Here is a 115,343-nt window from a genome sequence, read left to right on the forward strand (position 1 = left end):
AGATATCATGACAGGAGGATATTCATGGAACGATTTGATTGCAGAGGGCTGGCCTGCCCCCAGCCCGTCATGCGCACCCGCGATGCCCTGGCAGCAGGAGCAACTGCCCTTGAAGTGCTGGTAGACAACGAGCCTGCTCGGGAAAACGTGCGGCGTTTTCTGGAAGGCCGCGGCTTTACTGTTGCCGCCAGCCAGGAAGGCCCCGACTGCTGGCGTATCACGGCAAGTGCTGGGGAATCTGCGGCATCCGCCCCGCAGCAGGCCGAGGAAGCATCCCGCCCCCTGGGTGAAACCAACCGGACGCTGGTGCTCATCACCACTGAGACCATTGGCCGTGGCGATGACGGGCTGGGTGCAAAACTCATGGGCAATTTTGTGGCTACTCTGCCAGAACTTGGGCCTCGCCTTTGGCGCATTGTGCTGATCAACGGCGGCGTCAAACTGGCATCCCAGCCTGGCCCTGCGCTGGATGCCCTGAAAAAAATGGCAGCCGATGGCGTTTCTGTGCTTGTGTGCGGCACCTGCCTTGCGCACTTTGGCCTGCTGGAGGCCAAGGAAGTTGGCGACACCTCAAACATGCTTGATATTGTCACCAGCCTTGATCTGGCGGACAAAGTCATCCGTCCCTGAGCCACCGCCCCTCGGGCATGGGCTGCCTTAACACGCAAAAAGCGGCATGGATTCCATGCCGCTTTTTTTTGTTATGGAGCAAAGCCACGCAGTTTTTCATTTCATATTGCGGTCAGATACGTGGAGCTGAAACACGGCACTCGGAGCCGGGGCGGGGCGTAAACCACAACGCAAAAGCAAGAAAAACGGCGCGGAAAGCCCGCGCCGTTTTTCATACCGCGATGTCTGCCAAAGACCTGTCCCACCGGGGGCATCAGGCAAACGGCCTACATTCTGGAGGACACTGTATTACAGGGCCGTCTTGTAGATAGCCGCCACGGCCGCATCCGTCATGGAGCGGGGGTTGGTAAGACCGCAGGCGTCCTTCTGGGCGTTGGCGGTCATAGTGGGGATATCGGCTTCGCGTACTTCCTTGCCGTACTTTTTGCCAAGGGCGACCAGGCCATCAGGGATGCCCACGTCCTTAGACAGAATGTTGATGGCGGTGATGGCTTTGCGCGAGGCTTCGTCGGAGCTGATGCCCTGGGTGAGTTCACCCAGCAACTGGGCAATACGGCCAAAGCGGCGACGGCTGGAGATACGGTTGTATTCACACACATGGGGCAGCAGGATGGCGTTGCATTCACCATGGGGCAGATCATAGAAGCCGCCCAGCTGGTGAGCCATGGCGTGCACGTGACCGAGGCTGGCGTTGTTGAAGGCCATGCCAGCCAGATACTGGGCATAGCACATGCCTTCGCGGGCTTCCTTGTCCCGGCCGTTGGCAACGGCGCGGCGCAGGTAGCGGTTGATGTATTCCATGGCCTTTTCAGCGCAGGCATCAGTCATGGGCGTGGCGGCGGTGGAAACGTAGGCTTCCACAGCGTGGGTCAGGGCGTCCATGCCGGTGGCCGCGGTCAGGGCCGGGGGCATGCCCATCATCAGGACGGGATCGTCAATGGCCACGCTGGGGGTACAGCGCCAGTCAACAATGGCCATTTTCACCTTGCGCGAGGTGTCGGTGATAATGCAGAAACGCGTCATTTCAGAGGCGGTGCCAGCGGTGGTGTTCACTGCAACATACGGGGGGAAGGGCTTTTTGGACTTGTCCACGCCTTCGTAGTCATGAATCTTGCCACCGTTGCCTGCCAAAAAGCCTACGCCCTTGCCGCAGTCATGCGAGCTGCCGCCGCCAAGGGTAACGATGCTGTCGCACTTTTCTTTTTTGTACAGTTCAAAAGCTTCTGCAACGTTTTTGTCCGTGGGGTTCGGGATGGTCTTATCGTATATGGCATACTTCATCTTGGCAGCATCAAGAATGTCGGTGATCACTTTAAGGATACCTGCATTAACGATACCCTGGTCAGTTACAACCAGCGGCTTCGCACCATTGATGCTCTTCAATCGAGCAGGAATCTCTTTGGAACATCCCTCGCCCACCAGGGTGACGTTGGGGATAAAGAACGAGGTGATCTGACCCATATGCATGCTCTTAAGATCCGTACTCATTCGTAACTCCTTTTGTTATACAGAACGATATCAGTGCGAAATGCTCTGTCGTAAGTATGAAAGACTCCTGTGGAAAAAAATATACCATATAAAAAACCAATGCAAGCATAACACAGCATTTAGTTAGTTCTTTTTTTCCTTTTAGTTTCACATTCAAATGTTATTTTTTGCACAAGCAACTAGAGTGTAAAATTATTTTTTGCACAAGCGCACCTTTGATTGATTGACCACACAATACACTCGCTTAAAATAAAACCGTGAAAAAACAGATGACTAACCGTTTTGCATTGTACTTTTGCCACAACAACAAAAAACCACCGGAGCAGGCGAACCTGCAACGGTGGTTTGAAGACGGGAACCGCGTCGTTCCCATACTTCCGGTGTGTACTGGCGCTGCCTGTCAGGCAGGCGCGCCCTGTGCCCGGCGCAAAGGCAAATGCCCGCGCCCGCTGTATGATTATTCAGATGATGCCTGCGTAGCAGGCAAGACCTGTTCTCTTGCTATCCTTTGTCCTACGTCTGGCCTTCCGGCATCGGCTCCGATTGATTGTCAGAAGGTTCCCGGCTCCCGCATCTTTCCGGGGCGGCACAGGCGGCTTAGCCGCCTCAGATATTCTTTACGCTTATCCAGGTAAAAAGCCAGCGGCCGGGAAAAATTGCGCCCAAGCAATCCGTCCACCAGCATCTGACTGACCTCGCGTTCTCGCGTCAGCACCAGCTGCGCCCGCGCAAGCACGTTGCGGTCAGCTTCGGGCATGGCTCTGGCAATCTGCCGGAATGCATCCTGCGCACGTGGCTGGTAGAACCATATATACATGAGGTCAAGGGCGTTAATGATGAAAGCCCGTTCAAGCTCCTTGCCCATCACCCCGCCGCTGCCCTGCAAGCCGCCGGGTTTCGCCAGCTTGATAAGAGCGTCTTCGTCAGGAAACAACAGCTCCAGGCGCGTGTAGCAGTCAAAAACACTGGCAAGCTTACTGCGATAATCCCATCTGCGCATGCGCAGGTTCACTTGGCTGTCGGCATAACCTTCAATGAGAGCGGCAACCGAATCCGAGGCCATCTTGGAAATAACCGCAGCGCTCGGCACAAGATACATGGCCGGATTATCCACACCCAGCAGAAAGGCCACCTGATACAGCACCCAGTTGTACAGCGACGACACCGGGATGGCCAAAAGGCTGCGGAACAGATTGCCAATGGACGCTTCTTTGGGAAAACCGCGAAACACATTGTGCGCGCACAAATAAATGCCGTTAACAAGGCTGAGCACGCCAAACACCACCCAGGGGTTCTGCGCCGCAGTAATGCCGAGTGTTTTATCAAGCAGCAGCACGCGCACCAGCATTTCGAGCAGCAGCACCGAAAAACCCGTGAACATGAGCGAATCGCACAAGCGGCTCACGTTGACCTGATCTTTCCAGTGAATGAGCGTGGAACGCGTTGCCCCCTTGGCAGCCATGACCATCTGTACCACGTTGCGGAATCCCGTAATGCCAAACCAGATAAAGGTACCGCACCAGGCGAGGAACCACCAGTTCTGCGTATACATAAAGGAGAAAAACGCCGGGCAGAAGCCCATGAGCACCTTGAGACAGTTGCTCACAAAACTGTTTAAATAGGCTGGCCCCAGAGGTTCGCTGCTGCCCTTTTCGCAGGTTTTGCCCAGCAGGCCGTTGCCGCAGGCAAGGCTCAAGCCGCCAAGGTTGAGCACGTTGCCCTTGGTGCAGATGCGAAAGTCCACGCTGGCGGTCTTCCAGACAGACTGGCTTTCCATACCCATATGACGGCAACCGGGCAGATGGCGCAGCAGCCGCAAGGCCTTTTGCCAGGGCGAGGGATTGCGGGGTTTGCTGTAACGCACGCATTCTTCAACCGGCGAACAAACAGGAATATCCGGCTGTTTTTGATCCCTTGCATAAAATTTGCGGCTGCGTGCGGGCAGGGTTTCGCGCAGCACAAAACCCATGCCGTAGGAATCACGGCTCACCGAGCTTGTGCCAAGGCGTGAACCAAGGGGCTTGTTGCGATAGTGCTCCCACAATTTCGGCACGTTGTGCAGAATATGGCGGAACTTCGCCGCGCGCTCCTCGTCCTGGGTGCTCATGCGGCGCACCATCGTGCGGATCATCTGCTTCACACGCGGGCCAAGCCCTTCATTGAGAGCTTGCTGCAACTCGCTGATAGCCTTGAGGCAGGAGTGCTTGCCTTCCATCCAGCCGCGCATGTTGAAAATTTCCAGATGGCTGATGCTGCCCCGGCTGTCCCACAAAAGTTCCGCCACGTCTTCCACGCTCAGCCCCTTGGTGGTCAGCACAAGTCGGTAGCCGGGGTTCAGTTCGGAAAGTTCGCGGGTAATGTCGCCCACAGAAAGCTGCATGAGCGGCGGCAGGTCGCCGTGCGCGCAGGGCTTGTTGAGGTCGGGCATTTCCGGGTGTTCCAGGGGTGAAAGCCAGTGGTCGGCGATGTATTCAGCGCTCAGGTTATCCAGAAAAACCAGTTCGGCCATGGCCTCCTCGCTGTCGCTCTCGCGCAGCAGGGCTGCTCGTTCACGCAACGATGGCTGCACATGCGCATGCAGCGCCTCGGCAAGATGCAGGCCAGAGGCCTGCCCCCGGCCCACATGCCGCGAAAAACCCTCGCCGGTCAGTTCCGGCACAGTTACTCCCCACTGGGCTTCAAGCTGCGGACGCTGGATTTCGTTCCAGAGTGCAAGGCTTTCGAGCACGCGTTCACGACGCCAGCGCAGCACCTCGCGGCCCCGCTTCATAAGCTCGGCAACCTTGGGGCTGTGCAAAAACTCCAGAAAATCCTCGTTGGAGCTGAAGCCACGGGGAATCCAGAACAGGCTGATGAATCGCCCGTAAAAAGGCAGATGAAATTCCAGGCCGATACGCACGCCGATACCGGTGATTTCCGCTGCGCGCAGAATTTCGCGCGCAGCATCGGGCTGCACCCAGTATTCATAGGCCACAGTAAGGGAACGCATACCCTTGATCCATGCGTCCATGATCAGATGGGTGGGTGTTTTGCGGCCCTTGGTGTTGGCGTCATACACATGGTCGTCAAAGGCAAGCTGATTCCAGCTTTCGGGCATTTCAGGCAGGTGATAGCGCGCCAGCATACGGCGCACCACGCGCGGCGTACCCTGCACGGTGCGTCGAAAATCGTGAGCCAGCTTGAGCTGCTCAAGCTGGCTGCCGTGAGCGCGCACCATGCTCTTCATGATCTGCATGAGGGCGCGCGCAGTGTTGCGCCGCAGGGCCGAGTGGGCACTGTTGAGCACTTCATCATACAGGGTCTTGAGGGCAAGCAGCCGGTCGCGAGCCTGTGTGCGGCCCGCCTGAAGGTTGCGCAGCAGGTTTATGACGGCGTACGCCATGCGCGAAACAGGCGAGGCCACCAGTTCCTTGATGCCGTGCGGATGCAGGCTGGGATCAAAAAGAAATGTGTCCGACTGTTTGCCGTCGGATTCCAGAATACGGTTGACCAGAGCCAGGATGTCCCTGTCCTGCTTGTCAAAATAAATACCTTGCATCTTCGCGCACACGGCGGATCTCCTTTCTGCCGCTTCCCATTCAGCCAAATCCTTTGGGGGAATGATCGGCAAGGAACTGTTCTCGCATATTTTCACGGCCTTTTGCTGCAAAAGGCCGGAGCCAAGCACGGATGCGGCAGCGGTGACGCAACGCGCAAACTGCTTGTGACGGAGTGAACAGCCCTAGTATTTCTTATTACTTACCCTGTGACAATGGCTTCGTCAAACAGAGCTTTTTCCTTACCACTCAAAAAGTTAGGAGCGGGGCATCCTGCCCCGCTCCAGTTTGACGGCAAAACCCGCATGACGGGCTGTAACATATCGGCGGCGGCAAAACGGCCTTACCGAAAAGATCAAAAGCCAGAATGGCAAAACCGCGACTCAAAGCTTATCTGCTCAATATTTTTGGCAGTATTCGCCTTTGCACGGCAAACCCGCCCACAAAGCAAACCTGATGCTACAGTTGCCCGCTCCGCAGAAAGTTCAAAAAAGTACAACCACTGCGTCATGTGAGGGACGGCAACGGAATGCTCTACACCTAAAAGGCCTTTGTGCCAAACACCGTATCCCAGAACGACTTTTCCTTGGACGAAGGATCAACCCAGGCCAGCACTTCGCGGCCCATATCCCACGCCAGAGAGCGGGCGATAAAGCCCGAAGGGTCGCCAGGGTTGCGTTCCCTGATGGAGAAAAGATAAAAATCATGCACTTGTCGGGCTTCCATCAAGCCACCCTGCGCCATGGACCAGAGCAAGGTGCCGGAGCGCGCGTCGTACACCTCCATAGCCAGCGAAAGCGAGCTGGAGCCCGTGCTGCCGCCGTCCATGTAGTGATTGATGTACCCCCCGACCACCATTTCCGCACCGCGCTGGCGGGCCAGGGCTATGGCGCGGGAGGGTTCGTACGGCGCGCCCTGCGGCGCATACTCAAGGGCCTGAAAGGCATTGAGCGAAAGCCAGACCTGCCAGACCTGCCGCGAAAGCATCTCGCTGAAGCTCACGGCATTGGCTATCTGCTGCGTGGCACGCAAGGGCACGAACAGGGCGCGGGGGCGCCGCCCCAGAACCATCTGCGGCGCCACGTAAATGGCAGGAGGCTGGCGGCGCACAAAGTTGTTTATCTGAAACTGAAAAGGCGTGCCAAAATCGCCAGTGACGCTCACAGACCTGTGGCTGTCGTCTGGCGGCGAAGAGCAGCCGCCGAGGAGCGTAAACAAAAGCGTTGCCAGAATTGTAGCTGCGACCAGCGCCAGCGCAAGAGGCCCGCGCTGGCGCGACACTGCGCCGCCCAAGCCGCAAAACCGGGTATACAGATGGTTCATTGCGTTTTCTCCGAGGCCAGACATGCATTTTGCATGGAATCGAGCAGCTTTTCCCTGGCCTGCGCCAGGCTGTCGTGCAGATCGCGGCGTTTTTCTGCCGGGATGGTGCAAAACGAGGTCTGGCGGGTCATCTGCACAAGGCTGCGCATTTCCCGCTCCAGCTGAGCCAGATGGAGCGATTCCGCTTCCGTCAGCGCAATGCTTCTTCCGGCCAGTTCCGCCAGATGCCCAAGGTCTTCGGCCTTGGCGCGAATGGTGTCTGGCCTGATGCTTGCGCCATATTTACGACAACTGCGAAATTCATGCCAGAATAGCGCAATTCTTCGCCAAAAGCGGGCCATGGCAATCCTCAGAATTGGGCAGCCTTCATCACCTGCAACAACAGCGGCGCGAGCAGCAGCACAACAGGAGCAAAGCCCATGAAGGTCTGCGGCCACGTAAGATTAAGAACCGTGCGGCACCCCACAAGGACGCAGGCGATCATCCAGATGAAGCCCACTATGGAGCCCAGCAAGGGCACCACGCACAGCAGCGAGGGTGCTGCCGCATAGGCCGCCACCTGAAACACCAGCGAGAATTCGGGCTTTTTGCCCGTTATGAAGCCATAGGTAAAATGCATCAGCGCCGTCAGCACATAGAGCTGCACCACAGAAACGCCTGTTTTGATCAGGATGGTCATGGGCAGGCTGAGCTGGGGCGAAAGCAGAATGAGCATTTTTTCCAGCTCGGGGTCAGAAGCGGCGCTGGGCGCCATGAGCGAAAGAAAGATGCCCGACCACACCCTTTCGATAACAACCTGAATGACGCTGATTATCAGATAGAACACCAGCGGCCGCACCTGCGAGGATTCCGCCCGCATATGGGCAAAAAAGTTGTGCGCGCCAAACATGACCCGCATGCAGGTGTGATAAAAGGCGGGTATCCAGCCATCCGGCTCAGGCGCGGCATCCCAGGGATTGGCTGGGCCGTGCTGGCCATCGTCCTGATTGTCTTCGCGGTCGTTTTCAAACCGCGCGGATTCACGCGCATAGGCCGCGCTGGCCTTACGGCTGTCATCAGCATCATCGTCAGCCGGGCCAAAAAGTCCGCGCTGCGAATTACGATTCTGTTGATTGTCGTCATCCCGGTCGCCAGCGCGTTTTTCACTGCTCTTATCGTCACGCTGACCAAAAATATTTTTGCCGCCCAGCAGCCCCCACAAGTTACCGATATGCCTTTCTTCCCCAGTATCCGCCTGGGGAAATTTTCTGCCAGACTGCGGCCTTTGCGCGGGTTCGCGGCTCTCGCCCCGCTCGTCATCCGAACAGGAAGGTTTCTGCACGGAATGACCGGGAACAATGGCCCCAGGGGGCAATGGGTCATCATCGCCCGACTGCCAGGCTCCCCGCCCATGTGGTTCCGCACCCGAATTTTCAGGCCGCGCAGCGGCGACTTCGGAATCTCCACTGTGCGGAGGATTTTCAACGGGGTGTTCCGGTTCGGACAGCACATCCATCACGCCAACGCCGGGAACCAGACGGAACCGGCAGGCGCAGTGCGGGCATGTAGCTATAACTGCCTTGGAGGGCAGACGATCGGCGGGCAATTCGCGGCTGAAGCCGCAACGCGGGCAAGTAATATTCACAAAAAGCTCCTAGGCTGGCCGGTAACACCGACACATAATTCACCGTCACTTTAGCCGCAGGCACCCATGCTGGCAAGTGCCGCCTGCCCTCTTGCAACAATGCGGCGCAGGATTCGGCAGCAAGGCCTGTGCCCCGGATTTTGCAGCGCTGCAAGCCGCAGAATGCCGGGTGGAATTATTGACAGCGCCGTGAACAACGTCTATTTTGGCGGCTCAAGGGGAGTAACTGGGTTCTTGAAACCCGGGCGACATCAACAGCATGGCCTCATGGCCTGGTGTAGCCGTCGGTATAGCCGATTAGTGAGACCTTGGCGTTACATCGCCAAGGTCTTTTTTATTTTTTAAGGAGAACAGCATGACCATTCGCGCACTGCGCCCCTACCTCATTGCCGTGGGCATGACCCTGCCCGGCATTGGGCTGCGTTTTCTGCACCCTGACGTTTCACCGCTGTTGGTGGCCCTGCTCTCGGGCATGGCCATTCTGGGCGCGTCATTTCTGCTCACCTGGGCGTGTGAAGTCGCCCAGATGGACATTCCGCAGGCTGTGGCCGTGGCTGTGGTGGCTTTTATCGCCGTTCTGCCCGAATACGCCGTGGACATGTACTTTACCTGGATGGCGGGCCAGCACCCCGAGAGCGCATACTCCCACTACGCCATTGCCAATATGACCGGGGCCAACAGGCTGCTCATCGGCGTGGGCTGGTCGGCCATTGTGCTTGTTTTTGCCAGACGTTTCCATTCGGGCGTTTCCCTGCCGGACGACAAACGCACGGACGTGCTCTTTCTTGGCCTGGCGACCATTTACGCCCTGTTTATTCCGCTCAAGGGGTCGTTGACCTGGGTTGACGGCGTAGTGCTGCTGAGCATCTACATCTGGTACATCTGCATTATCGCCCGCAGACCCGTGGAAGAGGAAGAACCCGAAGGCCCCGCAGCCCTGCTGGCCCATTTTGCCAAAAAGGTACGCCTGCGCAGCGTTATTCTTATTTTCCTTTTTTCGGCGCTGGTCATTTTGTGCAATGCCGAACCCTTCAGTGAAAGTCTGGTTGCCAGCGGAAAACTGTTGGGCATCAACGAATTTTTGCTGGTGCAGTGGCTTGCGCCTCTTGCCTCGGAGTCTCCCGAATTCATCATTGCCCTCATGTTTGCCGCACGGGGCAATGCTTCGCTGGCTCTGGGCAGCCTGCTTTCGTCCAAACTCAACCAGTGGACCCTGCTTGTGGGCATGATCCCCGGTGTCTACGCCGCGTCATCCGGCTCGCTTTCGCCCTCCATAAACCTTGACACTCACCAGTTTCAGGAAATACTACTGACAGCCGGGCAGTCCCTTTTTGCCGTGGCCCTGCTGGTGGATCTGCGCCTGCATGTACGCGAGGCTCTGTGGCTGTTCATCCTGTTTGCAGCCCAGTTGCTCTCGCCACTCTACGACACTCAGGTTGAAGCCCTGCTGGGGCTTGCGCACGATCCTTTACGCCTGCACTATTTCTTTGCGCAGGTGTATCTGGTGCTGGCGGCGGTGCTGCTGCTCAGAAACTGGCGCGGCCTTCTGCGCCTGCGTGAAGGATTCAAGGTTTAAAGCTATTGTATTTACCGCCCGCATGTGTTCCTGTGCCAGGCACATGCGGGCTTTGCCGCAAAACCCCGTCGGCCAGACTTTTCTGACCGCTACAATGGATGAATATGCCCCGCTTAGTCTTTTTTCTGCTTCTGCTTTTGCCGCTGCTGGCATGCGCGCAGGCCGCCCTTGCCGCCCGTCTGCCTGAAGTGCAGGCAGCGGGATCACTTAAAGCTGAAACTCCTGTTCAGGGCATTAAAATAATACCGGCCCGCAAGGATTCCGCGGACGCGCCTCCCACTTCGCTGGCCGCTGCCGACCCCAATGCGGGTGCAGGCCAGCCCCCTCAGCCCGCAGCCACTGCGGACAATGCCTCCCCTGCCGCGACAGATGCCGCACCAGCGCCGAAAGCTGTGGAAAAAGCGGACGAAAAGACTGCGGCAGCCATTATTTCCGGTTCGCGCCGCCCTGGCATCATTGAACACCAGATCGTGCGCACCAACCGGGAAGACAAACCGGATATCAATCTCAGCTATCCCTCGGTCGGCATCCGCACTGTGGACGCCAATATCCGCGAATGGGCCACTGGCATAGCCGACGCCTTTGAAGAAACCTTCAATTCGCCCGGTCTGTACCCGGATGGCAACCGCCCGGTTCCTGAACTGTGGTGTTCCTATTCTCTAAGCCATCCTTCGGACAAGGCACTGAGCATCACCTTTGAAGTCTGGACGTACACGGGCGGCGCACAGGGCAATCTGGACATCATGACCCTGAACTACAGCCTGCTGACAGGCCAGCGCCTAGGGCTGGTGGATATTTTTGAAGATCCGGACGCGGCCCTTGCCATCATGTCCGCATGGTCGCGCAGGGAGCTTTTCCAGCGTCTGGGCGGCATGCGTCAGGAGCAGTACCTGCGCACAGGCCTTAATCCCGTGCCGGAAAACTTCGCCAGCCTGACCCTGACGCCCTCGGGCATACGCATCAACTTTCAGCCCTATCAGGTGGCCCCTGGCATGGCCGGCGCGCAGAAGGTGGAAATCCCCATTGAAGAACTCCAGCCTGCGCATCCCCTGATGCTGCTCTGGGGCAAATAACGCCCCTCGCCGTCGTGCGCTCATATATGCAAAAAGCCCCTTTCGGGGCTTTTTTTGTGAGCAGTCGTCAGCTTGCACGGCGGCCATCAATCCAGACCGCGCAACTTTTCCCGCAGCAGAGCGGCCTTGGCAGGCCCGATGCCAGGAATCTTGCACAAATCCTCCACTCCTGCGGCCCGCATGGCCTCAACACTGCCAAAGTTGTCCCAGAGCAAACGCGCCGTGGCAGGGCCGATGCCCGGCAGACGCATCAGCTCGCCAGACAGGGCTGCACCTTGACGCGCCCGGCGGTGTCGGCCAATGGCAAAACGGTGGGTATTGTCGCGCACGTTCTGCAAAAACAGCAGTTCCGGGCCGCCCTCGCGCAAGGGCAGCGGATTTGCGCGGTTGGGCACAAAAATTCTGTCAGCCACATTGCCCGCGCGGCGGTCGGCATGGCCTTCCTCATCCCTGGCCTTGGCAATGGCCGCGAGGGCGAACAGGTCTTCCTGCCCTGCCTCGCGCAGGGCGCGCTGCACGGAGCCGAGTTGCCCGCGCCCGCCGTCTATGAGCAGCAAATCCGGCCACGGCGGGCCGCTCTCAAGCCTGCGCGCCACCCATGCATACAGGGTTGCGTAGTCATCCCCGCTGTCAGGCATGGCATAGGCCCGGTACTGCGAACGTTCGGGCTTGCCGTCCTCAAAAACAACCATGCCGACGCGGGTCTGCTGCCCGCCGGTGTGGGACACGTCCACGCATTCAATGCGCATGGGCGGGCCGGGCAGGTGCAGAGCTTTTGCCAGACGCTCCAGAATGTTCTGATCCGTTTTCTGTTCCTGACGGCGGGCTTCCTCCCGCGCGTTGGACTGCGCAAGGTCTATGAGCTGGTTGTCCCCCGCATTTTGCGGCGGCACAATGCGCACGGCTCCGCCCCGGCGATCGGCAAGAGTCTGCTCCAGAGTCTCGCGGGTCGATGCGCCGCTTTCGCCTGTCTGCCCGTTTTCACCTGCCTGAATGTTTTCATCAGTTGCCTTGTCGCCCTCTGCTCCCTGCTCCTCTTCCTGATCGGCGGGAATCCAGGGCAGCAGGATACGCGGGGGCGGCGTGGCCTGACTGTAATACTGCCCCATGAACGACCACAAAAGCTCCGGCGCGTCTTCAAAGGTCAGGCCCGACCAGTAAAAAGCCCGACCGTCCGTCACCGCCCCGTTGCGCACAAAGATAAGCCCCAGCGCCAGCCCCTTATCCGCAGAGAACAGGCCCACCACGTCCATGTCCCCGCCGCCGGGCAGCACGGCGGCCTGCCGTTCAACAGTGCTTTCCACAGCGCGTATCTGATCGCGCAGGCTGGCGGCCCTTTCAAATTCCAGTTCTTCGGCGGCCTGTTCCATGGCGGCGCGCAGCCCGCCAAGCAACTCGGCGGAACGCCCCTGGAGCAGATCCGTCACCTTGCGCACGTTTTCGTTATATTCCTGCGATGTCACCATGCCCATGCAGGGCGCGGGGCATTGCCCCATAAAATGATACAGGCAGGGGCGCACACGGTTTTTCATGGCCTTGTCGGTGCAGCGCCGTAGGGCAAAGGCCCGGTGGATGAGTTTCCACGTTTCGCGCGCCGCCAGAGCGGACGTGAACGGGCCAAAGTAACGCGCGCCGTCCCGCCGCGCCTGCCGCACGATTTCCAGCCGGGGAAAGGGATGCTTTGGATTGATGCGAAAAAGCACGTACTGCTTGTCGTCGCGCAGCACGATATTGTAGTGCGGCCTGTGCTTTTTGATGCAACTGGCTTCCAGCAGCAGGGCCTCTTTTTCCGTGGTGGTGGTCAGATACTCAATGCTCTCGGCATGCGAAAGCATGGCCCGCGTCTTGGCTGGCAGGCCTTCTGGCCGAAAATAGGAGAGCACCCGGCGGCGCAGTACGCGCGCTTTGCCCACATAGATAATGCGGCCCTTGGCGTCCTTGTACAGGTAAACGCCGGGAGTAAGGGGAATGCTGGATGATTCGGGCTTCTGCATGACAAAAGAATGGGGAGTTAAAGAAAAAAAGCAAGTGCGGGGGAAAAAGCCAAAAGGCTTCCATCCCCCGCGCTCCTCCTGCAAAACTGGCGGGCGTCTGCTCCCGCAGCCGCCAGAGCAATTTTAAGAGTTGCCCTAAATCAGGCCCTTCTGCATCATTTCGGCAACCTGGGCCACGTCCTTGTCGCCACGGCCAGAGAGGTTCACCAGCAAAATGCTGTCCACAGGCATGCCGGGGGCCATCTTCATGGCGTGGGCCAGCGCGTGGGAAGATTCCAGCGCCGGGATGATGCCTTCATGCCGCGAAAGGGCAAAGAATGCGTCCAGGGCTTCCTTGTCTGTCACGCTGACGTATTCGGCGCGGCCCATATCCTTGAGCAGTGCGTGTTCCGGCCCCACTGAGGGATAATCAAGCCCGGCGGAAATGGAATACACTTCGCCCGCCTCGCCCGCAGGGTCCTTGATCATGTAGGAATTGAAACCGTGCATGACGCCGGGTTCGCCCAGGCAGAGGGATGCGGCATGCTCGCCGTAGCTGTTGCCGCGACCGCCGGGTTCCACGCCCAAAAGGCGCACGTCCGTATCGTCAAGAAAACCCGCAAACAGGCCAATGGCGTTGGAACCGCCGCCTACGCAGCCAAGGCAGGCGTCGGGCAGGCGGCCAGTTTCGGCCAGCATCTGGGCGCGGGCCTCGCGCCCCACCACCGACTGAAAAACGCGCACCATATAGGGGTACGGATGGGGGCCAACGGCAGAGCCGAGCACATAGAACATTTCCGGATCTTCAATCCACATGCCCAAGGCTTCGTCCACGGCTTCCTTGAGGGTGCGCTGACCGCTCTTGGCCGCCACAACGCGCGAGCCGAGCATCTCCATGCGGATAACATTGAGGTGCTGGCGCTCAATATCCACTTCACCCATGCAGATGGTGCATTCCAGCCCCATCAGAGCCGCTGTGGCCGCAGTGGCAACACCGTGCTGGCCTGCACCGGTTTCTGCAATAACGCGTTTCTTGCCCATGCGTTTTGCCAGCAGGCACTGCCCAAGGGTATTGTTGATCTTGTGCGCGCCCAGATGGTTGAGGTCTTCGCGCTTGAGCCATATCTGCGCACCGCCAAGGTGACGGCTCAGATTGGCGCAGTGGAATACAGGATTGGGCCGCCCCGTGTAGTGGGAGCAAAGATAATCCAGCTCTTTCTGGAAGGACGGATCCGCCTCGGCGGCCTTCATGGCTTCGGCCACTTCGTCCAGACGGGCCTTGAGAGGCTCGGGTACGAACTGCCCGCCGTAGGCCCCAAAAAAGCCCTTGCTGTCAGGAATGCCGTAGGGGGCGGAATGCTGGCTCATGCGATCTCCTTCTTCATGCTGAGTTTCTGCAAATATCTGCGGCCTGCGCGGTTTTCAGCCTATGAAAGGTCATCCGGCGGCGGCATTTCAAAAAACTCCGTCACTCTGGCGTGTTGCCCGCGCCATGTCAAGATGCCGCCCCAAATACCCGCGCAGGGCGGGACTTTTTCGGTTTATCCGCGCTTTGCGCGGCGTAGCCCGCAACCTTGCCCGCAGAGGCGCTTTGCCCTATAGTCTGCCTCTCTTTTACAGACCTGAGAGCAGTTAACGCATGAAATGCGTTAACTGCTCTGGCAAGGATTTTCAGGAAAATCCTTGCCACGAAATGAGCGCGGGCAGGCTTTGCCTGTCGTAAGCGGGCATTTCAAGTGTTAAATGCTCTAGATGTGAGGCGGAGGATCCATGCTTGACGAAAAATACACTGGCAACGGCAAGGTTGTGCTGCTGGCAGGCGGCGGAAAAATCTATACGGATATCGCCGCCCGATTTGTGCGCAGCGAGCGCGAGCTGGAAGAAATTGTGGCCTCGCCCTACTCGCGCCAGATAGTGCAGAATATTCTCGATTCCGGCCACAGGGCCGCGCTTGAGTTCGACTTTTTTCTCTTTGGCGTTGAAGGCTATTCGCGCGTTACCGAAACCCAGCTTGTGCGCAAGCGGCTGGCCTCGTACCTCATCAAATCCGGGCGGGCGGAACTGGGCGGCAAGCGCCGCTATTCCGTGGTGTATCCGCGCAGCGTGGCCGAATTTTCCGCGCAGGTGACCCTGCCCGACGGGCATACGGCAACCCTCAGTGGGCACGATCTGGCTGACATTTCACGTCAGTGGTATGATGCAGGCCTTGACGCGGGTCTGCCAGAAGAAGATTTGCGCTACCTGAAGCCACAGGCCACGGAATTCAAGGCCATCATCGGCATGAACGCCCACGCCCTGCTCGACTGGTTTGCCATCCGCTGCTGCCGCAACGCACAGCACGAAATACGCCATCTGGCGTGGCAGATGCTGCGCCTCAGCCGCAAGGCCGCGCCCGACCTCTTTGCAGGGGCTGGCCCAAGCTGCGTGCAGATGGGCTATTGCCCTGAAAACAAGCGCCAGCACGCCCGATGCGTGGGCCGAGTGCTCACCAAGGAGCAGGCGCTTGAAATGCTGCGCTCCCATGGCGGGCAGCAGACCAGCGCGGAAGACTTTACCGATCAGTAAGACTCGCCCAAAAAGCGTGTAGAAAAGTTTTGCGGTTACGCGCACATTGTACGCGTAACCGCATTCTCTTTTGCTCGTATGGGGCTCTTTAAAAAAAAGTTTTGCCCACCGCTGCGGCCTCATCCTGACGCGCCTGATCGGCCAGATCTTCGGGGGCGGCATCCAGACCGTTGACCACAGCCCCGATCATGACCCCAAGGTGGCTCATGGCAAGCCCCAACCACCAGATGCGATAAAAGTCATGCCCAAAGATGCCGTTGACCAGCCAGCCGCCAAAACCGATCCAGAACCAGGCGGTCATGCGCCAGTAGATGCTGGGGCTTTTGCTTTCAAGCTCTGCCAGCAGGCGCGGGCGTATACGCTTGTAGCCCCACCAGATGAAGCCCAGCAAAAAAATCATGCCCAGCGCAAAGCCAACAATACCGTGCGCGTACAGCATGTCCAGATAAAGGTTGTGCGGATGGCTGATGGTGATAACGTCTTTTTCAGGCGCAAGGCCGAGCGCGCGGAAGGCCTCGTTATAACGGCCCGCTCCGGCTCCCAGCCAGGGATGTTCGCAAAACACCTGCCACGCCAGATGCCACAGGCTCCAGCGGCCATCGCTCTCCACCGCGCCCAGCCCGGCCCGGCCCTGTAATACGAGCACAGCCAGCAGAATGCCCAACGAGCCCACGGCAAGCTTGAAGCGTCCACGGCCCCCGCGCAGCAGCACCCACAACCCAAAAGAAACAGCCACAGCCAGCGCACCGCTACGGCTGCTTGCGCCAATCAGCAGGAAAAACGCGGGCCAGAGCGTTGCAAACCACAGCAGGGCCGAAGCCGCAGGCGAGAGGGCACGGCGCAGGATGAACCAGAGGGAAAAGGCAGGAATGAGCGCCAGGGCTATGTAGTTGCCCACAGTATAATCGCCGAGGCTCCCCGTGAGCCTGCCCGCATTAAGGGCGTAGCCCATGATGAAATCCGTGCCGGTCAGCGCCTGGTGCAGGCCGTCCAGCCCTTCCCAGAAGCAGGCCAGCACGCAGGCCCACACAAGGCGGCGCAGGTCTTTTTCGCTCCGTACGCATTCCATGCCGATAAACGGCAAAATAAAACCCTTGTTGATGCCTGTGCCCGCGTGGAGAAGCGAAGTCCATATGTGCTCTGAAAAAAACACGCCAATGCAGATCATGGCCCACAGGCAATAAAAAAGCGGACGCGCATCAAGCCTGTGCAAAACGCTTTCTGTCCAGTTGTAGCGATAATAGAGCAACAGAAAAATAAAGCAGATTACTGGCAAAACCTCACGCGCGCCGTACCCAATGGGAAAGGAGGCCAGCGAAATCCAGAACGACCAGAAAAGACAACGGCTCCACTGCACATCAGACGGATTGCGCAGTGCGCAAAGCAGGCGCTCCCGCACGTGCAATCCCCGGTTTTTTGCTTCATTAAATATATTCAGCACAGCTCATGCGCCCTTTGTTTGGATACAGATTATGGCGCAAGATGTATCCGTTGACGGGCGTAAATTCAAGTAGCAGTAAAGTCCTTGCATTAGGGAAACAGGCAAAATATACTTTTGCGATAAATTATTTCACCATTGAGGTACAATATGGCCAGATTTACCGGTTTTGACGAAGTATTCAGTGCACTTTACGTTGACTTCGACAATATTTACACCCGCTTTCTTGAAATTGACCCCGAGGCGGCCAGGGCCTTTGGCTCTGTTCCATACCGGTGGGTGCGCTGGATTGAAAACCATGCGCTGCGCATTCTGTACGGCGAAGGCGTACGCCGCCGCATCCTCAAGCGCATGTGCTACCTGAACCCCCAGCGCTATCAGGAATACCGCAATCCCTTCATCCGCAGCGCATTCCAGGTGGTGGACTGCCCGCCGCTGACCACCCGCGGCAAGACCAGCACCGATATCCATCTGGTGATGGACTGCATGGACGACCTCTCGCACTCCACCCACTTTGACGAATTCATCATTCTTTCCGGCGATGCGGACTTTACCCCCCTGCTCATCCGCTTGCAGGAACACGCACGCCGCACCCTGGTGCTTTCTGTGGGCTATTCTTCGCCCGCATACACGGCTGCGGCATCCTGGCGCATCCGCGAAGACTGGTTTTTGCAGCAGGCCCTGCGCGACGAGCGCGCCGATGAGGTGGACGACCAGCCCATCCCTGTAGCGCCCACACCACCCATTGCCCGCACCGCGCATGCCGCGCCGCCCGCCCCTGAAAAAACCCCTGACGATGAAGACGAAGGACCAGCCCCCGGAAATGCGTGGTAACTACCCGCAATCTGTCAGACCAACGGCCCGAAGCGCTTGACGCCGGGAGCCGCCAACGCTAAAAAGTGAGACGCTCTTTTCTGGTTGGTAGCCCGCCCTACTGGTGCACCCCGCGCTTACCGGCGAACCACGGACCGCCGCAGCCTGTTGCCGTTTTCAGTGATTACGGCCACTTGTTTACGGCGCAGGCGTCCCCCATGACGCATACAGCGGCGGGCCTGAATCATAAAACCTGGTTAGGAGGTCCTATGTTTCGCCGTGTTATTCTTGCCCTGATTACCCTTGCCCTGCTCTGCGGGCCGGCGGCTGCCGCCGAAAAATTCATTGTTGCCAGCGACTGCACATGGCCCCCCATGGAAATGCTGGACGCCAACAAACAGCCTGAAGGCTTCTCCACCGACTACCTCCGCGCCATGGCCAAGGCCGCTGGCTTTGAGGTTGAAGTGCGCAACATCGCGTGGGACGGCATTTTTGGCGGTGTGGCCACCGGACAGTACGACATCGTGGCTTCCTCGGTGACTATCACCCCCGAGCGTGAAAAGCAGTTTGACTTCTCCGCTCCTTACTATGAAGTGGTTCAGGCCGTGGTGCTGCCCGCTGGCAAGAGCATCAAGACTCTGGCTGACCTCAAGGGCAAGAAGGTCGGCGGCCAGATCGGCACCACCGGCATCTTTGTCATGCGCAAGGCCAATGCCAGCGCGGACATCAAGGAATATGACGATGTGGGCCTGGCTATTCAGGACCTCGTGGGCGGCCGTCTTGACGCCGTTATCTGCGATGATCCGGTTGCCATGTACTATGTGAACAAAAAGCCTGACACCGCTGGCAAGCTGAACATTTCGTTCAAGGCCGACGAAAAGGAATACTATGGCTTCACCGTCCGCAAGGGCCGCAAGGACCTCGTGGAAAAGCTGAACAAGGGCATTGCCGCTGTGAAGGCTTCTGGCGAAGACCGCAAAATTGCTGAAAAGTGGCTTGGTAAATCCAACTAACGTTCCGTTTTCGCGGGGCGTTCGGGCTTGTCCTGGGCGCCCCGCCGTATTTTAAGGAGTGGACATGATCCGTCGTCTGTTGCTGGCCCTGGTTGCCGTTTCCCTTTTGTGCGGCCAAGCCATGGCTGCTGAAAAATTCATTGTGGCCACTGACTGCACCTGGCCCCCCATGGAAATGCTGGACGCCAACAAGCAGCCCATTGGCTTTGATGTGGACTTCATCACTGCCGTTGGCAAGGCCGCCGGTTTTGAGGTTGATGTGCGCAACATCGCCTGGGACGGCATTTTCGGTGGCGTAGCCACAGGACAGTACGACATCGTGGCTGCCGCCACCACTATCACTGAAGAACGTCAGAAGCAGTTTGACTTCTCTGATCCCTATTATGAAGTTGCACAGGCCGTGGTGCTGCCCGCTGGCAAGAGCATCAAGAGCCTGGCTGACCTCAAGGGCAAGAAGGTCGGCGGCCAGATCGGCACCACCGGCGTGTTTGTTATCCGCAAGGCTGGCGTGACTGTTGACCTCAAGGAATACGACGACGTGGGCCTGGCCATTCAGGACATGCTGGGCGGTCGCCTTGACGCCGTGATCTGCGATGATCCGGTTGCGCTCTACTACGTCAACAAAAAGGCCGACACCGCTGGCAAGCTGAACATTTCTTTCAAGACCGAAGAAAAGGAATACTACGGCTTTACCGTGCGCAAGGGCCGCAAGGACCTGGTGGAAAAGCTGAACAAGGGCATCAAGGATGTGAAAGCTTCCGGCGTGGAAGCCCAGTTGCTCCAGAAGTGGATGGGCGCTTCCAAGTAGTTTGCTTTTTTTCGTGATATTTTGATGGCTTCCGGGCTTTTGCCCGGAAGCCATTGCATAAACCAGGGCAATGCCTTACACCACAGGGCCAGCCCGTTATAACCCACGGCACCCCGGCACGGCCCAGCCGTTGCCTGCTGCCAGCCTCAAACGCCTTGTCATGAAGGACTGCGATGCACGATAAAAAAGATGGAAGCAAAGGCAACATCATTATGGTCACGGATGGCGCATCCATCCCCGACCCGCGTGAATGGCGCCTGATAAACGCATGGTCTATCGCCCTGGTGGGCGCGCTCGGCACCCTGTTTACCCTCTGCACTCTCTGGCCCGAGCCATACCTGCGCATTCTGCTTTACCTGCCGGACGGCGTACTGATCACATTCAGGATCACCATGCTTTCCATCTGTTGCGCAGTGCCGCTGGGGCTGCTCACGGGGCTTGGCCGCATTTCAGACAACCGCCTCATAAATCTCATTGCCTCCACCTATGTGGAAGTGATACGCGGCATCCCTCTGCTGGTGCAGATATTTTACATCTACTACGCCCTCTCGCGCTTTGTGCAGGTGAGCGGCGTTACCTCTGCAGTGGTTGCCATCAGCTTTTGCTACGGCGCCTACATGGGCGAAGTGTTCCGCGCGGGCATCACGGCCATCAACAAGGGCCAGACGGAAGCCGCGCGCTCGCTGGGCTTCAACCGCTACCAGACCATGCGCCTTGTGGTGCTGCCCCAGGCCATGCGCACCATTTTGCCCCCCGTTGGTAACGAATGCATTGCCATGCTCAAGGATACCTCGCTTGTATCCATCATGGCCGTGCCGGACATCATGCAGCGCGCGCGCAGCTTTGTGGGCACCACCTATCTGTATTTTGAAACCTACACCATGGTGGCAATCATTTATCTCATTATCACCCTTGTGCTCTCCAAGGCTGTGAGCATCATGGAATCCAGGCTGAACTACTATGACGGAAAATAGCGCCGCCCCCATTATCTCCATCAATCACGTCTGGAAGTACTTTGGCTCGCTGCCTGCCTTGCAGGATGTCAGCCTGGATATTGCTCCCGGCGAACGTGTGGTCATTATCGGCCCTTCCGGCTCCGGCAAGTCCACTCTGCTGCGCTCCATCAACAGGCTGGAACAGATCGACCAGGGCAGCATTATTGTTCAGGGGCAGGATATCCAGAGTGATGAGAACAACATCAACGAAATGCGCCAGAACCTGGGCATGGTTTTCCAGCAGTTCAATCTTTTTCCGCACAAGACGGTACTGGAAAACCTCACTCTTGCCCCGCGCCACCTGCGTAAGCTGTCTCGCGAAGAAGCCGATGCCCGCGCTCTGGGCCTGCTCAAAAAGGTAGGCATCAGCGACAAGGCCAATGTGTACCCTGCCATGCTTTCGGGCGGGCAGCAGCAGCGTGTTGCCATTGCGCGCGCTCTGGCCATGCAGCCCTCCATCATGCTCTTTGACGAACCCACCTCAGCCCTTGACCCCGAAATGGTGGGCGAAGTGCTGGACGTTATGGTGAAGCTGGCAGAAGAAGGCATGACCATGGTTTGCGTAACCCACGAAATGGGCTTTGCGCGCACTGTCGCCGACCGCCTCATCTTTATGGATCAGGGCCAGATTGTGGAAATGGGCAAGCCTGAAATGCTTTTCACTGCCCCCCGCCATCCGCGCCTGCGGCAGTTTCTGAATCAGATTCTGTAGTTCGCTTTTGCGCAGGAGGGGCCTTTGCCCGCAAAGGCTCCTCCTGCCATGCCTCCCTCCGCCCTCATTCCCTCCATCCCTTATGAGTTGCACCAGCAGCCTCGCCCTCAACGGCGACAACAGCAAGGGAGTGACCAAAACCCATGAACGCCCCACACCCACACAGCCCTACCGTGGCCGTTGCCGTAAGCGGCGGCGTAGACAGCCTGTGCGCAGTGGTTATGCTGCACAATGCGGGCTATCAAGTATTGGCCCTGCACGGTCTTTTTTTGCCAGACGGCCCAACCATTGCCCCCGCAGGACTGGCCGAAGCCTGCGCCACGCTTGGGGTTCCCCTGCATGTGGCAGACCTGCGCGCAGCCTTTCAGCGCGAAGTGCTGAGTCCCTTTGCCGCAGCCTACGCACAGGGCCGCACACCCAACCCCTGCGCCTACTGCAACCGGGCCATCAAGTTTGGCGTGCTGCTCGATACCGCACTTGCTCTCGGTGCGGACAAGCTTGCCACCGGGCATTACGCCCGTCTTGTTCCCGGCCCGGATGCGCCAACAGATGCGGGCGAAGGTGAAACGTCCGAAACCTATCCCCTGCTTGCCGCCGCTGCGGACGCCGCCAAGGATCAAAGCTATTTTCTCAGTCTCGTGCCGCGTCAACGGCTGAGCCGCGCCCTGTTTCCGCTTTACGGGCAGAACAAAGAGCAAACTCGCGCCATTGTGGCGGCAGCAGGGCTGGCTGTTCCCCTGCCGTCAGAGAGTCAGGATATCTGTTTTGCCCCGCCCATAGCGCAGGCTGGCATATCGGCTGCCGAGGCTTACCGCCCCTTTCTGGAACGGCACTGGCAGGCGGCGGGCACCATCGCGCCGGGGCCGGGGCCTGTTCTATTGCTGGACGCGGCGGGCAACAAGCGCGAAATTGCCCAACACAAAGGGCTGTGGCGCTATACGGAAGGCCAGCGCAAGGGCCTTGGCATTGCCCATACTGAGCCGCTTTTTGTGCTGACCAAGGATAGCGCGAGCAACACCCTTGTGGTTGGGCCGCGTGCTTTGCTGGGTATACGCACCTGTGTGACCGGGCCAGCCAATATTGCATTGCCGCCTCATCTTTGGCCTGACACGATGCTTGTACGGCTACGGCATCGGCAGCGGCCATGCCCGGCGAGTGTGCAGGTTGAGGATGCGTGTCTTCGTATAGTGCTGGCTGAGCCGCAGTTTCCCACGGCTCCCGGTCAGGTGGCAGCGGTTTATGACGAGGAAGGCCGCGTGCTGGCTGCCGGTATTGTGGAAAAGATGGCATAGGGAAGAAGAAGAAGAAGAAGAAGAAGAAGAAGAATTTCCCTATACGGGGGTGCGGGTGAGCCTGTCAGGCTGATTTACGCAAACCCGACTTTTCTGACCTGACTGCGTCAAAATCCAGTTTTTAATGCTCACGTACACAAGTACGCTGCGCTTAAAAACTGGATTTTTCCTTGTCAGGCCACAAAAACCGTATTTTGCAAATTCGCCCAACACCAACCATCGCCTCCGCTACGCTCTGGCGAGTCTAAGGAAGGCGACTTCACGACCAGCTCCTGATGGCGAGCCGAGTTCCAGTTACGCGCAATTCATCTGCCTTATCCTGGCCGAATAAAATTCAATACTGTCTCTACTCCCATACCTCACGAACTATTTCACCCCGCTTTTGTGATTTCAGCTATATGTCGGCGACGCTTGCCTTAGCCGGCTAAAAAAGACTTTGCACATCTGACTGTGGGCTAACCGAAACCTCCAATTGTCAATAATTGTCAAATTTAAAGGACGCACCGCAACGTCACAGTTATTCGTGGTGTCCGGCTGAAACGGAGTTCGACTCAACGCAAAAGCGTACTCTGGCATTTACGCGGCGCGGAGGGAGATCACCTGAACGAGCGCAGCGAGTGAAGGAAGCTCCCGCAGCTACAGCCGCGTTGCCCTCGCCACCTAACGACAATTGGAAACCTTTCCCAAAGGGGTGCTTCGGGGGGGGATGCAAGGGGGGCGAGAAGGGGGCGTAGCCCCATAACAGGCCCCACTTTGCCGCGCGCCGCGCAGGCGTCCCAGACTCCGCCAGACGGCGGAACCCCATGCCCGAAGGGCAGCGCCATCCAAAAGCCAACCGCACAGCCGCTTCTCATGAACAAGTAACTCTCCTGCCACGCAACGGCCATGGTCGTTCACTGAAAAGGCCGCTGCTCAACGCAAAAGCGTACTCTGGCATTAACGCGGCGCGGAGGGAGATCACCTGAACGTGCGCAGCGAGTGAAGGAAGCTCCCGCAGCTATGGCCGCGTTGCCCTCGCCACCTAACGACAATTGGAAACCTTTCCCAAAGGGGTGCTTCGGGGGGATGCAAGGGGGGCCGAGAAGGGGGCGTAGCCCCATAACCGGCCCCACCTTGCCGCGCGCCGCGCAGGCGTCACAAACTCCGCCGGGCGGCGGAATATCGTACCCAAAGGGCATTCAAACAAAAAAATTTTGCCTCAACCTGATAACAAAAAAACAGGCCTCAGCGTCAGCCAAAGCCCGTAATAAAAGTTTTTGCGGGATGGGGGTTTGGGGGCTTTTTACAAAAAGCCCCCTGTCCCCAATTATCTCTATCCCATATCTTCCGTCAGCACCATCTGGCGCGCGGCGGCTGTTTCGTCCAGACGGCGCACGGGCAGATTGGTGGGCAGTTCCTGAAGGGACTGCGGATCAGCCTTGCCTGTGAGGATAATCTCCTTCAGGGCTTCAACGTAACCGTCCAGGGTTTCTTTACTTTCCGTCTCCGTGGGTTCGGCCATGAGGCACTCGTGCACGATAAGCGGGAAGTAGATGGTGGGCGCATGAATGCCACGTTGCAGCAAGGCCTTGGCGATATCCAGAGCACGCAGGCCCTGCGGCGCGGACGCTACGAATTCGTGCGCGCAGAAGCGATCCTTGAAGGGAATCTCCAGCACGTGCTCAAGCTTTTTCTTGAGGTAGTTGGCGTTGAGCACAGCATATTCAGATGCGCGGGTGAGTCCTTCGCCCCCGAGGCGCAGCATGTAGGCCAGGGCTTTGATAACCACGCCAAAGCTGCCGTAGAAGGGGCCGATGGGGCCGATGGTCTGCGGCAGATTGTAATCAAGGAAGAAACGCCCGTCAGGGTGCTTTGCCACGCGCGGGGCGGGCATAAAGGGCAGCAGACGGTCGGTAACGCCCACGGGGCCAGCGCCGGGGCCGCCGCCGCCGTGCGGGGTGGCAAGAGTTTTGTGCACGTTGAGGTGCACCACGTCAAAGCCCACATCACCCATGCGCATTTTGCCCATGATGGCGTTCATGTTCGCGCCGTCATAGTACAGCAGGGCGTCGACCTTGCGCAACTCGGCCACGATGCGGGGCAGGTGCACTTCCATGAGGCCGAGGGTGTTGGGGCAGGTCATCATGAGACCCGCCACATCCTCGCCGTGTTCGGCAATGGCCGCCACGATGGCTTCGGGATCCACCATGCCGTCGCGCGATTCTATGTTGATGGTGTCAAATCCGGCAAGGGCGGCCGAGGCAGGGTTGGTGCCGTGGGCCGCATCGGGGATAAGCATCTTTTTGCGGTTGCGTCCCTTGGCCTTGTGATAGGCGGCAATGAGCTTTACGCCGGTGAATTCGCCGTTGGCCCCGGCCATGGGCTGAAAGGTAAAGGCCTTCATGCCCGTGAGTTCGCAGAGCAGATTTTCGGCTTCATACAGACATTCCAGCGCGCCCTGGGCGCAGTCGGCGCCGCCCTCAAGCTGGGCCATCATGGGGTGCAGGTGGGTAAAGCCCGGCAGCGCCGCCACGTATTCCATGAACTTGGGGTTGTACTTCATGGTGCAGGAGCCAAGGGGATAAAAATTGGCGTCCACGCTATAGTTGAGCTGCGAGAGCTGGGTGAAGTGGCGCACCACGTCCAGTTCCGAGCATTCGGGAAGACGGGGAGCCTTTTTGCGCAGCAGGTCAGCGGGCAACATGGCCTCAGCCTTGGGGGCAGAGCTGTTCAGGCAGTAGGCAGTACGCCCAGAAACGGATTTGGCGAAAATGGTTTTCACAGCAGACCTCCCATGATTTCGGCCAGCTTGTCTATCTGGGTGCGGTTGTTGGCCTCGGTGCACGAGAGCAGCAGCACGTTTTCCATGCCAGGATAATGATGGCCCAGCGGATAACCGGGCACAACACCCTTCTGCGTCATGGCCTTGACCACTTCAGCAGCGGGCATGGGCAGGCGCAGGGCCACTTCCGAGCCGTAGGGGGCGCTGTTGAGCAGTTCCACGCCCTTGAGGGCTGTGAGGCGCTCAACGGCGTAGCGGGCAAGTGCCATGTTGTTTTCGGCCACCCGGGTGAGGCCTTGCGGGCCAAGCAGGCTCATGTGGATGAGCGAGCGCAGGGCGCAGAGAGCCTGATTGGAGCAGATGTTGGAGGTGGCCTTGGCCCGGCGGATGTGCTGCTCGCGGGCTTGCAGGGTCAGCACGTAGCCGGTCTTGCCGTCCACATCTGTGGTGCGGCCCACAATGCGGCCAGGGAACTGGCGGATGTGTTCCTTGCGGCAGGCCATGAGCCCGAGGTAAGGGCCGCCGAACGAGAGGTTCATGCCAAGGCTCTGGCCTTCGGCCACGGCCACGTCAGCCCCCATTTCGCCGGGGGTTTTGAGCACGGACTGCATGACCGGATACACGGAGATAACGCCAAAGGCCTTGTTGGAACGGGCCTTGGCAAACAGGGCCGTGTAGTCCGCCACCGCGCCGAAAAAGTTGGGATTTTGCACAATAACGGCAGCGCACGTAGTGTCGGCGGCTGCCATGAGGGCGTCCATGTCGCTGCAACCATTCTGCTGGGGTACGGTCTTGATTTCCAGATCAAGGCTGGAAACATAGGCATCCAGCATGGAGCGCCAGATGGGGTTGACGGTTTCGTCCACCACCAGCACGCGGCGGCGCGTGGAGCGCACGGCCATCATGGCGGCTTCAAAAATGGCGGTGCCGCCGTCATACACGGAGGCATTGCCGCAATCCATTTCCATCAGGCGGCTGACGGCGGTCTGGAATTCAAAAATGGCCTGCAAGGTGCCTTGCGAGCATTCTGCCTGATAAGGCGTATAGGCGGTATAAAATTCGCTGCGGCCAGAAAGCGCGTCCACAGCCTTGGGAATGTCGTGGTTATAAAAGCCTGCGCCGAGAAAGGACACATGACCGGGACAGTTTTTGGCTGCCAGCTCTTCAAGGTGTCCGCAGACGGCGGCTTCGCTCTGCCCCTTGGGCAGATCAAAGCTCTGGGGGCGCATGCTGGAGGGGATGTCGGAAAAAAGCTCATCCAGACTGCGCACGCCAACTACGGAGAGCATTTCATGCAACTCTTCCGGCGTATGGGGAATGTATGGCATACTAGCTCCTTGCCGCCGGACACGTTATACCGCTTGTGCGACGGCAGCCTCTGTGAAAGGGACTCCGGCTGGAACCCGCCGTTGTACGACGCTGTTCCAGCCGGTGCGAAAGAAAAAATTTCAGGCTGTTACACACTCGGTGCAAAAGTTTGCCAGCGCGCAGGCAGCCCAAAATCATACAAGGGTAACGTGGAGTTGCGGGAATTTTTGTTTCCTGCCAAGGATGGCGCGTTTGGGCGGCGCGAAGTGTATACGAACATACATGAGCGCCGCGCCAAGCAAGCCAGACGCAGGCAGGGGGCAAAAAGGCCGCAAGTCCGCGTTACCCTGTTTAATGCTTTTCGGTGGCGCAATGGGCTTCGTAAGCCGCCGCGTCCAGCAGACCGCCGGGCTTGTGGGCCAGCTTGACGCGCACAATCCAGCCCTCGCCAAAGGGATCGCTGTTGCAAAGCTCGGGGGTGTTTTCCAGAGCTTCGTTCACGGCTATCACTTCGCCCGTAACGGGAGAAATCAGATCGCTGGCGGCCTTGACCGATTCCACAGAGCCGAATTCCTTGTCTTCAGAAAGCTGGTCGCCCACGGGGGGCAGTTCCACGTAGGTGATATCGCCAAGGGATTCCTGAGCAAAGCTGGTGATGCCGATGACGGCCTCGTCCCCTTCAATGCGGGTCCATTCGTGGCTGGTGCTGTACAGAATATCGGCGGGATTGGTAGCCATGTGCAAACTCCTGAAAAATTGGGTTCAATCGTTATAAAAATTACGCTGTCTTGCGGGGTATGCCGTGCGATGCGGCCCCCACAGATCAACGACCATATCAGGCCAGTTTTTTACGCGCGGTGCCTTCCGTGTAGAACGGCGCTTCAACCCGCGCGGCGGGCAGTTCCGTTCTGGCGGCGCGAACCACAAAATTCTCGGCCCCGGCATGCGCGGCCTTGACCCAGGCAAAAGCAATCACATAGCCCAGCGAGGGCGCAAACGAACCGCTGGTCACGTGGCCCACTTCCGTACCGTCAGCAAGGGCGACCACGTCGCCGTGACGGGCGGCGCGGCGGCCGTCAATACGCAGGGGCACCAGCACTTCGGCAATGCTCTGCGCGCCTTCGCGGCCCACATAGTCGGCGGTGCTGGTCATCATGCGGCCCATACCGGCTTCGGCGGGGCTGTGATTTTCGTCCAGATCGTGCCCGTACAAAGGCAGGCCAGCCTCAAGGCGCAGGGTATCGCGCGCGCCAAGGCCTATGGGCTTGACGCGTTCGTCAGCCAGCAGGGCGCTCCAGAAAGCCTCGGTCACGGAGCTCTCAATGTACAGTTCGTAGCCCAGCTCGCCAGTGTAGCCGGTGCGGCTCACCAGCAGGGGTGTGCCCTGCCAGGTGGTTTCGCGAAAGCCGAAGTAACCGAGATCATGAAAATTCTGACCCAGCAGCTTTTCGAGCACATCCAGGGATTCCGGCCCCTGGAGGTCGATCTTGCCGGTTTCTGCGGAAATGTCGGTCATCTTGACGCTTTGGGGCAGGCGGGCGCGCAGCACGGCGAAGTCGTTGGCGGCGCAAGCGGCGTTGACCACGGCCATGAAGGAATCAGGGCCGAAGCGGTAGATGATGCCGTCATCCAGCACGCCGCCCTTTTCGTTGAGCAAAAAGCCGTAGCGGCACTTGCCGGGGGCAAGGGTCTGGAGGTTGTGGCTCACGGCCTTGCTCAGGGCTTCGTCCGCGCCGGGGCCTTCAATAAGAAACTCGCCCATGTGGCAGATGTCAAAAAGACCTGCATGCTGGCGCGTGTGCTGATGCTCGACAATAATACCCTCATACTGGATGGGCATAACCCACCCGGCAAAGGGGGCCATTTTTGCGCCATGCGCCTCGTGCCAGGCAGTGAGGGGGGTACGCAGATCCGACATGGAATCTCCTTGAAGTTGGGCAAACAGCTTGCGCTGACGCTATAGAGGACGCGCCAAGGCTGCCCTGCCGCTGCAATGCGCTGCGGCAAGCCGGACCAAGCGCGAACAAACACCAAAAATATTTATCAAAAAACATTACCAAGCCACCGTTTCGAGCGGCTTTGGACATGGTATCACTTCTGCCATGTGGACACAAGAACATACCCGTGCAAGGGCATCCGCGCGGGCGGGGCTGGCAGGGGTTAACACAGCATCATTCCTGCGCTGGCAGGCCAAAAAACCGGCGGGCATTGTCGCCGCAGGTACGCCAGAGATCTTCGGGGTTTTCTCCCCGCGCTTCGGCCATGGCCCGCACGGTAAACACCGTATAGGAAGGCTCGTTGCGCTTGCCTCGCCACGGCAGCGGGGCAAGATAGGGGGCGTCGGTTTCCAGCAGCAGACGGTCGGCGGGAATAAGAGCCACAGCCTCGCGCAGGGCCTCGTTGGCCTTGTACGTGACCGGGCCGGGAATGGAAATGTGCCAGCCGTTGCGCAAGATGCGCCGCGCGGTTTCCGGCCCCTGACCAAAGCAGTGCCACAGGAGGGGATACCCGGCAAAGCCCTCGGCCTCCAGCGTCATGAGTGTTTCTTCCTCCGCATCGCGGCAGTGAATGACCACCGGACGTTCCACGGCGCGCGCCAGAGCAAGCTGATCGCGCAGGGCCTGATACTGGATTTCCCTCGGGCAATCCGGCCAGTAAAAATCCAGACCGATTTCGCCCACAGCCTTGAGCCGGGAGTCCGCGTCAAAGGCGGCGCGCATGGCGGCAAGGCGTTCCTGCGTGCAGTTCTGCCCGTCACACGGGTGCACGCCCATAAGAAAAAACACTTCGGGGTGGGCATCAAAATAAGCCCGGCGGGCATGGTATTCTTCCGGCCCCAAAAAAACGTTGCCCACCTGGGCTAAGCCTGCCGCGCGGGCGCGTTCAAGCACGGCATCGCGATCCGCATCAAATTCCTGACCATCAAGATGCGCGTGGCTGTCCACCCCGGCAAGGGGCAGGGCCAGAGTCAGGGGATCAATGCGGACGGCTGATTTTTTCGACATGGTTTACCTCGCGGCCGATACATAGCAACGGGCGCAGGCGAAAGGCAAGGGGCAAGACCCGGGCAGCAGACACCCCCGTACCCAACCGCCATTGCAAAGCCCGGACAATGGGGCTATGCTTTGGGGGATTTGCCAGTTTTTACTGGTTTCCTATACTTTTTTCGGGGGAATCATGCATCTCCGCAAACGCATTCTTGTCACCGGCGGTTCCGGCTTTTTGGGTTCGCAACTGTGCGAACGCCTGCTCAACGAAGGGCACGAAGTGCTCTGCGTGGACAATTTCTTTTCCAGCGCACGCGCCAACGTGGAAGCGCTCATGGATAACCGCAGGTTTGAGCTTATCCGCCACGACGTGACATTTCCCCTCTATGTAGAGGTGGATGAAATTTACAATCTGGCCTGCCCGGCCTCGCCCATCCATTATCAGCACGACCCGGTGCAGACCATCAAGACCTGCGTCCACGGCGCGATCAATATGCTGGGTCTGGCCAAGCGGCTTGGCGCGCGCATTTATCAGGCATCCACCAGCGAAGTATACGGCGACCCCGAGATACATCCGCAGCAGGAAAGCTACTGGGGCCATGTGAACCCCAACGGCATCCGCTCCTGCTACGATGAAGGCAAGCGCTGCGCCGAAGCCCTGTTCTTTGCCTATTGGCGTCAAGGCGGCCTGCCCATCAAGGTGGGACGCATCTTCAATACCTACGGGCCCAAGATGCACCCCAACGATGGCCGCGTGGTCTCCAACTTCATCATTCAGGCGCTCAAGGGCGAAGCCATCACTATTTACGGCGATGGCTCCCAGACCCGCTCTTTCTGCTATGTGGATGATCTTGTGGAATGCATGATCCGCTTCATGGCTTCGGCCGATGACTTTGTGGGCCCCATGAACATGGGCAACCCCGGCGAGTTCACCATCCGCGAACTGGCAGAAAAGGTTGTGGAAATGACCGGCAGCAAGTCCGTAATTTCTTACGAACCCCTCCCCGGCGATGACCCCAAGCAGCGCAAGCCTGATATCACTCTGGCCCGCGAAAAGCTTGGCTGGGAACCCAAGGTCGCCCTTGAAGAAGGCCTGGTAAAAACCATCGCCTACTTTGAAAAACAGCTGAAAGACGGCCTGGCGTAGGTATTCCGGCAGTCATGTTCCTTTTTATCACGGCCATCGGCATATTGGCGGCAACAGCCGCCCTGTGCGCACTCCTGGCCGTGCGCCCGCCCTCAAAGGCAACCGGACGCGCGGCCAATGCGGCTGGCGTTATCGGGGCCTTTGCGGGCTGTTTTGTTGGCTTGTGCGCTCTTGCTTCCGGCCCATGGGCCGGGCAGGAGAGCTTACGCCTGCCTCTGGCCTTGCCCGTGGGATCCTGCGCCCTGGGCATGGATGCCCTGAGCCGCCTTTTTTTACTGCCAGTGTTTGGTCTGGGTTTTGTTTGCGCCGCCTCGGGCGGCATTGCCCTGCGGCATGAAGAACCGGAACGCCACAATCTTGCGGCGCACTGGTTCTTCTTTCATATGCTGCTGATCGGCCTTGCCCTGGTGATGACCGCGCGCGATGCCGTACTGTTCATGCTGGCGTGGGAAATCATGTCGCTGGCGCCCTTCTTTCTTATTGATTTCAATGACGGCGACAGCAAGGTGCGCGATGCCTCATGGGTCTACCTTGTGGCTGCACATCTGGGCGCTGTGGCCCTCATGGCCTTCTTTACCCTGTTATGGCAGGTCACGGGCGACACTTCGCTTGACGCCCTCCAGGGGGGGGCTGTGCTTGCGCGGGTGCTTGAACAGGCGCAAGGCTATTCCGGCCCCGGCCTGCTCACGGCTCTGTTTGTGCTCGCTCTGGTCGGTTTTGGAGCCAAAGCGGGCCTTGCGCCCCTGCACGTATGGCTGCCCGAGGCGCACCCTGCCGCGCCAAGTCATGTTTCGGCCCTGCTTTCCGGGGCCATGATCAATGCAGGATTTTACGGCATAGTCCGTAGCGTGGGCATGCTGGCACCTGCGGGCGCGGCACCTGAATGGTGGGGCTGGACCTTGCTTCTGCTGGGCCTTGCCACGGGCCTCATGGGAATTTTAAAAGCCACGGCCCAAAGCAACCTCAAAAGGCTGCTCGCCTATTCCAGCGTGGAAAACATGGGCCTGATGGTCATGGGGCTGGGCGCGGGACTCATTGGTCAGAGCTGCGGCAACGCGTGGATTGCTGTTCTGGGCTTTTCCGGCGCGCTGCTGCACATGCTCAACCACTCTGCATTCAAGGGGCTGCTGTTCCTGTGCGCAGGCGAAGTGCTGCACGCCACAGGAACCGTGCGCATGCAGCATCTGGGCGGGCTGCAAAAACGCCTGCCCCTGCTTGGCGCGGCCTTTGCCATAGGCGCAGCGGCCATTGCCTGCCTGCCGCCTTTTAACGGATTTGCGGGCGAACTCGTGATGGGGCTTTCCCTGCTGGACGGCCCTGCGCTTTTTGGCGTGGAGCGTCAGGTAGGCCTGCTGCTGGCTCTGGCGGGTCTTGCCTGCATCAGCGGCCTTGCGGCAGCCCTGTACGCCAAGGCCTATGGCATCGCCTTTCTGGGCGAGCCGCGTTCCGGCTTTGCCGCCAGCGTGCATCCGCTTTCCTGGCGCACACTCTGGCCCCTTGCCCTGCCCGCCGCCGTGTGTCTGGCGGGCGGTCTGGCTGCCCCCTGTTTTTTTGATCTGGCAGCAGGGGCGGCGCAAAGCGCCCTGCCCTTGCCTCCGGCATTTCAGCAAGCTGGTCTGGCTGGCGTGGCGCAGGCGCATACAAGCCTTGCAGCCGTGGCAAAAATCGGCGGAGCCGGGCTTGGACTGGCCCTAATTATCCTTTTTGTTCGCCGCTGCCTGCTTAAAAAGCGCGCTGTGGAATCCATGCCCACATGGGGCTGTGGCTTTCAGGGCGGATCTGCCCGCATCCAGTATACGGACGCGGCTTTCTCCGAACCCACGGCAAAGATATTTGCTCCGGTCATGGGCCTCAAGACCCGCCTGCAGCTGGATGAAGGGCTGTTCCCCAAAGGCGGACAACTGAGCGTCACCGCGCCCGACCGCTTGCGCAGCGGCCTGTTTACACCGCTGTTTACGGCGGTGGAAAACCTGTGCAATGCCTGCAAGGTTATCCAGCACGGCAAAATCCACCTGTATATTCTGTATATTCTCGCCACTCTGGTGGCTCTGCTTGTGTGGGGGCTGCACTCATGAAAGCCGGGCTTGCAGTCTATTTTACGCAGTTTGCCCTGTCCCTGATTCTGGCCCCCCTGCTGCCCGGCATCATCAACCGGGTCAAGGCCAAATTTGCCGGTCGCCACGGCAAGCCAGTGCTGCAAACGTATTATGATATCGCCAAACTGCTGCGCAAGGGCGAGGTGATCAGCCGCACATCCACATGGATATTTGCCGCAGCCCCCTCCATATCCCTGGCAGGCGCAATCTGTGCGCTGGCCCTGTTGCCTCTTGGCGGCGCGGTTTCACCCCTGGCCTTTGCGGGCGACTTTGTGCTGGCAGCCTATCTGCTGGGCATGGGGCGCTTTGCCGTCATGCTTGGCGCGCTGGACACAGGCTCGGCATTTGAAGGCATGGGCGCAAGCCGCGAGGCCACATTTTCCGCCCTTGCGGAACCCGTATTTTTTCTTGCGCTCATGGTGCTTACAAGTCTGTGTCTCGGCCTTGGGCACAGCACGGAAACGGCCTTCAGCCTCTCCACCATGTTTGGCGGGCAGACCGCCGGGGCATGGCTGACAGGCAAGGGCGAACTGCTGCTCCTGCCCGTGATCTTTTTTGTGCTGCTGCTGGTGGAAAACTGCCGCATCCCGGTGGACGACCCCAACACGCACCTTGAACTGACCATGATCCATGAGGTCATGGTGCTTGACCATTCCGGCCCCAATCTGGCCCTGATACTCTACGGCGCGGCCCTCAAGCTGTGGTTTTTCGCCGCGCTGATCGCGGGCCTGATCACTCCAGCGCTGCCCCTGTGGGAGCAACTGGGCGTGAGTCTGGGCATTGTGCTGCTGCTGGCCGTGGTTGTGGGCATTGTGGAATCCATCATGGCCCGCCTGCGCATGGAGCGCGTGCCCTACCTGCTGGGCGCAGCAGCGGGCATGGGCATGCTCACGCTCATTCTGACCCAGGCGAGGTTGCCATGACCACGCTTTTGCAATCCTGTCTTTTCCTTCTGGTATTAAGCAACTTTCTGCTGCTCGGAACACGCCGCGTTGCGGGCATGACCCGGCTGACCGCCTTTCAGGGCGTACTGCTGGCTGCCCTGCTGCTGAGCCTTGACCACGCTCTGCTGGCCGGGGCCGTATTGCTGATCAAGGGTGCCTTGCTGCCCGGTTTGCTGTGGCGCACCCAAAAACGGCTGCCCGCCGATGCCCTGATCTGCCCGGCCCGCCGCGTGGGTTTTGGCGTACTGGCAGGCATGGCCGGTCTGGTATTTTCCATCTGGCTGGACGGCAAGCTGGTCATGCCGCTGGGGCTTTATCCCCCCTTGCTGCTGCCCACCGGGCTGGCAACGCTCTTCTGCGGATTTATCCTCATTGTGGGGCGCATCAAGGCCATCACCCAGGTCATCGGCTATCTGGTGGCGGAAAACGGTATCTTTCTGCTGGGCGTGCCGCTCATGACAGGCGGCACGGTATGGTTTGAACTGGCCCTCCTGCTGGACGTTTTTGTGGCCGTGTTTGTTATGGGCATAGCCATCAACCATATCAGCGATTCCTTCGCCTCCATTGACGTGGCGCGGTTCCGCAGCCTCAGGGATTAGGACGAGCGCATGCTGACAGCACTTCTTTTCATACCCCTGTGCGCAGGCTGCATTATGCTGCTCTGGGGCCGCGCCGTCATCTGCCGCCTTGGCCTGCCGCTCACGGCACTGGCGCACACTGCCCTTGCCGCCACAATTGCCGTCAGTGTCGCGCGCGGAGAATCCCCCTCAGAGCTTGGCGGGCTGCTGGCCCCGGACGCTCTGGGCGTACTGTTTCTGATGCTGGCGAGCCTGCTGTTTCTGGCCGCGTCATTCTATGCCGTGCATTACCTGCGGGAAGAAGAACGCATCGGCGAACACACCAACATTCTGGATCACGGGCGCTTCACCAATGCGCCGGAGCGCCGCTTCACAGCCTGCCTGTGCTTTTTTCTCGGGGCCATGACGCTTGTGACCATCACGCCGCACATGGGCGCGCAGTGGGTGGGCATTGAGGCGACCACACTTTCCAGCGCACAGCTCATTTATTTTCACCGTCACAAGAGTTCGCTGGAAGCCACCTGGAAGTACCTGATCATATGCTCCGTGGGGATTGCCCTGGCCCTGCTGGGCAACATATTACTCGCCGTGTCGTTTCACGGTGCGGAAGGGGCCGCTGGCGCGGCAGACGGTATGGATCAGGTGGGCTGGTTTGTGCGCAACGCGGCCCTTGCAGAACCCACGTGGCTCAAGACGGCTTTTATATTTCTGCTGGTGGGCTACGGCACAAAAATGGGCCTAGCGCCTCTGCACAACTGGCTGCCCGATGCGCACAGTCAGGCCCCTTCGCTGGTTTCGGCCCTGCTTTCGGGCGCTCTGCTCAACTGCGCCATGCTGGGCATGCTGCGCGGGCACCAGATCATGCTGGCCGCGGGACTTGGCGGGCTTTCGGGCGGCATGCTCATGTTTTTCGGCATTCTTTCGCTCATGACAGCCGCCATCTTTATTGTGGGGCAAGGCCATTACAAGCGCATGCTGGCCTATTCCAGCGTTGAGCACATGGGCATTCTGGCCCTGGGCATAGGCGTGGGCGGCGTGGCTGTGCCCGGCGCAATGCTGCATGCGGTCTGCCACTCGCTCACCAAGTGCATGCTCTTTCTGCTTTCTGGCAACATCCTTGCCCGTTACCACACCTATTCCAGCTACGACGTGCACGGCATGCGCTGGATCATGCCCGCCACGGCGGCGCTGTGGACAGCCGGATTTCTGGCTGTGGCCGGGTCGCCGCCATTTGGGCTTTTTGTCAGCGAGCTGCTCATCTTCAAGGGCATGCTGGCGGCAGACCTGCCCTGGCTTTCCGCCGGATATCTGGTGCTGCTGGCCATCATCTTTGTGGGGCTTTCCGTGTCGGTGCTGCGCATGGTGCAGGGCAACCGCCCTGTGGATATGCCGCCCGCTAACTCCGAGCCTGTGCTGAGCGTCCTGCCGCCTCTGGTGCTAGGGCTGACCGTGCTGACTCTGGGCCTGTGGATTCCCGACTGGCTGTGGGATTTTCTTAACCGCGCCGCGGCGCTCATAGGCGCGTAAGCGCCAAAGGCTGCTGCCATAACCCACCGGGTTTTGCGCTGCCAACGGTGAGAGGGCTGATGCTATTCGATTACCGCGATACCGTGCCGCTGTCGGGCATGCCCCCGGTTTCTGTTGAAGAACTGGGAGCATTTGTGCGCCGCAACATTGCCGAAGGCTGGCGTCTGCTGGCTCTGTTCGGCCTGCCGGAATCCTCGGACGAAAACGCCCCTGCGGGATTGTGCTGCGTGCTGGCTCAGGACAGTTCGCACTATCTTGCCGCCATGCGCACCGCCCCCTTGCAGTCTTATGCTTCCATGACGGCCGCCACGCCTCAGACGCATCTGTTTGAACGCGAAATATTTGAGCAATGGGGCATCCGACCCGAGGGGCATCCCTGGCTCAAGCCTGTGCGCCGCATCCCGGACGCCGCCGAAGCCAATGCCAGAACACAGGCCGAAGGCGGCTCGCTTGCCGCAGCGCCCGGCCAAGCAGCCCAGCCCTACCCCTTCTACAGGGTTGAAGGCGAAGAAATCCATGAGGTTGCCGTTGGCCCCGTACATGCCGGGGTTATTGAGCCAGGGCATTTCCGCTTTCAGTGCCACGGCGAAAACGTGTTGAACCTTGAGATTGCTCTGGGTTATCAGCACCGTGGGCTTGAACGCATGATTGTGCGCGGCCCCCTTGCCCGTTGTCTGCCCCTGCTGGAATGCGCCGCAGGCGATACAACCATAGGCCATGCCACCGCCCATTGCGTACTGATCGAACGCCTGGCGGGCTGCGTGGTCGGCCCCCGCGCTCACCGTTTGCGGAGGGTGGGCCTTGAACTTGAGCGCCTTGCCAACCACACGGGCGACCTTGGGGCCATTGCTGGGGATACGGGCTTTTTGCCCACTGCCTCGTGGAATGGCCGCATACGCGGTGATTTTCTCAACACCACGGCCTGCCTGTGCGGCAACCGGTTTGGCCGGGGGCTGCTGCGCCCCGGCGGCACGGCCTACGATCTTGACGCGGAAGGCTGCGCAGACATGCTTGCGCGCATCAAGGCGGCAGGGCGCGACGTGCGCGGCGCTGTGGATGTGATGCTGCATACCGAAAGCGTGCTCGAACGCCTCACTGGCACAGGCTACGTCAGCAGGGAAAGCGCCCAGAATCTGGGCTTGGTGGGCATGGCCGCGCGGGCCTGCGGACTCAAGGTTGACGCGCGTTTTCACTTTCCACTTGCCGATCTGCCCACCAGGGACTGCGCGCCGCGTGTTGAAACCACGGGCGACGTGCTGGCCCGCACACTTGTGCGCAGCAAGGAGATTGACGATTCCCTGCGCCTGCTCGAGGCGGATATTTCCACCCTCGCCAACCTGCCCCCCCTTGCGGAGCAGCCAGACGCCGAGGCCCTTGCGTCCCTCCCGCCCGATACCCTCGCCGTATCACAGGTTGAAGGCTGGCGCGGCGAAATCTGCCATGTGGCAGTTACCGGGCCTGAGGGCAAATTTTTGGCCTACAAGGTCATTGACCCTTCGTTCCACAACTGGTCCGGCCTTGCCATGGCCCTGCGCGGCAACCAGATTTCCGACTTCCCGCTCTGCAACAAGAGTTTCAACCTCTCGTACTGCGGACACGATCTGTGAGGCTTTGACATGCTGCGTATTATCAAGGAACGCCTGCACCAGAAATACCGCACGCTGGATTACCCCAAACGCCAGCCTGCGCTCTCGCCCCGGTATCTGGGCCGACCCGAGCTTGCACAGATTTCCTGCGGCTCGTGCCGCGCCTGCTACGCGGCCTGCCCCGCTGGCGCCCTGCTGCCCACCGCTGGTGCGGAAGACGGCACCCCCACACTGGACATGGGACGCTGCACCTTTTGCGGCGCATGCCGTGCCGCCTGCCCCAAGGGAGCCTTTACCTTTACCGGGCAGCACCGCATGGCGTCCTTTACCCGCGAGGGCCTGCTAGTGGTTCCCGGTCAGGCATTTGCAGAGCAGCCTACGCCGCCCAGGTTTTCCCTGTTCCGCCGCTCGCTCAAACTGCGGCAGGTCAGCGCCGCAGGCTGCAACGCCTGCGAGGCCGACAGCAACGTGCTCACCACACTGGTGTTTGACCTTGGCCGCTTTGGCATTGATTTTGTGGCCTCGCCCCGCCATGCCGACGGCATTGCCGTGACCGGCCCGGTTTCGGAAAACATGCGGCTGGCCCTGCTTGATACCTTCAAGGCAACTCCGCAGCCGCACATTGTTATTGCCGTGGGGGCCTGCGCCATTTCCGGCGGGCTGTTCCGCGAGAGTGATCAGTGCAACCGTGGCGTGAGCGAACTGCTGCCTGTGGATCTGTACATTCCCGGCTGCCCGCCCAATCCGTGGACAATTCTTGACGGTCTGACTTCGCTGCAAAAATAACGCCCAACCCGCCGGATTTGCTGAATTCAAACCTGCCATAATACTTTTCCGCCCACGCCGCAGGGAGCAAAAAGCTGCTCCCCTTGCCGCGTTTTACCCAGACTTGCCTTAATCTGCATAATGATTATAGTAGATAAGGCTTGTACAGAAAGTACTACCCGGTCAAATCGCCACTCATGGAGATGACCAACACCGCCCTTATGGGAGATGTTCATGCAAATAAAAGCTTTTTTGACGATCCTTGTTCTGCTTTGCTGTTCGCTCATGTTCACCCTGTCCGATGACGCACTTGCCGCTCGTCTTGGCGGCGGTGGTTCTTTTGGCAGCAAGCCCTTTATGAGCACGCCTGCGCCCCGTCCGCAGACCACTTTCCAGAATAAGCCCAGCGCCGCTCAGCCTCAGGCACAGGCGGCCCCCGCAGCGCGTCCTGGCGGTATGTTTGGCGGCATGGGTGGCCTCATGGGCGGCCTGCTTGCTGGCACGCTCATAGGCTCGCTCTTGGGCGGTCACGGTTTTGCTGGCGGCGGCTTTATGGATATCCTGCTCATCGGCCTGATGATTTTCCTCGGCCTCAAGCTTTTTGCAGCCTTTCGCGGTTCGCAAAGGCCCGCGCAAGCTTCCGCAGGCGCGCAAGGCGCACAGGCCACGCAGCCCGAAGCGGGCATGATGCGTAACGACAGCGCGAGCAATGGATGGGATGCCCTGCGTGGCCAGGGCGGCGCTGGCGAGGCTGAAGCCCCCGGCCCGCAGATTCCCATGCCTCCAGGTTTTGATGCCGATGAATTTCTGCGCGGGGCCAAGATGGCCTACACCCGTTTGCAGACGGCCTGGGACAAGCGCGACATGAACGATATTTCGCAGTTCACCACCGAGGCGGTTCAGAAATCGGTGCGCGAACAGATGGAAGCTGACCCCAAGCCGAGCAACACAGAAATTCTGCTGGTCAATGCCCAGCTTCTCGGTGTGACCGATGAAGGCCAGGAACAGTATGCTCAGGTGTTCTTTGACGTGCTCCTGCGTGAAAGCCCAGACCAGCAGACGCCGTCCTCTGCGCGCGAAGTGTGGCACTTTATGCGCCCTGCGACAGGTGGCAATTGGAAACTGGACGGCATCCAGCAGGTAGAATAAACTATACCTGCATTTGTACTAGACCAGATAACGTTGAAATGCTTCACATTTCAACGTTGTCATTCTGCCGAAAAATGCGATTTTCGGCAGAATCCACGCCACGTTGCGGCGCGCTGCACGCTTGTGCAGCGTTAGAGCATTTAACCTTTTTCAAAGTTAAAATGCTCTAGCAACGCGGGCTGAGAGCCAAGGCCTTCAGCCCGTTTTTTTCACAAGGAAAAAACAACCTTGAGAATGTGTATTCTCAAGGTTTTTTAAACGCCAACTTTGGCGCGGTAGTTTGGCAACAAGGCGTGGGCCTTGAGGCAAAGCCAACTCACGCAGCCGCCAGAGCAAGGGGTACGTGCGGAGATGGAAATGAAAAACTACGTGGAAAAGCACGACAAGCTGGTGCGCTATCTGGATATGACCATTGAAAGCGCCACACCGGAATACGCCAAGGTAACCATGCCGATCACCGAAAACCACAAAAACGGCATGGGCATGGCCCACGGCGGGGCCATCTTTGCCCTGGCCGATGTGGCCTTTGGCTCTGCCGCCAATGCGGGCAAGGATTACGGCGTGGTAAGCCTGAATACCACCATTGAATACCTGCGCCCCGGCAAGGTTTCGCCCCTCACGGCGGAGGCCTTTGTGGTGCGCAACGGCAAACATATCCTGAATTATGACGTAAAAATTTACGACGGTTCAGGCGATCTTATTGCCAAGTGCGTTGCCGCCGGTTTTCAGACCGACGTGCCGCTGCCTGATTAATTTATTTTTTAATCACGCAGAGTCCCCGCCCCACAATCCTGACCGGGCAAGGGCAATGCGCACAACGACATCAACACAAAGCCCCTGCCGCAGGTTGTCCTCCGGCAGGGGCTTTGTGTTGGCCTGCAATAAAAGAATTGCCCCTTGCCGAACCCTTGGCAAGGGGCTTCCACCGTAAACGCTTGGGGCGCATGGAGGTGATGAGTGGCGCAAACGTCAGATACAGAACCTTGCGCGCAATATGAAAAATTTCAAAGTCCTATGCTTGAGTCTTGGGCGTTGGGTGTTCTCCCAAAGACTCCGCCAAAGGCAGGCTGAGGCAGAATTCCGCCCCGCCATCAGCCGCGTTGACTGCCGTAAGTTCACCGCCTCTGGCGTGAGCCAGCGAGCGGGCTACAGCAAGCCCCAGCCCCACATAGCGGCCAAGTGTCTTGCCGCCTGATGCATGGGCGGCAACGGGGCTTTGCAGTGCGCGCGTGCTGAAAAAAGGCTCAAATATGTGCGGCATGATGTCGGGCGCAATGCCTGGGCCGTTGTCGCGCACCACAAGGTCATACCAATCCTGCCCCTGCGCATCGCGTCTGGTGCTGGCAGTCAGGGTGACCAGACCGCCGGGGCGCTCTGCCAATCCTGATGCCGATTCAGCATCACTGAGAGCATCCAGCGCGTTTTCCAGCAGGTGCAGGCATATCTGCTGCAATTCCGGAGCGGAACCCAAGGGGCGGGGCGCGCCCTCGCCCTGCGGCACAAGGACATTGCAGCGCACATGGGCGCTTTCCATGCGTTCGTGAAGCAGGCGCAGCACCTGGGCCACATCCGCAGCCACATCAAGCGCGCCCACGCGTGGGTCAAGCCCGTGCCCCACCATGAGCAGCTTGCGCGTTATCTCGCGCACCCGCAGGCTCTGCGTCCTGATGGTGTCCACAGCTTCGCGTACTTCATCGATATCTGGCAAAGCTTTGGCTTCCGGCTCTTCCAGACAGTCACGGATCAGGCCAGCGGCCTGCACCATGATATTCAGCGGGTTGTTGACCTCATGGGCCACACCTTCCGCTACCCGGCCAAGGCTGCGCCAGCGGGCTGCCTCGGCCAGACGTGCGGCTTCCTGCCGTGCGCCTGCGCGTTCCGCCGCTTTGCGGCATTCCGCAAGGATACCGTCCATGCCCACGGGCTTTGACAGCCAGTTCAGCGCGCCGCGCCGCATGGCCTGCACGGCCTTGCCCATGTCTCCAGCGCCGGAAAGCATCACCACATCGGTCTGCGGGTAGTGCTCGCGCAGAATTTTCAGCAGGTCCACGCCGTCCATACCCGGCAGCCCCACATCAAGAAATATGAGGTCGCGGGGGCCGCGCGCCAGTTCGGCCAGGGCCGCATCGGCATCCTGAGCGGTTGCAGTTTCGTAACCGCGCAATGCCAGACGCTCGGCCAAAGGCTCCGAAAAGGCAGGTTCGTCATCCACAACAAGCACACGCATGGCGAACTCCTATGACGAACCGCTGCCGCCCTGGCAGTTTCAAAAAACCGCTTCAGGACAATTAACGCCTGAACAAGCCGCCTTGCGGCGGGCAAGACCAGCCAACGCCTTTTTTATGGCAGGGGTTAGGGCGAATTCCTGCAAGAGCATTTCGTGCAGAAACACCCTTGCCGCAGGCCGGATGCGCTCCATCCGGCCCTCCCCGGCCAAAGCTGCACCAGCGCTTATTTACCGTGCTCTTCCAGCACGTCCCTTTCGTTCATAACATCGCGGGCCGAATCAAAGTCCCCGCCTTCGGCCAGGGAAACTGCCACCATGGCGTTCTCAAGCTTGTCGCGGTAGGCCATGCGAATGCTGTTGAGCAATTCGTCAATGTCCATGGGCTTTCTGAGGAAGTTGTACGCACCCATGCGATAGGCGGTCTGTTCTTCAGCGTCGCCGCCGTGGCCCGTAAGAATGATGACCTGAACCTGCGGATTGCTCTTTTTGACGTTGCGCAGCACTTCAAAGCCGTCCATGCCGGGCATGCGCAGGTCAAGCACGATAACGTCGGTGGGCTGATCCACAGCCTTGAGGGCCTCGGGGCCGTCATAGGCCACCCGCGCCTCAAAGCCGCGCATGGCAAGGCGCTCCGACAGCGTGTCCACAAACTGCTTTTCGTCGTCCACCAGCAGGATTTTGATGTCTTCCTTGGTCATGGAATACTCCTTGAAGGCCCGGCAACATGCCGGCGCCAGTTATTCGCCTTCGCTATCGCAGGCCGAAATGGAAAGGAAAAATCTTGGCCCGGCGTCTCGCCAGGGCATAAGCACGGCGCGCCAGCCTGGGCGCATGCCGTCAAGCATGGGGCTGCCCGTCATGGCCGCCAGGGCCATCTCACGGTTGGCCCCTTCCAGTGCCTCAACTATAATGCCTTCTTCCTTCTGCCGCCGTCCGGCGGTGAGGCGCAGGTTCACCTGCCCGCCCACCGAGGCGCAGAGGTCAAACACTTCAAGCAGCGACCGCAGGACGGCCAAAGGCGGCACATTGGCCCACACAGGTTCTTCAGTTTCGCCGCTGGTCAGGTGTATCTGCGCCGCGCGCGCCTGACGCGCCGCCAGCAGGCAGAAACTGCGGCTTACCCGCGCAAGATCGCAGGGGCCAGCACCGCCGGGTTCCATCCCCCCAGCCTGCGCCATGAAGTCCATGGCTTCGGAAAGGGCCGCCCCCTGAATGATGGAACGCTGCACTTCACTCAATGCCGATGAAAGCCGCTCTGCCCCCGGCGCGGCAACAGTCTTGCCGCCAGCCAGAGTTGCCAGATCCTGCGCCAGCCCGGCAGATTCACGTATCACTGCCAGCACGTTGCGCATGTCGTGAACGGCGGAAGCCAGCAAGCGGGCCATGCACTGACTCTCATTCATGACTTGCCTCCGGTGGCTGAGCATTCCTTGCCTTCACGCACGGCAGCTTGCAGTGTTTCCAGAAAAACATTGAAGCTCAACGGCTTGGTGAGGCAGGCAAAGGCCTGCGCCACGGGGTTTGTGCCGTTGTCGTCCACGGCCTCGTGCCCTGTGAGCAGGATAACCGGCAAATCAGGGTATAGAACCTTGAGGCGGCGCAGCACTTCATCGCCCGACAAACCGGGCATAAAGAGATCAAGCACCACAACATCGGGTTTTTCCGGCGTGGCGGCCTGGAGTGCGCTGATGCCGTCATAAACCACATAGGGCGCAAATCCGCGAAGCGAAAGACGCTCTGCCAGGGTATCGACAAATTCCTTTTCATCGTCAGCCAGAAGGATGCGTAATGACATTCTACACCTCCACCGCGACATCTGGCGGAGTAAGCGGCAGGGTGATGCTTATGGTGCTGCCCCGCCCTTCTTCGCTTTGCACGTGAATTTCGCCGCCAAGCTTGCGCACGATGCCGTAGGTGATGAACATGCCGAGCCCGGTTCCCTTGTCTTTTTTGGTGGAGTAAAACGGCTCAAAAATATGCCGGAGCACTTCGGGCGACATGCCCTTGCCGTTGTCCTGCACACTCACCAGCATCTGCCCGTTCTGGCTTTGACAGCGTATTTTAACAAAACGCTCTTCGCCCTGCGGTGTCTGCGTGCTCCCCTCGCCACCGGCCAGCGCGTCCAGCGCGTTGCCCACGATGTTGAGGAACACCTGCTGCAACTGGCCTCTGTCCGACACAATTTCCGGCAGGTTGGGCGGCAGTTCCGCTTCAAGTTTGACGCCCCGGTTTTTGGCTTCGCGCTCAAGAAAACCAAGGGTTTCTGAAATAACTTCTTCTATGTGCAGGGCCTGGCGGTTGGCTTCCATACGGCGGGCAAAGCCCAGTAGCCTGTGGGTAATGCCGCGCGCGCGTTCCACTGTGCTTTCAATGCCTTCCAGCAGGGCGCAGAGCCTTTCCTTGTCCTTGCCCTCGCCGCACACCTTGCCCATGCTCAAAAGATCCTGGGCAAGCCCCGCCTTTTCGTAAATGACGGCCAGCGGATTATTGACCTCGTGGGCCACGCCCGCAGCCAGCCGCCCGATGGACGAAAGCTTCTGGTTGTGCTCCATCTGGGCAAAAACAGCGACCCGGCGTTCATCGCTGGCCTGCAACCGATTGATAAGCTGCTGCATGAGCAGATTCGACACCATAAATATCAGGGCAATGCCGCCACACAAGACCAGCAGCAATTCCGTGCGCAGGGCCAGCCAGGGGCGGATGGCGTCTTCTGTGGGCTTGACGGCCAGCAGCATGAAATCCGTGCCCGCCAGTGTGCACGAGGCCACCATGAGCTGCCTGCCCTTGGGGTCTGTAATGCGGCGCACCACTGTTTCGTGCGAGGCCGGGGGCAGATCCATGGGCAGTTTTTCCAGCGCCTTGCCGAAAAGATTGGAATCCGTTTGCAGTACGCCTTCCGTGTCCACAAGAAACACGTCAGTATCATGCTCCGGCCCAACGGTGGACACAACCTGCTGGATGCGCAGGGTATCTGTGGCCACGCGCAACGTCCATGAAACGCCGTTTTCTTCAAGCCTGTGCACTGCCACGACAAGGTGCGGATACCCGCGATACCCCAGAATTGCGTTGCTGAGGTAGCGCCCCTTTATCTCGGTATCGCGCAGCCATGGCTTGCCCGCGTAATCCACGCCCTTGAGCTTGTACGGCCCCACATAGCCAACCTGCTGGCCGTCCGAGTCAACCAGCCCCATATCCACAAAGCCCTGATATTCACTCTTGAGGGCCAGAAACACGCGGTTGAGAGTTCGCTCGTCCAGCAAATCCTTGAAGGTATACGCGTGGGCCAGAAAACTCACCGTGGAAACACGCTCGCCGAGGTACAGTTCCAGTGCCGCCTGCGACTTGCGGGCCAGGGCGTATACCGGGCTTTCCAGTTCGCGCTCAAGGGTACGCATGTACTGCACATGGCTGATGGCCGAAAGCAGTAGTAGCGGTGTAACCGAAACGGCCACCATGAGCACTGTCATCAGCCGCCGCAGTGAGCGGTACCGGGCCGGAGACACAGCCTCCGGAACTTCCAGCAGATGCGCGAAGTAGTTTTTTATCGTGGCAAACATGTGCCCTCCAAGGTCTGCGCCGCCGTCAAGCCCGCTGGTGCGGTTCAGCTCCACGGCGGCACGTTCCCCGGCCCCGTAAGGCAAAACCCCGACTAATGGCCGCCAGCCACCAGAACGCCCGAAGCCGCAAGGCTGAGCACCAACACTTCAAGCACGGCAATAATCGTCAGAATCCACTGCTTCTGGCGCACAAGACTGATCGCAAGCTGCACAAAGCAGATGATAGTAAGCGCCGCAAGAAAAGCGATACCAATGAAATTGCATATATCGCCCTTACCCACAAGGGCAAGCCAGCCCCAACCCTGAGGAATATTGCCCGCAGCGCGGTAGGCGGCTGCGTTCTGCGTCCACAGGTGCGGCATTTGATCCAGAGGAATCTGCGGTGTCAGCACACCAAAAACATAGAGCGCGTAGGTAACAAGCATTACCACAAAACCCAGCAGCGCGCCGTAGAACAGGGTGTCTGCATAGCGCAGTTGCGCGGGGGAGGCCTTTATGTCGTTCTTCAGATCAGTGGTCATTGTTTTCTCCCTTCAGTTCAAGCGTATCCGATGCGGATTACCAGCCGAGGCCCTTCATGAGGGCCTTGGCCCCGGAGAAGAAGAGCACGCCAATAACCATGTAGCGGATGAACTTGGGCTTGGCTTTGGCAAGCAGCCGCACACCCACCACAGAACCCAGCATGAGGCCAACGATGGAAGGAACAGCCATCAGCGGGATAACGCAGCCCTGGTTCAGATACACCCAGGCGGCAGAAGTGTCGGTAATGGAAAGCAGGAATTTGGAGGTGCCCACAGCGACCTTGAGGGGCGCGCCCATGAGCAGGTTGAGCACAGGCACGTTGGCCCAGCCAGCGCCAAGGCCGAACATGCCGGCCATAATGCCGATGGCGATGAACAGCAGCAGGCCAGCCAGGGTGCGGTGGGTTTTCCACTGGACCACTTCGCCGGTGCTGGGTTCAAGAAAAACACCGTCCATGCCGAGTGCAAGGCCTATGGCATCCTGCTTGGTCACCACCGGGCGCACGGAATTTTTGGAAAGCAGCAGCAGCACGGCAATGCCAAGGATGGTCGCGCCAAGGCAGGTCTGAATAACATTGGTAGGCAACGCCAGACCGAGCATGGCGCCAACGATGGCGCAAGCCGAGGCAATCAGCGCCACAGGCAGGGCCAGGCGCAGGTTGGCGAAGTTACGCCGCAAAAGACCGGGGCCAGCGGCCAGTGCGCCCGCAAGGGCCACCAGCAGGCCCGCGCCTCGCACAAAGTCGAGGTGGAAGGGGAAGAACCCGCTCACCAGCGGCACAAACAGAACACCGCCGCCCACACCGGCCATGACGGCGATGACGCCAAGAATGAAACAGAAAAACAGCAGGGCAACAGGCCAGTACCACCACGGATGGTTGTCTATAGCCACCGCTTCAGGTGCTTGCGAAGCAGCGGGAGCGGCTTCGGCGGGCGCGGCCTGAACCGCCGTGTCGGCGGCAGCCACGGCCACAAAAGACTGGGGCTGGGTTTGAGCGACATTTTCAGCCTGCGCTGTTACGGCGGCCTGAGCAGCCGGAAGGGCCTCAGCGGCCTGCGCCGACATCGGGCAGGCAAGCCACAGACACAGTGCCACGGGCAGCAGAATGAACTTCACCACAGATTTCTCAGCCCCGCTCTTCAAGGTTCTTTGGAAATCAAAAGCCATTGTTTCCCCCTTGCGGCCTTTTGCCGACGCAAGTTTATTTACGGTCAGCCCAAGGTAGGTTGGAAAGGGGTTGGGTGCTATCAGGAGAATCCTGAATTGTGAAAAAATGACTAAGGGATTTCCCCAGAGGAGAGGGGGAGGGATTTGGCCTATGCGGCGAGGGGGGGATTTGCGACCCTTCGGGCACGATATTCCGCCGCCCGGCGGAGTTTGGACGCCTGCGCGGCGCGCGGGTTCGCCTCCCCGGCGTGGGGCTTAAGCAGTTTACTGCCCTTCGGGCACGGAATTCCGCCATCCGGCGGAGTTTGGACGCCTGCGCGGCGCGCGGCAAGGTGAGGCCGGTTATGGGGCTATGCCCCCTTCTCGGCCCCCCTTGCATCCCCCCCGAAGCACCCCCTAAGACGGGCTTTCCAAATTTCATCGTGTGGCGAGGGCAACGCGGCTATAGCTTCGGGAGCTTCCCTCCCTCGCTACGCTCGCTCAGGTGATCTCCCTCCGCGCCGCGTTAATGCCAGAATCCGCTTTCGCTTCGGTCAAACTTCGTTTCAGCCACCTACTCTCTGTACTTTGACTAACCACAGAGCATACTTCGTTCACCCAATGGGCATGCTTACAGACATCAAGCTTGGAAAGGTCAATCAACACAATAAAAACAACATAAAATCAGCATGTTATTTGTTGTAATGCCAATCATCTATCAGCCATGACCAAACGGATATCTTGCGAGTCAGAAAAATCTATCCACCATCAGCGTTGGTCGTGGAGTTGCCTTCCTTAAACTCGCCGGAGCAACGCGAAGGCGATGGTTGGTGTTGAGTGAATTTGCAAAATACGCATTTTTGTGGCCGGACAAGGAAAAATCCTGTTTTTGAGCGCAGCGTACTCGTGTACGTGAGCATCAAAAACAGGATTTTAACGCAGTCAGGCCCAAAAAGTCGGGTTTGCGTAAATGCGCTCGACAGGCTCTCCCGGCCACCAAGCTCCCACACACCTCTTCCCTATACCTTCACAAGACCATGCCGGATGGCAATCTTGACCAAATCCCCCACAGACCCGGCCTGCAACTTGGTAAGCAGATTGTACTTGTGGGTTTCCACAGTCTTGGGGCTTATATACAGCTCCGCAGCTATGCTCTTGACGCTCATGCCGTCAGCCAGCAAACGAAAAATCTCTTTCTCGCGGGGCGAAAGCGCCCCCAGATCAGCCCCAGCATCGGCATTCGCCGTATCGGCAGCCTCGCGCCGCTGACGCAGCATGGCCGCCACACGCCCGCCGGGATCGGAAAAACTCAGATAAATCTCGCCCGCGCGCACACTTTCAATGGCGCGCAGCAGCACACCGGGCGATTCAGACTTGCGCACATGCCCCATGATGCCCAGATCAATAAGCTCCGGCAGCCAGCGCTGATCTTCATGCCCTGTATAGACCAGTATACGAGTCTGGGGCCGCACCTCAAGCACGGCGCGCCCTGTTTCAAGGCCGTTCATGCCGGGCATGCCAAGGTCAAGCACCAGCAGATGCGGTTGCAGGGATGCCGCCAGCGCCACAGCCTCGCCTCCATTCTGGGCCATGCCCACAACGCGCAGATGCCCGTAAGGCGCAAGCAAACTGCGCACGCCTTCCATAAGCAGCTTGTGATCGTCCACCAGCAAAATGCGGCAGACCTCGCCCGGAATATCACCCATTGGCACGACTTTGCGGCTCTCGCAGTTGATGTTTCGGCCCGCTTCCCCTGTGGCGGCTGTTGGCGTTGACTCCGGCAATGGGGGACAAAGCCGGAAGGCCTCCATGCCCAGGTCGCGCGGCAAGAAAGCCGCAGCGGCTATGATGCAGCACACAGGGCAACGCAAGGTTGCCCTGTAACAGCCGCGCCGTTGCAGGGGCATGATCCCTCAAACAGACCAAGGGTGACAAATTTTTTATAAAATGAACAGAGAGGCCAGGCCCAAAAAGATAAAAAAGCCTGCGCCATCGGTGATGGTAGTGAGAAAAATGCTTGAAGCCTGCGCGGGGTCACGCCCCAGCGCCCGAAAAATAAGCGGAATGGAGCCGCCAGCCACAGCACCCAAAAGCATGTCGCACAAGAGAGCCCCGCCCATGACAGCGCCCACCATGGGCAGGCCCGTGAACCACCATGCAGCGAAAAAGGCCACCACAGCCATGGCCATACCGGTGACAATGCCGATCTTGCCCTCGCGCACCACGGCCATCCAGGCTTTTTTCTGGTCAAAACGGTCTGTGGCCAACTGGCGGATCATCACCGCCAGAGCCTGCTGCCCCGTATTGCCCGCCTGATTGGCCACCATGGGCATGAGCACGGCCAGCACGGCCATCTGGGCGATGGACCCCTCAAACATGTAGACCACGGAGGCCGACAGGGCGGAATTTATCATGTTCACAAACAGCCAGGGCAGGCGCTTGCGCACACTCTCAAGCCAGGGGGTATCCACGCTTTCTTCCGGGTCGGCGCCCACCATGCCCAGCATGTCGGCGCTGGCTTCTTCGTGCATGATGTCCATGATGTCGTCATAGGTAACTACGCCGAGGATATGCCCCTCGTTGTCCACAACGGGCATGGCCATAAAATTGTAGTGCGAAAGCAGGCTTGCCACTTCGCGCTCGTCCGTATCGTAGGTGACGCTGACAACGCTCTGGCCCGAAACCGCGTCGCCCACGATGGTGCCGGGCCGCGCCAGCATGAGGTCACGCAGAGAAAGCACGCCCACAAGCACCTGATGTTCGTCCACCACATAGGCGTAGTAGGGGCTTTCCTTGTCTTCCATTTCACTGCGGATATGGGCGATAGCTTCGTCTGCCGTGAAATTCTTTTCCAGCAGAATAAGCTCGGTGTTCATGACACCGCCCGCAGAATCCGGATCAAAATTGAGCAGGTTGCGCAATTCTTCCGAATCTTCGCGGTCGAGCTTTTCCAGCAGGGCGTCGCGGTGATCCTCGTCCAGTTCGTCCAGCACGTCGGCGGCGTCGTCAGGCGACATCTCGGCGATAATCTGGGCGGCTACGTCGTCGTCCAGATTTTCCAGCACATCCACGGCCATATTCTCGTCCAGTTCGGCCAACGCCTCGGCGGCGTCCTCCTTGGACATGCGGCTCAGGGTACTGACCTGCTTTTCGAGACTCAGATTCTCAAGATGGTCGGCCATGTCAGCCGGATGCACAAACTCGGCATCGGCGTATTCCGCGGCAAAATCTTCATCATGGGCATCGGGGCGCTCCGCAGTCAGCAGAGAGGCCGCGTCCGGGGGCAGGGTGTCTTTTTCAGACGAAGGGTGGGGAGGTACTACAGGAGGCTGCGCGCTGCCGGGCTGTTCCGCAGGATCGGTACGGAATTTGTCGTTGTGCTGATCTGCCATGGCGCGCCTCTAATCCAGTCTGTAGCCAAAGTGGAATGGTCGCGCCCAAGGCGCAACCCTGCAACAAGGAGCGGCAAAGCCCCACCACGGCCAACAGCCGGGGCAGCCGCAAAACACTGCCGACTGTTAAGCAAAAAATGCCTGATTGTCACCAGCACGTCATGCTTGTGAAAAAACTCATGAAGTCCCGGCAGCTTGACGCGAAACACGGGGCATTCTATCTATTACACCACACCCGTATTGGGCAACCGCCGCAATCGGGCCATATTTACAGTCTTGCAGCGTGTGCAGAACGCGCCCTGACGGGCGAGTTTCCACTTAGCACGTGCAAGAAATGGGGACAAGCGCAATGTTCACGCCCTGGGCCGCATTTTTCTCTCCCGAAGGTCAGCGGCTACTCCAAAAATCCATCGATCTCGCTCTTGAGGAAGACGGCCCTGAAATGACCGCTCTGGGGCTTTTTGCCGCAGAATCCTCCATGAACGCCGTTATCCGCGCCAAGGAAGACACCCTGGTTGTGGGCCTGCCAGTTATCGGTGCTGTTTTCAAAAGCCTCGGCGCGCCTTTTACGTGGCGCGCGCTGGTCAGGGAAGCCGCCTCCGTGCCCTCAATGACAGAGGTTGCGCACATCACGGCCCCGGCCACGGCCATGCTCAAGGCCGAACGCGTCATTCTGAACTTCATCACCCATCTTTCGGGCATCGCCAACCTCACAGCCCGCTATGCGCGAGAACTGGAAGGCACAGGTGTGCGTCTGCTCGATACCCGCAAAACCACTCCCGGTCTGCGCTGGGTCGAGAAATACGCCGTTCAGGCGGGCGGTGGGCACAACCACCGCAAAAACCTGACCGAAATGCTCATGCTCAAAGACAACCACATCGACGCCGCAGGTTCCATCTCCGCGGCGGTTGCCAAGCTGCGCGCGCATTACGCGCCCTGCCCGCCCATCGAGGTGGAGTGCCGAACCCTTGACCATGTGCGCGAAGCGGTAGCCGCCAAGGCTGACCGCATCATGATGGACAACATGGACGGCCAGCGCCTTTCCGAGGCTCTCGCCCTTGTGCCCCGCTCCATCGAAACGGAAGTGAGCGGCGGCGTGCGGCTGGATACCATCCGCGCCCTTGCGCTCACCGAGCCGCGCAGGCCCGATTTTATTTCTGTGGGGCGTCTGACCCATTCCGCAGTGTCGGCAGATTTCAGCATGACCCTGCTGGCAGTGTAGCCGCAGCAACAGCCATGCCCGCGTTCTGCTGCCATACTTCCGCACACCGCAAACCGCCAGCCGTGGAAACAACACGCTGACCCACGGCGGCAACCATACGGCGACATTGCGACAACACAGTGACATCACCGGAACAAATTTCCGCATTTGCCACTTCTTTTTTCATACTGCCTGCTGAGGAACCTGACATGCAAGATACAAGCGCTGCAATCGCATCCCTGAAAAAACAGCTTGGCGCGAATCTGTGTATAATGGGGCACCACTACCAGAACGATAACGTGGTGCGCCACTGCGACATCACCGGCGATTCGCTGGAGCTTGCCCGCCGCGTTCCCGGCATTGACGCGGCCCACATTGTTTTTTGCGGCGTCTATTTTATGGGTGAATCCGCCGCCCTGCTGGCAAAGCCCGGCCAGAGCGTGCATCTGCCCAGCCTGGACGCAGACTGCCTCATGTCGCGCATGACCCCGGCCCCCCTGGCCCGCAAGGTACTGAAGCAGCTCGCAGCCACAGGCCGCAAGATCACTCCGCTGGCTTATGTCAACACAGATCTGGCCCTCAAGGCCGTGGTGGGCGAATTTGGCGGCGCGGTCTGCACATCGGCCAATGCCAAAATCATGCTGCGCTGGGCGCTGGATCAGGGCGACGGCGTGCTCTTTCTGCCCGACAGACATCTGGGCAACAATACCGCCGAAGCTTTGGGCATCAGCCAGGACGAACGCCATGTGCTGCGCGTGGGCGCTGCGGGGCTGGTACAGCCAGAAACCCAGCCCCTTGACCGCAAGCTGCTGCTCTGGCCCGGCTGTTGCGCCATCCACGCGCGTTTTGAACCCGATGATGTGGAGGCCATCCGCGCCGAATACCCCGGCTGCCGCGTCATCGCCCACCCCGAATGCAGGCAGGAAGTCATTGAAGCCTGCGATGGCGCTGGTTCCACGTCATATCTCATCCAGGAGGCGGCCCGCGTAGCCGCCGAAGAACCGGGCACGACCCTTATTGTCGGCACGGAAAACAACCTTGTGTACCGTCTGGCCGAGCGCCATGCGGGCCAGTGCCGCATTCTGCCGCTAGGGCATGCCATTTGCGGCAACATGGCCAAGGTTACGGAAAAGAAGCTTCTGGCCACGCTGCAAAGCGTAGCCGCCGGAGCAGCCTCGCCTCTGCACATTGAGGAGAACCTCTGCCCCCCCGCCCGTCTCTCCCTAACCCGCATGCTTGAAGCTTGCGGTAACTGAGGTTTGCGCCGTGAATTCTATTCGCCGTCATGTGCCCGTGCTGATCATCGGCTCGGGCGTTGCCGGATGCACCGCTGCACTGACCCTTGCCGATTCCGGCTGTGACGTCCTCCTGCTCAACGCCGGAGACAGGCTGGCTGACGGCAACTCCGAGCTTGCCCAGGGCGGCATCATCTATCAAGCAAATCCCACGCAAGAGCATCCCTCGGACGCGCCAGCTCTGGAAAAGGACATTCTGGTTGCAGGGCACAATTATAATTACAACAAAGCCGTCAGTTTTCTGTGCGCGCAAGGCCCGCAGTGCGTGGATGAGGTGCTCATCAAGCGCGCCCAGGTACCCTTTGACCGCAATGAGGACGGCACGTTCAACCTCACGCGCGAGGGGGGGCACTCCACCCAGCGCATTCTGCACTGCGCCGATTTTTCGGGCCGGGCCATCATGGAAGGCCTCACCGCCCAGGTGCTGGCCCACCCGCGCATCACGCGGCTGCACCGTCGCGCCGCCATCGACCTTCTAAGCAGCCACCACCACGCCAAGGCCTCGCAGTACCGCTACGAGGTACGCAACCGCTGCCTCGGCGCGTACGTGCTCAATGAAGAAACCGGCGAAACGGAAACCATCCTCGCGGACTGGACAGTGCTTGCCACCGGCGGCGTGGGGCAGGTATTTCTGCACTCCACCAACGCGCCCGGCTGCGTGGGTACGGGCATGTCCATGGCCTTTCGCGCTGGCGTTGACCTTGCCAACCTCGAGTTCATGCAGTTTCACCCAACCGCGCTGTACGAAGAACGCAGCAACCGCCGCTCGCTCATTACCGAGGCCATGCGCGGCGAAGGCGCGCGCCTGCTTGACAGCAAGGGCCGCGCCTTCATGCTTGATCACGACCCCAGGGGCGATCTGGCCCCGCGTGATGTGGTGGCCCAGGCCATGATGGACGAGATGCTGCACACCGGTGCACCCTGCCTGTATCTGGACGTGAGCGGCGTGGAGCAGGATGTGCCCACGCGCTTTCCTACCGTATACGAAAAGTGCCGCGAGGCCGGCATCGACATCCTCAAGGAACCCATTCCCGTGGTGCCTGCGGCCCACTACTTCTGCGGCGGCGTACTCACTGACGTGCATGGCCGCACCTCGCTGCACGGGCTCTACGCCATCGGCGAATGCGCCTGCACCGGCCTGCACGGGGCCAACCGTCTTGCCAGCACCTCCCTGCTTGAGGCATTGGTATGGGGCGTGAGCAGCGGCAAGGATCTGGCCCACCGCGTTGTAGCCGAAAGCGGCCTGCCCAAGGCTCTGGCCGCCGCCATCCCCGACTGGAAACACGAAGGCGATGAACGCAGGGACGATCCCGCCCTTGTGGCTCAGGACTGGACAAACATCCGCAACACCATGTGGAACTATGTGGGCATTGCCCGCACTGAAGCGCGCCTGCGCCGGGCCTTTGAAGACATGCGCGACCTTGTGCGGCATATCCACGACTTTTACAAGCGCACGCGCATATCGCGGCGGCTGGTGGATCTTTTCCACGGCTCGCAGACCTCGTACATCATCACGCAGGCCGCGTTGCGTAACAAGGTAAGTATTGGCTGCCATCACCGGGTGGATTAAAGTGCATGTGGGCCACAGCCCTTGCCTGGACACATTTTAGCAAAATCGGCTGAATACCTGCGGTGCGCGGCGCATGCCTGCAACTGCGATTTGGCCGCTGAAGTTTTGAAGCTGGAGAAACCTGAATGAAAAAAGCATATTTGCCAGCCGCCGTGGTTATTCTGATCGCGGCGGGTTTTCTGGGTCTGTTTTTCGGCCTGAGCCCTCTGGTGGAGGGGCAGGTGCAGAGGGGCATCCAGAGCATCGGCATCTCCGGCGACGGCATATCCACGCAGGCTGCGGTGGATAGGGTGGAATTTTCGCCCCTGTCGCGTACCCTGACCCTGTACGGCCTGCGCCTGCGCGGCGAAACGCCCCAAGGGCCACTTGCGTATGAAGTGGCGGAGGTTTCGCTCCGCATTCCCATGCGCATGCTGCTGGCCTACACTCCCTTGCGGCCCATGGTGCTGAAGGATGTGGGCATGATGCCCGTGGCCGAAAACATCGTGCTGCGCAATCTGGCCCTGCGCACGCCCGAGGCCCGTGGCTCGGTGCAGCGCGAAGAAATTGACGAACTGCGCTGCCAGAGTGAGCTGGTGGCCCGCTTTCTTGACGGAGCACCCATTGACGCGCTGGCCGCCACATACCTCATGGGTGCGGACAAGGCGCACAGCTTTTTTCTGAGCGTGAGCCTTCCCGGCAAGGAAGGCCTGGCCCAACTGACCATTAAAGAATCGCTGATCAAGGGATGGGACGGCGCTTCCGTTGAGCATATGCGCATCGAAGACATGCAGAGCCGCCTCGATGGGCACGAGAGCATGCGCATGGCGAGCTTTGAAGCCAACGGCCTCACCCTGCCGGAGCTGGGCCTGCTGCACCGCCTTATGGACACAGCTGCCATGAGCGAAAACGACATGGACGCAGCCGTTAAGGCCCTTGCCCCGGTTGTGGAAGAAATTCTGGCTGCCGACCCGCCCCTTGTGCGGCAGGTTCGCGCCTCAGGCATGACCTTTGCCGTGGAAAACGGCAGCGTGACTGTTGGCAGCGTGGGTTTTGACTGGCTTTCCAACTCGCCGCGCCACACAACCAGCTTTATCCGCGATCTTGCGGCCTCCAAAAGCCTGCTTGAGGAGGCTTCCGGCCTTGCCATGCCCGCGCTCAAGGCCAGCATGACCTTTGAAAGCCTTGGCCTGAGCACTGCCTCGCACAAAAAAACAATGTCCATCAAGGCCGAAGGCCTCGCGGACGTGGACTGTTCGTTCACCCTGTACGATGCCGGAATCATCAGCACCAGCGAGCAGGCCCTGCTGATGCAAAGCTTCAGCGATCTGCACCTCGCCGTGAAGGATCACGGCGCGCTGGCCTGGGTTGGCCTCAATCTTTCCCACGATGGGCGCGCAGCGGCCACGGCCCTGCACCAGACCCTGGACAAGGGGCTGGATCTCGCCCCCACCCCGCAGAACAACGCCATCCGTCAGGCCCTGCTGACCTTTGTGCAACGCCCCGGCCAGCTTGAAGCCGCCAGCGCCAAAGGCCAGCGCATAGGCATTCTGCAAATACTGGCCGCCCTGAACGACCCCGGCGCGCTCTTTACCTGCTCCGCCGTTCCCGGCCAGAAAACCCTGGAAGAACAGATCAACGCCCTTGCGGCGCAAACCGCCACAACATCCACCCCCGCCGAAGCAGCGGGAAAGTAACATATGCGCAAACTCTGTCTCAAAAAAAATGAAGATCGGCGTCTGCGCGCCGGGCACCTCTGGATTTTCGCCAATGAGGTGGACGTAAAACAAAGCCCGCTTACCGACTTTGCCCCCGGCGAAGCCGCAACTCTGTGCGACTGGCGCGGCGCGCCTCTTGGCAGCGTGTACGTCAATCCGGCTTCGCTTATCTGCGCCCGCCTGCACAGCCGCAAGCCCGATGTGGAACTGGACGAAGCCCTGCTGGCCCAAAGGTTGGAATCGGCACTGGCCCTGCGCCAGCGTCTCTACCCCGGCCCCTGGTATCGGCTTTGCCACGGCGAGGGCGATTTTTTGCCCGGTCTGGTCATTGACCGCTACGGCGACCACCTGACCGTGCAGATCACCACTGCGGGCATGGAGCATAGGCGTGAAGCGCTCACAGCCGCCCTGCATACGCTGCTGCATCCCACGTCCATTCTCTGGGCCAATGACCTTGCCGCGCGCGGGCTTGAAAATCTCTCCCGCGAGCAACAGAGCGAAGGGCAATTGCCCGAAAGGCTGGAAGTACCGGAAAACGGCTGCCGCTTTTTCGCGCCCTGCGCCACAGGCCAGAAAACCGGCTGGTTTTACGACCAGCGCCCCAACAGGGCGGAACTGGCGCGCTATGCCAAGGATGCCGATGTGCTGGATATTTTCAGCTATGTTGGCGGGTTCGGCGTTACCGCTGCGGCTGCGGGCGCGCGCTCCGTCACCTTTGTGGACGCCTCGGCCCAGGCACTCGCCTTCGCGGAAGAAAACGCCAAGGCCAACGCTCCCGGCTGCGAAGCCCAGACCCTGTGCGGCGACGCCTTTGACCTGCTGCGCCAGATGCGCGACGAGGGCCGACGCTTTCAGGCCATCAGCCTTGATCCCCCGGCCTTCATCAAGCGCCGCAAGGACGCGGCCCTCGGGCTGGCGGCCTACAAGCAGGCCAATGATCTGGCAGTGCAATTGCTCGCTCCGGGGGGTATACTTGCCACCTCGTCCTGTTCACACCATCTTGAAACGCAGTCTCTGCGCGCTTGCTTGACGCAGGCCGCCGCCAAGCGCAAACTGCATGCCCGTATTCTTTTCGCCGGGGGCCAGGGGCCGGATCATCCCATCCACGCCGCCATGCCCGAGACGGCCTATCTGAAGTGCTTTATCGCCCAAGTGGGCGCGTAACTAGAAGGATTTGACATGCTGAACAAAGTCCGCCTGCTCACCCCTGGCCCCACGCCTCTGCCGGAGCGCGTACGTCTTGTGCTTGCCAAAGACATGATCCACCACCGCAAAAGCGAATTCAAGGCCGTGATGGGCCGGGTTCAGGAGCGCCTGCGCGTGCTGTTCGGCACGGACGATGTGGTTCTGCCCCTTTCCTGTTCCGGCACGGGCGCCATGACGGCGGCGGTGTACAGTCTGTTTACCCCCGGCCAGCGGGTACTGGTGGTCGAGGGCGGCAAGTTTGGTCAGCGCTGGCGCGAAATCGCGGTTTCACGCGGGCTTGAAGTCACCACTCTTGAAGTGCCGTGGGGCGAAGCCGTTGACCCGCAGGCCGTGGCAACGGCCCTCAAGGCCGATCCGGGCATCGCGGCTGTGCTTATCCAGCACTCCGAAACCTCCACCGGCGTCCTGCACCCTGTGGAAGAAGTGGCCCGCATCACGCGCGATACCGACACCCTGCTGTTGGTGGACGGCATCTCTGCCGTGAGCCTCGCGCCCTGCCCCATGGACCAGTGGGGTATCGACTGCCTTGTCACCGGCTCGCAAAAAGGCCTCATGCTACCCCCCGGCCTAGCGCTGCTGGCGCTCTCGCCCCGCGCATGGAAAAGGGCCGAAAGCGTCACGCCCGGCTGCTTCTATTTCAACCTGCCCAAGGAAAGGGCCAAGATCGCCCAGGGGCAGACATTGTTCACCTCCGCGGTTAACCTTGTGGTCGGCCTGGACGAAAGCCTTGAAATGCTGCTGGAAAACGGGCTTGAAGCCATTTACGCCAAGCAGTGGGCGCTGACCATGCTGGCCCGCGCGGGCGTTGCCGCCATGGGCCTTGAGCTTTACGCCAAAACCCACTTTGCCTGGGGCATCACCAGTGTCATGCTGCCTGCGGGCGTTGACGGCACCGAGGTGCTGCGCATCGCCATGGACAACTACGGCGTGTGCATGGCTGGCGGTCAGGATCACATGAAGGGCCGCATGGTGCGCATAGGACATATGGGCTGGGTGGACTGGGCCGATCTGGTGGCCGGGCTGCATGCCCTTAACCGGGGCATCATTGAAGCGGGTGGACACTGCGGCTCGCGTGACTATCTTGAAGAAGCGCTGGCCGCTTATCGCATGGCCCTGGCGGGCAAACCCGGCGAGCCGCTGCCGCTGATCCACAGCTAGGGCGCAAGCTCTTGCGCTGGCGGTAAAAGCTTGTATGTTGAACGCAAGCATTTGGCGCAAACTGCTGTTACCGTAACCGTTTACGTGCCACGAGGTCGCCATGAGTGACAATAACTGCGGCTGCAAGGCCGATGGCCCCATGCCGGAAGTGACGTTTTCGACCTTTATTATTTCCCTGGCGTCATCGGCTCTGGTGCATCTGGGCGAAGTGCCCAATCCCGAAACCGGCGGTACGGAAACAAGCCTGCCGCTGGCAAAGCACAGCATTGACGTGCTGGAAATGCTGCGCGCCAAGACCGAAAACGGACTGGAAGAACAGGAGCAAAAACTGCTGGAAAGCATCCTCTACGAGCTGCGCATGAAGTTCGTGATGAAGTGCGGCCCGGACTGCGCCTGTCAGTCAAAAAAAGCTTAGGGCACTGCGGTGCGGCACGGCCAGCGGCAATCTGCCGTCTGCGCGGCGCGGCTCCGTCACTACTATCGACCATAGTTTCCAAAGGATCGGCGGCATGAAGACAATCAATGTGGGTCTGGTGGGCATTACCGGCTACGCGGGCATGGAGCTGACGCGGCTTCTCGTGAGCCATCCTTCCATGCAGCTTACCATGGCCTGTTCGCGGGCGGAATCCGGCAAGCGGCTGGGGGATTTCTATCCTTTTCTGAACCACATGCCCGGCGCGGATGTGGTCATCAGCGTTTTTGACCCGCAGGAAGCCGCCCGCCAGTGCGATGTGGTCTTTCTTGCCGTGCCCGCAGGCACAGCCATGGACATGGCTGAAATGCTGCTGCGCGCCGGGGTGAAGGTTGTTGACCTCTCTGCGGATTTCCGCCTGCGCGACCCTGAAACCTATGCCGCATGGTACAAGCGCGAGCATGTGTGCACTGATCTGCTGCACAAGGCCGTGTACGGCCTGCCCGAACTGTATGCGGCTGAAATTGCAGGCGCCAAGCTTATCGCCAACCCCGGTTGTTACCCCACCTCGGTGATTCTGGGCCTGTACGCCGCCATCAAGAACGATCTCGTACATACCGACGACATCGTGGTGGACGCCAAATCCGGGGCCACGGGCGCTGGCCGCAAGGCAGCCGTGCCAACGCTGTTCTGCGAAATTTCCGACAATTTCCGCGCCTACGGCCTGCCCACGCACCGGCATACGCCGGAAATAGAGCAGGAACTCAGCCTGCTGGCGGGCCACGACTTGCGGGTTTCGTTCAACACGCACATTCTGCCCACCAACAGGGGCATTTTGTCCACCATCTACACCAAGCTCAAAAATCCCGGCATCAGCCTGGACGAAGTGCGCGAAGTCTTTACCCGCACGTGGGAACACAGCCCGTGGATTCGCATCCTGCCCAAGGGGGCGCTGCCGGAAACCCGTTTTGTGCGCGGCAGCATGTTCTGCGACCTTGGTCTTGTGGTAGACCCCCGGACAGGGCGGCTCATCATCGTTTCCGCCATCGACAATCTGTGCAGGGGCGCATCCGGTCAGGCCATGGCCAACGCCAACCTCATGTGCGGGCTGCCTGTTGCTACAGGGCTGGATATGCTGGCCCCGCTGGCCTAATGATATATTAACAATATTGCCCTGTTGCCCCCTGCCTGCGTCAGGAAGCCTTTTTATTCCGGTCGAGTACCGAAGCAGTACACTCTCTCCATAAAAAGGCTCACTTCCTTGGCAGGGAACAAAATTTCTCATATTGTTAACATATCATGGACCTGATACGAACAACCATTTTACATTCAAGGCTCGGCAGAAAGGCTTTTTATTCCTGCTGGATGCAGCACATGCGTTGCAGGTAAAAAGCCTTTCTCCTTGCCGGAACCGCCAGTAATGGCCGAGCCTTTGCCCCGGAGAATGCCGCCAGAGTTTTGCCCGCCGATCCCCTGCGGGCCGCAAAAAAGGAATGCCCATGCAACTGGAAACCGCCTTTCAGAATCCGCAACTGTGCCACAGCCTTCTTGATCGCCTTAACCGCGCCCTTGATGGTCGCACAATGCGCTTCATGGAAGTGTGCGGCACCCATACAGTTGCCATCTTCCAGAGCGGCCTGCGCTCGCTCCTGCCCAAATCGGTAACGCACCTTTCCGGCCCAGGCTGCCCCGTATGCGTCACGCACGATGCGGAAGTAGCCGCCTTTCTTGAGCTTGCGGGCCGCGACCGCGTCATCATAGCCACTTTTGGCGACCTGTTGCGCGTGCCCGGCCCCGGCGGCCTCAGCCTCAAACACGCTCAGGCCCAAGGGGCGCGGGTTGAGATTGTCTATTCGCCTCTGGACGCCCTGACCCTTGCGGCGGCCAACCCCGGCGATACGGTAGTTTTTCTGGGCATAGGTTTTGAAACCACCGCCCCCACCGTGGCCGCCACCCTGCTCACCGCCCAGCAGCGCGGGTTGAACAACTTTTGCGTACTCTCCCTGCACAAGCTTGTGCCCCCCGCCCTGCGCATCCTGCTTGAAGACAGCCAGTGCGGCGTGGAAGCCTTTTTGCTGCCGGGGCACGTTTCCACCATTCTTGGGCTGGAGCCTTACGCCTTTCTGGCGCGCGATTTTCATGTGCCCGGCATCGTGGGCGGCTTCCAGCCCGCCGACATTCTGCTGGCCCTCTGCCTCATGGCCGAGCAGATGCGCGATGGCAAGCCCGATGTGGTCAATGCCTACCCCCGCGCCGTGGACGACACGGGCAACCCCCGCGCCCGCGCCCTGCTGGAACAGTTTTTCCAACCGGCGGACGCCCTGTGGCGCGGCATAGGCTGCATACCCCAGAGCGGCCTGGCCCTGCGCCCGGAATATGAGAGCATGGACGCCATGAAGCGCCTTGATCTCACCCTGCCGGACGTCCCCCCCCTGCCCGGCTGTCGCTGCGGCGATGTGCTCAAGGGGCGCATTACCCCGCCGGACTGCCCGCTTTTCGGCAAGCGCTGCACCCCCGCCACCCCCGTTGGCCCCTGCATGGTTTCCACCGAGGGCAGCTGCGCGGCCTACTTTAAATATTCGGAGCGATAATGGACGATTGCCTTCTTCTTGATGCTGGCAGCGGCGGCAGAGCCTCGCAGCGCCTTATTGCCCAGTGTTTCATGCGCCATTTTGCCAATCCCTTGCTGGAACGCATGGACGATGCGGCGCTTTTGACCGACATTTCCGGCCCGCTGGCCATGAGCACAGATTCGTACACGGTGACGCCCCTGTTTTTCGCAGGCGGCAGCATCGGCAGCCTGGCAGTGCATGGCACCGTCAACGACGTTGCCATGCTGGGCGCGCGGCCCCGCTACCTGAGCTGCGGATTTATCCTTGAAGAAGGCCTGCCCCTCGAAACCCTTGAGCGCGTTGTGGCCGACATGGGCGCGGCAGCCCGCGAGGCCGGGGTGAGCATTGTGACGGGCGACACCAAGGTTGTGCCGCGCGGTGCTTGCGACAAAATTTTCATCAATACCACGGGCATCGGGCAGGTGTTTGCCTCGCCCTCGCCCTCGGGCCACAATGCCCGACCCGGCGATGCGGTACTGGTCAGCGGAGCCATGGGCGACCACGGCCTCACGGTCATGGGCAGCCGCGAAGGCCTGTCCTTCCTTACGGACGTGGCTTCGGACTCCGCCCCGCTCAACCACATGATTGAAGACATCATCAATACCGTGGGCGAGGTGCATGTGCTGCGCGACCCCACGCGCGGAGGGCTTGCCACCACGCTCAACGAAATCGCCGAACAGTCGCAGGTGTCCATCCTGCTTGACGAGGCCAGCGTCCCCGTTCACGAAGCCGTGCGCAACGGCTGTTCCTTCCTCGGCATGGATCCTCTGTACCTTGCCAATGAGGGCAAGTGCATCTGCATCGTGCCCGAAAACAGCGCCGAAGCAGCCCTTGAGGCCATGCGCCGTTCGCCCTATGGCAAGGAAGCGGCCCGCATCGGCACGGTAACGGAAGGCAAGGCCCAGGTGGCGCTGCAAACCCGCATCGGGGGCCGCCGCCTGCTGGGCATGCTTGAGGGCGCGCAGTTGCCCCGCATCTGTTAGGCCTGCTGCCACTATGGCTCTTTTGCCCCCTGCCCACGTCAGAAAGCCTTTTTATTCCGGCGAGTAGCATCAGAGCTACGCTCCCTCTATAAAAAGGCCTTCTTCCTTGGCAGGAAACAAAACCCCCTCGTAGTGCCAACAACCCAGAATAATTTATTAAAACAATTTGCCAAAACAATTTAAAGGCAGAGATAGTTACGGAGAAGCCCCTGAAACTGTTGTCTTTGTTTCAACCAAAAGCAGGAGCCTCCTGCCTGAAAGGAAAAAATATGGATTCCACCTACCAACGCGCCATGAACGCTACTGTGACACCGCAGATTTTTTCCACCATGGTGAGCAATGCGCAAAAGGTGGCCGAAGCCTTTGCCGGTTCCGGCTCCGCCACTGTGGATGCAGAGAGCATTGCCGCCGTGTTCAGCCGCATGGTGGTCGCCCAGATCGAAATGTTTGAAAAAAAATAACTTTCACCTCACAAGATATGCAAATGCAGAGGCCGTCCCTTGGGACGGCCTCTGCATTATACACATTGCACATTCTGCTCTTGTCCCTCTTTCAGATAAGGCCTGACAAAACTGCAAGTAAAACAACTGGCTATTGGTGTGGGGCGCTTCCAACGCGAAAAATACCAATTAAATACCCCAGGGCGACATATCCGCCCCTTTGCGCAGGGCCTCGCGCACGTCAGACCAGTGCCGTTCCATATCTTCCAGTCGGGCCAGCAGGGCATCTTCCGCCGGGGTACGCCCCAGCACAGCTGCCACGGCCCCTTGCTCGAACACCAGCCGCCTGTCTGCCGCCAGTGCCAGCACGGGATCGTGCGTTGCCATGACAATAATTTTGTCCGAGGCCAGCAGCAGATCAAGGGCCTTGCGCTTGTCCACTCCGGCGTTTTCAATTTCGTCAATGAGCAGCACGGGCGACCAGCTGAGCAGGGCAGTATCCGCAATCATCAGGGCGCGCGACTGCCCGCCGGAAAGCTGGGTTAGCTGCGTGCTCCCATGAAAGGATTCGCCAGCCAGTTCGTTGGCGGCGGCAAAAACTCTGGCCGCAGCGGCTTCGGGGTCTGCCACCTCGCGGCTCAGAGCGTGGGTGCGCAAAAAATCCATCACGCCCATGTCCAGCACAAAGTTCATGTTCTGGGTCAGCTGGGCCACCAGCCGCCCCTGTAGATCAAAGCGCGTGTCTTCATCGGGTTCTGCGCCGTTGAGCAGCACGGTACGGCCCGTTGGGGTATCGCCTGCGGCCAGTGATTCAATATCGCTCAAAAAGCGGCTCTTGCCAGCGCCCGTTGGCCCCAGCAGGGCCGTGATTTCACCGGGGCGGAAGTGAATCTCCGTCTTTTCCGGCTGGCCTGCCTTGTCGCGGCCTGGGGTCAGACTCAGACTGCGCAGGGCCAGCTCCATGTTTTCACGCTCCATGACCTTCTCCAAATTCCGCCTTTTTGACGTTGCCCTTCTGGTAACGCGCGCCAATGCGCATTTCGCTCAGGCAATAGGAGCAGATGGCAGCGGGCATGGCGAAGCGCAGCCGCATGTCGGTAACGGAGGCAATGTCCGGCGCGATGGCCATGATGGCGGCAAGCTCCGCGCAACCCTGCCCTGTCAGACCGTTCACGTGCCGGATAACGGCCCGTTGGTTCATCTGCCGGATGCGGTAGCGGTAGACCTCGCGTTCTGCCTGCGAAACAAGATCACCCTTGGTCACGGCCACCACATCGGCCAGCCGAAGCATGGGGCCGATTTTTTCCGGCGCGTCTATGCCCATGAGGTTGTCGATGACGCACAGGGCCAAAGCCCCGCGCAGATGCGGCGAACAGCGGTTGCACAGGCCTGCGGTTTCGATAATGCAGATGTCGGCCCCGGTTTTTGCGGCCCAGGCAAAGGCTTCTTCCAGATTGGTGGCAAAAAAGTGGTCGGGGCAGAGCCCGCCGGAAAGCGCAACGGAAACGGGAATGCCCGCCGCCGCGTAAAGTTCGTCATCGCGGGTTTGCAGGCAGTCAAACTTGATGACGGCGCAGGTCGCGCCCCGCGCCTTCAGGGCCGCACCAGCCCTGACCACAAGCGAGGTTTTGCCGCACGAGGGCGGCCCCGCCACGGTTATGAGACGCATGCCGTGCCCGCCTGCAACCGCCGGAACTTCAGGGCCAGAATATCGCGCAGGCTGTTCACGTCGTTGCTTTCCACAAAATCCCAGCCCACCCATTTGAGCTTTGCCCCTGCGGGCAGCTGCGAGGGGCGCGAACCGTCCACGGGGATGAACCAGGCGGCGCTGTCTATGCCGCCAAAGCCATTGGCAAAGAAATCCAACACCGGAGCCAGACGCGCCTTTTCTGATTTTTTTGCCAGCAGATAGAGAGGGCTTGCGGCTGCGCCGTCCTCGGGCCAGACAATTTCCACATGCTCCGGCAGCTTGGTGCTCTCGGCAAAAAACAGGGGGATGATAAAGATGCCCCCGGCATCGGGCGCGGCGGTGCCGCAGACCTTTGCCATGCGCGAGGAGTGCATGAAGCTTTTGATGTTGGCGGCAAGCCCGGTAACGCCCGGTTCGCCAAAATCCTTGTACTGGTTGAGCAGCACGGCGTCGGCCATGTCGTCGCCATCGCCGCACATGACAATCTGCCCGCGATAACGGGGGTTCATGAGGTCTGCCCAGTTTTTCGGCGCTGGCAGGCCGTTCAGCTTTTTGTGGTCTACCAGAAAAATGTACGGGGTCACACCGTAGATGGTATAGGCCCCGGCAGGGTCAATCAGCCCGGCATCGGCATACAGGGGGTTCAGCACGCGGGGCTGGACGCTTTCAAATATGCCCGTGCTGACAAAACGCCGCACAAATTCGCCGCGCCAGAAGTCGCCGTAGCCAATGGACGCTATAACGGCGGGCAATTTGTTTGCATCAGATTCCATATACAGCGGGTCGTAAGGATCAACCGAGGTGCAGCCCATGGGAATATGCACCGTCAGAGGCGGATTTGCCGCTGCGGCAATGGCCTCGATGCGCTCCTTGACCACAAGCTTTACCGGACAGGGGGCATAAAGCAGCAGGTCGGTTTTGCCCATGACGGGGATGTCCTCCTGCTGTTGCAATGCCTGCATGAGATGTTCAAGCCTTTTCATGGTGCCTCTTTCCGCAAAAAGTTTGGGAACCGCTCTGGGTAGAGCAAGGAACATGCCGATGAAAGGCCTTGCTCAACATACCGATATGTATCTTAATTTACAGTTCACCTCCAGTCGGAGTCCAAACAATATTGTACTATAGCCGCACGGCAATACAATATTGTGTCCGCTGTCCGGGACATATGGTGGGTGGTCTCCGAAGCGTCGCTAATCCAGCGCGCTGAAGAGCAGCATGATGTTCAGCACGGTCACGATGCCTGCGAGCGTGTAGAGCAGCAGCTTTGTGCCCTTGCCGTTGGCGTATTTGCCCATGACCTTGGGGGACGATGTCAGCGCCACCAGCGAAATCATGGTGATGGGCAACTGTACCGAAAGAGCCATCTGCGAAAGCAGCAAGCCCTTGAAGGGATCGCTGGTTAGCCAAATGAGCACAAGGCCGCATCCCAGCGAGCCAACAATGCCCATGACGCTGTGCTTGTCCTTGGTGTTGTAGGCTTCGCCCGCCATGCCCGAGGTCATGATGCCGCCCGCCATGCCCGATGTGACGGACGAGGCCACCCCGGCAAACAGCAGGGCCACGGCAAAAATCACGGAGGCGCTGTCGCCCAGCAGGGGCTTGAGCAGGTCGCGGGCCTGTTCAAGTTCCGTCACGTGCTCCCCCGCTGTCCAGAACACCGCAGCAGCCAGAATAATCATGGCGCTGTTGATGGCCCAACCCACCAGCATGGCAAAGAGCGTGTCAAAAAATTCATAGTCGAGCCTTTTTTTAATAAAGGCGTCGCCCTCAAGATTCCACTGGCGGCTCTGAATAATTTCGGAATGCAAAAAAAGATTGTGCGGCATCACCACCGCGCCGAGCACGCTCATGATCACCAGCATGGAACCTTCGGGAAAGGCTGGCATCACCCAGCCCACGGCAGCCTGGGGGAGCCACCCGGCGGGCACCAGCCACAGTTCATACAAAAAGGCGATGCCGATCAGCGACACAAAACCGATGATCCACTTTTCAACTTTATTGTACGAATTGAACAGCAAAAGGGCACCAGCAAGCAATGCCGTGAGAGTTGCGCCAATGGGCAGGGGGATGGAAAAGAGCATACGCAGGGCAATGGCCCCTCCGAGGATTTCTGCCATGCTGGTCATGACAGAAGCGCCAAAGGCGCTAAACAGCACAAGCCGACCAATGGTGCAGGGAAAATACTCCGTTATGGCCTCGGCCATGCATTTGCCCGTCACAATACCCAGATGGGCAGCATTGTGCTGCAATACAATGAGCATAAAGGTGGAAAGGCTCACCATCCACAGCAGGGAATAACCGTATTCCGCCCCGGCGGCCAGATTGGCGGCCCAGTTGCCAGGGTCGATAAAACCCACTGTCACCAGCAGCCCAGGCCCAACAAATTTAAGGAACTCTTCGCCCTTATGGGCAATGCCCGACACATTGCACTTGCTCCAAAAGCTTGTTGCACTCATGTAAACCTTCCCGATCTTTAATTTTGATTAACCGGCGGTGCGCAGCCTGACCGCGCAGCAACACCGGATGCTGCCGTATTGCAATCTGACGGTATACGCACTCATGGGCAGCAGGCAAGTGCGACCTGCCCCTCTTGCACGCACGGGGGATAGTACGTATGTGTCCCTTGCCCCCCATCGTTTTTTTCATGTTACATTTGTATTTCAGATATTAAGCTTCTGAAAAACAAACCGATAGTTTTATTAGCGTCAGATCCGCCAGGCTGGACGCATGTCCACTTCAGATTGAGCAGGAGCCTTGCTATGACTATCAGACTGCGCGTTATTCTTGGATTCCTTTTTACAATTATTGTGATGGCAGCAGGCACCCTGCCCTTCATGATCATGACCATGCGCAACAATGCCGAGGAAAGCTATATTTCCAATTCCTCAACCCAGTTGCGCCTCATGAACAACTATGTGGAAACATTCATCAGCGGGGCGGAACGCGATGTTGCCCTGCTCGCGCAGGAACCTTACATTGCTGAAGCTGTGGGTCTTTTCCCCAACTTCTCCAACAATAAAGAGGCGGACGTTTTTCTTCGGGCCGATCTTTCGGTAGATGCCTTCAAAACTGTTCAGCCGCTGGTGCGGCTTGACGAGGGCTCCGAAGATTACGTGGAAGCCTACGCAGGCTACACTGACGGCAGCTACGCGACCTCTGCCGACAATACCAAGGTGCCCGCTGGCTACAATACCAGCAAGCGCCCCTGGTACACGCAGCGCGCGGCTTCGTCGCAAAAGGTCGGCCTGGCCGACAGCTACCTTTCCATCACTGGTGAACTGGTGGTGGCCATCACGCACAAAATGTTTTCGCGCCGGGGCGACTTTACAGGCGTTCTGGGCATCGACGTTTCGCTCAACGGCCTGTCGCAGCGCTTTGCCGAACTCAATTTCGGCAAGACCGGCTACTTCATGCTGCTTGAAAACACGGGGCGCATCCTCTGCGACCCGCGCAACAAGGATCTGACGGGCAAGATCATTGGCAAGGACATACAGGATCCCGGCCTTGTGAAGCTGTTTGGCACCAAGGACGGCATGCTGCAAACCGTTATAAACGGGCACGAAGTACGCGCCAATGTGCTCACCACGCCGCACGGCTGGAAGATCCTCATGCTCCAGTCTGAGGAAGAAATTCTTGCGGCCACCAATACCGCCGTGCGCGCCAGCGTAATCATTACCCTCAGCGTGGCCCTGATCATGCTGCTGATCGCCTGGGTCATAGCGCGCTCCATCAATCGGCCCTTGAGCCTTATTGTTAAGGAGGCCGACAAGGTCGCCACCGGCGATCTCAACGTGAACCTTGACGCCCGGCAGTTTTACGGCGAACTGGCCGAGCTGCACGCTGCCCTGCTGAACATGGTGAGTAATCTGCAGGAAATGATCACCACCGCCCGCCAGAAAGGCGAGGAGGCCGAACAGCAGACCGCCCTGGCAAAAGCCGCCACAGAGCAGGCAGAGTCCGCCCGCAAGGAGGCGGAAAACGCCCGCCGCGAGGGCATGCTCTCTGCCGCCATGCAACTGGAAGAAGTGGTGAAGGTGATCTCGTCCGCTTCAAACGAGCTTGAAGCCCACATCGGTCAGGCCAACCACCTTTCGAGCGAGTCTGCCCTGCGTCTCGGCGATGCCGCCACCGCCATGAACCAGATGAACGCCACCGTACGCGAGGTGGCGAGCAATGCCTCGTCCGCTTCAGACATGTCTGACCAGACCAGAGCCAATGCCGAAAACGGTGAAAAAATCGTGCAGCAGGCCCTGCAAAGCATTGACCGGGTGCATTCGGTTTCCATGGCGCTTAAGGGCGACATGGGTACGCTCAACGAACATGCCCAAGCCATCAGCCGCATCATGAACGTTATTTCAGACATAGCCGACCAGACCAACCTGCTGGCCCTCAACGCCGCCATTGAAGCCGCCCGCGCTGGCGAGGCCGGACGTGGCTTTGCCGTGGTGGCCGATGAAGTGCGCAAACTGGCGGAAAAGACCATGGCTTCGACCAACGATGTGGGCAACGCCATTGCGGCCATCCAGCAAAGCACATCCAAGAGCGTGCAAAGCATGGACAACGCCCTTGAGCAGGTGCAAACCGCCACAACGTTTGCCAACAAGTCGGGCGAAGCCTTGCGCGAGATCGTCAACAACGCGCTTTCCACAGCCGATCAGGTACGCGCCATCGCAACTGCCAGCGAGGAACAGTCCGCAAGCAGCGATGAGATCAACAAGTCCATTCTTGAGGTCAATGAACGCTCCGAGCAGACAGCGCACGCCATGAACGCCGCTTCCGGCTCTGTGGCGGATCTGGCAACTCAGGCGAACACCCTGAGCAAGCTGGTGGCCGACATGAAGCGCGGCTAGCACTAGACTGACAGTGCAAGACCCATCGGGGCGTCCGCCATGCACAGGCGGACGCCCTTTTTATTTGGTGCGCGGCAAATGCGGCAAAGCCTTGCCCGCGCATCGGCAAATACGGGCTTGCGCCACGCAATTGTAACAAATCCATCATACATAACAGTCGTAAGCGCGGGTAGTTATTGCCCTGATGTTTACGTCAATGCCACGGGAGTACACGATGAAGCCTTCGGCTGTTATGAACAACAGGGAACTGAGCTGGCTCAGCTTTAACGAACGAATATTGCAGGAAGCCCGCGACCACTCCACGCCGCTCATGCAGCGGCTGCGCTTTCTGGGTATTTTTTCCAGCAATCAGGACGAGTTCATCAAGGTTCGCGTGGCTTCCCTTGTGCGGCTCACCCGCTCCAAGAGCAAGATAAAGCCCTTGCTCATGGGCGGCTTAACGCCGGATGAAGCCTTGCAGCGCGTTAACGACAAGGCCGCCACCGCGCAAATGGCCTTTCGCGAAACCTACGAGGAAGTGCTGGATGCCATGGAGCACGAGGGCATACGGGTGCGCGATGAAACAGAACTTAGCGAAGGCCAAGATGCCTTTTGCCGTGGCTATTTCGGCAACGTGGTCTATCCGCAGCTTGTTCCGCTTATTCTGAACAAATCCGCTAGGTTGCCCTTTCTGCAAGACAGCCAGATATACCATGCCGTCAAGATGGAATCAGACGCAGCGCCCGGCAAATGCCGCTATGCGGTATTGCGCATCCCCGTCAACGCGGCCTGCCCGCGCTTTGTGGAAATGCCCTCGTCGCCCGGCTGCCACGACATCATCTTTGTGGACGACATCATCAGGCTGTGCCTGAACAATATTTTCTTCATGTTCAACTACGACCGTATTTCCGCATACACCTTCAAGGTAATGCGCGATGCGGAGCTGAGCCTTGACGACGACGTGTCCAAAAGCCTCATTGAAAAAATGGAAGAAGGGCTGGAACACCGCCTGCGGGGCCGCCCGGTGCGCCTTATCTACGACAGCGCCATGCCCGAAGACCTGCTCTTTCTGCTGGCCTCAAAGCTCAACCTCAAAAAGAGCGAGCTTGACCCCGGCGCACGCTACCACATGATGCGCAGTCTCATGAGTTTTCCGCGTGTGCGCCCAGATCTGGAAAACGCCGTCATGCCCGCCCTCACCCATCCGGACATCAAACCCTTTTCCAGTATTCTCAAAGTGGTGCGCAGCAAGGACATTCTGCTGCACTTTCCCTACCATACATTCAATCATGTGGTGGAATTTCTTTGCGAGGCGGCCATCGACCCCAAGGTGACGGATATCTCCATCACCCTGTACCGCACTGCTGACCATTCACGCATCATCAACGCCCTTATAAACGCAGCGCAGAACGGCAAAAGGGTTACGGCATGCGTGGAGCTCATGGCCCGCTTTGACGAGGAGCGCAACGTCAAAAGCATCGACATGCTGCATCAGGGCGGGGTGCGCGTCATCCACGGCCTCAAAGACCTCAAGGTGCACAGCAAGGTCATTCTTGTGGAGCGCACCGAGGGCGGCAAAAAAACAGGCTATGTCTACATCGGCACCGGCAACTTCAACGAAGACACGGCGCGCCTGTACAGCGACATGGGCCTTCTGTCCGCCAATCCCGGATTTGCGGAAGACGCCCGCACCATCTTCAATTTTCTTAATGCCTCGCACAAGCCGGTTTCGTGTCGGGAGCTGGTGGCGGCCCCCCAGTGCATGCGCGCCTTTTTCACCAACGCCATCGAGCGAGAAATACGCAATGCCAAAGCCGGGAAAAAGGCGTACATCCACGTAAAACTAAACAGCCTTACCGATGAATCCATGATCCGGCTGCTTTACCGCGCCAGCAAGGCCGGGGTGGAAATACGCCTTATCGTGCGCAGCGCCTGCTGCCTCAAGCCGCAGGTTCAGGATCTGAGCGAAAACATCCGGGCCATCAGCATTGTGGACAAATTTCTCGAGCATGCGCGCATTGCGCTCTTTTGCAACAACGGCAATGAACTGGCCTATATTTCAAGCGCCGACTGGATGCCCCGCAATCTTGACCGCAGGCTGGAGGTTGCTGCCCCTGTCCACTGCCCGGCCCTGCGCCAGAACCTGCGGGATATTTTTGATATTCAGTGGGCGGATAACGTCAAAGCCCGCATTCTTGACGGCACCGGGGTCAACAAATACAGCAAGGGCGAATCCGTGGCCCCCTGCCGCTCGCAAACGGTACTGCACGAATATTACAGCCGTATGGCCGCCCGCCCTGCGGCAGATGCGCCTGCCGCTCAGAACGAAACCAGCCGAGCCAAAAAGTCGCGGGCACCCGCAGCCAGAAACCGAAAACCGATGCGCACGGCACCTGCTACCACGCGCGACGAAACGGCTGGCGCTATGGCCGAACCATAGAGCTGCTTGCCATTCAAAGGTCTGGCTGCTCAGCATGAGCGCTGAAAAAATCCGCGCCGACATGCAGGCAGTGTAAAGAAGCCCTGAAGGCGCAGGCTTTCCTGCACCCCTCGCCCTAAAAACCAGTGTATATTCCTGCGGTCTTGGTGTAGTCTTACCGAACCGCGCCTCAGGGCGTGTGGTAACTACCGCAAGGCATTTCACCCACTGCCGAAAGAGCAGTTTACGAATGAAGTGAGTTAACTGCTCTGCAAGGATTTTTCAGAAAATCCTTGCCGCGAAATGCGAGCAGACAGGCTTCGCCTGCCGTAAGCGAGTATTTCAAGTGTTAAATGCTCCAGAGGAGACAGAGTGAAACCCAGCATGCTTGCCGCCATTGACGTGGGCTCCAACGCCATACGCTTTCTCATCAGCAATGTTGAAGAGCTGAGTCCCGACAAGCCAGTCAAAAAAAATGCCTACCTTCGCATTCCCATTCGCCTTGGGACGGATGTTTTCCTTTACGGGGCCATCTCTGAACAAAAGCAGGCTGCCTTTGTGGACGCCATGATCGGCGTTGCCCACATCATGCGGGCCTACGGGGTTGACCACTACCGCATCTGCGCCACCAGCGCCATGCGCGATGCCGCCAACGGGCAGGACATCATAAATCTTGTGCGCGAAAAAACAGGCCTGCGCATCGATATCGTCAGCGGGCTGGAAGAAGCGCAGATTCTCTTTAACGCCAATGCCCTGGCCAGATACACCGATGTGGACAGCGCCCTGTATGTGGATGTGGGCGGCGGCAGCACAGAGGTGGTTGCCCTGCGCAATGGCAAGCTGCAAGAAGCTTTTTCCTTTCAACTCGGCACAGTGCGTATCCTCGCCAAAGCCGTGGACCCTCGTGAACGCGAACGCTTTGCCGCAGAAATGCGCAGGCTGGGCGAAACCTACGCGCCGGAATGCGTCATTGCCTCTGGCGGCAATATCAACAAGGTTTCAAAACTGCTCGAAAAACGGGACGGCAAGCCCGTTGGCGCGCCGGAACTGCGCGCCCTCTACAAGGATCTGCTGGCCCTGCCGCTGGAAGGGCGCATGGAAAAATACAGCCTCAACGCCTACCGGGCGGACGTTATTGTTCCGGCACTGGAAATATTCCTTGGCGTAGTCGACATGTCGGGCGCAAAGCAGCTTGTCATACCCAAGATAGGCCTCGTGGACGGCATCATCCGCCATATGTGGCTCAATGCGGACAGCCTTGAAGACCGGGCCTGCCCAGGGCTGGCGCACTAGGATGGCGGACTAAGGCGGCGCGATTATGCGCATTTTCCTGTACGTGCAGATTGCGCGGCCCAGCACATTCCTTCATCTTCTGCGGATTGCGCCTCCCCCCGGCGTGATCCGGCAGCACCCGTCCCCCTTTCATGACCGCCGTAGACAAATACTGCCGAATCCGGCATTCATAGCATAGCACCTGTTAACGCGTAGCGTTAGGGGGCGCTTCCTTCATAATTCCACCTGTTTTGCAGCGCTCCGGGCCATGTGGGCACCGGATTTTCGCTCCTGCCCTTTACCGCACTGCGGAGGAATCATGCCGACAACGCCACTGCGTTTCCTGCTCATAATTCTGGCTGTTTTTCTGCAAACCGCTCCCGCGCTGGCCGGGCCGGCCTATCGGGTGGCCGCGCCCAGCAATCCGCAGGAGGACAACTGGCTGCGCCGCGAAGGGTTTTCCATAACTTTTCAGGTGGATGAAGCCCGCTGCAAAAAAGAATACGGTGCGGACTGGTCGCGCCAGTGCGCCTCTTCCCCCGCAGGGGAGGAAGGCCGCGTTGTGGACGGCGTGCGCATGACTCCTCCCGTGGCTGGCGTGTGGCGCTGGGTTGACGACTCCACCATGGAGTTCACTCCCAAAGAACATCTGACGCCCGATACACGCTACACTATTTCTCTTGAAAAAATGTCCCTGCCGGGGCGGTTCTCTCTCAAGCGGCAAGCCGTGTACGCCACCCAGCCACAGGCCGTGCGCGTGGGCAAGGAAACGTTCTGGATTGATCCCTCGCCCAAGGGCGCGCATGCCGTTTCCGTCCCCTTGCGCTTTATCTGGCCCGTGGGCACGCAGGATATGGATGGCCGCATCACCATTGCCCCCAGCGATGCCAAAAGCGGCCTTGCCCTCGGCGCGCCCCGCCTTGTGTGGAACGAACGCCGCGACGAGGTGGTCGTCACCGCGCCCGTCACAGCCCTCCCGGAAAACAACGCCGCCGCCCGCATCAGCATCAAGGGTTTGCCCGCCTTTACCGAAGGTTCAGGCAAGTGCGTGGTTGTCGCCCCTAAAAAAGATGCCAAGGCTCCGCCGAGCGTGGAGGCCCTCTTCTCCATCACCGGACGCGCCCGCCTGATGGATGTGGCTAAAATTACTATTAATCCCGTCTATGACGACAAGCTGGACAAGAAATTTCAGCTCGAGGTCAAAACCACCCTGCGCGTTCTGCCCACAGAGCTGCTGCGCAAGCTTGAGCTTATCCAGTTGCCCCGCAAGCTCACCGCCGAGGCAGGGAAAGATGCTGACTGGACAAAAATGCCCGCCATCAGCCCTGAAGACGTTAAAAATGGCACTCGCCTCAAGCCGGAGCTGATGCAGGCAGCCGATGAACCGGCAGACCGCATCCTGCTGCGCATTCCCGCAGAGGCCGGGCGCGGCCTGCTGGCCGCAGTGGACAAGGGCCTGCCCTCCACCGCAGGGCCGGAAACCGCGCAGGTTCGCCGCTTTATCATGACTGTACCCTCCCTCGGCACCGAAGTGGGCTTTTTGCAGCCCGGCAACGTGCTGACCCTGAGCGGGCAGAAAAAACTGGATATTTACGCCACGGGCCTTACCTCCGTGGCCTGGCGCGCCGAGCGCGTCCGCGATCCTTTTCTGGCCCTTGCCGCAAAAGAATCGGGGTTTGAATACCCCACGGCAGATATGGACGTGATGAGCGATGTGGTGGAAGGCCGCATTGAAGTTCGCAAGGAACAGGCAGGCGTTTCATCCTTTCCCGTGCTTGATCTGGCTCCGTTGCTGCGCGGCGGCAAGGAGCCGGTGCACGGCCTCATGCGCATAGAGCTGACCGGGTACAACGGCGATAAATCCATTGCCTACGCTGCCCGCCTGCTGCTTGTCACAGATATGGGCCTGACCGTTAAAATGGCGGGGGACGGAGCGCGTACGGTCTTTGTGCAGCATCTGGGCACCGGCAAGCCCGTGCAAGGCGCGGAAGTGCGCCTGCTGGGCCTTAACGGTTTGCCGCTGCAAAGCGCCGTCACCAACGCGCAGGGCCGCGCCGACCTGCCGCCCGCCAATGGCCTTGAACGCGAAAAACGCCCCGTGGCCGTGGTGGCTCTGGCCCCCGCAGCCGGAAAGGCCGCTGATGCGGGCAAAGATACTGGCCCGCAGGATCTGGCATGGCTCTCGCTGGACGATGCCACCCGCATGGTGGATTACAGCAACTTTGCCATTTCTGGTCGCCACACCTCGGCGGATGGCCTGAGCGCCTCGGTTTTCAGCCAGCGCGGCATCTACCTGCCGGGCGAAACCCTGCATTTTGGCTGCATTGTGCGACGGTTTGACTGGCAGCCCATGCCCGCCGGTCTGCCGTTGGAGGCGGTGCTTGTCAGCCCCACCGGGGCGGAGGTCATGCGCCGCGCCTTTACCGTGGGCGATGACGGCCTGAACTCCTTTGACTGGGCCTGCCCCGAAGATGCAGCCGTGGGCTCGTACCAGCTGGATGTACGCCTGCCGGGCGACACCGCCAGATCCGGCGCTTCACCCGTGTTGGGCAGCACCCGTGTGCGTGTTGAAGAATTCCAGCCCGATACCCTGGCCCTTGCGGCCTCGTTTACGCCCGCAGCGCCCAAGGGCTGGATACGCACCGGGCAGGACGCCCCGGCTGTGGAGGCTCAGGCGCGGCTGGACAATCTGTATGGCGAACCTGCGGTCAATCACCGGGTTCAGGCCACCCTGCGCACGGAAAAAAGCCGCCTGCACTTTGCGGGATACGAAGACTATACATTCTATGAGCCTGCGGGCTTTGAGGGCGAAGGCCAGTCGCTGGAGCTGCCCGCCGCATTTACCGACAGCAAGGGCATAGCCGCCTTTGCCCTGCCTCTGGGCAGGTTGCAGGCCGGTACCCTGCGCGGGGCTGTGCAGATAGAAGGCTTTGAGCCAGCGGGCGGCAGGGCCGTTACCCGCCAGCTTGATGCGCTGTTCTCGCCTCTGGCGGTGGCCCTTGGCTACAAGCCTGAAGGCGAGGTCAACAACCTTGACTACATTCCGCAAAACGCCAAGGCATCCCTGCGCCTGCTGGTGCTGAACAACGACCTTGCGCCCGTAAACCTTGCCAAAGCCGAAGCCGTGTTTTCTGCCCGGCGCTACGTCAACAGTCTGGTGACGGATTCCAGAGGCGAATACCGCTATGACGCCACGCCCGTCGATACGGAACTGGCGCGCAAAACTCTTGATTTCGGAACGCAGGGCCTCTCCCTGCCCCTGCCCACCACTGATGCGGGTGATTTTCTGCTCACCGTGCGTCAGACAGACGGGGCCGTGCTGGCGGTCATTCCCTACACGGTGGCTGGCGACAGGCTTGCCCAGCCTTCGGCACTTTCCACCGAATCCCTTGCCAAGGGCGATCTGCGCCTCAAGCTCGACAAGCAGCAGTACGCCCCCGGCGACACCATCAAGATGCGCATTTCCACGCCCTACGCGGGCGCGGGCCTCATAACCATTGAACGCGAAAACGTGCTGGCTCAGGCATGGTTCACGGCCCAGGCTGGCGAAAGCGTGCAGGAGATCCGCATTCCCGATGACTTCCAGGGGCGGGGCTATGTAAACGTTTCCTACGCCCGTTCGCTGGATTCGGACGTGGTCTATATGAAACCGCACGTGGTCGCCGTGGCTCCCTTTATGGCGGGCATTGACCAGCGCGATCTGGGCCTTGCCCTCACCGCCCCGGCGCGCGCCTTGCCGGGCGATACTGTCACCGTGCGGCTTACCTCCCGGGTGCCGGGCCGCGCGCTGATCTTTGCCGTGGATGAAGGAGTGTTGCAACTCACGGGATTTACCACGCCAGACCCGTTGCGCGACCTTTTGGGCGACCGGGCGCTGGATGTGAGCACCGCCCAGATATTTGACCTGCTCATGCCCGACCATGCGCGCCTGCGTGGCCGTATTCCCGGTTTCGGCGGCGACATGTCCGGCCCCGGCGGGCGCTTCCTCAATCCTTTCAAACGCAGGGGCGAGCCGCCCTTTGCTCTGTGGCAGGAAATTGTGCCCGTGGACGCCAAGGGTACTGAGGTGCGCTTTACCGTGCCGCAGTACGCCAGCGGCAAAATCCGCATCATGGCCGTGGGCAGCGCCGCCCCCAAGCAGGGCATTGCCCTGGCGGGCAGAACAGAGGCTTCCATGGAAGTGCGCGGCACGCTTATTCTCAAACCCTTGCTGCCGCTGGCTGCCGCCCCCGGCGACGAGTTTGACGGCGCACTGGTTGTGGCCAACACAGTCGAAGGCAGCGGCCCCGGCGCTCGGGTACGCGTAAAGATGGAAAGCAGCTCCGGCGGTCTTGCCTTTGCTCAGGAACCCGCCCCCCAAACCGTGACCGTGGACGAAAACGGAGAGGCAACCATCAACTTCCGCATGCGGGCGCAGGATACCCTTGGCGAAGCCGCCGTGCGCTTTACGGCAAGCCTTGAAAATCCCAAGGCAGACAAAGCCGGAGCAGACAAGCCCGTTATCCGCACGCAGACTGTCTCCATACGCCCGCCCATGCCGCGTCTGCGTACAGAAAGCGTTACCCCGCTGCGCGGCCCCACAAGCGTTGACGTGCAGCGCAACCTGTATCCTTTTGAAGCTCAGGGGCAGGCCAACGTGGGCGCCATGCCCGTGCTTGCCCTGCGTTCCCTGCTCACAAGGTTGAACACCTACCCATACGGCTGCACGGAGCAGCTCATCAGCCGCGCCATGCCCTATGCGGCCCTGCTGGGTTCGCCCGAGGCACGGCACGAGGTGTTGCGCAGCCCCAACACCAGCCCAGAAACCATGCTCAAGCGCGGCAACAAGGTCATCAGCGCCGCATTGAGCGCGATTATGGGCAACTTTACCCAGTATGAAGGGGTAAGCCTGTGGCCCAGCGGTACGCCCAACGACTTTGTCACCGCCTACTCGGCGGACTTTCTGCTGACCCTGCGGGACAGCGGAACCGTCACGCCTGAAGGCCTTTCGCACAACCTGCTCGACACCCTTGAATCCATTGTGGGCCGCTCGCCCACAGACATGGCCGATGCCCGCGTCAAGCTCTATGGAGCCTGGATTCTGCAACGTGATGGCCGCATCATGACGCAGGATCTGGAGCGCATCGAGCAGTGGCTCAAGGACAACTTCAGAGGATGGGAAAACGACATAGCCGCCGCCTTCCTGGCGGACAGCTATGACATGCTGCGCTTACGGCGCAGGGCCGAACAGCGCATGCCTGCGGTACTCACCCGCTGCGATGACGAATTCATGAGCAACGGCGCTGTCCGGGCGCTGCACGCCCTCATGGTGGTGCGTCACTTCCCGGAAAAGAAAAAACAGCTCCGCATGGCCGACCTGCTGGACAGCGCCATCAGCACTTACGCCACCACTGTGGATATGGGCCTTGTGGCCAGAACCCTGCTGGCCATGGGTGACGCAACTGCTCTCAAAGCGGACAGCCTGAGCCTGACCTGCCAGCAGTACGCGCAGGGCTTTACCCCGGCGGAGGGCAAGGCATCGCCCCTTGGCGGAGCGCTTGTTCTTGATGCGCCGGGCTGCACCCGCTACCGCGTCGAAATGCCGCAGGGCGAACCTCTGCTCAGCCTGCTGGTAACCACAGAAGGTTTTGACCGCGCGGTCATGAGCGATGCCTCCAATGGCATCAGCCTGCAACGACGCTACCTTGACTCAAAAGGCGAGGCCATTACCACGGCCAAACTTGGCGATGTCATCACAGTTGAACTGGCGGTTCAGGCCAGCGGAGAAATCAACAACGTTGTGTTGCTGGATCTGCTGCCCGGCGGCTTTGAACCCGTGCTGGAAAAGAACGGCCAGAGTCAGCCGCAGGACGGGCTGGTGCGCTACGAACGGCGCGAGGACAGGGGCATCTTCTTTGTGGATCTGAACGGCGACCGACAGACCTTTACCTACAAGGTGCGGGCGGCCTCCAGAGGGCGCTTTGTACTGCCCGCAGCCACGGCGGAAGCCATGTACAACCCGGCTGTAAACGCCCGCACGGGCGGCGGTAATGTCACTGTCGAATAAACTTCTGGCCCGGTTCCGTATGGCTTTGCCGCTTGTGCGGAACCGGGCTGCCCATATGCCTGACGCCTTCTGTGCCCTGCTGCGGCGCAGAAGGCGTTTGGCAGTTGCGGCGGGCCTGCTGGCTCTGCCGCTGGCGGCCCTGCTGCTTTGGCTGGCCTTTGCCCCCTGCCCTCATCCACTGGCGGGAGTGGAGTTCTCGCGCATGGTGCTGGACAAACGCGGCGGCATCATGCGGGTCAGCCTTTCCGCCGATCAGAAATACCGCATCCGCACACGGCTGGCGGATATTCCCCCTGCTGCCGTGGACACCGTTCTTCGCTACGAGGACAGGTTCTTCTGGCACCACCCCGGCATCAATCCCCTTTCGCTCTTCCGCGCCGCCGCAGGCATAGTAACGGGGGGCCGCCGCATGGGCGGCTCCACCATCACCATGCAGGTGGCCCGCCTGGCATACGGGTTGGAAACCGGAAAAATGGGGGCAAAGCTGCGGCAGATGCTGCTGGCTCTGCAACTGGAATGGCATTACAGCAAGGAAGAAATCCTCGAGGCCTACTTCAACCTTGCACCCTACGGCGGCAACGTGGAAGGTTTGGGTGCGGCAGCGGTGTGCTACTTTCACAAAACAGCCGCTCAGCTTGCCCCTGCGGAAAGCGCCGCCCTCATGCTGGTGCCGCAAAACCCATCCCGCCGCAGGCCGGCCCGCGACAACAAGGCATTCAGCCAGGCCGTGCACAGGCTCAACGAAACGTGGTTCGGCAAAAAGGAATCCGCTCCTCTGCGCGTTTACAGCCCGCAGGACATGCCCTTTATCGCGCCGCATCTCAGCACCGAACTGTTGCAGCGCCCCGGCGCAGACATACTGCGCACAACGCTGGACACCACGGCCCAACGCCGCATAGAGCGCCAACTTGCCCGTTTTGCAGCGCGGCACAGCGCCTACGGGCTCACCAACTGCGCGGCCCTCCTGCTGCACTGGCCCAGTATGGAAGTCCGCGCGCTGGCTGGATCCGCCGACTTTTTCAACAAATCCATCGAAGGGCAGGTGGACGGCACTCGCGCGCGGCGCTCCCCCGGCTCCACCCTCAAGCCCATGATCTACGCTCTTGCACTGGAGCAGGGCCTTATCCATCCGCAAAGCCTGCTGGCAGACACGCCGCACAGCTTTGCAGGCTATGATCCGGAAAATTATGACGGCGCGTTCCGTGGCCCCCTTTCTGCGGCAGAAGCCCTGCGCGCCAGCCGCAACGTGCCAGCCATAACCCTCGCAGCCAAACTGACCCGCCCAAGCCTCTATGAATTTTTGCATCGCGCCGGGGTGGAGTTTGCCGATGGCGCAGACCACTACGGCCTGTCGCTGGTGCTTGGCGGAGCGGAAGTGAGCATGCGCGAACTGGCGGGCCTGTATGCCATGCTCGCCAACAAGGGCGTATGGCGGCCCCTGCGTTTTCTTACGGACGAAGCGCCGTCAGCACCCGCCCTGCCCCTGCTGACGCCGGAGGCGGCCTTTGTGACCCTCTCCATGCTGGAAGCGCCGGATCCGGACAAGATGGCCCGCTCGCAGGGCGGCGCTGTGCTGCCCGTGCGGCTCAAAACCGGCACGTCCAACGGCTTTCGCGATGCCTGGGCCGTGGGACAGTTCGGCCCCTATGTGCTGGCCGTGTGGGTGGGCAATTTCAACAATACCGCCAATCCGCTGCTGGTGGGCGGCATGGTGGCCGCGCCGCTGTTTATGGATATGGCCCGCGAGCTGACGGCAGCGGAACCCATGACAGATCCCTTCCGCGATCCGGCCCCCAGCCTCAATGTGGAAAAACTGCGCGTCTGCGTGGCAACTGGCGACCTTGATACGAGCCTCTGCCCGGAAACCACGCTCACATGGTTCATCCCCGGTGTGTCGCCCGTGGCGCCCTCGGGCGTTTTCCGCACCATCCTGATAGACAAGGCCAGCGGTCTGCGGGCCTGCGCCCCGCAGGATGGCCGCACAGAGCCGCGCGTGTGGGAATTCTGGCCCAGCGATCTGGCCCGCATGTTCGCCCGCGCGGGCATGCCCAAGCCGCCGCCACCGCCTTTTGAGGAGCAGTGCCGCCGCGAGCAAAAAATCTCCGGTCAGCCGCCCACCATCATTCAGCCCAAGAGCGGGCTTATCTACCGCCGCACAACAGACGCGCAAAACGGCAGCATGGTTTTTATGGCCCATGCCGAGGCTGGTGTGAACGAACTTTTCTGGTTTGCCAACGATAGTTATGTGGGCAGCACCGCACCGGGCGAGCCGCTGCTCTGGCAGGCCGCGACAGGTGATGTGAGCGTGAGGGTGGTGGACGATGCGGGCCGGGCGGCACGGCGCAATATTCGCGTGAGGCCTGCACCCTAGGGATGCTGCTCAATAATTCTTTTGTCCGATCCCTGCGTCAGCCAGCTTTTTTACTCCAGTCATGGACAGAAAGAGTCCACTTCTGTCGTAAAAAACACTGTTTTCCTTGTCCTCGGCACAAAATCATTTATTGAGAAACAGCTCCTAGAAGGGGTAGTAGTTTGACGGTCGGCAGTGTTGCAGGGGAAAGAAGCAACCGCGCGCAAACCGCTACTTCTGGCAATGAGGGCAGTACACGGTGGCGCGGCCAGCCACCTTGATTTTTTCAAGTGCGCGGCCACAGGCCTTGCAGGCCTGACCGTTGCGGCCATAGACGGTAAAGCTGTTCTGGAAAGCCCCCACATTGCCGTTGGCATCGCGGTAATCGCGTATGGAGCTGCCGCACTGCGATATGGAAAGCTCCAGCACATCCTTGAGACTGTGCAGCAAACGACTGCGCTGCGCCGCCGAGAGCGAGGCCGCCTTGCGGCGCGGGTCGATGCCTGCGGCAAACAGGCTTTCGTCCGCATAGATATTGCCCACTCCCGCAATGACCTTCTGATCCAGCAACGCTGCCTTGATGGCCGAATTTTTGCCGTCGAGCCGGGCGGAAAAGGCGGTGTCCGTCAATTCCAGCGGTTCAGGGCCAAGCTCCCGCCAGAAGCTCCACTGCTGCATGGTTTGCGGCGTTCCTGCCAGCAGCAGGCCAAAGGCCCGCACATCATCAAAAAAAAGGCGGCGTTCCCGCCCCTGCGCATCCGTGAGGTCAAACACGCAGCGCGTATGCGGGCCGGGCGCGGTATGGGCGGCATAGGTCATGAGGCGGCCCGTCATGCGCAGGTGCAGGGCAAGGCGCAGGCCGGTTGCGTCGCGCAGGTCAGCCCTGACGGCTTTTGCGGCGTCCAGCTCAAGCAGCAGCAGCTTGCCACGTCTGCCCACGCCAGTAATGACGCAACCCTGCAGATCCTCGGGCTTCAGGCTCAGGGGGTGCAGGCTTGAATCGCGCAACAGGGTTGCACCCGTGATGACGCAGCCTTCCACATGAGGACGCAAGGTGCGTGCCACTGTTTCAACTTCTGGCAATTCCGGCATGGTCATTCCTGTGTGTGGCTGGCGGTGCGTACAATGACTTCGGGGGAAGAACCTTCCGCCGAAAGTTCCTCCCCCGTTTCAGTGCGGCTCATGCCGCGCAATCAAATCTTGCCCGCCAGAACAGCAGAAAACCTTGCGCCGCACAGCCTGCGCCGTGTCTTAACTGTTTTCTGCCTTGTCCTCTGGCTTGCTTTCGGCCTTGCTTTCGGCCTTGCTCTTGGCCTTGCTCTCGGCCTTGCTCTCGGCAAGATAAATATCCAGCAGACCTTCGGGAGGGTCAATGACCACAGCGGGAATTTCCAAATCAAAACCCGCAATAAATTCAGGCCGCGCGGGGAAGAGCACTTCCTTGTCATCGTCGGTCATGATGACCCACATTTCAAGGCCCGCGGGGTACTCAAAATGGTCGAGCCTGCCTATGCGGGCACCGCCAGGCAGCACCACGTCGCAGCCGAGCAGATCTTCCAGATAGACTTCGTCGTCATCAGGCTCCGGCAGATCTTCGCGCCGCACAAACAGCTTGCAGCCGCGCAGGGCTTCTGCCGCCGTGCGGTCGGCCACGCCCTCAAGCAGGAGCAAAGGCCGCTCCTTGTGGCTGCGCACAGCCGCAATCTTGACACGGCGCGGCGCGTCCTTGCCCTTCTGCAGCCAGAGGGGGGTGTCCAAAAGCAAGGGGGAGTCCGCATGCCAGTCGATGCAGATCTCCCCTTTGATGCCGTGGGGCCGCGCCAGCGTGCCCATATGAATCCAGGTTTCCGTCATACTTCCAGTTCTGCCGGGTTTCCGGCGGGCTGAGGCGTAGCTGCAATGCCAGGCATTGCAGCAGGCGGAACCGGGTTTTTCCCATTCCCCGTTTCCGTCAGGAAACAAAGGACTGGAAAGAACGCGGCGCTACTCCAGAATTTCCAGCACTGTGCGTTTTTTGCACTTGATGGAAGCGGCGCCCAGAATGGTGCGCATGGCCCTGGCCGTGCGCCCCTGCTTGCCGATAACCTTGCCCAGGTCCTCTTTGGCGACCTTGAGCTCAAGAACCGTGGTCTGCTCGCCTTCTACTTCGCTGACTTGCACTTCTTCGGGATGATCCACCAGGGATTTGGCAATGTATTCTATCAGGGCCTTCATGTGTACCTCCAGTGGGGGTCAGCCAGTGGGCCTCGGGCGCGCCAAGCGCGCCCCCGGCTCAAACGGGGCCTGCTTGCAGACCACCGCCGGTTCTGATGAACCGGGACAGATATTGCCTGAGCTTTCCCAAAAAACAGCCAGCAGCAAAGTTCTCCTTCAGGGCATGCCTGAAAGAGATTTGCCGTAGGCTCTGCGCTGCCGCAAAGATAAGCCTAATAAACTAGCCCAGGTGCTCTTTGATAAGAGCGCGAACAGTGTTGGTGGGCTCAGCGCCACGACCCAGCCATTCCTTGATCTTGCCAGCGTCAAGCTTCACTTCAGCCGGATTGACCATGGGATTGTAGTAGCCCAGAAATTCCAGCGGACGGCCATCACGACGGGTTTCGTCATTCGCGGCCACCACACGGTAGAAGGGGTGCTTTTTGCTGCCGAGGCGGGTCAATTTCAACTTTACTGCCATGAGTCCAACTCCCTTTTGATTGATGTTATGTTAGCGTTGCGCCCGGGAAAGGGCAAGGGCGGGAAGCCCTGGCGCAAAGAGATTCATCGCCGCGCGTGGCGGCGCTCCTTGCCCCGTAAATATTGTTACTTTTTCTTGCGCTTGGGGCGCTCTTTTTTCTTGCGCTTTTTGGGCGCAGCCTTGGTTGCGCCAGCGCGAGCGCCGGGCATACCTTCCATGCCGGGCATTCCAGGCATTCCACCCATCCCCGGCATGCCGGGCATTCCGCCCATGCCGCCAAGATTGGGCATACCGCCAAGCCCCTTGGGCAGGTTCATACCGGGGGGCATACCACGCATGCGCGGCATTGCGGGCATTTTGGCGCCCTTGCCGCCCATCATTCCCTTCATCATCTGGCGCATCTGCTCAAACTGGCGCACAAGCTGGTTAACCTGGGCAACAGTAACACCTGCGCCCTTTGCTATGCGCGCCCTGCGGCTGCCGTTGAGGATGTCGGGATTGCGGCGTTCAGCCATGGTCATGGAACTGATGATAGCCTCTGTGCGCGCCATTTCCTTTTCAGGCATGGCCCCGCTGGCCTCGGCCAGCTTGTCGCGCAGGCCGCCCATGCCGGGGATCATTTTAAGGATGCTGTCGAGCGAGCCGAGCTTTTTGATACGGCGCATCTGAGTGCGGAAATCTTCAAGATCAAAGCTGGCCTTCTTCATCTTGAGGGCCAGTTCTTCAGCTTCTTCTGCGTTGATGGCGCTCTGCGCCTTTTCAACCAGGGTGAGCACGTCGCCCATGCCGAGGATGCGGCCAGCGATACGGTCGGGGTGGAAGACTTCCATCTCCGACAGTTTTTCGCCCATGCCCACAAACTTGACGGGCGCGCCCGTAACCGAGCGGATGGAGAGTGCAGCGCCACCGCGCGCATCGCCGTCCATCTTGGTGAGCACCACACCGGTAATGCCGAGGCGCTCGTTAAAGCTTTCGGCCACGGTCACGGCGTCCTGACCGGTCATGGCATCGGCAACAAACAGGATTTCCTGCGGCTGCACGGCCTGCTTGATGGCGGCCAGCTCCTGCATGAGCGGTTCGTCCACATGCAAACGGCCCGCAGTGTCGATCAGCAGCACGGTGGCCTGCTCTTCGCGGGCTTTTTCAAGCGCGGCCTTGGCAATGTCCACGGGGTTCATGTCCACCGTGGAGGGATAGCAAGGCATGTCGAGCTGCTTGGACAGCACTGTCAGCTGTTCAATAGCCGCCGGACGGTAGACGTCGGCTGGCACCAGATAGGGACGCAGCTTCTGTTTGCGCAGGATATTGGCGATCTTGCCCGCAGAGGTGGTTTTACCAGAGCCCTGCAAGCCCACAAGCATGATGACCGCAGGTTCGCGCCCTTGCAGATTCAGCCCGGCGGTTTCGCCGCCAAGCAGCTGCACAAGTTCATCGTTAACAATCTTAATGACTTGCTGGGCAGGGCTCACGCCCTTGAGCACATCTTGCCCCAGGCACTTTTCGCGCACGCTTTCCACAAAGTCTTTAACGACCTTGAAGTTGACGTCCGCCTCAAGCAGGGCAAGGCGCACCTCGCGCAGGCCAGCCTGCACATTTTCTTCGGTGAGCTGCCCGCGCCCGCTGAATGTGCGGAATACGCCTGAAAGTCTGTCGGAAAGGCTCTCGAACATGAAGTCCCCATTGCGCCGCAGCCTCTGCGGCGAAAAAATCGGCGCTCTCGCGCCCTCCCTACGGCAGCCGCTGTTCACACAGTGCAGCCGCGCATTGGTCGAAGTGCTGATTCATAGGCTGTTTGATGCACCACGTCAAGCCTTAGACGCAGAATGCCCGCGCGAAGCCCGGCTTTTCAGAAGGCCGCCTGCTGAGCCGCACCGTACAACACACTGCGGGCCTCTTGCAAATTTTCGCTAAAAGCTGTACGCCGCCAGCACCCCATTGAACTACAGCAGCGCGCCACGCCCTGCCGCAATTCAATGCTACCAGCCGCGCCACGCTGTGGCATACTGCGGCATACCCAAGCGGATTGACACAAAAACCAGTAGCCTAAGGGCGCAGACAGCCCTTACATGCCCCTGATTTCTGGTCGCGCTGACTTTACCTTCACCCGCGGCGCAAACACTATTGCCTGCTGACGCACCCCGCCTTGCGGGCCTTGCTCAGTCAGCACATGCACCGCCCGGACGTAAAGCACGCCTTCATGCTTTAGCGCTGAAACCGCCACCGGCAGGAATATCCCGCGTACCCGCTACCCCTTGAAACACAAGGGCTGGCGAGCGCTGCCATCATTGACATATGGGGCACAAGGGGATAGTCTTTTGGATTATAATTTGCATAATTATCACAGCCAATTACGAGGACGTCATGTTCACCAATCGCGGTAAGGCGCTGACCTTCGACGACATTTTGCTAGTCCCCGGCTTTTCGGACATCACCCCCGACGCCGTTGACATCTCCACCTGGCTCACCCCCGAAATTCCCCTGCGCATCCCCCTGCTCTCCGCCGCCATGGACACCGTGACTGAAGCGGCCATGGCCATTTCCATGGCCCGCATGGGCGGCATCGGCATCATCCATAAGAACATGCCTGTTGCGCGGCAGCGTCTTGAGGTGGAAAAGGTCAAGAAGAGCGAAAGCGGCATGATCCTTGACCCTGTGACTATTTCGCCCAACAACACCGTGCAGGAAGCCCTGGACCTCATGTCCGACTTCCGCGTGTCGGGCTTGCCCGTGGTTGAGAATGGCCGTCTGGTGGGCATTCTTACCAACCGCGACGTGCGCTTTGTGCAGGACGGCGCGGCAGTGCGCGTTTCTGAAGTGATGACCAGCACCAACCTCGTGACGGTGCCCATGGGCACCTCGCTTGAAGAATCCAAGCGCCACCTGCACGAACACCGCATCGAAAAGCTCCTGGTAGTGGATGAAGAAGGCCTCTTGCGCGGCCTCATCACCATGAAGGACATCGACAAAGTCCAGAAGTACCCCAACGCCTGCAAAGACTCCAATGGTCGTTTGCGCGTGGGCGCCGCCATCGGCATCGGGCGCGACTGCGAATCCCGTTCCGAACAGCTGATCGAGGCTGGCGCGGACGTGCTGGTGCTCGATTCTGCCCACGGGCATTCGGTCAACGTGCTCAACGCCATCCGCATGGTCAAGGGCGCGTTCCCCAACTGCCAGCTCGTGGCAGGCAACGTTGCCACCTACGAGGGCGCCAAGGCCATTCTTGAGGCAGGCGCTGATTCCGTCAAAATCGGCATCGGACCCGGCTCCATCTGCACCACCCGCATTGTTGCTGGCGTGGGCGTGCCGCAGGTTACCGCCGTTATGGACGGCAGCCGTGCCGCGCGCGAGATGGACCGCTGCTGCATTGCCGACGGCGGCATCAAGTTCTCCGGCGATATCGTCAAGGCCCTTGTGGTGGGCGCGCACTCGGTGATGATCGGCTCCCTCTTTGCCGGCACCGAGGAAAGCCCCGGCGAAACCATTCTGTATCAGGGCCGCACCTACAAGATTTATCGCGGCATGGGTTCCATTGACGCCATGAAGGATGGCAGCTCTGACCGCTACTTCCAGGAGAAGAGCAAGAAGCTCGTGCCTGAAGGCATTGTTGGCCGCGTGCCTTACCGCGGCCCGGTCATGGAAGCTGTGTACCAGCTCATGGGCGGCCTGCGCTCCGGCATGGGCTATGTGGGCGCGCACAATCTGAACGATCTTTTTGAAAACACCACCTTCTGTGAAATTTCACCTGCGGGCCTGCGCGAAAGCCATGTCCACGATGTTGTTATCACGAAGGAAGCGCCGAACTACCGCATCGAGAACTAGGCAAAACCGCTGCCAGCGGTCTTTTGCCCTCTGCGGTATCAGATTTCGCCTGCTTTTCCGGCAACGTGCCGCTAAAGCACCAACCGGGAAAGCAGGCGCGTCTTGTTTGGCGGAGAACAAAAATCCCGCGGCAACACAAGCGGCAAACGCAGCGGCTCCCAAAGCCGTAGATAGCCCACAGGCCCCGGCATCACGACCATCGGGCAAAAGATCAGAAAAAGATCAGGCGAACGATCAGGAGCAAGATCAACCGGGCGCGCAGTAGCGGCGCACAGCAACAGGCCACGGCCAGCACCAGGCGAGGACACATATGCCCAGCAAAGTCATAATTATTGACTACGGCTCACAGGTTACCCAGCTCATCGCGCGCCGCGTGCGCGAAGCCGGGGTTTACTCCGAAATACATTCCTGCATCACCACCGCCGCCCAGGTGGCGGCAATGAAGCCTTCCGCCATCATCCTTTCCGGTGGCCCGGCCAGCGTGGGCGAAGCCGATGCTCCGGTTCTTGACCCCGGTTTTCTTGAGCTTGGCGTGCCGGTGCTCGGCATATGCTACGGCATGCAGCTGCTGGCCCAGAACCTTGGCGGCCAGCTTGCCCAGTCGCTCACGCGCGAATACGGCCCCTCCGACCTTACCCTCACCGCGCCCTGCGCGCTGTGGGAAGGCATCGAATCCACCAGCCGCGTGTGGATGAGCCACGGCGACAAGGTGCTTGCGCCGCCGCCAGGCTTTACCGTGACGGGCCGCACGCCTACCCTGGATGTGGCCGCCATGGCTGACGACTCCCGCAAAATCTACGCCGTGCAGTTCCACCCCGAAGTGCACCACAGCGTGGACGGCGAGCGCATGCTGCGCAACTTTCTGTTCAAGGTTGCGGGCATCAAGCCCGACTGGACCATGTCTTCATTTGTGGAGCGCGTGGTTGCCGAAATGGCCGAGCAGGTGGGCGACAGCCACGTGGTCTGCGCCCTTTCTGGCGGCATCGATTCCACCGTGGTGGCCGTGCTACTCAACAAGGCCATCGGCAAGCGCCTGCACTGCATCTTTGTGGATAACGGCCTGCTGCGCCTTGGCGAAGGTGATGAAGTGGTCAGCTATCTGCGCGAACACTTTGACCTCAACCTCGACTTCGTGCAGGCACAGGAACGTTTTCTTTCCAAGCTTGCGGGCGTGGATGATCCCGAAAAGAAGCGCAAGATCATCGGCCACACCTTTATTGAAATTTTCGACGAAGAATCCAAAAAACTGCCCCAGGTGGACTTTCTGGCGCAGGGCACCCTGTACCCTGACGTTATCGAGTCCATCTCGCACAAGGGTCCCAGCGCCGTTATCAAAAGCCACCACAACGTGGGCGGCCTGCCCGACACAATGAAGCTCAAGCTCATCGAGCCCCTGCGCGAACTCTTCAAGGACGAAGTACGCAAGGTTGCCGCAGAGCTTGGCATGCCCGACTCCATCGTGTGGCGGCATCCCTTCCCCGGCCCCGGCCTCGCCATCCGCGTGCTTGGCGAAATCACCGAAGAACGCCTCCAGATTCTGCGCCTGGCCGACAAGATCGTGCAGCAGGAACTGCGCGAATCCGGCTGGTACCGCAAGGTATGGCAGGGCTTTGCCGTGCTGCTGCCGCTCAAGACCGTTGGCGTTATGGGCGATGGCCGCACCTACGAGCATGTTATCGCCCTGCGCGTGGTTGACAGCGTGGACGCCATGACCGCTGACTGGGCGCGCCTGCCTGCGGAACTGATCGAGCGCATGTCGAGCCGCATCATCAACGAGGTCAAGGGCGTCAACCGCGTGGTGTACGACGTTTCTTCCAAGCCGCCGAGCACAATTGAGTGGGAGTAGGGGGGCAGCATGTTCGGGATAGGAAGCACTGAACTTCTGGTCATCCTTGTGGTGGCCCTCATTGTACTTGGCCCCAAAAGCCTTGCCAACGTGTCGCGCACGCTGGGCAAGGCCATGGGTGAGTTCCGCCGCGTTTCCACAGATTTTCAGCGCACGCTGAATGCAGAGGCTGAGGAAGAGGAACAGCGTAAGCGCAAGCAGGAAGCCGCCAGAGCGGCAAAAGAAGCTGCTGCCGCCGCCAAGGAAGCCCACGCCGCCGAAATGGCCGCCGCTGCCTCAGCGGCAAGCGAGGCCCAGCCTGCCGCAACTACAACGGCTCAGGCTGACAATATTCCTGCCTCAGAGGCGGTTATTGACGCCACGGCTACCCGACCTGTCGCCGATGCGGGGCAGAATGCCGCCACGGCAATGACCGAAGCGGCTCAGCCCGAAGCCCCACAGTCTACTGTCTCTGACGCTCCGGTTGTCGAAGCAGCCCACACCGCAGAGACCAAGCCCGAGGCCCAGCCTGTTGCGGGCACGGCAGCATCCGCAGAAGGGGCTGCCCCGGTTGCTCCGCCAGCTGGCAGCCCTCTGGCTGAAGCCCTTGCCAAAACAAAGGCAGAGGCAGAAGCCGCGGAAGCCAAGGTGGCCTCTGCCCCCTTGGGCGCGCCCCAAGCCGCCGCTACCCTTGACAATGGCGGCAAGGCATGAGTGCGGATAAACCCTTGAGCCCCGAGGTGGCCGCATCCCCGTCTGCCCCTGAGACCGCAGGGGAACATTCCGACCTCAACAAGACAAATGAAACCGCAGCGGAGCCGTCCATCCAGGGGGCGGCCCCTGCGGATACGCCTGTAGACGCGGCAGAAGCGTCTGCCGCTCCTACACCCGAAGCCCCTGCTGCATCGGGCGCAGAAACTGCGCCTGAACATGTAGCAGAGCCTTCGGGCGAACCCGCTGCAGCACCTGCGCCCGCAACGACACCGGAAGCAACGCCGGAAACTCAGGCTGACGGGCAGCCTCCTCTCCCCCCGGTTCCCCCGGCTGGAGCGGTGCAAAGCCCTGCCGCAGAGCCCGAAAATCTGCCCATCCAGAGCGAAAGCACGCCTCCTGCCACGCCGGAAGACAAGGAGGAAGAAGAGGCTGACGACAGGCCCATGGGCCTCATGGATCACCTCTCGGAGCTGCGCGGCCGTCTGGTTCGCTGCTGCCTCGCTGTCATGGTGGGCTTTATAGCCTGCTGGGCCGTGGTTGATCCCATTTTTGACGCCCTTGTGGCCCCCCTGCTGAGCGTTCTGCCTGACGGCTCGCACGCCATCTACACGACCCTGCCCGAAGGCTTTTTCACCCGCATGCATATTGCCTTTGTGGCTGGTGTGTTTGTGAGCAGCCCTGCGATTTTTTATCAGGTATGGGCCTTCATCGCTCCCGGTCTGTATGAAGAGGAAAAACGGAGCATCATTCCCGTTGCCGTCATGTCGGCCTTCTTCTTTATCAGCGGCGGAGCCTTCTGCTATTTTGTGGTCTTTCCCAACGCCTTTGCCTTCTTTATGAGCTACGCCACCGACACCATTGTGGCCATGCCCAAGATCAGCGATTACCTGAGTTTTGTACTCAAGCTCATTCTTGCCTTTGGCATTGTGTTTGAAATGCCCCTGTTTGCCTTCTTTCTGGCGCGTATGGGCATTATCACGGCGGAGCTTATGCGCCGCGTGCGGCGCTACGCCATCTTGGGCATCTTTATTGTGGCGGCCATTCTTTCGCCGCCCGATGTGGTTTCGCAGTTGCTCATGGCCGCGCCCATGCTTGTTCTCTATGAAGTGAGCATCTTTGTAGCGGCTGGCTTTGGTAAAAAAACTGCGAAGGAAGAAGACGAATCTGAAGAAAAGCCCGAAGGCGAAGACGGCGAAGCGGCCGATGCCAAGACAAAACCGGGCAAGGATGAAAACACCTCGGAGAAGCCATGAGCGACACCGCCCCCAGAACCTCCACGCAAGAACGCAAAAGCGCTGAAACCGACATCCGGCTTGAACTGAACGTTGACGGTCAGGGCATTACGGACGTGAAAACAGGTTTTGGCCTGCTCGACCATATGTTGACGCTGACAGCTTTTTGGGCTGGTATGGATTTGCGGCTGGTGTGCGAAGGCGACATGGAAGTGGACGCCCACCACACCACAGAAGATGTGGGGCTGCTGCTCGGCAAGGCACTGCTTGAAGCCCTTGGCGACAGGGCAGGCATTGCCCGCGTGGGCTATGGGCGTGTTCCCATGGACGAGGCCCTGGCAGAAGCCACTGTTGATATCTCGGGCCGCCCCTGGCTTGAGTGGCGAGGCGGCGAATTGCTGCCCCCGGTTCTGGCCGGGGAAGAAAAAGACCTCTGGCGGGAATTTTACAAGGCATTTGCAAGCAGCGCGCGCTGCAATCTGCATGTGGAGTTCCGCTATGGCCAGAACGGCCATCATCTGCTGGAATCGGCGGCCAAGGGGCTGGGGCTTGCCCTGGCCCAGGCAGTGCGCCGAAACGGCACAACCATCAGAAGCACAAAGGGAGGTCTTGATTGATGCAATCCCGACTTCGTATGCTGTTGCTGCCCGCGCTCTGCCTCATGCTGATCGCCTGCGCCTGCAGCCGCCGTCCCACAAGCACGGCGGACGTTCCCCGCGTTATTTCGCCTTCATATGTCATATCGGTTGCGCCCTTTACCCAGCCGATCAACGCAAGCCAGCTTATTACCGGGCGTATCCCTGAAGATCAGGGCCGCATTGCCGATGAACAGCTGCCCTCGCTTGACCGTCGGCTCCGCAATGTGCTCACCGCCGATTCCAAACGTCAGTTCAAGTATATTGACGCCGTTGATCTGTCCAAGGATCTTACGCGCTTCCACAGTTCCGAGCAGCCGCAGGCCCTGCCGCTCTGGATTGCCTATGGCAAAAAGCAGGGCGCGCAATTGCTGCTGGTGCCGCAGATTCTTGACTGGCACGAGCGCCAGGGTTCCACTGCCGGTGTTACCGAGCCAGCCCATGTGCGCGTTGAGTTTTTTCTCATCAACATTGCCAACGGCTCCATCATGTCGCGCTCTGTCTTTGAAGAAAGACAGGAAGGCCTTGTGGACAATCTGATGAACGTCGGCACGTTCTTCAAGCGGCGCGGCCAGTGGGTTACAGCCGAAGAACTGACCGAAGACGGTATGCGCAAAGCAGTAAAGGATATGGGTTTATGATTCTGTTTCCCGCCGTGGACATTCAGGACGGCAAGGCCGTGCGCCTCAAGCAGGGCCGCGCTCATGAAAGCACCGTCTTTGCCGAAGACCCCACAGACGCCGCCAAAGCCTGGGAAGCGCGAGGCGCTCAATGGCTACACGTGGTTGATCTGGACGGAGCCTTTGACGGCGCGGCCAAAAGCCGCGAGATCGTGCGCCGCATATGCACCGAGCTGTCTATTCCCGTGCAGCTTGGCGGCGGTATCCGCGACATGGAAACAGCCCAGGCCTATTTTGACGCGGGTGTTTCACGCCTGATTATCGGCACCCTGGCTCTGGAACAGCCCGAGCTTTTTGCCGAGATGTGCCGCGCCTTTCCTGGCCGCATTGGCGTTTCGCTGGATGCGGAAGGCGGCAAACTCAAGACACGTGGATGGGTTGCCGACACAGGCCTGACCGTTGACGGGGTTCTGCCCCGCCTGCTGGCCGATGGAGCTGCATTCATCATCTATACCGATATCGAACGCGATGGCATGCAGTGCGGCGTCAACGTGGCTGCGCTTGAGCATCTTTCGCGCCTTTCCACGGCGCCTGTCATCGCGGCGGGCGGCGTTGCAACGCTGGCGGATGTGCAGAAGCTCTACCCCCTCACCCGCACTACCAGCCTTGCTGGCGCTGTGAGCGGCAGGGCGCTGTACGAGGGTACCCTCAACCTTGAGGAAGCCAACGCCTGGATCGCCGCCCAATAAGCGGCACATAATTGCAGATTCAAGGCGGGCCGCATGGCCCGCCTTTTTTTATGCTGAACTTTCGCTCGCTTACGCCTTCTAGGCGCAATCATAGGGCGGATTGAATGATCCTGCATCAGTGAGTATCGGGAATAGTCAGCGCATACTGCAACCTTGACTCCCCCATCCCTCGGCCTTATGATCTATCCATGTTATGCTTCAACTCTGCTTTTATGCCTCTTTTACGCCCATGCGTTTCAGGCTTTCCTGAAGAACGCTACTGGCGTTCGCTGCTCTAGCATCTCTCGCTACTTCCTCTGGTCATAGCCATTGTTGTCCTTCAATGCTGAAGGATTGTCTTTCTATTTTCCGCGAGAGATTTTTATGCTTAGATCAAAACCGTACCATTGGTGCTGCCTTCTTGCCTCCGTATTTCTGGAGGTGGGCGGAACACTTGTCATGAAGCTGGCGCAGGGCTGGGCTTTTCCTCACGCACACGTTTTGGGGCTGGTTGTCATGTGGCTGGCCATCGCCATGTCCTACTTTTTTTTGTCCAAGGCCGTTACGGGCATCCCCGTCGGCGTGACCTTTGCCTTCTGGGAAGGGTTGGGCCTGACCTGCATCACCCTGGGCAGCGTGCTTTTCCTGAACGAAGCCCTGACCTTGCGCCGCGCGTTGGGCCTGGCCTGCGTGCTGTCTGGCGCTTTACTGGTCAATTACGGGACCGGGCACGGAACTCCCAAACCCATCCGGGAGGAATCCCCCACGGCCAGCGGCAAGGCTGAAACCCGCAAGCCACGCGCAGAAGGGCCTGCCCTGAACAACGGCCTTGCCGCAGGAGGGAACAGATGATGGATATTTCAAGCCTGTTCCAGAACGCCGCATTGCCGCTGGTTTTGCTGGCCGCCGCGCTGGACGTGACCGCCAACATGCTGCTGGTGCGCTCCGACAGCTTCCGCCGCCGCGCCGTGGGCCTGCTGGCCCTTGCGCTGGTGGGGCTGGCTTTCTATTGCCTTTCACTGGCAGTTCATCATATGGATTTGGCCGTGGCTTACGCCATGTGGGGCGGTTTTGGCGTGCTTGGCACATCCGTGGGCGGATGGCTGTTGCTGCGCCAAAAGCTCTACCCCTGCGCATTTGCAGGCATTGCCCTGCTTGTCTGCGGCATGGTGCTGCTGCACACAAGCTGATGTAGGGCCGGATAGCTGCTTTCAGGAGAACGTATGAGCAAAGGTTTTTGGGACTACCTGTCGCACTGGCAGAAGGTCTTTCCCCGCCGCCGAGCCGTCAACTGGCGTGAAGGCTGGCTGCAAAACGGCTATTGCCGCGATTGCCGCTATTGCTGCGGGCCGCAGGATTCCAACGAGCTTTTTCCCATGGGCCTGCTGCCCGAGCAGTTGCGCCCCGGTCTTGCCAACGACTTTTATCTGCTCAACAAGGATACGGCCTTTATGGACGGGCGGGGTTGCCGCTCGTGCACAAATCAGGGTTGCCGCCTGCCCCGGCCAGAACGGCCTGTGGCCTGCGGGCTTTTTCCTTTTGTGCTGAACGCGGGAGAGATGTACCTTTATCAGATTTGCCCGGCGTCGCTCTTTACGCCCCAGGCGCGCATGGCGGAACTGGGACGCGAAGCGGCGGACTGGCTGGCAAAATTCAGCCAGCACGAGCAGGAGCATATCGCCCTGAATCTGCCCGCAGAGGTGCTCACAGACCGTTACATCAAGCTGCACATCCGTGTGTACAACCCCACGGCCTGGATCTGAGGCAAGGGGGAGTGCTGCCAGCGCGTACTGGTTGCGGCTAGCAGACTACCATTCCGGCACAAAGGCGCGGCACCCGTAGTATTGGGGTATGCGCAGCACATCCTTGAGCGGCAGGGCAAGGTAGTGGGCCAGCAAGCTGCCCAGAATACCCGCATGCGAAACCATGAGCAGGGTTGCACCGGGGTAAAACCTCCTCCAGCGCGCCACAGCCGCCAGAGCGCGGCGCTGGGCCTGCATGAAGCTTTCGCCATGCGGGGGGCAAAAGTGCGCCATATCCTGCCCGCGCGCTGCATGCGCTCCGGGCCATGCGAGCTCAATTTCCGCCTTGGTCATTCCCTGCCAGAGGCCAAGGTCAATCTCGCGCAGACCGGGCTCCACATGCAGGGGAGGCCGCCCCTGCGGCACTGCCTCCATCAGGATGGCGGCAGTCTCCCGGCAGCGGTCAAGATCCGAGCAGATGACCGCGCCAAGCGCGCCCTGCACCGCTGGCATGAACTGCCGCGCCAAGAGGCGTATCTGCTCCCGGCCCGCAGAGCTTAAGGGAATATTCCGCGCGCCGACCATGCGCCGCTCTGGATTGGGCGGCAACATGCCGTGCCGCACCAGCCAGATGCCGCTCATGCAACCTCACGCCGGGCGGCATTGCCGCGCGCAGCATTGCAATTACGCACAAGGGCGCGTTCCGCCACCAGGGCTGGTTCTTTGCCTATTTCGCGGGCAATGCGCTCTTCCAGCGCCTTGACGCGACCAAGCCGCCCCTGGATGGCCTCGCAGGCCGGGGCATCCTGAGCGTAAGCCTCCATTTTGAGGCCAAAACGCCGCTGCACGGGCACAAAGTTGCCGCCGTAGCAATATTTGTCCGCCAGATAGACCAATTCGCGCTCTGTGACCGGCTCGTCCTCCGGCAAGGACAGATCTCGGTGATCCTGCACCAGACGCGCCATCTCCGGCAATTCCAGCCGCCGCAAAAATTCCCCAGCAGCCGCCTCATGCCTGGGCTGGCCTTTGCAGATATCATGCAGCAACCCGCCAGACAGCGCCAGGCGGGGATCCACCCCGGCATCATAGCCTGCGGCCTCACGCGCATGCGCCAGAGCCTCGGCCAGGCAGCAGGCCACAGCCCCCACTGCCCGCGCGTGACGCAAGCCTTTTTCCGGCACATTGCACGTGTGCAGCAGGCATTCTGCCTCCACAGGCGAGAGTGTATGCCGCTCACTGGCCAGCACTCGCAGGCGCGCATAGTCATCAGGGGTGTCCATATCTTCCAGAATCAGGGCGTCAGCCACAGGTACATGCCGCAAGGGCGCGCCTTCCAGCGCCCCGCGCAGCCCGTTTTGCCCATGGTGCGCCAGAATATGCGGGGCCAAAGTCATGGGAATCAGGGGGGGATGCCCCTCCTGGCCGTCAAATGTCGGCACAAGCACCGGCATGGGCGCGGCCTTGCCGCTCACAGCCAGTGCTGCCGCTTGGTTGGCCTCTTCCTGCCCGACGGCGTCGAGCAAAGCCCTGATGGTCAGGGGCCGCACCAGCGGAACATCCACAGGCTGCACAAAAAACTGTCCCTCAAAACCGCCCTTCACCAGGGCCTCCACACCAGTCTGCACTGATGAAAACATGCCCCGCTGCGGGTCGGGATTCCGCACTGCGGTCAGCCCCTGCGCCAGTGCCTCTGCTTCCACAACTTCGGCGTGGAAGCCGCTGACGATCACCACATTTTCCACACCAAGGGAACGGTACAGACTGACCAGCCCCCTCAGGGCGGAGCAGCGCCCGCCTTCGGGCAGCGAGGGCAGGGAAAGCAGGGCCTTGGCTGCGCCCATGCGCGAGGCCATGCCTGCTGCAAGAATCAGAACGGCTGGTTTCATGTGCTTTCTTCTTCGCGTTTCTGCGCTGAAAACAATCAAAGTATGGAGCAGATACAATAAGCCCCATTGCCGAGCATGGCATCAGACGCTAAAGACCCCGCCCCTTGGCGGGACGCACGATGCGCGGCGGCTGCCCGTTTTTGCGTTCAATGCGGCCACGCACAGGGCCAAGCCTGCGCAAAGGGCTGCCGCAGGTGCAAGGGGCTGGCAGCAGACAAGCCACATCACAAGTTCGGTATCGCACCAAGGGCATTGCCTGCCGTTGGAGCGTGGTAATGACAACCTCGCCCTCTTCACCTGGGGCCAATACTTTACGCCCTGAAATATCTACTATTTCTATCAGAACGTCCAGTTCCCGCACATGAAAGCCCTGGTGGGCGGGGCATTCCACCGCGCAACCGTAGGCTGTTTCAGTAAGGCCGTAGTGATCCAGAATCTCGCATTGCCACGCCCGGCGCAGAGCCTGCCCAAGCGCATCGTCCAGCGGCTCGGCGCTGGTGAGTATACCCTCAAGCCCCTGCGGCCCCCGGTGGGGAAAGTGCTTCAGCAAAAGGGCGAGTTGCGCGGGCGCGGCCACAAGGCAATGGGGCTTTGCCTGCTCCAGCCACAGGGCAAGGGCTTTGCCCGGCTCCGCGCAAGAGTCTGTATCTGCCGCTGGAACCGCGTGAACTTCCGGCGGTGGGGCCAGCACATCCACACACGCCGCGCTCAAAGCCTGCCGCAGCAGGTCGGCCACGCCGTCAGGCCGCTCCGCACCGGGCAACAGCACTGCCAGCCGCTGCCCCGCGCCCACAAGCTGGCTCATGCCCACGGCAAAAAAATCGCGCGTGCGGGCCAAGTCCGCATCAGTAAAGGCAAGCCGCTTGGGTTGCCCCGTGGTGCCTGACGTGTGCAGCGTGACCATACGCTGCACATCCCCCTGAGAAACGCACAAAAAATCACCCCAGTGGCGCAGGTCTTCCGCAGTGGTGAAGGGCAGGCGCTCCAGATCATCCACACTGGTTATATCCAGATCGCACTCCCGCAAATGCCTGGCATAAAACGCCCCACGCAATGCCTGCCGCAAGGTGCTGCGCAGCAAGGCCGTTTGCGCAATCGCCAGCCTGCCGGGCAGCTCCCCGGAACTGCGCGCCCCACACTGACGGGCCAGCCAGAGATCAAGCGAGCAGGAGCCGAAACCTGTTCTGGAAGGATGATTTACGTCATCTGACACTATGCGTCACCATACAGGCGCGTGCCGTCGCTGGCAGTGAGGTTGTGCAGGCAGAACGGAATCATGCGCCCGTCAGGCCGCACCACATGGATGCAGCAGCCGCGCACGCGGTCAAGGTCGAGGCTCAGGGCATCCTGAAAAGCCATGGCCGAAAGCGTGAAGCGCTGCTCTGCCCCGGCCTGGGCAAGAAACCGGCTGAAGCCATCCGCATTGGCATTGTTGCCTGCGTTGCCTGAGTCAGGGCCAGATGCGCCCCCACAGGCGCAGGCAGATTCCCCGCCGCTGTCGCCCTTCCAGTGCAGGGCCACAAACTGCTTGGCCTTACGCGCCCCGTCCTCAGCGGGCGGAGGCACTTCCGCGCCAGCGGCCCTCGGTGCTGGCGAGCAACACGACTGCCCCGCATCGGCCAGCCATTCCAGCGAAGGTGCGCCGTTTTTCTGCACCCGCCGGTATACTGCACTGAAGGAACACAGCTCGTTCTCACATCCCGGCGGGTGCAGGTGACTGGGGCTGACCATTTCCGGCGCCTGCCGGGCAAGCGCGCCCATCACTTCGGGCAGGGTCAGGCGCGGGGCTTCCTCCAAACTCCAGGGGTAGCGCCCAAAAAAGGCGGCTGGTTGCATGTGCAGACCCCGCACCGCGGGGCCAAGTTCCAGCGCCATGCGCAGCAGATCGCCCAGTTCACCATCGTTGACGCCGCGCACAACGGTTGCCACCAGCACCACGCCAAGCCCGGCCTCTGCGCAGTTGCGCACGGCGCGGCGCTTGAAATCGAGGCATTCCCTGCCCCGCAGGCTTGTAAAGCTGCTTTCGCGCACGCCGTCCCATTGCAGGTAGACGGAATCAAGCCCGGCCTCGCGCAGCGCACGGGCATAACCCTGCTCGCGCGACAAGCGCAGCCCGTTGGTATTGATCTGCACCAGCCCAAAGCCGCGTTGCCGCGCAAGCGTGATGATCTGTGGCAGGTCATGGCGCATGGTCGGCTCTCCGCCGGATATCTGCACATTGCAGGGGCCGGACGCGCCCTTGAGGGTATCCATCTGCGCGGCAATCACGCTCAGCGGCACGTCTCCCGCCTCTTCAAAATTTTGATTCGATATGGAACCAGCAGATGCATAGCACACAGGGCAGGCCATGTCGCAACGCATGGTCACCTCAAACAGGCCTGTGCAGGTATGCTGGGCGTGGGCAGGGCAAAGGCCGCAGTCAAAGGGGCAGCCATCGCGGATGGGCGTGCGCGGATTGGCCGGGTAGGAGGGGCTTTTGGGCCGTGACCATGCTGTAAAGGGCGGCGTGGCAACTGCACCGGGCTTGGCCTCCCGCCATACGGGGACACTGAACGTGCCGTGATCCGGGCAGGTTTTGCGCAGTACGACAGTGAGTGCATCCTTGACCGATCTCTCATAGGTGGCCTCTACCCGGCGTAGGCACACGGGGCAAAGACTCTGAGTGCGGCGTAAGGTCATGCCTTTTCCGTCAGATCCAGCTCGTAACTCTGAACCAGTTCCATGATTTTTCCCCAGCATTCCGCCAGCAAGTCGCCGCAGGCCACAGGATTTGGCTGCTCGCCCGCAGCGCCGGAAGTCGCGCCAAGCCCAGCCGCAATCTGCCCGCAGCGCTGACCGCCGTAAGCTTCCGTGCGGTCATAAAACCATGTGGCGTAATCATTGAGCAGAGGCGTGAGCATGGGATGCGGAATTTCATCTTCCGCTCCTTTACCCGCAACCAGAGCCAGGGCGCAGGCCCCGCCGGTCAAGAGACCACAGGGACCGTCCGATTGACCGATGCCGTGGCACAGCCCCTGCGCGGCGCGCACCACGCCGGGATTCTGCCTGTCCTGAGCCTGCAACATGAGCAGGAGCAGCAGCTGGCTGCAACAATAGCCCTGATGCACCAGGGGCAGCAATTCCATCATCATGGGATTCATAGCGTCTCCTTTCGGGCAATCCAAAGACCGTATCCATAGGCTCGCCAAGCTTTGCCGGGAGCTGCGCCCCCGCACGCGCAACCATTGCTGCCGTGATTCGCCGCGGGCCGGGTTGCGTCATCACCGTACCAGATCATGCGGGCGGCCAGCTCCACCAAAGCGCGGCTGTTGTCTTCATAGTGCAGCAAGTGCAGGCCCGCCGCTTCCACAAGCCCGCGCCACACTGATTCAGGCCGCGCACCCGCAAGGCACGATGAACCCGGCGCAGCGTATTCCACCGGAAGGGCCTGAGCCGTCTCTGATTTCAGCGGGCTGGATTGGGGCGAGCTTGACTGCAATCCGCTTGCGTACCCGGAACAGGAACAACCGGAGCGGGAAGGGCCTGTACCAGAGCAGCCAGAGCTGACAGGGCGTTCATAGCCTGGCCGCAGCATGAGGTCGCTGACCACCATCGCCCCGCCGGGGCGCAGGGCGCGGCAGGCGGCGCGCAAAGCCGCAAGAGGATTGCACAACAAGGAAAGAACGCACTCGCAAACTATGCAGTCGCAGGAATCCGCAGCCAGCGGCGGGCGCTCAAGGTCGGCCCGCACAAGGCGGCAATCATCACTATGTGGCGCGTTGACTGAGGGGCTGGCACCGTCAGAAAATCCGGCCTCGGCGTATTTGTCCAGCCCCACGGCGCGGTAGCCCATCTGCGTGAGCAGGCGCAATGTCGCCCCTGCCCCGCTGCCAAGGTCAAGAACCAGCCCGCCGGGCGCAAGCAGGCCCCCAGAAGCGCACCACGCAAGGGCGCGGCGCGTCAGTTCCACGCCGCCGGGACGCCATGCGTCTCCAGCTGCGCGGCGAAAGTCGGGCCTTTCCCACAGTGCGTTCATTTATCTTCCAGCAGTGCTTCCACCTCAAGCATCTTGCCTTCGGCCAAAGATTTGGGCACCTGCGTCAGCCCGCACTTGGGGCAGCGCGGCAAAAACACGTCAAAGGCGCTGTTGAGATAAAAAACCGGAACCTTCACCTGCTCAAGGGCAACGTGGCAACGCCCGCACACCCACTGGCCGCCGTCCGGCCCGTAGTTTGGCCCCATGCTCATGACTGTTCACCTCTCTGCCCGCTATTTTGCGCACCCGACATGTTGGGGCGCTGCCCATCGGTGCAGCACTGGTGGCTGTTGATAACATCCGCAGCTTCCTGACCGCCGGAACCCGGCACCACCATACGGTGGCACCACGCATCGTGCAGGACAAAGGCCCCGCCCTGCGCTTCGTATTCCACCCAGAAAGTCACCTTTCTGGGCCGCCACGAACCAAGACGATGCCCGTCATCCAGATTTTCAAACCAGTGGCCGCTGGCCTCGGCCCCCACAACGGCCCCTTCCACGTCTGAGAGCAGAATATGCCGCTCTTCCAGCCGCGCCAGCACTTCCTCCGTCACCAGCACCCTGCCCTTTCCCGCCTGCTCGGGCGTGTTTGCAAGCAGGGCCTGCTGCCCAACGGCGCTGCCGTATTTCTCCAGCAGTTTGCGGCGCAAGGCAGCCCTGTTGGCGCGGCGCGCCGAAAGGCCGGGGCCTTGGGCCGCGCCGGACTGCGCCATGGTTGACGCTGGCAGCAGCAGATCAAGCAGATGCCAGCATTCCTTGCCGCTGGCCGCCATGCGGTCACGGCACATGATGCACGAGGCAAGGCCGGGGTGCTCAAGCTGGGCGGCCCGGTGATCGCTCATGGCGCGGGCGGTTTCCGGCTGGGCGCACCACACAAGACCGCCGTAGCCGCAACAGGCTGTGGAAGCGCCGGAAAGGCGCGGTTCTTCAATTTTTGCCCCGCATTTGCCTGCCAGACTGCGCACAGCGGCAAGCCATGCCGCATCGTGCCGGGCGGTACAGGGATCCTGAATGGAAAAAACCGAGGGCAGGGAATTACCTGCCGAAGGAGCCTCAAACGGCAAGCCGTCCAGCACTTCCCACACGGAAACGGTCTGCGCTTCCGGCAGGGCTTCCCTCAAGGCCGTAAGGCAGGAAGAACAGGCCGCCATGATGCGCGGCTTGCCCAGACCCTCCCAGGCCTTGCGCAGTTTGTCCGTATGTTCCCTGAACAGGGCCGTTCTTCCGGCCCAGCGCGCCGGGATGCCGCAGCAGGAAAGCATGATGCCCACGCCGGACTTCAGACCGCTGCCAAGTTTTTCGCGCAACAGATCATAAAGCGCCGCCGTTTGTTCCACGCGCGCCGCAGCCAACTGACAGCCGGGAAAAAACAGCCACGGCTCGCCTGCACCCAGATTCGCGCCAGCGTCCTGGGATTCTGCGGCTGGCAACAAGGGCGGCAGCACAAGGGCGCATTCCGGCCCGGAGGCGCTTTCCATATCCTCAAGCGCAAATTCGTGGGCCGTCGGCGGCATAAAGCCGCGTTCCACCATGTCTTCCCGTGCGGAGAGGCACAGTTCGGCCATGGAAAAATTCTCCGGGCACAGTTCCTCGCACTGACCGCACAGGGCGCAGCCGTTGATGAGGGTATTGGCCGTGTGCAGCCCCTTGACGATGGACGCGTTGTTATTGACCTGACGCGCGTAGAGGCGCGGATAGCCCTTGTATTTCTGCAAGTACACGCATTCGCGCACGCAGATCATGCACTGGCATTGCAGGCAACGCTCCGCCTCGCGCGCGGATTCCTCCGCCGAATAGAGAGGCTCGCCGCAAGCTGCCTGCGCGGCAGGTTCCACACGCGGCACGGGGCTTATGCCCGTCACATCGGTGTGCAGCGGACCCTGAAATTTGTCCCGCGCGGCTGTGAGTGAAACGCCGCTGGTCACACGCTCCATAGTCTGCGCCGCATGCCGCCCCTGCCCCGCCTGACGCGAAGGTGAGGCGAAAGTGTGGCCTGTGGGGGTGCGGCTGCGCCAGCCAGCGCAGCAGATATTGTCCCGCCAGAGCAGGGTTTCCGCATCCACCTGCGCTTCATCTGGTACAAGGTCGGGTGCAAGCTGCTGCAGGGCATCGGCGTCCACCAGCACGGCGTCGTACTCAGCCGCCAGCTTTTCCAGCAGCGCGGCATCAAGCGTTGCCTGCGTAAAACTGACCTTCTGGCGGCCAAGAGCTTCCATGTCTTCTGCCAAAAAATTCTTGGCAATGTCCGCCGCCTTGTCTGCCGTATTGTCTGCCGCCAGTGCGGGATGCGCTTTGAGCAAAAATTCGCCCGGCGCTCCCGAGTGAAAGACTGCAACAGGATAGGCCTTGCGCGACAGATCCCAGGCTGCCGCAAGCGCGGCAAGCCCGGCCCCCATCACAGCCATACGGTATTTTTTTGGCGGCAAGGGCAACATACGGCTCTGCGCGCCCACAGCAAGCATGCACGAGAGTTCAAGCCCATGCATGGCGAGGCTGCCGCCCAGATCCTGCCGCAGACAGGCGTTTTCACAGGGGTGATCGCAAATGCGGGCAATAATGCCGGGCAGGGGCAAGTGCCGCTCAAGCACCTTGCGGGCCTCGCCCTGCTTGCCTTCAGCCATGCGGGCCATGAAGGCGCGCACATCCAGATCAAAGGGACAGGCCACCCGACAACGGGGCGGGCTTTCCTGTGTACAGTGCGACTCTATTTCGTGCAGACGTTGTTGATCCATCATGGCGATTGTTCTCGCTGGCTTGGTGCAGACAGGCGCTGCGGCAAGGGCAGGCGGCACGGATTGCCGCCGAAAATACAAACAGGGCTTTCAGAGATACCCCCGAAAGCCCCGCTGCAAAAAACATTGCACACCGTAAAGGCGCTCATGGCCCGGCGCGCGGTAAACCTGACGAATAAACATGGGGCTGGGATATGGGGAGAATCCCTTTTCAAGCAGGATTCTCCCCAGTGTCTCCAGATGTTTACCGCAATCTTACGCTACTTGGGCATGGCCGCCAACACCTTTTCGGGGCGGGCGGGCAAGTGGCGCACACGCGCGCCGCAAGCATTGTAGATGGCGTTGATGATGGCAGGATGCGGCGCGGTAAGGGGCATTTCGCCCACGCCGGAAGCGCCGAAGGGGCCAGCCTTGCGGGGGGTCTGCACATAGACGATTTCCATGTCGTCAGGAATCATCTTGATGGTGGGCACGCCCGCGCCAGCAAGGGTGCTGTGCTTCTTCAGGTCTTCGTAGTCTTCGGTCAGGGCAAGGCCAACGCCCTGCGCCAAGCCGCCGTAGATCTGACCGTCAACCACCAGCTTGTTGCACAGGGCGCCGATGTCGGCCACGCACACAAGCTTTTCAACCGTGGTCTTGCCGGTTGCGACCTCAACGGCCACTTCGGCAAGGAACAGACCGTACATGTAGCAGGCAAAGGGTTCGCCCTGGCCCTTGGCGTCGCAGTCCTTGGCCGGAGCAGACCACTTGCCGTCATAGTGCACGGGGCGGCCTTCGGCCTTCATTTCCTCATAGGTAAAGAAGCCGCCGCTGGGCTTGCGCATACCTTCAATAAGCATTTCGCAGGCCACGCGGGTGGCGTTGCCCGTGACCACCTGGGAGCGCGAACCGCCAGCAGGACCGGAATTGGGGGTCTTGCTGGTATCGTTCATGACCAGATGGATGTTTTCGGGCTTGATGTTCAGAGGGCGCAGGGCTTCATGGGCGGTGCCCAGGGTGCCGGAATCAGCGCCCTGACCGTGATCTTCCCACGAGTTGCCCACAGTTACGCTGCCGTCGGGGTTCAGTTCGGCCCAGGCTTCGGAGGTGTCCGGCCCGTCAAGGCCAGCGCCGTACACGCCAAGGGCAATACCCACGCCGCGTTTGACTTCGGCGGTGGACTTGGCCTTGACGGTCTTTTTGGCGGCCTCGTAGTAGGGGCGCATTTTCTGGAACATTTCGGGCAGGCTCATGACTTCAGGCACCTGACCAGAGGGGTTGGTATCGCCTTCGCGGTAGCAGTTCAGCTCGCGGATGTCGAAGGGATCCATGCCCAGCTTTTCAGCCAGTTCGTCCATAAGCACTTCGGAGGGGAATTCGGATTCCGTCGAGCCGTAACCGCGGAAAGCCGCACCCCAGCAGTGGTTGGTGGCAACGGTGCGGCCCTTGCCGCGAATGTTGGCGATGCCGTAACCAGCGCCGATGTACTGCGCGCCGCGCAGGGTGAGCAGATCGCCAAATTCGGAATAAGGACCGTGGTCAACGCTCCAATCCGTTTCCATGGCAAGAATCTTGCCCTGCTTGTTGGCGGCAAAGCGCACGGTCGTCCAGAAGGGCGAACGCTTGCCGGTGTAGTTCTGCTGTTGTTCGTAGTTGTAACGCAGGTGGCAGGGACGGCCCGTGGCCATAACAGCCACGCCCACAAGGGCTTCCATGGTGGGGCTGAACTTGTAGCCAAAGGTGCCGCCCGTGGTGTTCTGCACCAGCACGAGATCCTTGGGGAATTCCAGGCCGAGGCCGGGGGCGATCATCAGCGCGTGCAAATGGATGGCAACGGACTTGGAGTGGAGAACCACCTGGCCCTTGTCGTTCACATAACCGTAGCCCACATCGGGTTCGATGGGCAGGTGGGGCTGGCGCTGAGTGTAGTAATCGCCTTCCGCAACAACGTTTGCCGGATCATTGAAGAAGGGAGCGGTATCCGCGCCTTTTTCCTCAATCTGGTCATAGTAGATGTTGGGGGTGCCGGGGTGGATTTCGATGGCGTCCGGGGCCATGGCCTCCGGAGCGCTCATGTATTCGGGCAGCAGCTCAAGGTCAAACTTGACCTTTTCAGCCGCGGCGCGGGCGTTGCATTCGGAGTCAGCGCAGACGATGGCAAGCGCATCGCCGTACTGGAAGATTTTGGTATCGTTAAGGATGGGACGTTCCCAGCCGTCGCCCTTGTTGGTGGGGAAGGTGATCAGGCCGGTGATGCGGTTCCTGCCCTTCACATCCTTGTGGGTCAGCACCTTGTACACGCCGGGCATTTTTTCGGCTTCAGAGGTGTCGATGCCCTTGATGTTGGCATGGGATACCTTGGCCTGGGCAATGGCGAGGTGCAGGGTGTTGGCGGGCAGGCGGTGTGCCGCGTCCGCGCCGAATTCGGCGGTGCCGGTCACCTTGGCGACGGCAGAAGGACGGGGCATGGTGGAACCCCAGATGCGGCCATCGGCAGGCATCTTGAAGGTAACGTCGTCCAGCGTTTTATCGCCGCGCATGAGGGCGGCAGCGTCCATGACCGCGTCCACCAGAGGCTTGTAGCCCGTACAGCGGCAGACGTTGTGATTTTTCTGGAACCAGTCGCGCACGTCTTCACGGCTGGGATTGGGATTGGAATCAAGCAGGGCCTTGGCCGAAACGATGAAACCAGGGGTACAGAAACCGCACTGGGCCGCGCCGTGGTAAATCCAGGAATGCTGGAGCGGATGCAGGTTGCTGGGGGTGCCCACGCCCTCAAGCGTGGTCACGGCGGCGTTTTCCGCCACGCGGCTCATTTTGACCACGCAGGCGCGTACAACTTTACCGTCAAGAATCACCGTGCAGGCACCGCACTGACCCTTGCCGCAGCCAACTTTGACACTGGTGAGCTGCAACTGATCGCGCAGCACGTCCACAAGCATATCGTCGGGGTTAGCCAGCAAGCGCCGGGGAATGCCGTTAATCACAAGGGTTTTTGTTTCCATGCGCGACTCCTTTTAATAATGAACAAAGGTATATGCCTGCGCGGTAAATCCGCGCCCGGGGTCAAATTGCCCGCCTCCTATTTCCCGAACGGACAGATCGGATAGCGGCATTCTTCACACTGGGAGCAAAAGCCCCCGTGCCCCAATGCCGCCACATCGGCAGCCGTCACCTCAATGCCGGCCAGCAGGCGCGGCACAACGAGATCAAAAATGCTGGCCTTGTGGTACATGACGCATCCGGGCAGCCCCAACACGGGCACCCGGCCTGCCGCCCCCTGGGCATAGGCCAGAAGGAACATGGCGCCCGGATACACCGGCGCGCCATAGCTGACCACCTCCGCTCCGGAAGCGCGGATGGCAGTTGGCGTACGGTCGTCAGGGTCAACAGACATACCGCCTGTTACCACAATAAAATCAGCACCTTGTTCGAGAAAATCCCTGATTGCTCCGGCAGTCATGGGCACTTCGTCGCTGGTAAGGGTCTGCCCCACCACCGTGCTGCCCAGAGCGGCAAACTTTTTGCGCAGCACAGGGCCAAAGGCATCCTGAATGCGCCCGTAAAACACTTCGCTGCCCGTTGTGACCACGCCAACTCTGGCGCGGCGCAGAGGCAGAACTTCAACGACCGGCCCATCGACGAACGATTCAAGCTGCCGCAGTTTTTCATCCTCAATCATCAACGGCACCACGCGGGCTCCCGCTACCGAGCGCCCCTTGGTTACGTGCTGCATGGTGTGGATGGTTGCGACAGAAATTTCGCCAAGGCTGTTTATGCGGTTGAGAACAGGCACATCCACCCGCAGCAGCCCATCACAGGCGGCCTTGAGGTCGATGCGCCCTTCCTTGGGTTCCGTGCATGTCAGGTTGCCGCCGGAAACGGCAGAAATAACGCGCGCGGCGGCATCATTTTCGTGAACCATGCCGGGCAGTGATTCAAAAACATAAAGATGCTCTTTGCCGACCTGCAACAGCACCTCAACGTCTTCTTCCCGCACGACATGGCCTTTACGAAAAACAGGCCCTTTGCTTTCGCCAGGAATAATCCTGGTGATGTCGTGACACAAAATACTGCCCACGGCGTCATGCACATGGATGGTTTTCATTGCCAGTTTGGACATGACCTCTCCCGAAGCTGACTTCTAGATTGTGCATAAAATACCACCCTTACAACAAATTGCAAAATAAAATTCCTTATTTATTAATTGTGCTTTTGCTAACCATCTGGCTTACCATGGTATCAACAGATAAATTCCTGTTTTTTGCAAAAAGCGTGACTATTGTCCCCCCAATGAGTACTCAACCAAGGTCACAAGCGCGTGCGGCATTGACAGCCGCGCGTTTCTTTGCGAGAGGGAAAGGAAAAAGCCGCTGTATTTACCAAAAAATACGGCAGCCATTAAAAGGAAATGCCATGCAAACGCGTTCAGCTCATTGGCCGATGGCTCTGCCCGGAAAAAGCCGCCTGGGCCTTTCCGGTCTGGCGGTTCTTACGGCCCTGCTGCTCGGCGGGTGCGGCTTCGGCGGGGCTCCGGCCCAGCCCGAAACGCCCCCCGGCCCTGTCACTGGCTTCATGATCGTCTCCGCAGTGGGAGAAACCGCTACTGTTGACGACCCTGATTTTGGCAAGGGGGTGCGCGTGAGCCTGGACGAGCTTTTCACCTCGGCCAAGGGCGAGGACTGCAAACGCGGCACCGTACTTTCAGGCCAGCGTGAAGCGGAAGTTATTGTCATCTGCAAAGACGACAAAGGCCGCTGGATCATGGCTCCGCGAGTGTGGGGACAGGGTCTTTCGCAGTAGCAAGACTGAGACTCCGGCTTAATGCCAGCAGGCCCTTTGGCAAAAAACGATCAAGGGTGCATTGCCTCTGGCTAAACCGGGCAAATGTGATTATTTATGGAAGCGCACGGCGAATACCACGCACGTGCGCTTTCCTAGTTGCAGTTGCAGCCTCGCAAGCCCTGTTGAACCGCCTTGCCCCGAGCAGCCCCAGCGCCTCCATCTACTGGAGATACAAGGCATTACGAGGACATTGACTACTAAACCCTAGGGTCATACAGCCTGTTTGCGGAACCACCTCTGGGGGCCATGCAAGCCCGAATCCATTGCATCAAAACTGCCATGTCGCACAGAACTATTTTCACTTTTCTGCTGATCTTTTTCGCCCTGTCCAGCGCGGTCAAGGCCGAAAATGCACCCCAGCCCTACGCTGCCAACCTGTTTCAGGGCAATTTTTCGCAGAGCAAGGACGCCGCCAAGGACGCCAAGGATGCCTCCATCATCGCACCGGGCGACCGGGTGGTGCTGCGCCTGTGGGGCGGCGACCTCAAGGTGGACAGCACCCTGACTGTGGCCGCCGACGGGCATCTGGACGTACCTGAGGTGGGGGCCATACCCGTGGCTGGCCTTGGCTACGACAAGCTGGCCGAAGCCTTGCGCAGCAAACTCGCCGCCAATGGGCACGCTGATGCGCAAATTTACGCTGCGCCTCTGGATGCCCGGCCTGTGGCCGTTTTTGTCACAGGCGGCGTTGCCAGACCTGGTCGGTACACCGGCACCCCCGGCGACCCGTTGCTGAGCTTTCTGGACAAGGCCGGAGGCCTTGACCCCATGCGCGGCAGTTATCGTGACATCCGCCTGATGCGTGACGGCAAGGCTGTTGCCAGCCTCGACCTCTACCCCTTTGCCCGCAAGGGCGTGTTGCCCGCAGTGCGCGTGCAGGAAGGCGACACGCTTGTGGTGGGCGACAAAGGCCCCACCATCACGGCCATCGGCGCGGTGCGCACCTCTGCAAAATTTGAATTCCCCAAGGGCAAATCCACGGGCACCGCTTTGATTGAACTGGCCGAACCGCAGAACAGCGCCTCGCACATCGCCCTTTCCGGCACCCGCAACGGCGCGCCTTACAGCACCTATCTGCCGCTCAAGGAACTGCGCAACCTGATGCTTGAAGACGGCGATCAGGTACAGTTTATTGCTGATGCGCCCGGCAATACCATGATGGTTGAGGTGCAGGGCGCAGTGCGCGGGGCTTCGCGCTTTCCCGTGCGGCGCGGCGCCCGCCTGCAGGAAGTGAAGAACTTCATTGCCGTTGAGCCTGGCCGCGCCAACCTTCAGGCCATGTACATCAAACGCAAGAGCGTTGCCGCCAGGCAGAAAAAGGCCATTGCCGATTCCCTGCGCAGACTGGAGGAAACAGCCCTCACGGCTTCCTCTGCCAGCGCGGATGAAGCCGCCATCCGCGCCAAGGAGGCGGAGATGGTCTCCAAGTTCGTGGAGCGGGCCAAGAGCGTGGAACCGGAAGGTGTGGTTGTGCTTGACGGCGGGCCGGACAAAGCCGACCTCTCGCTGGAAGACGGCGATATTATTGTGATCCCCGCCAAGAGCGACGTTGTGCTTGTGAGCGGCGAGGTCATGATGCCGCAGGCCATGCTGTGGGGCAAAAAGAAGGATGTGGACGACTACATCAAGGGTGCTGGCGGCTATACCAACCGTGCAGACCACGACAAGGTTCTGGTGCTGCACCAGAACGGATCGGTGTCGCAGAACGGCGATGATATTCTGCCCGGCGATCAGGTAATGGTGCTGCCCAAGGTGGAATCCAAAAACATGCAGGCAGTCAAGGACATAACCCAGGTTATCATGCAGGTGGTGGTTTCCGCCCGATTGCTGCTGGGCATGCCATCGCTGTAAGTTTTACATAATTCAGTAGAAAGGGGGCTTCGGCCCCCTTTTTCATTTTAGGCGTAAATCTTGTAAACGTGCGGTTGCGTCACAAGTACAATTTGCGGTATACTAAAACAAGGATTCATACTTCTGTCAGAGGAGCATATGGAACGCGCATTGGAAGCATCACCGCTGTTTTCGGGCATGACCGCGCACGAAGCCAGACTGTGTCTCGCATGCAGCGGCGCTTTTGAAGAGCAGCATGGCAAGGGCGCGTTGATTTTTGCAGAATCCGACCCGCCGGAGAGGCTGTATGTATTGCTTGAAGGTGCGGTGAATGTGTGCCGTGAATCCACCGAAGGCAGACGCGCCGTGATGGCACGCGTGGACGCCCCAGGTGACCTGTTTGGCGAGGTACACGTTTTTCTGGGCCGCCCAAACTATGGATGCAGTGTCTTGGCCGAAACGCCTGTGAGGATACTTGGCATTCCCGCCCGTTTTTTCTACGCCACCTGCGAAAAAGCCTGCTCAGTCCATTCACGCATGATCCGCAACATGCTCGGAATTTTTGCGCACAAGGCTTTTTTTCTTACACGCCGCATTTCACTGCTGTCATCCGGCAGCTTGCGGCGCAAGCTTGCAGCCCTGCTGCTGGAACACCGCCGCCCTGACGGCGCTGTTTCACTGGCAATGAACCGCGAACAAATGGCTGATTTTCTGGGTGTAACCCGCCCGTCACTTTCACGCGAGCTCGCCGCCATGCGCGACGAGGGCCTTCTGCAAATGGAGGGTAGAAGCATTCGCGTTCCTGACATCGCCTCACTGAATTTTTTATGCGAGTATTTCCCTGCCTGATTGAATTTATTATTTTTCATAATTAATTTCAGTCTATTGAACATCACCCCTTTTTTCTCCCCCGCCCAAAATATTTTCATTTTCTTGAGCATCCGTAACATTTGTTACAGAACCATTGTCCCAGCCTTGATAGAACGGAATCGTCAACACAAGGAGGGCCTCATGGACCGCATTCTCAAAAACCTTGAATTCGCCGTAGCGCTGCCCCTGGCCGCGCAGGTAGAGTGCCAGCCTGGCCAGATCGCCAGCAAGACCCTTATCCAAAACGCCTCTGTAAGCATTACCCTGTTTGCCTTTGACGCCAACGAAGAAATCAGCGCCCACACCTCCACGGGCGATGCCATGGTTCTCGTGCTTGAAGGCGCGGCACAAGTAACCATCAGCGGCCAGTTGCATACGGTTCAGGCGGGTGAAGTGATTGTCATGCCCGCCGGTCAGCCGCACGCAGTACGCGCGCAAGAGCGCTTCAAGATGCTGCTTACCGTTGTTTTTCCTACCCCCAAGACCCCCGCGTAGGCGGATCACCCCCCAGCCTCCGCTTTGCGGAGTATCAGGAGACATCCCATGAGTAACGCCATGTTCTGCTTTCAGTGCCAGGAAACCGTGGGCAACAAAGGCTGCACCCAAGTAGGAGTGTGCGGCAAAAAGCCCGAAACCGCCGCCCTCCAGGACGTGTTGGTATATGTGACCAAGGGCCTTGCGCAGGTTGCTACCAAACTGCGCGCCCAGGGCAAGACCGTGACCCACGAAATAGATCGCATGGTTGTGGGCAACCTTTTCTGCACCATTACCAACGCCAACTTTGACGACGACATGATCGCCGAGCGTGTGCGCAAGACCTGTGCCACCAAAAAATCCCTGATGGCCGAGCTTGGCTCGCGCGACGGGCTGGCCGATGCTGCCCTGTGGGAATCGGACGATAAGACCGCCATGCTTGCCAAGGCTGCCACTGTGGGCGTTCTTGCCACCAGCGACGACGATGTGCGCTCCCTGCGCTGGCTCGTGACATTTGGCCTCAAGGGCATGGCCGCCTATGCCAAGCATGCCGATGTGCTGGGCAAGCATGATCCCGCGGTGGACAACTTCATTCAGGAAGCTCTGGCAAAGACTCTGGACGACAGCCTTTCCGTGGCCGATCTCGTGACCCTGACCCTTGAAACCGGCAACAAGGGCGTGAGCGTTATGGCTCTGCTGGATGCCGCCAACACCGGCACCTACGGCAATCCCGAAATCACCAAGGTCAACATTGGCGTGGGCACCAACCCCGGCATCCTGATTTCCGGTCACGATCTGCGCGACCTGCAAATGCTGCTTGAGCAGACCGAAGGCACGGGCGTGGACGTGTACACTCACTCCGAAATGCTGCCCGCCCACTACTACCCCGCTTTCAAGAAATTCAGCCACTTCAAGGGCAACTACGGCAACGCATGGTGGAAACAGAAGGAAGAATTTGACAGCTTCAACGGCCCCCTCCTGCTGACCACCAACTGCCTTGTGCCGCCCAAGGACAGCTACAAAGATCGTGTGTACACCACGGGCGTGGTGGGCTTCCCCGGTTGCAAGCACATCCCCGGTGAAATCGGCGAACACAAGGACTTTTCGGCCATTATCGCTCACGCCAAGACCTGCCCCGCGCCCACGGAAATTGAGACCGGCGAGATTGTGGGCGGCTTTGCGCACAATCAGGTGCTGGCCTTGGCCGACAAGGTTGTTGACGCTGTGAAGTCTGGCGCTATCAAAAAGTTTGTGGTCATGGCTGGCTGCGATGGCCGCGCCAAGAGCCGCTCCTACTACACCGAGTTTGCTGAAGGCCTGCCCAAGGATACCGTCATCCTTACCGCTGGTTGCGCCAAATACCGCTACAACAAGCTTGATCTCGGTGATATCGGCGGTATCCCCCGCGTGCTGGACGCCGGTCAGTGCAACGACTCCTACTCCCTGGCCGTTGTGGCTCTGAAGCTCAAGGAAGTGTTTGGCCTGGCCGACATCAACGACCTGCCCATCGTGTACAACATCGCCTGGTACGAACAGAAGGCTGTTATCGTGCTGCTGGCCCTGCTTGCCCTCGGCGTGAAGAATATCCACCTTGGACCCACGCTGCCTGCCTTCCTTTCACCCAACGTGGCCAAGGTGCTGGTGGAACAGTTCGCCATCGGCGGCATCAGCACCCCGCAGGACGACCTTAAGGCTTTCTTCAGTTAATCCCGGTTCAAAGGGGCGGCAGATTGCTCTGCCGCTCCCCTCATGCAAAAGGCGGTGCACCCGTTACAGGTGCGCCGCCTTTTGGCGTTTATACGGATGGGCTATATGTGCAGCAGCTATTAATCGTGCCGCAGCAAATGCAGCAACCGGAGAGGGCACAGTATGATGACACGCAACCTAGATACCCCTAGTTAAGGCATATGACGCTCAAAAAACAGCGGGAATACCAAGGGGGATTGCCGGGGCCGCTGACGCTTCATACTACGCGCCATTATGGGTATCCCTCGCTGTACCATCCCTTCAAGCTGCATGTAGCCAGAATCTACAGGATGATGACAAGGAAAATCAGCACACGGCTAAGCATTGCGAACACCGTAGGAGGAGCAAGGACAAAACAAGTAGGGCCACAGCAGCTATCATGACTAATGCTGCGGGCTTGCAGAAGCGGCCTGCGTGCAGGGCAACAAAAAAGGGGAACCCGAAGGCTCCCCTTTTAATCGTAAGGCTAGGTACTCTTAGAAGGAGTACACGAAACGGACGTTCACGTTCCAGGGATCACGTTCCTGGTCGCTACGGCCATTCATCTTGCTATTGCCCCACACGCCGCGGGACTGGTCAAGCCAGGTGGCGATGTAGGCCGCGTCAAGGGACACGGTGAAGTTGTCATACATCTTGTAATCGTTGGACAGACCGAATTCCAACGCGGTGTCGTTGGTGGTCATGTACAAGGGGTTCATACCTGCGGCCTGAGAGTTGGGGCCGGTGGAATCCTTCAGGGTCTTGTACGCACCGTTGTGCCCAGCAAGGTAACGGGTCATGGTGGTGCTGTTGGTGCCGCCGATGAGGTTCAAGCGGAAGGTGTGCTTCAGGTTTTCGATGAAGCTCATATCCTTCAAGCGGGCGCCGATACCCCAGGTGCCGGACATGTCGTAGCCAAGGATGGCTTCGCGGCCGATCATGGGTCCGCCGTTGAAGGCGAAGTCAGAGAAGCCGTTGTTGTTGTTGTTCACGCTGAGGGAAGGCATGCGCTCGGAACCGTTGGCCGCGTTGCCGTCATCGCCGGAAGCGTACCAGCCGTACAAGCCGGGGATGGCCCAGTCAAGCTTGTATTCGAACAGCAAAGAACCCAGCCAGCCAGCGCGGTTGGCGCGGCTGTCTTCATAGGAGACGGAACCGTAGTTGAAATCCCACGCGATGCGGAAGGGATCAAACGCGGTCACTTCGCCGGTCAGGCCAGCCCACACGGCGTTGCCGTAGGTGCCCATGCCCTTGGTGCTGGTGGTGCC

92 protein-coding genes (1 of these 92 only partly in view) are annotated in these 115,343 nt (G+C 59.9%); 50 read left to right on the forward strand and 42 right to left on the reverse strand.

Annotated features, from left to right (window positions below):
- Positions 1 to 24: 24 nt before the first annotated feature.
- A complete protein-coding gene (yedF, locus tag ACUZ9P_RS01005; RefSeq protein ID WP_449248290.1) occupies positions 25 to 630 on the forward strand; it encodes a sulfurtransferase-like selenium metabolism protein YedF in 606 nt (201 codons plus the stop codon).
- A 288-nt stretch (positions 631 to 918) separates the two neighbouring features.
- On the opposite strand, the gene ACUZ9P_RS01010 is transcribed toward yedF, so the two are convergent.
- The 5 genes from ACUZ9P_RS01010 to ACUZ9P_RS01030 form a co-directional block, all read right to left on the reverse strand.
- On the reverse strand, positions 919 to 2,118 hold the full coding sequence (locus tag ACUZ9P_RS01010) for an iron-containing alcohol dehydrogenase (protein WP_449248291.1): 1,200 nt from the start codon (positions 2,116 to 2,118) through the stop codon (positions 919 to 921).
- Positions 2,119 to 2,668: 550 nt separating this feature from the next.
- Complete coding sequence (locus ACUZ9P_RS01015; RefSeq protein WP_449248292.1) at positions 2,669 to 5,668, reverse strand: hypothetical protein; 3,000 nt, start codon at positions 5,666 to 5,668, stop codon at positions 2,669 to 2,671.
- Between the two features lie 526 nt (positions 5,669 to 6,194).
- Positions 6,195 to 6,977: a hypothetical protein gene (locus tag ACUZ9P_RS01020; protein WP_449248293.1), complete on the reverse strand. Its 783-nt coding sequence runs from the start codon at positions 6,975 to 6,977 to the stop codon at positions 6,195 to 6,197.
- Entirely contained in the window at positions 6,974 to 7,318 is a 345-nt protein-coding gene (locus ACUZ9P_RS01025) for a hypothetical protein (protein WP_449248294.1), read from the reverse strand. Before ACUZ9P_RS01025 ends, ACUZ9P_RS01020 begins: the two co-directional genes overlap by 4 nt.
- A gap of 8 nt (positions 7,319 to 7,326) precedes the next feature.
- Complete coding sequence (locus ACUZ9P_RS01030) at positions 7,327 to 8,601, reverse strand: YIP1 family protein (RefSeq protein WP_449248295.1); 1,275 nt, start codon at positions 8,599 to 8,601, stop codon at positions 7,327 to 7,329.
- 355 nt (positions 8,602 to 8,956) lie between these two features.
- Here ACUZ9P_RS01030 and ACUZ9P_RS01035 point away from each other — a divergent pair, with 355 nt between their 5' ends.
- A complete protein-coding gene (locus ACUZ9P_RS01035; RefSeq protein WP_449248296.1) occupies positions 8,957 to 10,177 on the forward strand; it encodes a sodium:calcium antiporter in 1,221 nt (406 codons plus the stop codon).
- Positions 10,178 to 10,281: 104 nt separating this feature from the next.
- Entirely contained in the window at positions 10,282 to 11,250 is a 969-nt protein-coding gene (locus tag ACUZ9P_RS01040) for an RsiV family protein (protein WP_449248297.1), read from the forward strand.
- 86 nt (positions 11,251 to 11,336) lie between these two features.
- On the opposite strand, the gene uvrC is transcribed toward ACUZ9P_RS01040, so the two are convergent.
- Both uvrC and trpB read right to left on the reverse strand, forming a co-directional pair.
- Entirely contained in the window at positions 11,337 to 13,244 is a 1,908-nt protein-coding gene (gene uvrC, locus ACUZ9P_RS01045) for an excinuclease ABC subunit UvrC (RefSeq protein ID WP_449248298.1), read from the reverse strand.
- A 135-nt stretch (positions 13,245 to 13,379) separates the two neighbouring features.
- The gene (gene trpB, locus ACUZ9P_RS01050; RefSeq protein ID WP_449248299.1) at positions 13,380 to 14,591 is read right to left on the reverse strand and encodes a tryptophan synthase subunit beta; all 1,212 of its coding nucleotides are present in this window, start codon (positions 14,589 to 14,591) and stop codon (positions 13,380 to 13,382) included.
- A gap of 402 nt (positions 14,592 to 14,993) precedes the next feature.
- On the opposite strand from trpB, the gene ACUZ9P_RS01055 reads away from it, so the two are divergent.
- Positions 14,994 to 15,788: an FAD-dependent thymidylate synthase gene (locus tag ACUZ9P_RS01055; protein WP_298994816.1), complete on the forward strand. Its 795-nt coding sequence runs from the start codon at positions 14,994 to 14,996 to the stop codon at positions 15,786 to 15,788.
- 88 nt (positions 15,789 to 15,876) lie between these two features.
- Here ACUZ9P_RS01055 and ACUZ9P_RS01060 read toward each other — a convergent pair whose 3' ends face one another.
- The gene (locus tag ACUZ9P_RS01060) at positions 15,877 to 17,187 is read right to left on the reverse strand and encodes an O-antigen ligase family protein (protein WP_449248300.1); all 1,311 of its coding nucleotides are present in this window, start codon (positions 17,185 to 17,187) and stop codon (positions 15,877 to 15,879) included.
- Positions 17,188 to 17,376: 189 nt separating this feature from the next.
- Between ACUZ9P_RS01060 and ACUZ9P_RS01065 the strand changes: the two genes are divergently transcribed.
- From ACUZ9P_RS01065 to ACUZ9P_RS01090, 6 genes are all read left to right on the forward strand, one after another.
- Positions 17,377 to 18,060, forward strand: coding sequence for an NYN domain-containing protein (locus ACUZ9P_RS01065; RefSeq protein ID WP_298994813.1), 684 nt, complete (start codon positions 17,377 to 17,379; stop codon positions 18,058 to 18,060).
- A 248-nt stretch (positions 18,061 to 18,308) separates the two neighbouring features.
- Entirely contained in the window at positions 18,309 to 19,052 is a 744-nt protein-coding gene (locus ACUZ9P_RS01070) for a basic amino acid ABC transporter substrate-binding protein (protein WP_298994812.1), read from the forward strand.
- 64 nt (positions 19,053 to 19,116) lie between these two features.
- Positions 19,117 to 19,860 (forward strand): basic amino acid ABC transporter substrate-binding protein, encoded by a 744-nt coding sequence (locus tag ACUZ9P_RS01075; protein ID WP_227119241.1) that lies wholly within the window; start codon positions 19,117 to 19,119, stop codon positions 19,858 to 19,860.
- Between the two features lie 173 nt (positions 19,861 to 20,033).
- Entirely contained in the window at positions 20,034 to 20,834 is an 801-nt protein-coding gene (locus ACUZ9P_RS01080; RefSeq protein WP_449248301.1) for an amino acid ABC transporter permease, read from the forward strand.
- Complete coding sequence (locus ACUZ9P_RS01085; RefSeq protein WP_022659603.1) at positions 20,821 to 21,567, forward strand: amino acid ABC transporter ATP-binding protein; 747 nt, start codon at positions 20,821 to 20,823, stop codon at positions 21,565 to 21,567. The genes ACUZ9P_RS01080 and ACUZ9P_RS01085 overlap by 14 nt, the downstream gene beginning before the upstream one ends.
- 143 nt (positions 21,568 to 21,710) lie before the next feature.
- Positions 21,711 to 22,859 carry an MnmA/TRMU family protein gene (locus tag ACUZ9P_RS01090; protein ID WP_449248303.1) on the forward strand — a complete coding sequence of 383 codons (1,149 nt, stop codon included), beginning with the start codon at positions 21,711 to 21,713 and terminating at the stop codon, positions 22,857 to 22,859.
- A gap of 1,312 nt (positions 22,860 to 24,171) precedes the next feature.
- On the opposite strand, the gene gcvPB is transcribed toward ACUZ9P_RS01090, so the two are convergent.
- The 5 genes from gcvPB to ACUZ9P_RS01115 form a co-directional block, all read right to left on the reverse strand.
- On the reverse strand, positions 24,172 to 25,620 hold the full coding sequence (gene gcvPB, locus ACUZ9P_RS01095) for an aminomethyl-transferring glycine dehydrogenase subunit GcvPB (RefSeq protein ID WP_449248304.1): 1,449 nt from the start codon (positions 25,618 to 25,620) through the stop codon (positions 24,172 to 24,174).
- Positions 25,617 to 26,948: an aminomethyl-transferring glycine dehydrogenase subunit GcvPA gene (gcvPA, locus tag ACUZ9P_RS01100; RefSeq protein ID WP_449248305.1), complete on the reverse strand. Its 1,332-nt coding sequence runs from the start codon at positions 26,946 to 26,948 to the stop codon at positions 25,617 to 25,619. Before gcvPA ends, gcvPB begins: the two co-directional genes overlap by 4 nt.
- Positions 26,949 to 27,279: 331 nt before the next feature.
- Entirely contained in the window at positions 27,280 to 27,666 is a 387-nt protein-coding gene (gcvH, locus tag ACUZ9P_RS01105) for a glycine cleavage system protein GcvH (RefSeq protein WP_449248306.1), read from the reverse strand.
- Between the two features lie 97 nt (positions 27,667 to 27,763).
- Positions 27,764 to 28,846, reverse strand: coding sequence for a glycine cleavage system aminomethyltransferase GcvT (gcvT, locus tag ACUZ9P_RS01110; RefSeq protein ID WP_449248307.1), 1,083 nt, complete (start codon positions 28,844 to 28,846; stop codon positions 27,764 to 27,766).
- Positions 28,847 to 29,099: 253 nt separating this feature from the next.
- Complete coding sequence (locus ACUZ9P_RS01115; RefSeq protein ID WP_449248308.1) at positions 29,100 to 29,933, reverse strand: TatD family hydrolase; 834 nt, start codon at positions 29,931 to 29,933, stop codon at positions 29,100 to 29,102.
- A 172-nt stretch (positions 29,934 to 30,105) separates the two neighbouring features.
- On the opposite strand from ACUZ9P_RS01115, the gene ACUZ9P_RS01120 reads away from it, so the two are divergent.
- The 9 genes from ACUZ9P_RS01120 (at position 30,106) to ACUZ9P_RS01160 (ending at position 40,460) form a co-directional block, all read left to right on the forward strand.
- Positions 30,106 to 31,062, forward strand: coding sequence for a UDP-glucuronic acid decarboxylase family protein (locus ACUZ9P_RS01120; protein WP_449248309.1), 957 nt, complete (start codon positions 30,106 to 30,108; stop codon positions 31,060 to 31,062).
- 14 nt (positions 31,063 to 31,076) lie between these two features.
- Positions 31,077 to 33,137 carry a proton-conducting transporter transmembrane domain-containing protein gene (locus tag ACUZ9P_RS01125; protein WP_449248310.1) on the forward strand — a complete coding sequence of 687 codons (2,061 nt, stop codon included), beginning with the start codon at positions 31,077 to 31,079 and terminating at the stop codon, positions 33,135 to 33,137.
- Positions 33,134 to 34,081 carry a respiratory chain complex I subunit 1 family protein gene (locus ACUZ9P_RS01130; RefSeq protein WP_298995631.1) on the forward strand — a complete coding sequence of 316 codons (948 nt, stop codon included), beginning with the start codon at positions 33,134 to 33,136 and terminating at the stop codon, positions 34,079 to 34,081. Before ACUZ9P_RS01125 ends, ACUZ9P_RS01130 begins: the two co-directional genes overlap by 4 nt.
- Complete coding sequence (locus tag ACUZ9P_RS01135) at positions 34,078 to 34,701, forward strand: hydrogenase-4 component E (RefSeq protein WP_298995633.1); 624 nt, start codon at positions 34,078 to 34,080, stop codon at positions 34,699 to 34,701. The genes ACUZ9P_RS01130 and ACUZ9P_RS01135 overlap by 4 nt, the downstream gene beginning before the upstream one ends.
- Positions 34,702 to 34,710: 9 nt before the next feature.
- The gene (locus tag ACUZ9P_RS01140; RefSeq protein ID WP_449248311.1) at positions 34,711 to 36,207 is read left to right on the forward strand and encodes a proton-conducting transporter transmembrane domain-containing protein; all 1,497 of its coding nucleotides are present in this window, start codon (positions 34,711 to 34,713) and stop codon (positions 36,205 to 36,207) included.
- Positions 36,208 to 36,266: 59 nt separating this feature from the next.
- Entirely contained in the window at positions 36,267 to 37,814 is a 1,548-nt protein-coding gene (locus tag ACUZ9P_RS01145) for a hydrogenase large subunit (RefSeq protein WP_449248312.1), read from the forward strand.
- 9 nt (positions 37,815 to 37,823) lie between these two features.
- A complete protein-coding gene (locus ACUZ9P_RS01150; RefSeq protein WP_449248313.1) occupies positions 37,824 to 38,579 on the forward strand; it encodes an NADH-quinone oxidoreductase subunit B family protein in 756 nt (251 codons plus the stop codon).
- A 213-nt stretch (positions 38,580 to 38,792) separates the two neighbouring features.
- Positions 38,793 to 39,707: a Tim44 domain-containing protein gene (locus tag ACUZ9P_RS01155; protein WP_449248314.1), complete on the forward strand. Its 915-nt coding sequence runs from the start codon at positions 38,793 to 38,795 to the stop codon at positions 39,705 to 39,707.
- A gap of 357 nt (positions 39,708 to 40,064) precedes the next feature.
- Positions 40,065 to 40,460, forward strand: coding sequence for a PaaI family thioesterase (locus ACUZ9P_RS01160; protein WP_298995643.1), 396 nt, complete (start codon positions 40,065 to 40,067; stop codon positions 40,458 to 40,460).
- 259 nt (positions 40,461 to 40,719) lie between these two features.
- Here the strand turns inward: ACUZ9P_RS01160 and ACUZ9P_RS01165 are convergent, their stop codons facing one another.
- The 9 genes from ACUZ9P_RS01165 to mgtE form a co-directional block, all read right to left on the reverse strand.
- Complete coding sequence (locus ACUZ9P_RS01165) at positions 40,720 to 41,934, reverse strand: response regulator (RefSeq protein ID WP_449248315.1); 1,215 nt, start codon at positions 41,932 to 41,934, stop codon at positions 40,720 to 40,722.
- Positions 41,935 to 42,158: 224 nt separating this feature from the next.
- Positions 42,159 to 42,632 carry a response regulator gene (locus ACUZ9P_RS01170; protein ID WP_449248316.1) on the reverse strand — a complete coding sequence of 158 codons (474 nt, stop codon included), beginning with the start codon at positions 42,630 to 42,632 and terminating at the stop codon, positions 42,159 to 42,161.
- Between the two features lie 39 nt (positions 42,633 to 42,671).
- Positions 42,672 to 43,337, reverse strand: coding sequence for a sensor histidine kinase (locus tag ACUZ9P_RS01175; RefSeq protein WP_298995653.1), 666 nt, complete (start codon positions 43,335 to 43,337; stop codon positions 42,672 to 42,674).
- On the reverse strand, positions 43,334 to 43,729 hold the full coding sequence (locus ACUZ9P_RS01180) for a response regulator (protein ID WP_298995655.1): 396 nt from the start codon (positions 43,727 to 43,729) through the stop codon (positions 43,334 to 43,336). The genes ACUZ9P_RS01175 and ACUZ9P_RS01180 overlap by 4 nt, the downstream gene beginning before the upstream one ends.
- A gap of 1 nt (position 43,730) precedes the next feature.
- A complete protein-coding gene (locus ACUZ9P_RS01185) occupies positions 43,731 to 45,491 on the reverse strand; it encodes a sensor histidine kinase (RefSeq protein WP_449250219.1) in 1,761 nt (586 codons plus the stop codon).
- Positions 45,492 to 45,583: 92 nt separating this feature from the next.
- Positions 45,584 to 46,012: a DUF1634 domain-containing protein gene (locus ACUZ9P_RS01190; RefSeq protein WP_449248317.1), complete on the reverse strand. Its 429-nt coding sequence runs from the start codon at positions 46,010 to 46,012 to the stop codon at positions 45,584 to 45,586.
- A gap of 37 nt (positions 46,013 to 46,049) precedes the next feature.
- On the reverse strand, positions 46,050 to 47,180 hold the full coding sequence (locus ACUZ9P_RS01195; protein WP_449248318.1) for a sulfite exporter TauE/SafE family protein: 1,131 nt from the start codon (positions 47,178 to 47,180) through the stop codon (positions 46,050 to 46,052).
- Positions 47,181 to 48,178: 998 nt separating this feature from the next.
- Positions 48,179 to 49,066, reverse strand: coding sequence for a response regulator (locus tag ACUZ9P_RS01200; protein WP_449248319.1), 888 nt, complete (start codon positions 49,064 to 49,066; stop codon positions 48,179 to 48,181).
- Positions 49,067 to 49,099: 33 nt separating this feature from the next.
- Positions 49,100 to 50,551: a magnesium transporter gene (mgtE, locus tag ACUZ9P_RS01205; RefSeq protein ID WP_449248320.1), complete on the reverse strand. Its 1,452-nt coding sequence runs from the start codon at positions 50,549 to 50,551 to the stop codon at positions 49,100 to 49,102.
- A gap of 349 nt (positions 50,552 to 50,900) precedes the next feature.
- On the opposite strand from mgtE, the gene nadC reads away from it, so the two are divergent.
- From nadC to ACUZ9P_RS01260, 11 genes are all read left to right on the forward strand, one after another.
- Positions 50,901 to 51,773, forward strand: coding sequence for a carboxylating nicotinate-nucleotide diphosphorylase (nadC, locus tag ACUZ9P_RS01210; RefSeq protein ID WP_449248321.1), 873 nt, complete (start codon positions 50,901 to 50,903; stop codon positions 51,771 to 51,773).
- 188 nt (positions 51,774 to 51,961) lie between these two features.
- Entirely contained in the window at positions 51,962 to 53,008 is a 1,047-nt protein-coding gene (gene nadA, locus ACUZ9P_RS01215) for a quinolinate synthase NadA (protein WP_449248322.1), read from the forward strand.
- Positions 53,009 to 53,018: 10 nt separating this feature from the next.
- A complete protein-coding gene (nadB, locus tag ACUZ9P_RS01220; RefSeq protein ID WP_449248323.1) occupies positions 53,019 to 54,617 on the forward strand; it encodes an L-aspartate oxidase in 1,599 nt (532 codons plus the stop codon).
- 125 nt (positions 54,618 to 54,742) lie between these two features.
- The gene (locus ACUZ9P_RS01225; RefSeq protein ID WP_449248324.1) at positions 54,743 to 56,293 is read left to right on the forward strand and encodes a hypothetical protein; all 1,551 of its coding nucleotides are present in this window, start codon (positions 54,743 to 54,745) and stop codon (positions 56,291 to 56,293) included.
- A 3-nt stretch (positions 56,294 to 56,296) separates the two neighbouring features.
- Positions 56,297 to 57,478 carry a class I SAM-dependent rRNA methyltransferase gene (locus ACUZ9P_RS01230; RefSeq protein ID WP_449248325.1) on the forward strand — a complete coding sequence of 394 codons (1,182 nt, stop codon included), beginning with the start codon at positions 56,297 to 56,299 and terminating at the stop codon, positions 57,476 to 57,478.
- A gap of 15 nt (positions 57,479 to 57,493) precedes the next feature.
- Positions 57,494 to 58,678 carry a pyridoxal-phosphate-dependent aminotransferase family protein gene (locus ACUZ9P_RS01235; protein ID WP_291443921.1) on the forward strand — a complete coding sequence of 395 codons (1,185 nt, stop codon included), beginning with the start codon at positions 57,494 to 57,496 and terminating at the stop codon, positions 58,676 to 58,678.
- A 100-nt stretch (positions 58,679 to 58,778) separates the two neighbouring features.
- A complete protein-coding gene (locus ACUZ9P_RS01240) occupies positions 58,779 to 59,093 on the forward strand; it encodes a DUF1844 domain-containing protein (protein ID WP_298992509.1) in 315 nt (104 codons plus the stop codon).
- A gap of 94 nt (positions 59,094 to 59,187) precedes the next feature.
- Complete coding sequence (gene argC / locus ACUZ9P_RS01245) at positions 59,188 to 60,243, forward strand: N-acetyl-gamma-glutamyl-phosphate reductase (RefSeq protein WP_449248326.1); 1,056 nt, start codon at positions 59,188 to 59,190, stop codon at positions 60,241 to 60,243.
- Positions 60,244 to 60,589: 346 nt separating this feature from the next.
- Positions 60,590 to 61,681: a hydrogenase formation protein HypD gene (gene hypD / locus ACUZ9P_RS01250; RefSeq protein ID WP_298992503.1), complete on the forward strand. Its 1,092-nt coding sequence runs from the start codon at positions 60,590 to 60,592 to the stop codon at positions 61,679 to 61,681.
- Positions 61,681 to 62,685 (forward strand): hydrogenase expression/formation protein HypE, encoded by a 1,005-nt coding sequence (gene hypE, locus ACUZ9P_RS01255; protein ID WP_298992500.1) that lies wholly within the window; start codon positions 61,681 to 61,683, stop codon positions 62,683 to 62,685. Before hypD ends, hypE begins: the two co-directional genes overlap by 1 nt.
- A 269-nt stretch (positions 62,686 to 62,954) precedes the next feature.
- Positions 62,955 to 63,146 (forward strand): hypothetical protein, encoded by a 192-nt coding sequence (locus ACUZ9P_RS01260; RefSeq protein ID WP_022659567.1) that lies wholly within the window; start codon positions 62,955 to 62,957, stop codon positions 63,144 to 63,146.
- 168 nt (positions 63,147 to 63,314) lie between these two features.
- On the opposite strand, the gene ACUZ9P_RS01265 is transcribed toward ACUZ9P_RS01260, so the two are convergent.
- From ACUZ9P_RS01265 to ACUZ9P_RS01280, 4 genes are all read right to left on the reverse strand, one after another.
- On the reverse strand, positions 63,315 to 64,103 hold the full coding sequence (locus ACUZ9P_RS01265; RefSeq protein WP_449248327.1) for an ATP-binding cassette domain-containing protein: 789 nt from the start codon (positions 64,101 to 64,103) through the stop codon (positions 63,315 to 63,317).
- A complete protein-coding gene (locus tag ACUZ9P_RS01270) occupies positions 64,093 to 64,794 on the reverse strand; it encodes a GTP-binding protein (protein WP_449248328.1) in 702 nt (233 codons plus the stop codon). Before ACUZ9P_RS01270 ends, ACUZ9P_RS01265 begins: the two co-directional genes overlap by 11 nt.
- The gene (locus tag ACUZ9P_RS01275) at positions 64,782 to 65,798 is read right to left on the reverse strand and encodes an ABC transporter substrate-binding protein (RefSeq protein ID WP_449248329.1); all 1,017 of its coding nucleotides are present in this window, start codon (positions 65,796 to 65,798) and stop codon (positions 64,782 to 64,784) included. Before ACUZ9P_RS01275 ends, ACUZ9P_RS01270 begins: the two co-directional genes overlap by 13 nt.
- 207 nt (positions 65,799 to 66,005) lie before the next feature.
- Positions 66,006 to 67,271, reverse strand: a complete 1,266-nt coding sequence (locus tag ACUZ9P_RS01280; RefSeq protein WP_449248330.1) for an Nramp family divalent metal transporter — start codon at positions 67,269 to 67,271, stop codon at positions 66,006 to 66,008.
- Between the two features lie 303 nt (positions 67,272 to 67,574).
- Between ACUZ9P_RS01280 and ACUZ9P_RS01285 the strand changes: the two genes are divergently transcribed.
- From ACUZ9P_RS01285 to pbpC, 5 genes are all read left to right on the forward strand, one after another.
- A complete protein-coding gene (locus tag ACUZ9P_RS01285; protein ID WP_449248331.1) occupies positions 67,575 to 69,665 on the forward strand; it encodes a methyl-accepting chemotaxis protein in 2,091 nt (696 codons plus the stop codon).
- A gap of 214 nt (positions 69,666 to 69,879) precedes the next feature.
- On the forward strand, positions 69,880 to 72,084 hold the full coding sequence (gene ppk1, locus ACUZ9P_RS01290; RefSeq protein WP_449248332.1) for a polyphosphate kinase 1: 2,205 nt from the start codon (positions 69,880 to 69,882) through the stop codon (positions 72,082 to 72,084).
- Positions 72,085 to 72,435: 351 nt separating this feature from the next.
- Complete coding sequence (locus ACUZ9P_RS01295; RefSeq protein ID WP_449248333.1) at positions 72,436 to 73,356, forward strand: Ppx/GppA phosphatase family protein; 921 nt, start codon at positions 72,436 to 72,438, stop codon at positions 73,354 to 73,356.
- A gap of 298 nt (positions 73,357 to 73,654) precedes the next feature.
- Positions 73,655 to 79,381 (forward strand): alpha-2-macroglobulin, encoded by a 5,727-nt coding sequence (locus ACUZ9P_RS01300; protein WP_449248334.1) that lies wholly within the window; start codon positions 73,655 to 73,657, stop codon positions 79,379 to 79,381.
- On the forward strand, positions 79,365 to 81,752 hold the full coding sequence (pbpC, locus tag ACUZ9P_RS01305; protein WP_449248335.1) for a penicillin-binding protein 1C: 2,388 nt from the start codon (positions 79,365 to 79,367) through the stop codon (positions 81,750 to 81,752). Before ACUZ9P_RS01300 ends, pbpC begins: the two co-directional genes overlap by 17 nt.
- A gap of 210 nt (positions 81,753 to 81,962) precedes the next feature.
- Here the strand turns inward: pbpC and mutM are convergent, their stop codons facing one another.
- The 5 genes from mutM to ffh form a co-directional block, all read right to left on the reverse strand.
- Positions 81,963 to 82,823 (reverse strand): bifunctional DNA-formamidopyrimidine glycosylase/DNA-(apurinic or apyrimidinic site) lyase, encoded by an 861-nt coding sequence (gene mutM, locus ACUZ9P_RS01310; protein WP_449248336.1) that lies wholly within the window; start codon positions 82,821 to 82,823, stop codon positions 81,963 to 81,965.
- Positions 82,824 to 82,982: 159 nt separating this feature from the next.
- Entirely contained in the window at positions 82,983 to 83,585 is a 603-nt protein-coding gene (rimM, locus tag ACUZ9P_RS01315; protein ID WP_449248337.1) for a ribosome maturation factor RimM, read from the reverse strand.
- A 129-nt stretch (positions 83,586 to 83,714) separates the two neighbouring features.
- Positions 83,715 to 83,945 carry a KH domain-containing protein gene (locus ACUZ9P_RS01320; protein WP_022659553.1) on the reverse strand — a complete coding sequence of 77 codons (231 nt, stop codon included), beginning with the start codon at positions 83,943 to 83,945 and terminating at the stop codon, positions 83,715 to 83,717.
- A gap of 220 nt (positions 83,946 to 84,165) precedes the next feature.
- Positions 84,166 to 84,405 carry a 30S ribosomal protein S16 gene (rpsP, locus tag ACUZ9P_RS01325; RefSeq protein WP_022659551.1) on the reverse strand — a complete coding sequence of 80 codons (240 nt, stop codon included), beginning with the start codon at positions 84,403 to 84,405 and terminating at the stop codon, positions 84,166 to 84,168.
- A 125-nt stretch (positions 84,406 to 84,530) separates the two neighbouring features.
- A complete protein-coding gene (ffh, locus tag ACUZ9P_RS01330) occupies positions 84,531 to 86,075 on the reverse strand; it encodes a signal recognition particle protein (RefSeq protein WP_298992447.1) in 1,545 nt (514 codons plus the stop codon).
- A 691-nt stretch (positions 86,076 to 86,766) separates the two neighbouring features.
- On the opposite strand from ffh, the gene guaB reads away from it, so the two are divergent.
- From guaB to ACUZ9P_RS01380, 10 genes are all read left to right on the forward strand, one after another.
- Positions 86,767 to 88,224 carry an IMP dehydrogenase gene (gene guaB, locus ACUZ9P_RS01335; RefSeq protein ID WP_449248338.1) on the forward strand — a complete coding sequence of 486 codons (1,458 nt, stop codon included), beginning with the start codon at positions 86,767 to 86,769 and terminating at the stop codon, positions 88,222 to 88,224.
- A gap of 310 nt (positions 88,225 to 88,534) precedes the next feature.
- Positions 88,535 to 90,070, forward strand: coding sequence for a glutamine-hydrolyzing GMP synthase (gene guaA, locus ACUZ9P_RS01340; RefSeq protein WP_449248339.1), 1,536 nt, complete (start codon positions 88,535 to 88,537; stop codon positions 90,068 to 90,070).
- Positions 90,071 to 90,079: 9 nt separating this feature from the next.
- Positions 90,080 to 90,763, forward strand: coding sequence for a Sec-independent protein translocase protein TatB (gene tatB / locus ACUZ9P_RS01345; protein ID WP_449248340.1), 684 nt, complete (start codon positions 90,080 to 90,082; stop codon positions 90,761 to 90,763).
- A 443-nt stretch (positions 90,764 to 91,206) separates the two neighbouring features.
- The gene (tatC, locus tag ACUZ9P_RS01350; RefSeq protein WP_449250220.1) at positions 91,207 to 92,016 is read left to right on the forward strand and encodes a twin-arginine translocase subunit TatC; all 810 of its coding nucleotides are present in this window, start codon (positions 91,207 to 91,209) and stop codon (positions 92,014 to 92,016) included.
- Positions 92,013 to 92,612 (forward strand): imidazoleglycerol-phosphate dehydratase, encoded by a 600-nt coding sequence (locus ACUZ9P_RS01355; protein ID WP_298992431.1) that lies wholly within the window; start codon positions 92,013 to 92,015, stop codon positions 92,610 to 92,612. The genes tatC and ACUZ9P_RS01355 overlap by 4 nt, the downstream gene beginning before the upstream one ends.
- Positions 92,612 to 93,271 (forward strand): hypothetical protein, encoded by a 660-nt coding sequence (locus tag ACUZ9P_RS01360; RefSeq protein WP_449248341.1) that lies wholly within the window; start codon positions 92,612 to 92,614, stop codon positions 93,269 to 93,271. Before ACUZ9P_RS01355 ends, ACUZ9P_RS01360 begins: the two co-directional genes overlap by 1 nt.
- Positions 93,268 to 93,999 (forward strand): 1-(5-phosphoribosyl)-5-[(5-phosphoribosylamino)methylideneamino]imidazole-4-carboxamide isomerase, encoded by a 732-nt coding sequence (gene hisA, locus ACUZ9P_RS01365; RefSeq protein ID WP_449248342.1) that lies wholly within the window; start codon positions 93,268 to 93,270, stop codon positions 93,997 to 93,999. Before ACUZ9P_RS01360 ends, hisA begins: the two co-directional genes overlap by 4 nt.
- 363 nt (positions 94,000 to 94,362) lie before the next feature.
- Positions 94,363 to 94,830: a DMT family transporter gene (locus ACUZ9P_RS01370; protein ID WP_449248343.1), complete on the forward strand. Its 468-nt coding sequence runs from the start codon at positions 94,363 to 94,365 to the stop codon at positions 94,828 to 94,830.
- Positions 94,830 to 95,168, forward strand: a complete 339-nt coding sequence (locus tag ACUZ9P_RS01375; protein WP_298992537.1) for an SMR family transporter — start codon at positions 94,830 to 94,832, stop codon at positions 95,166 to 95,168. Before ACUZ9P_RS01370 ends, ACUZ9P_RS01375 begins: the two co-directional genes overlap by 1 nt.
- Before the next feature lie 33 nt (positions 95,169 to 95,201).
- The gene (locus ACUZ9P_RS01380; protein ID WP_298992415.1) at positions 95,202 to 95,741 is read left to right on the forward strand and encodes a hypothetical protein; all 540 of its coding nucleotides are present in this window, start codon (positions 95,202 to 95,204) and stop codon (positions 95,739 to 95,741) included.
- 45 nt (positions 95,742 to 95,786) lie between these two features.
- On the opposite strand, the gene ACUZ9P_RS01385 is transcribed toward ACUZ9P_RS01380, so the two are convergent.
- From ACUZ9P_RS01385 to ACUZ9P_RS01430, 10 genes are all read right to left on the reverse strand, one after another.
- Positions 95,787 to 96,362, reverse strand: a complete 576-nt coding sequence (locus ACUZ9P_RS01385) for a histidine phosphatase family protein (protein ID WP_449248344.1) — start codon at positions 96,360 to 96,362, stop codon at positions 95,787 to 95,789.
- A complete protein-coding gene (locus ACUZ9P_RS01390; RefSeq protein WP_449248345.1) occupies positions 96,359 to 97,606 on the reverse strand; it encodes a DVU_1551 family NTP transferase in 1,248 nt (415 codons plus the stop codon). Before ACUZ9P_RS01390 ends, ACUZ9P_RS01385 begins: the two co-directional genes overlap by 4 nt.
- An 88-nt stretch (positions 97,607 to 97,694) precedes the next feature.
- Positions 97,695 to 98,819 (reverse strand): DVU_1553 family AMP-dependent CoA ligase, encoded by a 1,125-nt coding sequence (locus ACUZ9P_RS01395; protein ID WP_449248346.1) that lies wholly within the window; start codon positions 98,817 to 98,819, stop codon positions 97,695 to 97,697.
- Positions 98,819 to 100,285, reverse strand: coding sequence for a radical SAM (seleno)protein TrsS (gene trsS, locus ACUZ9P_RS01400; RefSeq protein ID WP_449248347.1), 1,467 nt, complete (start codon positions 100,283 to 100,285; stop codon positions 98,819 to 98,821). The genes ACUZ9P_RS01395 and trsS overlap by 1 nt, the downstream gene beginning before the upstream one ends.
- Positions 100,282 to 100,746, reverse strand: coding sequence for a DVU_1555 family C-GCAxxG-C-C protein (locus ACUZ9P_RS01405; RefSeq protein WP_022659532.1), 465 nt, complete (start codon positions 100,744 to 100,746; stop codon positions 100,282 to 100,284). The genes trsS and ACUZ9P_RS01405 overlap by 4 nt, the downstream gene beginning before the upstream one ends.
- Positions 100,743 to 101,621: a DVU_1556 family methyltransferase gene (gene trsM, locus ACUZ9P_RS01410; protein WP_449248348.1), complete on the reverse strand. Its 879-nt coding sequence runs from the start codon at positions 101,619 to 101,621 to the stop codon at positions 100,743 to 100,745. The genes ACUZ9P_RS01405 and trsM overlap by 4 nt, the downstream gene beginning before the upstream one ends.
- A complete protein-coding gene (locus ACUZ9P_RS01415; RefSeq protein ID WP_022659530.1) occupies positions 101,618 to 101,833 on the reverse strand; it encodes a DVU_1557 family redox protein in 216 nt (71 codons plus the stop codon). The genes trsM and ACUZ9P_RS01415 overlap by 4 nt, the downstream gene beginning before the upstream one ends.
- A complete protein-coding gene (locus ACUZ9P_RS01420) occupies positions 101,830 to 104,412 on the reverse strand; it encodes a pyridine nucleotide-disulfide oxidoreductase/dicluster-binding protein (protein WP_449248349.1) in 2,583 nt (860 codons plus the stop codon). Before ACUZ9P_RS01420 ends, ACUZ9P_RS01415 begins: the two co-directional genes overlap by 4 nt.
- A 200-nt stretch (positions 104,413 to 104,612) precedes the next feature.
- Complete coding sequence (locus ACUZ9P_RS01425) at positions 104,613 to 107,336, reverse strand: molybdopterin-dependent aldehyde oxidoreductase (protein WP_449248350.1); 2,724 nt, start codon at positions 107,334 to 107,336, stop codon at positions 104,613 to 104,615.
- Between the two features lie 77 nt (positions 107,337 to 107,413).
- Positions 107,414 to 108,439: a molybdopterin-binding protein gene (locus ACUZ9P_RS01430; protein ID WP_366125075.1), complete on the reverse strand. Its 1,026-nt coding sequence runs from the start codon at positions 108,437 to 108,439 to the stop codon at positions 107,414 to 107,416.
- Positions 108,440 to 108,747: 308 nt separating this feature from the next.
- Here ACUZ9P_RS01430 and ACUZ9P_RS01435 point away from each other — a divergent pair, with 308 nt between their 5' ends.
- From ACUZ9P_RS01435 to hcp, 5 genes are all read left to right on the forward strand, one after another.
- Positions 108,748 to 109,134, forward strand: a complete 387-nt coding sequence (locus ACUZ9P_RS01435; RefSeq protein ID WP_081640553.1) for a DVU3141 family protein — start codon at positions 108,748 to 108,750, stop codon at positions 109,132 to 109,134.
- Between the two features lie 321 nt (positions 109,135 to 109,455).
- On the forward strand, positions 109,456 to 111,027 hold the full coding sequence (locus tag ACUZ9P_RS01440) for a polysaccharide biosynthesis/export family protein (RefSeq protein WP_449248351.1): 1,572 nt from the start codon (positions 109,456 to 109,458) through the stop codon (positions 111,025 to 111,027).
- 138 nt (positions 111,028 to 111,165) lie between these two features.
- A complete protein-coding gene (locus tag ACUZ9P_RS01445; RefSeq protein ID WP_449248352.1) occupies positions 111,166 to 111,855 on the forward strand; it encodes a Crp/Fnr family transcriptional regulator in 690 nt (229 codons plus the stop codon).
- 162 nt (positions 111,856 to 112,017) lie between these two features.
- Positions 112,018 to 112,371: a cupin domain-containing protein gene (locus tag ACUZ9P_RS01450; RefSeq protein WP_298992365.1), complete on the forward strand. Its 354-nt coding sequence runs from the start codon at positions 112,018 to 112,020 to the stop codon at positions 112,369 to 112,371.
- Between the two features lie 60 nt (positions 112,372 to 112,431).
- Positions 112,432 to 114,057 (forward strand): hydroxylamine reductase, encoded by a 1,626-nt coding sequence (gene hcp / locus ACUZ9P_RS01455; protein WP_449250221.1) that lies wholly within the window; start codon positions 112,432 to 112,434, stop codon positions 114,055 to 114,057.
- 515 nt (positions 114,058 to 114,572) lie between these two features.
- Here the strand turns inward: hcp and ACUZ9P_RS01460 are convergent.
- Positions 114,573 to 115,343, reverse strand: partial view of an outer membrane homotrimeric porin gene (locus ACUZ9P_RS01460; RefSeq protein ID WP_449248353.1) — the final stretch only. Its footprint extends 789 nt past the window's final position; 771 of the gene's 1,560 nt are visible here — the last part of the coding sequence; its start codon lies off the right edge, out of view; the stop codon is at positions 114,573 to 114,575.

The sequence above is a fragment of the Desulfovibrio intestinivivus genome (assembly GCF_053570665.1).

Coding starts and splice junctions, on each gene's coding strand:
- yedF (WP_449248290.1), top strand. CDS start 25: ATGGAACGATTTGATTGCAGAGGGCTGGCCTGCCCCCAGCCCGTCATG.
- ACUZ9P_RS01010 (WP_449248291.1), bottom strand. CDS start 2,118: ATGAGTACGGATCTTAAGAGCATGCATATGGGTCAGATCACCTCGTTC.
- ACUZ9P_RS01020 (WP_449248293.1), bottom strand. CDS start 6,977: ATGAACCATCTGTATACCCGGTTTTGCGGCTTGGGCGGCGCAGTGTCG.
- ACUZ9P_RS01025 (WP_449248294.1), bottom strand. CDS start 7,318: ATGGCCCGCTTTTGGCGAAGAATTGCGCTATTCTGGCATGAATTTCGC.
- ACUZ9P_RS01035 (WP_449248296.1), top strand. CDS start 8,957: ATGACCATTCGCGCACTGCGCCCCTACCTCATTGCCGTGGGCATGACC.
- ACUZ9P_RS01040 (WP_449248297.1), top strand. CDS start 10,282: ATGCCCCGCTTAGTCTTTTTTCTGCTTCTGCTTTTGCCGCTGCTGGCA.
- uvrC (WP_449248298.1), bottom strand. CDS start 13,244: ATGCAGAAGCCCGAATCATCCAGCATTCCCCTTACTCCCGGCGTTTAC.
- trpB (WP_449248299.1), bottom strand. CDS start 14,591: ATGAGCCAGCATTCCGCCCCCTACGGCATTCCTGACAGCAAGGGCTTT.
- ACUZ9P_RS01055 (WP_298994816.1), top strand. CDS start 14,994: ATGCTTGACGAAAAATACACTGGCAACGGCAAGGTTGTGCTGCTGGCA.
- ACUZ9P_RS01065 (WP_298994813.1), top strand. CDS start 17,377: ATGGCCAGATTTACCGGTTTTGACGAAGTATTCAGTGCACTTTACGTT.
- ACUZ9P_RS01070 (WP_298994812.1), top strand. CDS start 18,309: ATGTTTCGCCGTGTTATTCTTGCCCTGATTACCCTTGCCCTGCTCTGC.
- ACUZ9P_RS01075 (WP_227119241.1), top strand. CDS start 19,117: ATGATCCGTCGTCTGTTGCTGGCCCTGGTTGCCGTTTCCCTTTTGTGC.
- ACUZ9P_RS01080 (WP_449248301.1), top strand. CDS start 20,034: ATGCACGATAAAAAAGATGGAAGCAAAGGCAACATCATTATGGTCACG.
- ACUZ9P_RS01085 (WP_022659603.1), top strand. CDS start 20,821: ATGACGGAAAATAGCGCCGCCCCCATTATCTCCATCAATCACGTCTGG.
- ACUZ9P_RS01090 (WP_449248303.1), top strand. CDS start 21,711: ATGAACGCCCCACACCCACACAGCCCTACCGTGGCCGTTGCCGTAAGC.
- gcvPA (WP_449248305.1), bottom strand. CDS start 26,948: ATGCCATACATTCCCCATACGCCGGAAGAGTTGCATGAAATGCTCTCC.
- gcvH (WP_449248306.1), bottom strand. CDS start 27,666: ATGGCTACCAATCCCGCCGATATTCTGTACAGCACCAGCCACGAATGG.
- gcvT (WP_449248307.1), bottom strand. CDS start 28,846: ATGTCGGATCTGCGTACCCCCCTCACTGCCTGGCACGAGGCGCATGGC.
- ACUZ9P_RS01115 (WP_449248308.1), bottom strand. CDS start 29,933: ATGTCGAAAAAATCAGCCGTCCGCATTGATCCCCTGACTCTGGCCCTG.
- ACUZ9P_RS01120 (WP_449248309.1), top strand. CDS start 30,106: ATGCATCTCCGCAAACGCATTCTTGTCACCGGCGGTTCCGGCTTTTTG.
- ACUZ9P_RS01125 (WP_449248310.1), top strand. CDS start 31,077: ATGTTCCTTTTTATCACGGCCATCGGCATATTGGCGGCAACAGCCGCC.
- ACUZ9P_RS01130 (WP_298995631.1), top strand. CDS start 33,134: ATGAAAGCCGGGCTTGCAGTCTATTTTACGCAGTTTGCCCTGTCCCTG.
- ACUZ9P_RS01135 (WP_298995633.1), top strand. CDS start 34,078: ATGACCACGCTTTTGCAATCCTGTCTTTTCCTTCTGGTATTAAGCAAC.
- ACUZ9P_RS01140 (WP_449248311.1), top strand. CDS start 34,711: ATGCTGACAGCACTTCTTTTCATACCCCTGTGCGCAGGCTGCATTATG.
- ACUZ9P_RS01145 (WP_449248312.1), top strand. CDS start 36,267: ATGCTATTCGATTACCGCGATACCGTGCCGCTGTCGGGCATGCCCCCG.
- ACUZ9P_RS01150 (WP_449248313.1), top strand. CDS start 37,824: ATGCTGCGTATTATCAAGGAACGCCTGCACCAGAAATACCGCACGCTG.
- ACUZ9P_RS01155 (WP_449248314.1), top strand. CDS start 38,793: ATGCAAATAAAAGCTTTTTTGACGATCCTTGTTCTGCTTTGCTGTTCG.
- ACUZ9P_RS01160 (WP_298995643.1), top strand. CDS start 40,065: ATGAAAAACTACGTGGAAAAGCACGACAAGCTGGTGCGCTATCTGGAT.
- ACUZ9P_RS01165 (WP_449248315.1), bottom strand. CDS start 41,934: ATGCGTGTGCTTGTTGTGGATGACGAACCTGCCTTTTCGGAGCCTTTG.
- ACUZ9P_RS01170 (WP_449248316.1), bottom strand. CDS start 42,632: ATGACCAAGGAAGACATCAAAATCCTGCTGGTGGACGACGAAAAGCAG.
- ACUZ9P_RS01175 (WP_298995653.1), bottom strand. CDS start 43,337: ATGAATGAGAGTCAGTGCATGGCCCGCTTGCTGGCTTCCGCCGTTCAC.
- ACUZ9P_RS01180 (WP_298995655.1), bottom strand. CDS start 43,729: ATGTCATTACGCATCCTTCTGGCTGACGATGAAAAGGAATTTGTCGAT.
- ACUZ9P_RS01185 (WP_449250219.1), bottom strand. CDS start 45,491: ATGTTTGCCACGATAAAAAACTACTTCGCGCATCTGCTGGAAGTTCCG.
- ACUZ9P_RS01190 (WP_449248317.1), bottom strand. CDS start 46,012: ATGACCACTGATCTGAAGAACGACATAAAGGCCTCCCCCGCGCAACTG.
- ACUZ9P_RS01195 (WP_449248318.1), bottom strand. CDS start 47,180: ATGGCTTTTGATTTCCAAAGAACCTTGAAGAGCGGGGCTGAGAAATCT.
- ACUZ9P_RS01200 (WP_449248319.1), bottom strand. CDS start 49,066: ATGCCCCTGCAACGGCGCGGCTGTTACAGGGCAACCTTGCGTTGCCCT.
- mgtE (WP_449248320.1), bottom strand. CDS start 50,551: ATGGCAGATCAGCACAACGACAAATTCCGTACCGATCCTGCGGAACAG.
- nadC (WP_449248321.1), top strand. CDS start 50,901: ATGTTCACGCCCTGGGCCGCATTTTTCTCTCCCGAAGGTCAGCGGCTA.
- nadA (WP_449248322.1), top strand. CDS start 51,962: ATGCAAGATACAAGCGCTGCAATCGCATCCCTGAAAAAACAGCTTGGC.
- ACUZ9P_RS01225 (WP_449248324.1), top strand. CDS start 54,743: ATGAAAAAAGCATATTTGCCAGCCGCCGTGGTTATTCTGATCGCGGCG.
- ACUZ9P_RS01230 (WP_449248325.1), top strand. CDS start 56,297: ATGCGCAAACTCTGTCTCAAAAAAAATGAAGATCGGCGTCTGCGCGCC.
- ACUZ9P_RS01235 (WP_291443921.1), top strand. CDS start 57,494: ATGCTGAACAAAGTCCGCCTGCTCACCCCTGGCCCCACGCCTCTGCCG.
- ACUZ9P_RS01240 (WP_298992509.1), top strand. CDS start 58,779: ATGAGTGACAATAACTGCGGCTGCAAGGCCGATGGCCCCATGCCGGAA.
- argC (WP_449248326.1), top strand. CDS start 59,188: ATGAAGACAATCAATGTGGGTCTGGTGGGCATTACCGGCTACGCGGGC.
- hypD (WP_298992503.1), top strand. CDS start 60,590: ATGCAACTGGAAACCGCCTTTCAGAATCCGCAACTGTGCCACAGCCTT.
- hypE (WP_298992500.1), top strand. CDS start 61,681: ATGGACGATTGCCTTCTTCTTGATGCTGGCAGCGGCGGCAGAGCCTCG.
- ACUZ9P_RS01260 (WP_022659567.1), top strand. CDS start 62,955: ATGGATTCCACCTACCAACGCGCCATGAACGCTACTGTGACACCGCAG.
- ACUZ9P_RS01265 (WP_449248327.1), bottom strand. CDS start 64,103: ATGGAGCGTGAAAACATGGAGCTGGCCCTGCGCAGTCTGAGTCTGACC.
- ACUZ9P_RS01270 (WP_449248328.1), bottom strand. CDS start 64,794: ATGCGTCTCATAACCGTGGCGGGGCCGCCCTCGTGCGGCAAAACCTCG.
- ACUZ9P_RS01275 (WP_449248329.1), bottom strand. CDS start 65,798: ATGAAAAGGCTTGAACATCTCATGCAGGCATTGCAACAGCAGGAGGAC.
- ACUZ9P_RS01280 (WP_449248330.1), bottom strand. CDS start 67,271: ATGAGTGCAACAAGCTTTTGGAGCAAGTGCAATGTGTCGGGCATTGCC.
- ACUZ9P_RS01285 (WP_449248331.1), top strand. CDS start 67,575: ATGACTATCAGACTGCGCGTTATTCTTGGATTCCTTTTTACAATTATT.
- ppk1 (WP_449248332.1), top strand. CDS start 69,880: ATGAAGCCTTCGGCTGTTATGAACAACAGGGAACTGAGCTGGCTCAGC.
- ACUZ9P_RS01300 (WP_449248334.1), top strand. CDS start 73,655: ATGCCGACAACGCCACTGCGTTTCCTGCTCATAATTCTGGCTGTTTTT.
- pbpC (WP_449248335.1), top strand. CDS start 79,365: ATGTCACTGTCGAATAAACTTCTGGCCCGGTTCCGTATGGCTTTGCCG.
- mutM (WP_449248336.1), bottom strand. CDS start 82,823: ATGCCGGAATTGCCAGAAGTTGAAACAGTGGCACGCACCTTGCGTCCT.
- rimM (WP_449248337.1), bottom strand. CDS start 83,585: ATGACGGAAACCTGGATTCATATGGGCACGCTGGCGCGGCCCCACGGC.
- ACUZ9P_RS01320 (WP_022659553.1), bottom strand. CDS start 83,945: ATGAAGGCCCTGATAGAATACATTGCCAAATCCCTGGTGGATCATCCC.
- rpsP (WP_022659551.1), bottom strand. CDS start 84,405: ATGGCAGTAAAGTTGAAATTGACCCGCCTCGGCAGCAAAAAGCACCCC.
- ffh (WP_298992447.1), bottom strand. CDS start 86,075: ATGTTCGAGAGCCTTTCCGACAGACTTTCAGGCGTATTCCGCACATTC.
- guaB (WP_449248338.1), top strand. CDS start 86,767: ATGTTCACCAATCGCGGTAAGGCGCTGACCTTCGACGACATTTTGCTA.
- guaA (WP_449248339.1), top strand. CDS start 88,535: ATGCCCAGCAAAGTCATAATTATTGACTACGGCTCACAGGTTACCCAG.
- tatB (WP_449248340.1), top strand. CDS start 90,080: ATGTTCGGGATAGGAAGCACTGAACTTCTGGTCATCCTTGTGGTGGCC.
- tatC (WP_449250220.1), top strand. CDS start 91,207: ATGGGCCTCATGGATCACCTCTCGGAGCTGCGCGGCCGTCTGGTTCGC.
- ACUZ9P_RS01355 (WP_298992431.1), top strand. CDS start 92,013: ATGAGCGACACCGCCCCCAGAACCTCCACGCAAGAACGCAAAAGCGCT.
- ACUZ9P_RS01360 (WP_449248341.1), top strand. CDS start 92,612: ATGCAATCCCGACTTCGTATGCTGTTGCTGCCCGCGCTCTGCCTCATG.
- hisA (WP_449248342.1), top strand. CDS start 93,268: ATGATTCTGTTTCCCGCCGTGGACATTCAGGACGGCAAGGCCGTGCGC.
- ACUZ9P_RS01370 (WP_449248343.1), top strand. CDS start 94,363: ATGCTTAGATCAAAACCGTACCATTGGTGCTGCCTTCTTGCCTCCGTA.
- ACUZ9P_RS01375 (WP_298992537.1), top strand. CDS start 94,830: ATGGATATTTCAAGCCTGTTCCAGAACGCCGCATTGCCGCTGGTTTTG.
- ACUZ9P_RS01380 (WP_298992415.1), top strand. CDS start 95,202: ATGAGCAAAGGTTTTTGGGACTACCTGTCGCACTGGCAGAAGGTCTTT.
- ACUZ9P_RS01385 (WP_449248344.1), bottom strand. CDS start 96,362: ATGAGCGGCATCTGGCTGGTGCGGCACGGCATGTTGCCGCCCAATCCA.
- ACUZ9P_RS01390 (WP_449248345.1), bottom strand. CDS start 97,606: ATGAAACCAGCCGTTCTGATTCTTGCAGCAGGCATGGCCTCGCGCATG.
- trsS (WP_449248347.1), bottom strand. CDS start 100,285: ATGACCTTACGCCGCACTCAGAGTCTTTGCCCCGTGTGCCTACGCCGG.
- ACUZ9P_RS01405 (WP_022659532.1), bottom strand. CDS start 100,746: ATGAATCCCATGATGATGGAATTGCTGCCCCTGGTGCATCAGGGCTAT.
- trsM (WP_449248348.1), bottom strand. CDS start 101,621: ATGAACGCACTGTGGGAAAGGCCCGACTTTCGCCGCGCAGCTGGAGAC.
- ACUZ9P_RS01415 (WP_022659530.1), bottom strand. CDS start 101,833: ATGAGCATGGGGCCAAACTACGGGCCGGACGGCGGCCAGTGGGTGTGC.
- ACUZ9P_RS01425 (WP_449248350.1), bottom strand. CDS start 107,336: ATGGAAACAAAAACCCTTGTGATTAACGGCATTCCCCGGCGCTTGCTG.
- ACUZ9P_RS01430 (WP_366125075.1), bottom strand. CDS start 108,439: ATGAAAACCATCCATGTGCATGACGCCGTGGGCAGTATTTTGTGTCAC.
- ACUZ9P_RS01435 (WP_081640553.1), top strand. CDS start 108,748: ATGCAAACGCGTTCAGCTCATTGGCCGATGGCTCTGCCCGGAAAAAGC.
- ACUZ9P_RS01440 (WP_449248351.1), top strand. CDS start 109,456: ATGTCGCACAGAACTATTTTCACTTTTCTGCTGATCTTTTTCGCCCTG.
- ACUZ9P_RS01445 (WP_449248352.1), top strand. CDS start 111,166: ATGGAACGCGCATTGGAAGCATCACCGCTGTTTTCGGGCATGACCGCG.
- ACUZ9P_RS01450 (WP_298992365.1), top strand. CDS start 112,018: ATGGACCGCATTCTCAAAAACCTTGAATTCGCCGTAGCGCTGCCCCTG.
- hcp (WP_449250221.1), top strand. CDS start 112,432: ATGTTCTGCTTTCAGTGCCAGGAAACCGTGGGCAACAAAGGCTGCACC.